Genomic DNA, 111248 nt, shown 5'->3' on the forward strand with positions numbered 1-111248 from the left:
CTGCACGCCTTCGACGATGGTGTGCTGGCCCGGGCACTTGGGGCAGGTGACGCGGTCGCCCACGCGCGCCATGGGCTGGCCGAAGATCTGCACGGATTCATCCCCGGTCACCACCACGCCGCCGTGCGACGTGCGGTCACCCTTGCGTATTACGGATCGCTGCGCCATGGCCGCCCGTTGCTCCCAGATGAAGGTTAAGTCTGCTTACAGATAGGTGCCGTCAGGCGCCATGCGCGGCGGGCCCACGACGAAGCTGCCATCGGGCGCCATGCGCACCGGGCCGCCGCTGCCGAGGTAGCGGCCATCGGGCGCGCGCTGCGGCGTGCCGGCCACGTAGGTGCCGTCCGGCGCGCGGGTGATGGGCCCGCCGTCGCCGACGTAGGTGCCATCGGGGCAGCGCCGCGGCGTGCCGTTGATAAAGCGGCCGTTGGGCATCATGTGGAATGACTTGTTCATCGCGACTCCCTGTGTTTGGAGAGCTTGCATGATAGCGATGGTCCCTGATGCGTTTTGTAATAGGGCGTGTCATGTTCCAACGTAACGCCGTTACAGATATGGGATCATCGCTGCTTTCGCCGCCGGGCCATGCGCCGCTTGCGCATGGCTCGCCACCCGCAACGACACAAGACACTATGAGCGATATCGACGCACTGCTGCAGCCCATTCCGGGCGAGGCGCCTTGTGGCGCCGACATGGTCTTTTCGGCCGAATTCGATGCCATCCGCGAGGCCCGCCGCCATGACGACCCGCACCTGGACCAGGGCGACTGGGTCATCGACATCAAGGAAGCCGACTGGCCGCAGGTGGTCCGCATCTGCACCGAGGTGCTGACCGAGCGCAGCAAGGACGTGCGCGTGGCCGCCTGGCTGGCCGAGGCCTGGGCCAAGACCCGCGGCTTTGCCGGCCTGCGCGATGGCTTCCTGCTGGTGGACGGCCTGTGCCGGCGCTATTGGGACGGCCTGCATCCGGTGCCCGACGAGGGCGACGTGCAGCAGCGCGTGGGCAACCTGGCGTGGCTGCTGGCGCGTTCGCAGCAGCTGGTGCGCGAACTGCCGTTGACGCAGTCCGAGGGCGGACGCTTCGGCGCGGTGCTGTGGGACAGCGCCTCGCAACTGGCCAACGCCATCAAGCGCACGCCGCAGAACGCCGCCGACATGTCGCGCGGCAAGGTCACGCTGGAGCAGTTCGACGCCGCGCGCCGCGATACGCCGCCGGCGTTCTATTCCGAGCTGGAAAGCCAATTGCAGAGCTGCTTCGGCGCGGTCGACGTGCTGGAGTTGACGCTGACCGAGCGCCTGGGCGACGAAGGCCCGGCCATCACGCCGGTGCGCACCGCCCTGAAGGACGTGACCGAACTGGTGCATCGCTTCGCCCGCGAGGCCGGCCTGCTGGTGCGCGCCGACCTGGCGCCGGCGCCGGCCGCGCAGGCCGCGCCGTCCGCCGGCGCGCCCATCACCCGCATGGAGCCCACCTTGACCGCTGCCGACCTTCCGCCCACGGCCCCCGCGGCCACGCGTGGCCCGCTGCAAACGCGCGACCAGGCCCTGGCGCAACTGCGCGAAGTGGCCGAGTTCTTCCGCCGCACCGAACCGCACAGCCCCGTGGCCTATCTGGCCGACAAGGCCGCCAGCTGGGGCGAGATGTCGCTGCACCTGTGGCTGCGCACCGTGGTCAAGAACGGCGAGGCGCTGTCGGGCCTGGAAGAGCTGCTGGGCGTGCCCAAGCCGCCGGAGAACAACGGCTGAAGGCAAGCCCCGGGCGATGGCCGCGATGGCCATCGCCGGATAGCAGCGCGGGCGGGGCGCCGCCACGCCCTGCGTGACGGCATCAACGCGCGGCCGCCGCTCAGCGGCTGGCGCGGAATTCGATGCGGCGGTTCTTGGCGCGGCCCTCGGCCGTGGCGTTGGTGGCCACCGGCTGGTCCGGCCCCGCGCCCAACGTCTCGAAGCGGCCGGGCGGCAGCCCCTTGTCCACCAGATAGGCCCTGACCGCGTCGGCGCGCGCCTGGCTCAGGGCCAGGTTGGTGCTGCGGCTGCCGGAGCTGTCGGTGTGGCCGATGATCTGCACCTTGTCGCTGTGCAGCTTGGGAATCACGTCGGCCACCTGGTCGAGCAGCTCGCGTCCGCGCGCCGTCAGCGTGGCGCTGCCGGTCTCGAATTCCACCACGCGGTTGGTCAGCACCTTGTCCAGCAATCCCTGTTCGTCCTTGCCGGCGGCCACGCGCAGGCCGTTGACGATCTTGTAGGTTGGATTGAGCGAGGTGGCGAAGGTGCTGGCGATCTGCTGGCGCGAGGCCTCGTTCTGCACTTCGCCCTGCAGGCGGATCTGGGTGCCATCCACTTCCAGCTGGCCGCGGTTGATCTGCTTGAGCGGCTGGCCGATCAGCTTGCCCACGTGTTCGGACCAGTTGGGGGGCGCGACCACGCCGCCGACCTCGATCTGGTCGATGACGTTGCCCACGCCGTAGACCTGCTGCAGCCGCGCCAGCACGTCGGCCTTGGTGGCCTCGTCGGGGACGGCGCCGCTGGCCACCACCTGGCCGGGCTGTGGAATCACGTTGGCGGGGACGACGGTGGCGGCGTCCTGCGCCGCCGCGGCGCACGAGAACAGCGCCGCCATGATCAGGAGAGAGACGCGCATGGTCAGGCTCCGGTGAAGACTTCGAGATAGGTGTCGAGCGCCATGCGCAAGGACAGCCGCGGTTGGTCCAGATAGCTGGACAGCTTGGCCAGGCCGTGGCTGGCCGACACGTGGTTGCGCACCCAGGGCGCGTCTTCCAGCACGATGTGCTGTTCGGCGAAGGCCTGCGGCGTCGACAGCAGGCTGGCCAGGGTTTGCGGCGAGGCGCCGCGAAAGCCCGCCACCAGGCGATGCTTGCCGCCGATGCGGCCGATGAACACCGCGATCTCGAAATCCGCGCGCGCCAGGAACGGCGCGATCAGCGTCATCCAGTACGACGCCACCAGGTTGATGTAGAGCGGGTCGTCGGGCAGCGGCAGCGCCAGCCCGCGATCGAGCTGCGACGAGCCGCTGGACATGACCGGTTCCAGCAGGATGCCCAGCGCCAGGACGATGTCGTGCACGTTGGCCGCATGGCCGTTGCCGCGCAGCATGGCCTGCAGCCGTTCGACGGTCTGCAGGTCGACGAAGGCATCGAAGCCGTCGTCGGCCTCGGTGCGGATCTCGCCCTCCAGTTCGTTCAGGGTCTGCAGCGCCGGGCCGGGATCGGCATCGGTCATCAGCAGCGAGGCTGCGCCGCTCATGCGGTTCCACAGGCGGCTGAAGGCCATCGGGCTGCGGGCGATGAACGCCAGCGGCCGCTGCACTTCGACCGAGGTCGCCGACAGGAACGGAAAGCGCCGGCCCGACTGGTCACGGCTGGGTTGCAGATGGCCGGCGATGGCCAGCTTGCCGCGCGAGCCGAGGATGGCGAACGGCATCGGCTCGGCCTCGTCGTACAGCGTCTTCCAGTGCGGGTCCTGGGCCAGCAGCTCCATGGTGTGGGCGACCCAGCCGTCCAGCGTGCTCATCAGCTGCGGATGCGAGGTGTTCTTGACGAAGTCGCCGCGCGCCGGGATCTTGCCGAAGTAGGCCGTGCGGAACAGGGGGGACTGCGGGTTGCTCATTGCGGCGCTCCGGGTCGCGTCTGGGCGGAGGAGGATTCGGACGTGGTGCCCACCACGGAGGAGGGCAGGCGCAGGTTGCGCAGGCCCTGGCTGCCGCCGGGCTCGCTGCCGCCGGCGCCGGGCGCCTGGGCGTTGCTGATGATGCGCAGCTTGACCGGCACGGTCACGTTCGACTTGCCCCAGCTCATGTTGAAGCTGCCGTCCGCGTTGGAGGTGCGCTGGGCGGTCGCGATCAGGCGTTCCAGGCCGAAGCGGCCCGGTTCGTTGACGATCTCGACCACGCTGCCGTCGAAGGTGGTGGCGGTGATGCGCGCGCCGGGCGCGCCCTGCGCATTGGGCCAGACGAAGTTGACCCATTGCGGCGGCGTGTTGCGGTAGCGCAGCTGCTGGCCGTCGATCTCGATGGTGTACTCGGTCACGCCCGAGGCCGGCTTGGGCTGGATCTGGAACAGCGTCTGCGGCTGGCTGGCCGCGCCGGCGCCGGCCGCGCCGCCGGACAGCGGCGCCACCCACTGCGCGAAGTTGGCGGTGAAGGTCGGCTGCAGGCTGACGCCCATGTCGCCCCAGGTGCGCGCCGTCAGGATGTCGCCGCGGCGCACGGTCAGCGGGCCGAGGGTGTCGTTGACGTACTTGGCGATGCTGCCCTGCGGGCCGAACACCTGCCCGATCTCGTCGCTGCTGGCTTCGACGCTGGCGCGCGAGGCGAACGGATACTTCTCGGCCAGGGTCTGGTTGAACGGCTGGTAGATCTGCGCGTTCCAGACCTTGTTCAGCTCGGACTCGGCCGGCTGCATCGCCACGGCGTAGGCCTGGATCAGCGGCCGCACCAGCAGCGGGCGCAGCGTCTCGCGCTGGGTCGCCGACAGGCCCGCCAGCATCTGCTCGTCGACCAGCTTGAGCGCGTCGGCCAGCTCCGAATCCTTGCCTTCCAGCGTCTGGCGCAGCAGCACCAGCGAGCCGGGGCCGGGGTCGCCCTGGTTGTTGAGCAGGTTGAAGCGCGTGCGGATCTTGGACAGCGCGCCCATGTAGTTGCCCAGCAGCGACTGGTTCTCGCGCGTCACCACCAGGCGCGCCACGTCCGAGAACTCGCGGCCCACCGGGCCCATCGGGATGGCCTCGCCGTTGGCGGTGGTGGTGGCCGCGGGCGCCGGCGGCGTCTGCCGCAGGATCACGCGCTTGAACCAGCCGACCACGCCGCTCTGCGCCTGCTGCAGCCCGGCGTTGACCAGCGAGGGGTTGTCCCACGAGGTCTGCTCATAGGCAGTGTTGATGAGCTTGGCGATGGGCGAGGTCTGCGGATCGCCCAGGCGGTTCATCGCGCCCACCGATTGCTCGAAGCTGGTGAACGGCTTGATGGTCACGCCGCGCAGGAACTTCTGCCATTCCTGGGCGTATTCCATCTTGTACATGGTCGCCAGGCTCTTCTGGATCTGCTCGGGGCTGCCGTCCAGCGTCAGGTCATCGCGCGCGTTCACGCCCAGCACCCAGTCGCTGGTCTGCACTTCCTTCTTGGCGGCCTCGTTGATGGCGGGCTGGATGTATTGCTCCCAGGCCTCGCGGGTGAAGGTGCCGGGAATGGCGTAGCTGCCGGCCACCACGCCGGCGTCGTTCTCGCCGACGATGCGCGCCACCGTCATGGTCTGGAAGCGCGTGGCGGCGCGCGCCTTGAGCGTGGCGTAGGCGCGTTCGCGCGCCGGCATGCCCTGCATCACGGCGCGCAGGCTGGCGCGGGTCTTCTCGACCAGCGCCAGGTTGGTGTCGATCTGCGGCCAGCCGGCGTCGGGCGCGCGGCTGACGTAGAACGAGATCAGGCGCTCGGCGCTGCGGATCAGCTGGTCGCGCGGCATGGCGCCGCGGTTGGTCTCCAGCCAGCCGCGCCAGAAGCGCGTGATCTGGTCGGACAGGTGGGTGGGGTCGACGTGCTGGCGATTGGCCATCATCAGGTACGTCTTGAGCGCGTTGTAGGCGTCGTCGGCGTTGGTCGGCGAGGCGTCCTGGAACAGCGTGTCGCCGCCCGCGGCATGCGCGGCGCGCAGCGCCTGCGGCGCCGGCTTGGGCGCGCCGCCGGCCGCCGCGGCGCCGGACATGTCGACCTTGGCCAGGAAGTCCTCCAGGCTGACCTTGACCGGGCTCAGCATGAACTGGCGCGCGCCGTTGTAGTACTCGGCCAGCAGGCGTTCCTTGAGCACGTCGCCCTGGTACAGGCCCAGGCCCAGCGACCACGGGCGGCTGGCCGAATAGCGGTCCAGCTGCTCGATGCGGTCCTGCAGGATCTCCATGGCCTCCAGGCGGCTCTGCAGGTCGGTGCGTTCGCTCTGCAGCCGCACCACCTTGTCCAGGTCGGCCTGCACGTTCTGCGCCAGTTGGCGGTTGCCCAGATACGACCAGCTCCAGCCGCCCAGCACCAGGCCCAGCGCCAGCACCAGGCCGAAGAAGGTCAGGTAGCGCATGCGGGTCTTGGCCGGGCTGGCGTGCTGGCGCACCAGTTTCTTGTCGGCGAAGATCACGCTGGAAAAGAGGTCGCGCAGGAAGAAACCGTTGTGCGACGACACGTTGCGGGCCTGGCCGCGCGCGGCCGGGCGCAGGTCGAAGCGCTCGGCCAGCCGCTCGGTCGAGGTGCTTTGCGAGACGCCTTCCTGCAGCGCGCTGGTGAAGTAGAAGCCGCGGAACACCGGCTTGTACTGGAACGGGTTGGTCTCGAACAGCGTCGACAGGAAGGTGCGCAGCGCCGGCTTGATGCCGGCGAATTCCAGCGGGAAGGTCAGCAGCCCCGGCGGCAGGTCGCGGTTGTTGCGCAGCGAGATCTGCGCCGTTCCCATTTCCTTGAGGCCTTCGTACAGCTCGTCGAAGCGTTCGTCGAACAGGGCCAGCACGTCGCGGTTCTCTTCCGCGCCGTAGGGCAGGGTGGCGCCCCAGACGCGGTCGCGCTCGCGCTGGTCGCTGTCCGAGAAGAACTCGCTGAAGCCCGAGATCAGGTCGGCCTTGGTGAAGATGATGTAGACCGGCGCGAACACCTCCAGCCGGTCGGTCAGTTCCTGCACGCGCTGGCGCAGGTTCTTGGCCAGGTTGATGGCGAACTCGGGGCCCGCGCCGGTCAGTTCGTCGATGCTGGCGGCGACGATGATGCCGTTGATCGGCGCCTTGGGGCGATGGCGCTTGAGCAGGTCGAGGAACCCCATCCACTCGTTGCGGTCTTCCTCGTGCACCGAATAGCGGCCGGCCGTGTCCAGCAGGATGCCCTCGGTGGTGAAGAACCAGTCGCAGTTGCGGGTGCCGCCCACGCCGCGCACCGCCGCGCCGTTCTTGTCGGCGAAGGGGAACTGCAGGCCCGAGTTGATGACCGCGCTGCTCTTGCCCGCGGCCGGGTTGCCGATCACGATGTACCAGGGCAGCTCGTACAGGGCTTCGTTGCCCGAGACCTGGCCGATCTTGGAGGTCTTGATGGTGCGCACCGCCTGCGCCAGCCGCGTGCGCAGCGCGTCCACGTCGCCGCGGTTGGCGGCGGCCGCGCCGGTCTGCACCTGCTGCTCCAGCATGTCGCCCAGGTTCTTGTTGGCGCGCCGCGCGCGCCGCCGGCGCCACAGGTAGGCGCACAGCCACAGGAACAGGAAGATGCCCAGCGCGATGCCGGCCCACGCCAGGCCGATCTCGACCGTGTCGGCGAACAGGAACAGGAACACGATCAGGGCGATCAGGCCGAGCGCCATGAACAGGCGCGGGCTGCCGAGCGCGCGCGATGTCCAATGTCGGCCTTCGCTCAGGGCGCTGGAAATACCGGAGAAGAAACCTGAAGGGCTACGCATGATTCTGGCTTTTTTTATGGGGGTCAGGCGGAGGGGGAAGGGGACAGCAGGGCGAGCGTGCGCAAGGCGGGGTCCTGGGTCATGACGGCGATCACGGGGGCTTCGGCTTGCGCGCAGGCCTCGCCGGCGACCGCGAGCGTCAGCAGGTGCGCGGCGGCGCCGGTGTAGCCGCAGGCGCCGCCCACGGCCAGGCAATCCTGGTTCGGGTCGAGCGCGGTGAACAGGGTGCTGGCGAGGCCCGCGGTTTCGAGCGGACGGCTGCCACGATGATCGGCGTCGCTGACCAGCGCGCGGATGTCCTCCACGCGCCGCTCCTGCTGTTGCAGGAAGCGGTTGGCCAGCTCGGCCAGCATCGGTTCGCTGGCGGCGCCACGGGTATCGGCGCCGGTCGCACGGTGCGCCATGGGCGACAGGGCCAGCGCGAAGGCGCCGGCCGGCGGCGCGAGCGGGGCGTTGTCGCCGGCCTCGACCAGGGTCAGGTCGAGCAGCAGGCCGGCGGCCGCTTCACCGGGCACGCGTCCCTGCGGATTGGCGCTATCGACCAGCAGGCCGTCCGCGTCCCAGTCCTGCACCACGTGGGTGTCGATATAGGAATCGGCCGACGCCGCGATGCGCAGCGGCGCGCGCGCCGGCGTGGCCGGTTCCAGCGCCAGTTGCCGCAGCAGGCCGTCGCTGGCCAGCGCGTCGCGCGCCTCGTGTTGCCGCAGCGTCAGGCGCGAGGCGGGCCAGGCCGCGCTGAGGCGGGCCTGCGCCAGCGCATGCTCGCGCGCCGCGGGCGGCCATTGGGCCGGCAGCAGCAATTCGACCTGCAGCAGCGGCCAGTCGTCGTCGCGTTCCGGCGTGCCGTGTTCCAGCACGTGGGCGCGGGCGTCGCGCGACAGGCTCTCGACCACTTCGCACAGCAGGGCGGTGGCGCGCAGGCAGTCCTCGGCCTGCGCGGCGGCGGGCGCGGCTTGCGTTGCGGCGGCCTCGCGCAGCATGTCGTTGTCCAGGTGCGCCGCGCGCGCGCTGAAGATGGGAAAGCCGCGGGCGTTCTTGAGGGTGTCGTCCAGGTCGGGCCGCTGCTGTTTCGCCAACGCCTCGTGGATGGCGGCCGCATCGCTGCCGGGCGCGGCGCGCGCGGTGCTCGCCAGCACCACCAGCCGGGTCGCGGCCGGCGGCGCCACGGGCGCCTGTTCGCCCGGCGCGGCGGCAGGCGTCGCCGCGGCCGCGGCGCGGGCCTCGCGGCGGGCGCGCGCGATGCGCAGGCCGGCCCACCCGGCCGCGATCAGCGTCAGCGGCAGCGCGAACAGGTACAGGCCGATGTCCACGCCGGTGGGCAGCGTGCGCGACTCCTGCCACCAGATGATGACGGCCAGCCAGACGACGCCGAAGACCAGGGCCAGCAGCAGGCCGGTTTTGAGAAAGCGGGTCATGAGAGTTCGAAGCGGTGATCGGTTGGTCGGAGGAGCGGCTGGGTCAGGGTAGTCGCGCGAGATGATCGGATCATTGCGCCGCTCCCGCGTCGCGTCGCATGACGCCCGGACGCCGCAGTTCGGTGTGGCCGAAGTCCATCAGCTTCCAGCGGCCGCCCCACGTCAGGCCGACACGCTCGGCGGTCTCGCCGAACAGCTCGTAGCCGCGCATGGCCCAGGGGTCCTTCTCCGAGACCACCACCTTGCCGTCGCGCAGGAACGCGCTGTCGGCGGCCAGGCCGTATTGGTGATAGCTCTGGTAGGCGCCGGCGTTGGTCACGTGCGAACCCTTGCTCGCCAGTTCTTCCTGGCGCTCGGGGCTGCGATAGCCCTCGATCAGCACCATCTCGTAGCCATGCTCTTCACGCATGATGCGATACGCGGCCAGCAGGCGCTGGCGGTAATCGGCGTCCAGCAGGTTCCAGTCGCGGCTCGCGCCGCCCAGGTTCGGGCGCACCAATTCCACTTCGCGCGTGGTGAAGACTTCGGGCGGCAATGGCGGTGGCGGCACCAGTCTTTCGCCGGTCAGCAGAGCCTGGATACGAGGGTCCGGACCGGCCATCCGATCCTCGTAAATAAATGTGTGATTGTGTCGCATGACGAAAGCGAAAAGGGACGGAAGCAACACGACCGCGAGGCCCGCGGCGATCTGCCAGCGGTAGGCGGAAAACGTATTGCCGGCCCGGCCGACGCCCGCGCGCACCACCTGCGCGGAGCCGCCGACCACATCGCCTGCCTGACCCGCGCCGCGCGCCACGCGGCGCCGCATTCCCTGCGCGAACGCACGCACGCTCCGCGCGGTTCCCGCCCGGAAGGACGGGAAGACCAGCAGCGCGGAGACGCCAATCGCGAGCAGAAAATATAGGGGCAGTAGAACTAGCAACGGTATCCCTCAATCACGAAGGCGTAATCTTTTGTTCTATTCGGGATTGAGGCAAGCGCTTGGGCGTTGCAGACGGCGTCGATGCTTTAGGAATCGTAACAACAAGCCGTGATCTAAAAGGTGTCATCAGGTATTCTCGGACACCTTGGTTAAAGGGGCTTCGTGCGCCCCTGCCGACACGGGACCTCGCATGGCAGAAGACGAAAAAAGATCGCGACCACCGCCCTCTATTCCCAGCTTGCTAGCCGGACGCTCATCCTCCGCGGATGAGCAGCAGTCGTCGCGCATTCTCGCCACGCTCGAGGGCCGCGTGCCCGAGGCCGAGGCCAAGCACCTGCCGCCCAGGCAACGTTCGAAAACGCCGCTGCTGGTGCTGCTGGCGCTGTTCCTGGGATGTGTCGGCGCGGGGCTGTGGGCGGTCTATGACACGGCGGAATTGCCGGTCGTCGTGGCGCGCATGGAGCCGGATGCACGGCCCGCGGGCAACACGGCCGCCGCGGGCGCCGCCACTGCCGCGGGCGCGGCTCCGGCCAACGCGCAGGGCAATGCGGCCGCGGTCGCGCAGGCTCGCATGCCGGCGGGCGCGGAGGCGCCGCCGTCCAGCGCGGCCGCCATCATCGACGATCATCCCTTGGCGCAATTGACGCAGTCCGCCGACCAGGGCGAACCCGCCAATCCGCTGGCGGCGCTGGCGGTCACGGCCGCCGCGCCCAAGCCCGACGCCGCGCCGCGGGCCGCGCAGCCGAAGGCGCCCGGTCCGACCACGCAGCGCGCCGAGCGTTCACGCGAAGCCACCGTGGTGGCCGCGGCAACGCCTGGCGCGCCGGCATCGACGTCGAAGACCGCGCCGGCGCGCGGCAAGGCGACACCACGCAATGACAGCGACGCGGCCTTGCTGGCGACGCTGATGGCCTACGGCCTGCCGCCGGCATCGCCGCCTGGCACCAAGGTCTACAAGACCGACGGTATCTTCGTGCGCGAGTTGCCGGGATCGTCGCTCGCCACCCGCCTCGGGGAGTGCCGCAAGCTCGGCTTTCTCGAAAGCGAACAATGCCGCCTGCGCGTCTGCGCCGGCCACTGGGGCACGGCCCCCGAATGTCCCAATGCGCAATCCCACGTTGAACCGTGACCGCGCCTGAGCAAGGTTTTTCCCCGATGGATCCGACCGCAACCGCCGGCCTGTTCAATGCCGATGCCCGACTCTACCGTTTGCAAGGCGAGGGCGCGCTTGCGTCCTTGCAGGTGGAGGGCTGGATCGCGCGCGAGGCGCTTTCCGGCGTGGGCCAGTTGCGCGTGGTGGCGCTGTCGGATGATGCCGGCCTGTCGCTGCAGGACATGATCTCGCGCCCGCTCACGTTGTGGACCACGCGCGCCGATGGCAGCCGCGCGGCGCGCAGCGGCGTGATCCGCGAGGCCGAGCTGCTGTCGGGCGACGCCGGCCTGGCGCGCTACCGGCTGACCGTGGCGCCGTGGCTGTGGCTGGCCACGCAGCGGCGCGCCAGCCGCGTGTTCGAAGGCAAGGCCGTGCTGGACATCGTGCGCCACGTGCTCGATGGCTATGAAGGCTATGTCTACCGGTTGGCGGCCGACGTCGAACCGGCCTTGGCGGGCCTGAAGCCGCGCCCCTACACCACGCAATACCGCGAGACCGACTACGACTTCCTGGCGCGCCTGCTGGCCGAGGCCGGCCTGGGCTGGACCGTGCTGGAAGACGAAAGCGTGCCCGCGCGCCATGTGGTGCAGCTGTTCGCGGACAGCCGCAACCTGGCCGAGGACGCCGAGTCCGCTGGCGGCGGCATCCGCTTCCAGCGCGCCGCCGCGACCGAATCGCGCGACACCGTGCAGGCGCTGGTGCGCCAGCGCCGCCGCACGCCGGACAGCATCACCGTGCTGGGCTGGCACGACAGCGGCAAGCGCGCCGTGGCCGCGCAGGCGCCGGTCAACGCGGCCAGCGGACAGGACGATGCGGCCGGGTTGGACTGGTACGAGATTGCCGGCCATGGCGGCTTTGTCGACGAGGCCCAGGCCCGCCGCCAGGCGGAACTGGCGCGCGAGGCCGTGCGCGCCCGCGCCGAGACCTTCGCGGGCCGTGGGGTGGTGCGCACGTTCCGCTCGGGCACGCGCTTCACGCTGCAGGACCTGTCGTCGCTGGGCCCTTCGGGCGAGTCCGGCTTCGAACCGGAGTTCGCGCTGGATCGCGTCGAGCACGTGGGCATCAACAACCTGCCGCCCGAAACGCGGGCCTCGCTGGCGCAGCGGCTGGGCGGACTGGACCGGCACCTGGCGCTGGATGGCGACGCCTTGGCCGAACCGGGCGCGCAACCGCATGACGACACCGCCTTGTGCGCCGACGCGGCCGTGCTGGCCAAGGCGCGCGAGGTCGGCTACGCCAACCGCTTCGAGGCGGTGCGCTGCGACCGGCCCTGGCGGCCCGCGCTGGCGCGACAGCGCGGCGCGCGCCTGACGGGGGCGCCGTCGGTGCACGGCGTGCACACCGCGGTCGTCACCGACGCCGAGGGCGGCACGCAACCGAAAGAGCATGACGAGATCCTGCGCAACAAGCGCGGCGACGTGCGCATCCGCTTCCACTGGCAGGCCGGCGGCGCCGAGGGCGAGGCCGCCAGCCGCTGGGTGCGGGTGGCGCAGCGCCAGTCGGGCGCGGGCATGGGCATCAGCTTCGTGCCGCGCATCGGCCAGGAGGTGCTGGTGCGCTTCCTGGACGACGACATTGACCAACCCATCGTGGTGGGCGCGCTGTACAACGGCCGCGGCGAAGGCGGCACGCCCGCCACGCCGGGCGGACGCCAGGGCGCCAAGGCCGACACGCAGGTCTATGCCGCCGCGCGCGACAACGCGCCCAGCGCCCAGGCCAACCTGGCCTCGGGCAACGCGCCGGCCTGGCACGGCGCGGCCGGCGGCGACGAGAACCACCGCAACGCGGCCGCGTTGAGCGGCTTCAAGAGCAAGGAGCTCGGCGGCGCGGGCTACAACCAGATCGTGTTCGACGACACCGACGGCCAACTGCGCATGCAGGTCAAGAGCAGCCAGCAGGCCAGCGAGCTGAACCTGGGCCACCTGATCCACCAGGCCGGCAACTACCGCGGCGGCCTGCGCGGCCTGGGCGCGGAGCTGCGCACCGATGGCTATGGCGCGGTGCGCGGCGGCGCGGGGGTGCTGCTGAGCACCTATACCGCCAGCGGCGGTAATGCCAGCGCCATCGGCGATGCGGCCGGGGTGCAGGCGCTGGCCAGCCAGACCGAGCAGATGGCGCGTTCGCTCGATGGCGTGGTGGGCGCGCACCAGGGGCCGCGGCTGGCGACGGTGCAGGGCACGCGCGGTCCGGGCGCCAGCGCGCTCGATGGCGACAAGGCGCCGCTGGCGGCGATGCACCGGGCGGTCTCGGGCACGGTGGCGGGCGCGAGCGTGGATGGCGCGCTCGGCGACGCCTCGGCCAAGCATACCGATGCGGCGCAAGGCAAGGTGGCGCATCCCACCGATCCGGTGGTGCTGATGGCGGCGCGCGCCGGGCTGGCGCAGGTCGCCGGCCAGCACCTGCAGTACACGGCCGGCGAGGCGGTGCACTGGTCCTCGGGCAAGGACCAGAACCTGGCGGTGATGGGCGCGCTGCGCCTGCACACGGGCCAGGGGCTGGGGATCGTGGCGGGGCTGCAGCAGGGCGGGGCGGGGGCTGGACTGGACCTGATCTCGGCCAAGGGCAACGTCGACATTCAGGCGCAGCACGACATCCTGCGGGTGCAGGCGCAGCAGGACATCACGATCGGCAGCGCCAACACGGCGGTGGAGTACGCCGCGCCCAAGCGCATCCGCATCGCCACGGCGGCCGGCGCGAGCATCGTGCTCGAGGGCGGCAACATCACCGTGACCGCGCCGGGGCGCATCGACGTCAAGACCGGCAACAAGCAGTTCGCCGGGCCGGATCGGCTGCCTTACGCCTTCCCGCAATTCACCGTCTGCAAACAATGCGTGCTGGATGCGCAGGATGGCGTGCAGTCGATCACCGACAAAGCTTGAGGCGACAGTGGCATGATGGAGTGGGAAGCACGTCTGAACGACACGCTGGCGCAGGCCGCCGCATTGGCCGACGCCGCCGGAGTCTCGCTGTACACCTACCTGCTGGTGGACTTTCGCGGGCGTGCCGAGCTGGCGGGGCCCGTCAAGGCCAGCGCCGATCTCAGCCATGGGTCGATCTGGGTCGGCACCGAGCTCGCGGTCTACGAAGACATCGCGCCGCTGCTGATCGAGGTCGACGATCTGACCCGCTTCGAGTTGTGGCGCGGCCCCGACGAGCCGCGCAGCTCCGAAGTGCTGCGCCTGCTCCGCCGGCTGCACCAGATCGACGGCGGCGCCTACGCGGTGACGCAAGTGGTGTCGCCGTTGCCGCTGGCTGAACTCATGGCGCACTTCGCCGGCTACGGCGAATATGGCCTGCCGGACGGCCGCGAGTACTACCTGCATTTCTACGACAGCCGCATTCTCGACCGAGCATTCCAGGTCTGGACGCCACCCGAGCGCGAGCGCTTCCTGGCGCCGCTGAACCTGCTGCGTTACCCGCGCCGCGATGGCGCCATGGCGCAGTGGACGGGGCCGGGCGTCCGCGTGGAGGCCGCCGACATGCCGCGGCAGCAGCCCTTCACGCTGGCGCAGCATCAGAAGCTGCTGGAGCTGGACTACCCCGACAAGCTGGCGGTGCAGATCCGCCGCATCTACCTGGGGGTATTGGGCGGCGGGGTGCGGCAGGACGACCTGTATGCGCGCGTGCTCGAGCAGATGGCGCGGGCCCGGGTCCATGGCGTCGAGAGCGAGCGCGACATGCTGGACTACGTGGCGTGGGGCATCACCATCTCCCCGCGCTTTGATGAACACGAGGCGATCGCGCCCGCGCTGCGCGCCTTCCAGGGCGAGGGTCTGTCGCAGGCGCTGGCGCAGGTGCCCGATGCGGTGTGGGATGCGCTGCTGCGGGCGGAACAGGAACGGAACGAGGAGGTCGAGGCATGACGGGGCAGGCGGGCGCGGTACGGATAGGAGCTGTCGATGCGTAAGGGGTTGCTGGTCCTGATGATGTGGCTGGGATTGCTGGCGGGCTGCAACGGCGAGCCCAGCTATCAAGGCCTTTCCTTCGTCGCGTACAACTACACGCCCTGGGACCTGGACCGGATCCAGATCACCGATGCGCAGGGCAGCGCCGCCACCACGGGCGCCATCGGCGCGGGCGGCGGCGAGGGCTCTGTGACGTGCTGCTACAGCCTGAAGGGCACCGACTTCAAGGTCGAATGGCGCGGCGCGGATGGCGAGAAGGTCCGCGAGCACATGTTCGACGGCAAGCTGGACGAGGTGATGTTCAACAAGGAAACCCTGGTGCATTTCCCCGCCACCGAGGTGCCGCCGGGCGATGGGCCGCTGTACCTGGAATTGCACATCTATCCCGATGAGCACATGGAGCTGGCCCTGAGCCGCAAGTTGCTGGGGCAGGTCCGCCTGCCGATCGTCGAGGTCACGCGCTGGCTCTACGCGCAGCATCGCGACGCCCTGGGCGACTATCGCAGCAGCGCAGAAGTCCGCCGGGTGGTGGCCAGGGTCACCAAGACCGCGTGGACCAGGTACCGGATCGAGGACAGCCAGGACCTGCAGCAGTACATGTTCCTGTACTTCACGGTGGCATCGAACTTCGATACCGATCCGGACATCGCCGCGCTGCTGGCTAGGCCAGGCCGCCAGCCGGGCGACTTCGCCAAGGCCGTCCAGCAGCTGCCAGCCGACAAGATCGCGCACCTGAAGGCCACGGGCGCCAAGCCGGGAGACAAGAATGGCTGACAACCTGCCGCCGGTCGATCGCACCCCCGCCTCGGTGCTCAAGAAAATGGCCGAGAGCGAGGCCGCCTATCCCAGGCAGGATTGCCAGGAATGCGGCGCCGTGATCCGGATCGGCTTCTTCTTTGACGGCTTCGGTCGCAGCCGTGACGTGGACAGCAAGCATCCCACGTTCTATTCCAACGTCAGCCGCCTGTGGGAAGCGCACTACGCCCATGACGACGAAGACCGGCCCGTCAACCAGTACTGGTTCCGTTTCTACTATTCCGGCCTTGGCACGGAATTGAACGAGGACGCCAAGAACGACGATCTGATCTACGGCGCGACGGCCGCGGGCAAGAAGATCCTCGGCGAGGCCGCCAAGAATGCCCAGAGCGCGGCCAAGAACATCACCCGTGTCGACGAGATTCCGGAAACCGACGCCCTCAAGCGTCTGCGCGGCGCCACGCAGAAGATGATCAAGGAGGGTTCGTTCCAGCCCATGGTCAAGGCGTACAAGGACGTCGTGAAGGACGTCAAGACGCTGCCCGACAAGGTGGTGCGCATCTGGAACGCGTGGGACCCCGAACGCCTGGTGAACCGGGCCAAAGGGACCGTGCGGGGTTTCTGGTCGGGCTTCAAGAAGAACCCGCTCAAGGTCGCCTGGACCGCGGGCAAGGAGGTCGCCAAGACCACGGTGATGGAGGGCGTGCCCGTCATCCGCGACAACGAGACCGTGGCCTACCTCATGGGCACGGGCGTCGACGTGCGCGTGGATGCCGCGCTGCGGCAGTTGCGGGCCACGCACGAGGCCGTCAGCGCCGAGATGAACAACGTGCGCCGGATCGAGATCTCGGTGTTCGGCGGCGACCGTGGCGGCGTGATGGCGCGCCAGTTCATCAACGATGTGGTCAAGAAGTATCGCCGCCGCCATGACAAGGACCTGGTGTTCCCGGGCCAGAAGGGCGCGCGCGAGGCCGAGATCCGCATCCGTTTCCTGGGCCTGCTGGATTCGGTGTCGTCGATCATGGACGAGAGCACCTTTCTTGGCTTCCTGCCGTTCACCGACCTGCTCAAGCAGACGCACAAGGACCGGACGCTGACGGTGCCGGGCGCGGTGGAAAAGTGCGTGCACTTCGCCGCGGCCCAGGAATTGCGCGCCAACCAGCGTGTCGACAGCCTGGAAAAGACCCGTGGCGAGCAGTATCTCTATCCCGGATCGAGCGGCGACGTCACCGGCGTCAGCCCCGAGGGGTCGCTGGGATCGCGCGGCGAGCTGTCGCGGGTTCCGCTGCGCGACATGCTGAACCTGGGCCTGAGCCATGGCGTCGGCTTCTACAGCATGGAGCAGCTGTTCGACAAGCGGCCGCTGACCTATGCCAAGTTCAGCATGGGCATTCCCATCAAGGATGGCGCCCAGAGCTACCGGATCACCGAACTGGTCGAGGCCTATCGGAGCGTGGTGAAGTACGAGCCGGGCATCGACTTCATGCCGCATATGGAGGTGTTCCTGCGCTGGCTCGCCGTGCGCTACCAGGACCCGGTCTTCAAGAGCGATCTTTCCGATCCGGCCGAGAAGTGGATCCAGGACCGCGACTTTTTCACGCCCGAGCAGGCCTACAACGAGGAACTGCGACGCGTCTCGATGCTGCCGCGCGAGGAGCGCAACAAGCCGGAGAACACCGCGCGCCTGAAAGAGCTGGAAGCGCTCAAGAACGAACGCCGGGACCGCGCCGAGGCCAGCCGCGGCGAATTGCCGCCGCAACGCTTCAAGCCGCTGTGGCAGCGCCTGGAAGAGGAATACCGGGCGCTCGAGGACGCCGAGCGCCAGGACGCGGAGCGGGAGCGCCACAAGGAGGAATTCCGCCGGCGCAATCCCAACGTCGTGCGCACCATGGAACAGATGGACCAGGACCAGCTCAACATGCAGAACATGCGCAACGAGCTCATCACGCGCGGCGGTGGCACCTTGACCGAGGACGACAAGCCCAAGGACCCGTTCGCCGACATGAAGGCCAGGCGCGCGACGCAGCAGCGCCTGCTGAGCATCTGGCGCGAGGCCAGCGCGGGCAAGAATCCGCTGCCGCCCAAGGTCATGGCGCTGTTCGACTTCCTGGTGCATGACGCCATGCTGAGCAGTTGGCCGGATCACCTGCTGGCCAGCACCTCGTTGTACTTCCGCACGCGCGACAAGGACATTTTCGGCAAGACCGATTTCAAGGCCGAAGAGAGCAAGATGAAGGCCGATACCGCTTCCGCGGCGCGCGTTGACCAGATGCGCGCCAACCTGGATGGGTTGGCGCCGGCGCGGCCATGACCGTTGCGAGCGCTTGAAAGCCCGAGGCTTGCCGCCGGGCGACAGGCGCGGCTGACGCGGTTCACGGCGCGGGTGGCGCCTTTTTCCGCCGCAGCCGTCCCAGCAGCCCTTGCCACAGCCGGTTCTTGATCCTGCCGCCATGGATCCACGACAGCACCATCAGCACCAGCATGGCCACCACGTAATACTCCGTGGCCCAGGGCGGCACCGGATTCAGCTCATGAATCCGGTCGAGGATCGGGTGAAGCGGCAGGACTTCGCTGGCGGCCAGCAGGCTGAACGCCAGGGCCAGCAGCGGTCCGGTGAAATGCGGGCGTTCGCCGTGGGTCGCATCGTCGGCCCAGTACCCCCAGTAGATGAATCGCAGTACCTGGATCGCCACCACGAGCACGGCGACGCCGACCACCAGCGCCATGGCGCCAACGATCAGGAGGGCTTCGATCGGGAACATGGCTGGGCGGTGCGAGGGCTGCGCCGGCTTAACGCGCCGCCTGCACCTCGATGGTGACGGTGTTCGAGCGCACGCCGTTGGATTCGATATACACCTCGTACTTCGCCGGCTCCTTGGGTAATCCCACCTGCGCCGCCAGGTCGGTGCTGAACTGCGTGCCGACGCTGATGCCCGGGCTGATCGGGATGCCCTTGGGCGGGCGTGAGCCCGGGATCTCGTCGACCTCGACGCCGGCGCGGGGCGGGCGGCGCTTGTATTCGTAGGCCACGCCTTCGTAGACCGCCCGGGTCTGGGTGTCGACCGCGACGAAGCGCGGCAGCTTCTGGTCCTGCGAGACCGGGATGATGCCCTGCGCGCAGACCGGGATCACCAGCGCGCCCGTGGCCTGCGGCCGCACCCGCGCGGGCGCGGCGATGTTCAGTTGATCGTCGCTGCCGTGGTTGGGCGGGATGCAGGCATGATCCAGCACGGTGCCGATGGGCGCGGTGGCGAAGGCGGGCGGGTCGATCCAGTCGGTGGTCATGGAAGCGGTCTGGGTAGCGGGTTGAGAGGGAGCGCGCGGACCGCCCACGGTCCGCGCCGACGCGGGCAGGGCGGCCAGCGCGGCCGCGAGCAGCAGGGCCAGGGCCGGCGCCGCGTGGCGCCGGCGGTCAGAACGTGGGCCAGCCACCGGACATATCCACTTTGCGCACGGCCTTGGCGCAATGGACGCAGAAGCGGATGCTCATGCAGTCGGCGCCGAACATGACGCAGGCGCCCGTGTCGGCGTCGCTGAAAGTGTTGGCCGCCAGGCCCTGGTGGCAGTGGTTGCCCCACTTGGAATAGAAGAACGGCCCCTTGTCGAGCTTGGACGAGTCCATGTCGGCTTCGTCCGGATGCGCCTGGACCCATTCCGGGCCGCTCGGCGTCATGCCGATCAGGTGGCCGATTTCGTGGACGAAGGTCTCCTGCTGGTAGTCCATCGTCACCGGATCCCAGGGCGACAGCGCGGCCACGCAGAGCAGGTTGGTGTTGTAGAAGGCGATGCCCGCCGCGGCGCTTTCCATGAGCCGCACGCGCAGCACGATCTTGCCAGCCGTCGGCACGGGCAGCAGCCCCTCCAGGCGGACGTTCACGGCATGGCAGGCCTTGGGCTCGGCCGGATCGTAGGGAACCGGCGTGACCCGATCGCGCGGCACCACCGCGCGTCGCACGCCGGCGGCCGGGTCGGTGTACTCGAACAGGCATTCCAGGAACCAGTCCTGGCCCGGGTCGATGTTGTACCAGAGGAAGCTGACGTCGCCGGCGGCATCGGCGAACTGGACCTGCGTGTTGCCCGCGCCCGGACCGGCGGTGGCGCGGATGTAGAAGGGCTGCACCGGCTTCGGCGTGGCGAGCCGGTCCACGTGGCAGGCCACGATGGTGTAGGGCTCGCGCGCGGCGCCTTGCGATTGGGCGTACACCGAGCGCGCCGCGCTGCGCAGGCGCGGATCGTCCGCGCTGTTGTCGTAGATCACATCGTAATTGGCCTGGCCGCGCGTGGTCAGCGGCGGCAGCTGCACCACGTCCACGCCGTGCCGCGCGTACTCGGTGGCGGTCGGCTGGAAGCCGTGCGGGCGTTGCATCGGCTCGGGGCCGGGCAGCATGATTTCCTGGACGTACAGGCGCCTGACCGTTTCCACGACTTCGGTGGAGATGATCTGGTTCTTGTCGTTGACCACCTCGAACAGATAGGTGTTCAGCCCGGCGGCCGGCAGCGTGATGTCGTCGACGATCTTGGTGCCGTCCGCGTCGGTGACGTAGCTGTAGGAACGCTGGTTCGGTTCGCGGTAGAGCGGCTGGCGGCTCAGCTCGCGCGCCGAGTACTGCGCATTGCCGGGCCGCGGGCTGACCTTGACCGTGAAGCGGTGCTGGCCGGCCTTGTCGAAGCGCACGCGGATCTTGGGCTTGTTGGTCTGGCGGTCCAGGCTGGTGAGCGCCTGGCCGTCGTTCCAGCGTTCCTCGGCCTGTGGCAGGTTGACGTATTGCAGCTTGGCGCCGCTGCGCGCCTGGTAGGGCGAGGCCGCCGTGGCGGCCGGCGTGGGCGTGTCGCCCGCCGTGCCGCCGGTGGCGTCGCCGGGCACCCGCGCGGCGCCGGGCAGGCTGATGCCGGCCGCTTCCATCACGCGCCGCGCCAGGCCCGGATAGGGCGAGTTGGCCACCGCCGGGATGTTCATGATGGTTTCCGCGACCTTGGGCAGCGTCACGCTGGAAATGCTGGGCGACTGCAGGATGGCGCCCACCACCGTGGGGATCGCGGAGTTGGTCAGCCCCGGCGTGCTGAGGATGGCGCCGGCCACGGCGGGCAGGTTGCCCTGGGTGACGTCGGGCATCGACAGCAGCGCGTTCACGGTGGAGCCCAACGCCGCGCCGCGGTCGCCCATGACACCCATGGCCTGCGTCATCATCGGGCCGATGGCCGCGCCCACGCCGCCGCCGCCCGCGGCCGCCAGGCCGGAGGCGGCCGACAGCGCCGAAGCGGCCGAGGCGTTGCCCATGGCGCCGGCCGCCTGCGCGGCCATGCCGGTGGCCGACGACGCCATGCCGGCGGTCTGCGCGGCCAGGCCGGGAGAGGCGGCTGCCGCCGCGCCCGAAGCCGTCGCGCCGGCGCCGCCCGCGGCTGCCGATGCGCCCGCGGCGCCACCGGCGCCGGCCGAGGCGCCGGACAGCATGCCGCCGGCCTTGGAGCCCAGCGCGGCGGCTTGCGAGGCCATCGCCGTGGCCTGGTCGGCCATGGCGCCGGCCTGCGACACCGCGCCGGCGGCGTTGGCCAGGCCGGCGGGCAGGGGCACGGCGCTGGCGAGCGCGCTGCCGGCGCCTTGCGTCAGGGACGCGGCGCCATCGCTCACCAGGGATTGCGTGGCGTTGCCGGCCGCCGAAGCGGCGCGCCCCATCAGCGACGGGGTGCCGCCGCTCATCAGCGACGGCGTGACCGCGCCCACCGCGGATTGCGCCATGCCGCCGGCCTTGGCCGCCACGCCCGAGACCAGGCCGGAGCCGGCTTCGGTGACGGCGCCCATGGCCTTGCCGGCCATCGCGCCCAGATCCTGCACCGGCTTGAGCGCGGCGCCGGCCATGGACTTGGCCTTGTCCAGCATGCCTGAGGCGGCCGTCAGGCCGCCCGACAGCGCGCTGGCGCCGCTTGCCAGGGCCGAGCCGATACCGCTCGAGGCGGAGGCATCGGCGGCGGCCGGCGCGGCGGCGAGGGCGTCGGACGCGCCGGCGGCATTGAGCGCCTTGCCCGAACCATTCAGGGCCTGACGCAGCGCGTTGGGCCGGTGCACCAGTTCGGCCGTCACCAGCATCGGGTCGCCGACCTGGCTGGACGGCAGCGCGGGCAGGGCCGCGGCGTCGCTGGCCGGGCCGATGAGGTTGTGCGAGGCGCCCTTGACGGAAAACATGCCGGGGCCCTTGAAGAGGATGTCGCCGCCGTCCATGACGATGCTGCCGCCCGCCGCCTGCAAGGTGATGCGGGTGTTCGCCAGGATCTCGATGCTGTCGGTGGTGGACGTGATCGTGATGTCCTGGCCCGCCAGCATTTCCAGCATGTCGGTGTGCGCGTGGATCGACACCGGCGCGTTGGCGGCGATGGCGCGCAGGCCGCCGTCCTGCACGAACAGGCTGGAGGATCGGCCCGAGGCGCTGGCGAAGGTCTGGCGCGCCGATACGTGGCCGTCGGCCTGGGCGGTCGCGTGCAGGTTTTCGCTGGCGTGCAGGATCGCGCTGGCGGGCGTCGCCAGGTTCAGCGACGAGGGCGCGTCGACCAGCAGCCGGGCGCCGTCGATGCGTTCGACCGGGTCGGTGCCGCTGCGCTCGTTGGCGCTGGCCTTCACCGCCTGCTGGCCGCCGACGCTGCCGGCGTAACGGCCGTCGGCCTTGGGATCCAGCGCCTGGATCAGCGGGTTGAACTGTTCGTTGGCCGCCAGGGCGCGCGCCTCGCTCTGGGTGGCCGCGTTGTCGATGCGCTGCGCCGCATGTTGCGCGCCGCGCAGCAGCGTCAGCGCTTCCTGCGTATCGGCCTGGGTGGATCGGGCGCTTTCGCGGGCGTTGGCCGACAGCAGCATGCCCTGGCCCGATCGCACCACGGTCCAGGCGTCGGAACGCAATTCGAAACCCGTGCCGCGCCATTGGCCGCGCGTCGATTCGTCCGCGCCTTGCTTGACCAGGTAGCCCAGCCCCAACTGGGAGGCGGCGATGGAACTGGACAGGCGCGTGCGCACCTGGCCGGCCGTGTCGTCGAACAACCATTGGCTGTAGCCGCTGCCATCCAGGCCCTGGCTGTGCCAGCCGCTGAGCGTGCCGGGATGGTTGGCGTCGCCGTCGACCCCCGCGGTCCAGGGCGGCAGGTCGGTGTCGTTGTACAGCTGCGCCACGACCACGGGCTGGTCGATGTCGCCGTCCAGGAATTCCACCAGCACTTCGGTGCCCTGGCGCGGCAGGTGATGCGCGCCCCAGTTGGGGCCGGCCTGCGCGCCGCTGACGCGCAGCCAGGTGCCGGAGCGATCGTCGCCCGGCGCGTTGCCGGCGTCGTCGCCATGGCTGCGGTGGCGCAGGCCGCCCGCCAGCGGGCGCTCGCCGCGCTGCCACGGAAACTGGACTTTGACGCGCAGGTCGCGGCCGGTGGTCAGGGCGGCGTCCTCGGCCGTCACGACGACGGCGGTGGCGCCCTCGGGCGCGGTTGGCTTGGCGCGCCAGGCGGGCAGCAGCGGGGCCGCGGCCGGCTGCGCGCTGAACGTGTTGCGGTAGGCGCCGCGCTCCAGGTCGGCCTCGCCCAGCACCTGGGCGGCCTGGCTGCCCAGGTTGTTGGCGGCCTCGTGTTCGACGCGCAGCAGGGTGTAGCGGTTGCCGCCGAGTTCGTCCACGGCATTGCCCGAACCTTCGGCGTAGCGGTCGTGCTGGGTCAGCGCGAAGCGATGGCCCGGCATCATCTGGCGCGCCGTGCCGCCGCCGTCGAACCGCAGCATGCGCGCTTCGAACGCCTGCAGGCTGCGGGCGGCCTGCTGTTCGGCCGAGTCGTCGCCGCCGTGGCGGCCGTGGCCGTCATAGTCATAGTCTTCCAGCGCCGGCACGGCGCCCGCGTCTAGGTCGGAAGCCGCATGGGCGCCGTGGGCCAGCAACGTGCGGTCGTTCCAGGCCAGGCGCGTCACCGCGTTGGGGCGCACGTCGCGGGCCGCGCCAAAACGCGTCACGCTGTCTTCGGATTCGGTCGCGTCGCTGCGGTGAAAGCGCAGCGACGCCGCGGGGTTTTCCGGTTGCGTGGCGCGGGTGTCGAACACCACCAGCCGGTGTTGCGCGCCGCCGCCGCCGGCCTGCTGCCCGCCTTGCTGGTGGTCGAAGCGGAAACTCAATCCCGCCTCGGCCATCAGCCGCGTCACGAAGTCCAGGTCGGTCTCGCGGTACTGGGTGCGCACCGGGCGCGCGGCCTGCGGTTCGGTGATCTCGAAGGCGAACGCGGCCAAGGGGTAGTCCGCGAAAACCTCGGTCAGGATGTCGGTGACCGACTTGTCCTGGAAAACGAAGCTGTCGCGCCGCAGCCGCAGCGTCGCCAGCCAGGGCGCGGCATGCAGGCGGTAGCGCGCCAGCCCGCCGTCGGCGCCGAGCGCATCGACGCCTTCCACCACCGCGTGCCAGTGGCGCTGGCCGCCGTCGGCCAGCAGCAGGCTGACGCTGATCTCCTTGCCCAGCAGCGGCTCGACGTCCAGTTCGGCGGACGAGGCCAGGCAGTCCAGTGTCAGGGCGAACAGCTCGGAGACGCCTTCGCGCAGGCGCATGCGCTCGACCACCAGCGCATCGCCAAGCGGCGTCTGCACCTGCAGCAGGCGGGCGTTCTGGGACAGGGCGGCGACGTTCAGGCTGCTGTAGCCCGCGGGCGGGGGGGAACGATCGATCATGATGCGTGGCGGTGTGCGTGGGCCGTCAGGGCAGCGAGATGGTCAGGTGGGCGGCGCGCGGGCCGAGCTTGACGATGTCGTGGTACGGCGCCATGGCCGTCTGCATGTCGCCGTTCAGGAAGTGCGCCATGCCGAGGTAGGCCAGCAGGCCGAGCAGGGCGAACAGTGCGCCGATGCTCCACAGCGGCACGTCGCGCTTGAGCGTGTGGGCGATCTTGTCCGGCAGCGGCCAGTGCGGCGCGAAACCGGCGCGCTTGCCGCGCAGCAGCGCGATCTCGTCGCCCAGGCGCGCGGTCAGGTAGCCGAGCTTTTCCTGGCCCTCGATCATGTACTTGCCCTGGAAGCCCAGCAGCAGGCACATGTAGAACACCTCCAGCGACTGCAGCCGCGGCGCGCCCTGCGCGCGCAGGTCTTCCAGGCGCGAGAAGAAGTTCTCGCCCGCCAGTTGCTCGCCGAACAACGTCAGCTGCAAGGGCTGCAGCATCCAGGCGTCGCGGATCGAGAACTGCGAGTTCAGCACGGTCTCGTCGACCGCGGCGCAGAACGCGTACTTGGTGGCGTAGACATCCTCGGCCGGGATGTCCATCTTCTTGGCGCTGCGCTCGAAGTCCGCCAGGAACTGCTGCACCCGCGCCGAGAACGAGGCGGGGCTGGCCGGCTCCTGGCCGCTCTTGAGCAGGAACAGCATCAGGAAGCCGTCGTACAGCAGGTCCAGCAGGGACTTGGCGGGGCGCGTGCCGTAGAAGTCGGCGGCGCGGGGCGGAAGCGAGGCTGCGGTCATCAGAGAGGGCGCGTCGGCGGTCATGGCGGCTCTTTCGGTTGGCGTCTTGTGTCGGGGCCGGTCAGCGGGTGACGGCGATCAGGTCCAGCTTGAGTTCGGGAATGCCGGAGGGCGCGTAGATGGCGATGCTGCGGGCCTGCAGCATGCGGTCGTACAGCGATCCGCGGGTCTGCAGCGTGAAATAGCACGCGCCCGGCTTGACCGGCACGGCCGGCGGCACCTGCGGCGTGTACACCAGCTGCACGCCGGGCATGGCCGACAGCACCAGCTTCTCGACGTCGTCGGGCGCGCCGACCTTGAAGCGCAGCGGCACCGTTTCGGCCAGCTCGCTGGCCGGCGTCGCGGCCGACACCGACAGGTACAGCGCGGTGGTCTCGTCGAGCTTGTCGGAATCGAGCCGGCCGACGTGGAACGACGGCCGCAGTTCCTCCAGCACGATCGAGAAGTAGCGGGTCGAGATGACGGTGTCGAGCAGGTCGCGCAGGATCGTGTCCAGTTGCGCGAACGCGGCGCCGGGCTGCTCGTGGCGATACACCGGCAGGTCGGCCAGCGTGTGCACCTTCGAGAAGGTCATCAGCGCGCCGGCCAGCCGCAGCATCTCCTGGAACAGGCGCTCGGGGTGCAGCTGCGGGTTGTGGAACAGGTGCGACAGCGCCGAGTAGGCCTCGTTGGCGGTGTGCAGCAGCCAGAACGAGGCCACGTCGCCCGAGCGGAATTCGATGATGTTCTTGCTGGGCTCGCGGTGAAAGCCATAGAGCGCGTTGACCTTGGCCTGCAGCGCGTCCAGCAGGCGGCGCAATTGCTCGAACAGCGCGCCGCAGGCCTGCACCGTCAGGCTGGGGGCGATGAAGCTGGTGTCCAGTTCGTAGCCCGCGCTGGCGGTGCGGCGCACCCGCGCCACCGGGATGGTCAGCAGCGCGTCGCGCGGCTCGTGTTCGGACAGCAGGCGCACGTTCTTGCGCAGGAACGCCAGTTCGGCGGTGCTGGCGTTGGTGTACAGGTCGGGGGCGGGGCGGTCGTGGTGCGCGTAGCGCGAGTCGAAGCCTTCCGCCTGCTGCGCATCGCGGTAGTTGCCGCCGATGTCCTTCATGGGGTGCAGCGCCAGGTAGAACACCGCTTCGCTGGCGCCGTCCAGGCCATCCAGCGCCACCGCGGGCGGCAGGTCGTCGTTGTGGGGCGCGTTGTAGATTTCGCCGTCGGGGAAGATCGCCGACAGCTCGGTGGCGCGCAGCATGCCGTTGGCGAGCGCCGCGGCATCGAAGCGCACGGTGCGCAGTCCCCACGAATACGGGTGCAGCGCCCGGCTCATTTCCGCCAGGCGGGCCTCATGGTAGGCGTCCTGCCGCTGAAAATGCTGGGGCCGCAGGAACAGCCCCTCTCCCCACAAAATCTTCGCTGAATAACTCACGTTGGCGGGCTCTCGTTTATGTGTCTATATGAAGAGGACGTTTCACGTACCGGATCCAGGGCGAGCGCTGGATTCAGTCAGGGCATTGCAACGAGCCCAGCCTGGAAGGATCGAATGCCGGCATGCCGGGCGGCAGCACGATCTTGCCGGTGGCGACCGTCATGGCGCACGCGTGTGCGCCAAGGACGATGCCGCTGTCTTCGACCGATTTGACCTCGAACACGTATTTCCAGCGCTGTGGCGCGGGTGCGTAAAACAAGGCGGCAACGGCGATATAGGTGGCGCCCTTCGGCACTTTTTCGACGTTTTCGAAGCGCTGGCCGGGAGTCAGTGTGATCTCGCGCGAAGCAATGAGACTGTCGCCCAATGCCGCCTTTTCGTGCTCAGTATCAACCAATTGCGTGAGCGGTGCGCGCTGAAATGCCTCGGCATTCTTCAAATAGTATGCTTTCGTAACGACCGCCGTTGGCTGGCCGCTGCTCGCATTCAAATTTTCTCCGGCGTGTATCGCCAATTTCACATCGGTGGGCGCATTCGGGTCCTTTTTCAGGCCTGCCGCATCAAGTGCCGTGCCGGTGATTCCGGCGACCGCGCCAAGGGCGGAAACCGCTGCACAACCCGTCATGACCGGGGCCACCGCGACCAGCAATGAGGCCGCCAAGCATCGCGATAAATTGAGATGTTTTGACATGGCTCTTTATACCGGATCATTGCGACAACATACAGATGAAGGCACGTTGAGCGATATTTCGTGGTGAGTTACATGACGTAATGCACTGTAGTGGTGTACTAACAAAAAGTTGTTGAAATACGCGGCCCTTGGTTACATCGGACACGTTCCCCAAAAATGCAACTTTCCCGGTATTTCCTCATAGGCGGTATGGTGGCCTTGATGGCCGGTTGCGCCACGACCAGCAAGCCCCAGACGGACGCCGAATACAAGCAATCGATCACCCGGGCCACCGAGACATTGGCCAACAAGGGGGGCGATGAAGCCGTGGCCCAGTTCCAGGAAATCGCGCAGCGCAATCCCTCGCGCGGCGAGCCCTGGTCGTACATCGCCAAGATCCGTTTCGATGAACAGAAATACGGGGAAGCCATCGTCGCCGCGGACGAAGCACTGAGCCGCGACCAGAACGATTTCACCGCCAAGACGGTGCGCGCCGTGGGCGGCCTGCGCGTTGCCATGCAATCGCTGGCGGACCTGCGCGCCGATGCGCTGCTGGCCGGCAATGCCCGCAACGACGCGGTGGCGCTGGCCGCTTCCATGCGCGAGACGCTGGGCCAGGACGTGCTGTTCCCCGAGGGCCGCAAGCCGCCGTCGCGCGGCACGCGCCCGCCGCCCAAGCCGCGCAATGAGGGCGCCGCCGCGCCGGGTACGCCCGCAGCCGGTACGCCCGCAGCCGGTACGCCCTCTGCCGGCATTCCCGCGCCGGGTGCGCCTGCCGCCGGCGCGCCGGCCGCCGCCAACGGTGGCGCCAGCGCCGCGCCCGCGGCCCGGCCGGCGCAATCCGGCGGCGCCACGACGCCGGCGCAACCCGCGCAATCCACCCCGCCCGCCGGGGGCCGCGCGCCGGATCCGTTCGGCAATCTGATCAACAAACCCTGATCGGCCCGCCGGACCCGGCAGGCCGGGTCCACGCGCCTTCGTCACTACGCATCCGCTGGGAGCCCTCAATGGCCAAGAAAGAAAGCGTTCAGAAAAGACTGCAGAAAGTACGCCCGCCGCGCGTTCAACTGACCTATGACGTCGAGAAGGGCGATGCAATCGAGCAGAAGGAATTGCCCTTCGTCGTCGGCGTGGTGGGCGACTTCAGCGCGCAGTCGGAAGCCGAGTTGCCGCGCCTGAAGGACCGCAAGTTCGTCAATATCGACGTCGACAACTTCGACGACGTGATGCGCGGCCTCGAGCCGCGCGCCGCCTACCGCGTGAAGAATCGCCTGACCGACGAGGGCGGCACCTTCGGCGTCGACCTGAAGTTCCGCTCGGTCGAGGATTTCCGCCCCGAGGCGGTGGTGCAGCAGATCGAGCCGCTCAAGGAGCTGCTGGACATCCGCACCAAGCTGGCCGACCTGCGCAACAAACTGGCCGGCAACGACAAGCTGGAAGACCTGCTGGGCGAAGTGCTCAGCAGCACGGAAAAACTGCAGCAACTGACCAGCGAAGCCGGCAAGGACGGCAAGGGAGGCCGCAATGAGTAATTCCGCCGCCGCGCACAGCGCATCCGCCCCGGCCGCCGCCGACGCGGGCCTGCTCGACCAGATCGTCGAGCAGAGCCGGGTGGCCAAGTCCAGCGCCGAGCACGATCGCGCCAAGGACCTGATCGGCGAACTGGCGCGCGAAGTCATGAAGGGCACCGTGGTGGTGTCGGACAATCTGTCCGCCATGCTCGACGCCCGCGTGGCCGAACTGGATCGCCTGATCTCGGCCCAGCTCAGCGAAGTCATGCATGGCGCCGAGTTCCAGAAGCTCGAGAGCACCTGGCGCGGTCTGCATTACCTGTGCCAGGAGAGCAATACCGGGCCGATGCTCAAGATCAAGGTGCTCAACGTCACCAAGCGCGACCTGGTGCGCGACTTCCAGACCGCCATCGACTTCGACCAGAGCTTGATGTTCAAGAAGGTCTACGAGGAGGAATTCGGCACCTTCGGCGGTTCGCCCTTCGGCGCGCTGCTCGGCAACTTCGAGGTCACGCGCCAGCCCGAGGACATGTACTTCATCGAGCAGATGTCGCACGTGGCCGCGGCCTCGCACGCGCCGTTCATCGCCTCGGCCTCGCCCGAGCTGCTGGGCCTGGACAGCTTCGCCGACCTGGGCCGCCCGCGCGACCTGGCCAAGGTGTTCGACACGGTCGAATACACCAAGTGGCGCAGCTTCCGCGATTCCGAGGACTCGCGCTACGTCGGCCTGACGATGCCGCGCTTCCTGGGCCGCCTGCCGTACGACCCGAAAGAGGGCACCTCGGTGGAAGGCTTCAACTTCGTCGAGGACGTCGACGGCACCGACCATTCCAAGTACCTGTGGTGCAACGCCGCCTGGGCCTTCGGGGCGCGTCTGACGGCGGCGTTTGCCGACTTCGGCTGGTGCGCGGCGATCCGCGGCGTCGAGGGCGGCGGCCTGGTCGAGAACCTGCCGACCCACACCTTCAAGACCGACGACGGCGAGATCGCGCTCAAGTGCCCGACCGAAATCGCCATCACCGACCGGCGCGAGAAGGAACTGAGCGACCTGGGCCTGATCCCGCTGGTGCATTGCAAGAACTCCGACTACGCCGCGTTCTTCGGCGCGCAGTCGGTGCAGAAGGCCAAGAAATACAACACCGACAGCGCCAACGCCAACGCGGTGCTGTCGGCGCAGTTGCAATACATCTTCTCCGTGTCGCGGGTGGCCCATTACCTGAAGGCCATGATGCGGGACAAGATCGGCAGTTTTGCGTCCGCGCAATCCGTCGAGAGCTTCCTGAACCGCTGGGTCTCGCAGTACGTGCTGCTGGACGACAACGCGAGCCAGGAGCAGAAAGCGCAATTTCCCCTGCGGGAAGCATCGGTGCAAGTCGCCGAAGTGCCGGGTCGTCCTGGCGTGTTCCGGGCCGTGGCGTTCTTGCGGCCGCATTTCCAACTCGACGAGCTGTCGATTTCCCTGCGCCTGGTTGCGGAACTGCCCGCCCAGGCGCAGAAATCGTGATGACCGTCTGATCCAAAGCTTTTAACTGGAGAGTAATTTAATGAAGGACATCTACGTCAAATTCGGCAATCCTGCGCTCAAGGGCGAGTCCCAGGACAAGGATCACCCGGACTGGATCGAAGTGGGCTCGTGGCGCCACGAGATCATCCAGCCGCGGTCGGCCACCGCCTCGACCTCGGGCGGCCACACCGCCGAGCGCACCGAGCACGGCGAAATGGTCTTCACCAAGGACCTGGACGTGGTCAGCCCGCTGCTCTACCAGCACGCTTCCGGCGGCACCACCTTTGACGAAGTGACCATCGATTTCCTGCGCGCCGACGGCGAGGGCAACCGCGTCAAGTACCTGGAAATCAAGCTCAAGTACGTGATCATCTCGCGCGTGGCGCCGGAAGTGGTCAGCGAAGGCCTGCCGCATGAGTCCTTCTCGCTGAAGTACGCCGCCGTCCAGTGGAAGTACACGCAGCAGAAGGTCGGCGGCAACCAGGGCGGCAATGCCCAGGGCGCCTGGAGCCTGACCAAGAACGACAAGACCTACTCGGTCTGATCCCGACCGCGCGGCAAGGCTAAGGCCGCGGCTCGCTCCCGGGCCGCGGTTTTCCTGAATGAGGTCCGTGATGAAGGGATTCGAACCCAGCCTGTTCGACAAGCTGTTCGACGGCGATGGCCCGGCGCCGCACGCGCTGCGGCGGCTGTCCGTCGAGGAAATCAAGGAAACCGTCGCGCGCGACATCGAGGCCCTGCTCAATACCCGCATGGTCTTCACCGAGGCGTCGCTCAAGCGCTATCCGAACTGCCAGCGGTCGATCCTGACCTATGGCCTGTCGGATTTCTCCGGGCTCAGCCTGGCCAGCCACTACGACCGGGAGTTCATCTGCCGGTCGCTGGAGCAGGCCATCGCGCGCCACGAGCCGCGCCTGACGCACGTGCGGGTGGTGCTGCAGGTCGACAGCCGCGCCACGTCGGTGCTGTATTTCGCGATCACCGCGATGCTGGACGTGGGGCCGGCGCATGAGCCGGTGACGTTCGACGCGACCTTGCAGCCGTCGACGCTGCAGTATTCGGTCAGCAAGGGCTGGGCCAAGGCCGCGGCGGCCGCCTGACAACATCAACGCACGCGGGCGCCGGCGGCCAGCCGCCGGCGAGGAAGGGAAAGATGGAAGAACTGCTGCCGTATTACGAACGCGAGCTGGGGTTCCTGCGCGGCTCGTCGCGGGATTTCGCCCAGCGCTATCCGAAGATCGCGGCGCGCCTGGGACTGTCGGGGGAAACCTGCGAAGACCCGCACGTCGAGCGGATGATCGAATCGTTCGCCTTGCTGGGGGCGCGCATCAACAAGAAGCTGGACGACGACTATCCGGAATTCACGGAAGCGTTGTTCGAAGTGATGTACCCGCATTACCTGCGGCCGTTTCCGTCATGTTCGATCGCCCAGTTCGACATGGGCGGGGTGGCGGCGCAGCTGACCGCGCCCGTGCGCCTGGCGCGCGGCACCGAATTGAAGTCGCATGCCGTGCGCGGGGTGGCCTGCCGCTTCCGCACCGCCTACGACGTGACGCTGGCGCCCGTGGCCATCCGCCAGGCCGCGTTCGCCTCGACCGCCAATGCGCCGTCGTCCACGCAGCTGCCGCCGGGCGTGACCGGCCGCCTGTCGCTGACGCTGGCGTGCCTGGCCGAAACGCAGAGCTTCGCCACGCTGGCCGTGGACCGCCTGCGGGTCTACCTGCACGGTGAACCGTCGTTCGTGGCGGCGCTGCGCGATTGCCTGTTCCTGCGCACCGCGGCGGCCTACATCGAGACCCAGCCGGGCCGTTGGAACCGGCTGCCCGACGTGCCGCTGGCGCAGGTGGGGCTGGCCGAGGACGACGCGCTGATCGACTTTCCGGCCAGTTCGCATCCGGCCTACCGGCTGCTGGCCGAGTACTTCGTTTTCTCAGAGAAATTCAACTTCGTCGACATCGACCTGGCGGCGCTGCGGCGCGCGGTGGGGCCGGTGCGCGAATTCACGCTGCACCTGCCGGTCAAGGGGCTGCGCGCCGACTCCAATACCGCGCGCCTGCTGGAATCGGCCTCGGCCGACAACTTCCGGCTGGGTTGCACGCCGGTGATCAATCTGTTCGAGCAACGCGCCGATCCCATCCGCGTCACGCATGCGGCCGCCTCCTACCCGGTGGTGGCCGACGCGCGCCGCGCCTACGGCTACGAGGTCTATTCGATCGACCGCGTGCGGCTGGTGCGGCAGAACGCGCAGGGCGATTCGGTGGTGGAGTTCCGGCCGTTCTATTCGCTGCATCACGGCGAGACGCCCGAGGGCGCCAGCCATTACTGGACCGCGCGGCGCGACCCGATGGTGGCCGAGCGTAGTCCGGGCTACGAGATGGAGATGTCCATCGTCGACATCGACTTCAATCCGGCACTGCCGCAGACCGAAACGCTGAGCCTGGAACTGACCTGCACCAACCGCGACCTGCCGTCGCACCTGGCGGTGGGCCAGCCGGGCGGCGACCTGTTCCTGGAAGGCGGCTCGGTCGCGCGCGAGATCCGCATGCTGCGCCGCCCGACCCACACGCACCGCTTCCAGCAGGGCCGCGCGGCGCACTGGCGCCTGATCTCGCACCTGGCGCTGAACCACTTGTCGCTGGTGCACAGCGGCCTGCCGGCGCTGAAGGAAACGCTGCGCCTGTACGACCTGTCGCACGCGGCGGTGGCGGCGCGCCAGATCGAGGGGCTGGCGGGGCTGGACTACAAGCCCGCCACCCACTGGATGCCGGGCGAGCCGTTCGCGACCTTCGTGCGCGGCATCGAGATCCGGCTGACGATCAATGAAGACAATTTCGTGGGCACCAGCCTGCATGCCTTCGTGGCGGTGCTCAACCGCTTCTTCGGCCTTTACGTGCACGCCAACAGCTTCGTGCAGTTGGTGGTGCTGTCGCGCCGCGGCGCGGAAGAAATCCTACGGTGTCCTCCATGCAACGGCGACGCGATCCTAGCGTAATCGAATCGCTGCTGGCCGAGCCGCAGCGCTTCAAGTTCTTCCAGGCCGTGCGGGTGCTGGAGCTGTGGTTCGCGCGCCAGGAAGGCACGCGCGCCAAGAACGCCGTGCCGGCGCACCTGCGCTTCGTCAATTCGTCGTCGCTGGGCTTTCCCGCCAGCGAGATCGCGGGGCTGACGGCCTTCGACAAGAACGGCCAGGCCCTGCACGACGCCGAGGCGCGCCTGGCGGCGCTGGCGGCCGGCACGCTGGGGCGGGTGGAGATCGAACCGGCGTTCTTCGGCCTGCTGGGCGGGCAGGGCGCCTTGCCGCTGCATTACTCGGAGATCCTGAGCCACCGCGAAAGCGCCACGCGTGACCGCGGCGCCCGCGCCTTCTTCGACATTTTCTCGAACCGGGCCGCCGCGTTGTTCTACGCGGCCTGGAAGAAGTACCGCATGCCGCTGCGGCACGAGACCGAACAGGATCACCACTACCTGCCGCTGCTGCTGGCGCTGGGCGGGGTCGGGCATCCGGCGCTGCGCGACCGCCTGCATGCCGGCGAAGGCCGCGTGTTCGACGAGTCGCTGGCGCATTACGCGGCGGCGGCGCGGCAGCGGCCGGTGTCGGCCGCCTACCTGCAGCGGGTGCTGGCCGATTACTTCCAGGTGGCCCTGCGGGTCGAGCAGTTCGTCGGCCGCTGGTACCACGTGCCGCCCGAGAACCGCACCCAGCTGGGCCGGCCCGGCGCGGTGCTGGGCGTGTCCGCCATGGCCGGTGATCGCATCTGGCAGCGCGACCTGCGCATCCGGCTGTGGATCGGTCCGTTGTCCAAGACGGCGTTCGCCGATTTCCTGCCCGGCGGCGCGCGCGCCCAGGCGCTGGAGAAACTGCTGACGATGTTCGGCGGGCTGAGCTTCGAATACGAGGTGCGCCTGGTGATGGCCAAAGAGGACGTCGCCGGCAGCGCGCTAGGCGGCGAGGCCGACGGCGGCGGCGCGCGCCTGGGCTGGAATTCCTTTCTTTGCACCGAACCGTCGGCGTCGGACCGCGACGACGCCAGCTACGAACTGCACACCATCCACTAAGAACAAGACAACCCAGAACATGGCCACTCCCCTGAAAACCCTGATCGGGAAACTGAACCAGACCTGCCGCCAGGCCGCCGAGCGCGCCGCCAGCCTGTGCATGGCGCAAGGCCACTACGAAGTGGACCTGGAACACCTGTTCCTGGCGCTGCTGGAAAAGCCCGCCAGCGACTTCAGCATCGTGGCGCGCCGCAGCGGCATCGAGGCCTCGGTGCTGGAAGCCGACCTGAACGCCGAGATCCGCGGCTTCAAGAACGGCAATACCCGCACGCCGGTGTTCTCGCCGCACCTGCCGCGCCTGTTCGAACACGCCTGGCTGATCGCGTCGCTGGATACGCAGACCACCCGCATCCGCTCCGGCCACCTGCTGCTGGCGCTGTTGACCGAGCCCGACCTGGCCGCGCTGGCGCGGCGCGGCTCGCGCCTGTTCGAGTCGTTCCGGCTGGAAGAACTGAAGCATGATTTCGCGGCGCTGACGGCCGGCTCGGAAGAAGCGGGCCAGTCCGTGGCGCTGGGCGACGGCGCGGCGCAGGACGAGGCCGCGTCGCCCGCGGCGGCGCTGTCCAAGACGCCGGCGCTGGACCAGTACACCACCAACCTGACCGAACGCGCCCGCGAGGGCAAGATCGATCCGGTGATCGGCCGCGACGCCGAGATCCGGCAGATGATCGACATCCTGACGCGCCGGCGCCAGAACAATCCCATCCTGACCGGCGAGGCCGGCGTCGGCAAGACGGCGGTGGTCGAAGGCCTGGCGCTGCGCATCGTGGCCGGCGACGTGCCGCCAGCGCTGGCCGGCGTGGCGCTGCGCACGCTCGACATGGGCCTGCTGCAGGCCGGCGCCAGCGTCAAGGGCGAATTCGAGAACCGGCTGAAAAGCGTGATCGACGAGGTCAAGCAGAGCCCCACGCCCATCATCCTGTTCATCGACGAAGCCCACACCATGATCGGCGCGGGCGGCCAGGCTGGCCAGAACGATGCCGCCAATCTGCTCAAACCGGCGCTGGCGCGCGGCGAACTGCGCACCATCGCCGCCACCACCTGGAGCGAGTACAAGAAATACTTCGAGAAGGACGCCGCGCTGGCGCGGCGCTTCCAGGTGGTCAAGGTCGAGGAACCCAGCGAGACGCTGGCCGCCAGCATGCTGCGCGGCATGGCGCCGCTGATGGAGCGGCATTTCGGCGTGCGCATCCTGGACGAGGCCATCGTCGCGGCGGCCCGCCTGTCGCACCGCTACATCAGCGGCCGCCAACTGCCCGACAAGGCGGTCGGCGTGCTGGATACCGCCTGCGCCCGAGTGGCGCTGGGCCGCAGCGCCACGCCCGCCCTGATCGATGACGCCCGCCACCGGCTGGCGCGCCAAGAAACCGAACGCGCGGCCCTGCGCCGCGAAGCCGCCACCGGCGCCGCGCAATCGGCCCGCCTGCGTGAGCTGGACGAGGAAATGGACGCCACCCGCCAGCAACTGTCCGCCGCCGAAGCGCGCCTGACCGAGGAAAGCGAATTGGTGCGGCAGATCCACGCGCTGCGCGAGGAACTGGAAGCCGCGGGCCAGGAACCCGAGGCCGAAACCAGCGGCAAGCGCCGCGCCGGCAAGGCCGCCGAGCCGACGCCCGCCCAGGCGCAACTGGCCGAATTGCAGCAACAGCTGCGCGCCCTGCAGGGCGAAGCGCCGCTGGTGCCGGCCTATGTGGACGCGCAGGTCATCGCCGAGATCGTCTCGGCCTGGACCGGCATCCCGCTGGGCCGCATGGTCAATGACGAGATCCGCACCGTGCTGGAACTGCAGCCGCTGCTGGCCGAACGCGTGATCGGCCAGGACCACGCGCTGCACGCCATCGCCCAGCGCGTGCGCACCGCGCGCGCCGGGCTGGAGGATCCGAACAAGCCCAAGGGCGTGTTCCTGTTCGTCGGCCCCTCGGGGGTGGGCAAGACCGAGACCGCGCTGGCGGTGGCCGACATCCTCTATGGCGGCGAACGCAAGCTGGTCACGATCAACATGAGCGAATACCAGGAGGCCCACAGCGTGTCGGGCCTGAAGGGTTCGCCGCCGGGCTACGTCGGCTACGGCGAAGGCGGCGTGCTGACCGAGGCCGTGCGCCGCCAGCCCTACAGCGTGGTGCTGCTGGACGAGATCGAGAAGGCCCACCCCGACGTGCTGGAGCTGTTTTTCCAGGTGTTCGACAAGGGCGTGATGGACGACGCCGAAGGGCGCGAGATCGACTTCCGCAATACGCTCATCATCCTGACCTCCAACGTCGGCTCGTCGGCCATCATGCAGGCCTGCCTGAACAAGAGCGCCGACGAACGGCCGGATCCGGACGCCATGCAGGAATTGCTGGCGCCGCAGTTGTACAAGGCTTTCAAGCCCGCCTTCCTGGGCCGCATGAAGACCATCGCCTACTACCCGGTGGATGACGACGCCCTGGCGCGCATCATCGGCCTGAAGCTGGCCCGCATCGCCGAGCGCGTGCAGGCCAACCACCGCGCGCTGTTCGATTGGGACGAGGCGCTGGTCGAGGCCGTGCTGGCGCGCTGCACCGAGGTCGACACCGGGGCGCGCAACGTCGACCACATCCTGAACGGCACGCTGCTGCCGCAGATCGCCGAGCAGGTGCTGGGCCGCATGGCGCAGGGCGAAGCGATCGCGCGCATCCGTGTCACGGCCGGCAAGAACGGCGACTTCCGCTACCGCCTGACCTGAGCCCGGAGCCGTGACCATGCCCCAGGATTCTTCCGGACTGTCCCGCCTGTCGACCGCCGGCATCGCGCAGGCCAACCGCCTGCTGGACCTGCGCACGCCGCTGGGCGAGAACCGCCTGGTGGCCGAGACCTTGTCGGCCACCGAACAGCTCAGCGGCGGCGCCTGCCGGCTGGAGATCACCGCGCTGTCGGATGACGCGCACATCCCGCTGAAGGCCCTGATGGGCCAACCCGTGACCCTGCGCCTGCAGACCGCGCTGGGCCGCGAGCAGCCGCGCCTGTGGCACGGCCACGCCACGGCGGTGCGCTTCCTGGGCGCCAATGGCGGCCTGGCGCGCTATGGCCTGACCGTCGAGCCATGGCTGGCGTTCCTGCGGGCGCGGCGCGACAGCTTCGCCTATCAGGACAAGACGGTGATCGACATCGTCGACAGCATCTTCGGCGACTACAAGGGCCAGGGCACGCTGGCGCCGCAATGGCGCTGGGAAGTGAAGGACCGCGCCGCCTACGCCAAGCGCAGCCTGACCATCCAGTACCGCGAAACCGATTACGACTTCATTGAACGCCTGCTGGCCGAAGAGGGCCTGTTCTACTGGGTCGAGCATGCCGACGACGGCCACACTCTGGTCATTGCCGACCACAACGATGCCTTCAAGGCCGGCCCGCAGGCCAGCGTGCGCTTCGCCCGAGCCGACGTGACCGAGACCGAGGACAGCATCCAGCAATGGAGCGCGCGCCAACGCTGGCAGACCAACGGCGTGCGCATGGCGAGCTGGGACTACCGCAGCGCCCAGGCGCGGCCGGTGTCGGCGCAGGCGGACAGCGGCAAGCTGGCGAATCCGCTCGAACTGATCAGCGATGACTACCCCGGGCAGTATGCCTACGAGGACAGCGCGCAGGGCGAGCGGCTGGCGCACAACGCGCTGGCCGCGCTGCGCGTGCGCCAGCAGAGCGTCGAGGGCGCCGGCACCGTGCGCACGCTGGCGCCGGGCCAGCGCTTCGAGCTGACCGGCCACTACCAGCAGGGCGGCGCGTCCGCGTTCGTGGTGATCGCGATCACGCACCAGGCCCGCAACAACTTCGACGCCGACCTCGGCCGCGCCGTGCGCGAGGCGCTGGGCGGCGACGAGGGCGAGGACGCCGATTTCTACCGCAATGCCTTCACCTGCATCGGCAGCGACACCGAATTCCGCCCCGCGACGCAGGACGGCCACGGCGAGCGCCTGCATCCCCGTCCCACCGTATTCGGCGCGCAGACCGCGCTGGTGGTGGGCGCCGAGGAACCGGTGCACACCGACCGCGACCACCGCATCAAGGTGCAGTTCCACTGGCAGCGCGGCAAGGCGTCCAGCAGCCGGCTGGCGCACCCGTCGGGCGATGAGAACGCGCCGGCCAAGGACGAGCTGGGCGCCTGGGTCCGCGTGGCCGAGCCGGTGGCCGGCGGCGACTGGGGCGGCCATTTCGTGCCGCGCGTCGGGCAGGAAGTGCTGGTGGAATTCCTGCACGGCGACATCGACCGCCCGGTGGTGGTCGGCGCGCTGTACAACGGCGAAGGCGCCGAGGATGCTTCCCACAACCAGGTGCAGGCAGGCGGCGCCAACGCCACCGGCAATGCCCCGGCCTGGTTCGCGGGCGGCAGCGAGGGTCATGCCCACAATGCGGTGATGTCCGGCTTCAAGACCCAGGCGCTGGCGACCAGCGGCGCCGGCACCGGCGGCTACAACCAGCTGGTGCAGGACGACACGCCGGGCCAGTCGCGCCTGACCGCCTCGACCACGCAGGCCGATTCCCGCCTGAACCTGGGCCACGTCAAGCAGCAGCGCGACAACGAGCGCCTGCAGGACCTGGGTCATGGCGCCGAACTGTCGACCAAGGAAGCGGTGGCGCTGCGCGGCGGTTCCGGCCTGCTGATCAGCGCCGACCTGCGCGAGAACGCCGAGGGCGCGCTACTGGACAGCGCCGAGGCGGCCAAGCAGATCGACGCCGCCCTCGAATCGGCCAGGGAACTGGGCGACATCGCGATCAAGCAGAAGGCCATCCTGGATGGCGATCCGCAGGCGCTGCCGGCGCATGATGCCCTCGGGCACGTCCGCGACGTAGTCGAGGCCACCCAGGACGATCCGGGCGCCCAGGCCGGCGCGGCCAAGGTGACGGCCTACCGCGAACCGCACATCCAGGTCAGCGCGCCCAGCGGCATCGGCCAGTACACGCCGGGCAACGCCTTCCTGGTGGCCGGCGGCACGCTGGCGCAGGTCGCGCCGGATGTGAACTGGGTCAGCAGCGCCAACCTGGCGGTAGGGGTGGCGGCCGGCGTGGTGTTGTTCACGCTGGGCCAGGAAGCCGGTGGCGGCCGCCCGGTGCAGGACCGCGGCCTGCGGCTGCACGCGGCGGGCGGCAAGCTGCGCCTGCACAGCCGGGACGCCAAGATGACCCTGACCGCCGAGAAGGCGGTGACCTTTGCCTCGGCCAGCGCGGCCGTGCTGGTGCAGGCCAGGCAGCGCGTGCTGGCCACCGCCGCGGGCGCCTATGTGCGGCTGGAGGGCGGCGGCATCCAGCTGCATGCGCCGGGCAAGGTCGAGCTGAAGGCGGGAGCGCATAGCTGGGTGGGGCCGCAACAGGCTCCGTTGCCGGACATGATGCCCGTGGGCGATTTCAAGGGATGCCAGTTGAAGATGCAAAGCGCGGCAGCCTCCGGCGCAGCGGTGGTGGAGCTCTAGACCATGGATGGAGTCTCGCACACGGATACCTTTGCATCGGGCGTCGCGCTGGCGGAGACGTTGCAGCAGTTGGCCCTGTCCATGGGCGAGGCGCGCTGCCACCTGCTGATCGATCCTTTGCTGCGCGATCCCGTCGAAGACGAGGATTGGCAAGGCCTGGGTGAAGCTTTGGCTGCACGCGCCACTGCCATCCGGCTGGCGCATCCTGACATCGATCCACGCGTCTGGCCACGCTTGATCACGCTGGACCTGACCCGGCCGCGTGACGCCGATATCAGCCGGACGGCGGCTGAAATGGCGATTCGCGACTGGCATTCCGAATCATTGGCCCAAGGCAGGGGGCGCCGTATCGGCGGTTGGATATTCGGCGTGACTGACGTCATCGCGATGGCGCGGCATCTGGGGCGGAGCCTGTTGCAGGAGAGTCCAGGAGGCGGCCGCCGTTTGTTCAGGTTGCACGACCCGGCGGTTATTGATCTGGTCTGGCGCATGGCCTCGCATGGACAGAAGGCCGATTTGCTCGGCCCGGCGAACTTGTGGGTCAACATCGATAGGTGGGGGCGCCTGGCTCGGTATGCCAGCGAAGCGCCGCGTAGCGGTGCAACCGTCCAGCTCGACGCTGAACAGTGGCGTCTTGCCGCGCTGTTGGGTGCGGTAAATCGTGCCTGGCGGGTGGTGGCGGAGCGGCCGGATGCGGTTTCCGAGGAAGCGTTGGACCAGGTAGTGGCTTGTGTGCGTCGTGGGGTCGAGGCGGGTCTTCGCGATGCGCGGGACTGGGAGGCGATGGCGGTGCGCGCGTTGACGGTGCATCCAGAGTTCGACTGCCATCCTGACGTAGCGGCGCTGCTGGCGGAACGACCGGACGACGTGGGGTTTGCCCGGCTCGTGATGGATTTTACAGAGGCGGACTGGAGGCGAATCGCACGCGAGGCTCCGTTGCGACGCGCCTCGCCTATTTGAGCTTAGGACAAGGGAATGAGCAAAGGTTGCGATGTATGCCGGGCGAGCGGTCTGCCCATCTTGCCCACACGCTACGCGGTGGTCCCAGCCAGCTTCCAGCAGGCCGAACTGGGGACGTTCAGCGGTGAACGCGTGGTGGATGTAAAGCTGGACGCCGCGCGCTACAAGTACGCGGTACGAACGTTGCGACACGGATTCCTCTATCTGTTCTATGAAAAAGGAGCCCAGGGTGCGAATTACTGGGAGGTCTACTCGGTGACCGCGGACGGCATGCTCTGGCGTTGTGATGACACCGACAGCGCCCGTCTGGAGCCGTCGATGAAATGCGCGAACCAGGGGCACAATCCGCTGCGCATGCACTACATCGTCATCGAGAAGCCCGAGCAATGCGGCAAAGTGTGGCTCGCGTATAGCGAGCATAAATGGAGTCGCCAGACCCTGGCGCGGTATGCCAACGCGGAGCATCGTCCGTCGCGCATGCAGGCGATCGAACCCGCTGTCTGGGCGCAGGGGCATTGCGAGGCCAAGAATCATCAGTCGATTCTGGCGGTCGAATCGAACTTCAAGCGCATTCTGGAGTACGGCGACCATCAGTTCAGTACGCTGACAGGAGAGCCGCCCGCGTTGCCCTATGCGGGTTTCGACCGGGTGCGCAGCCTGAGCCAGATCAATGGCTCCTATGACGAGGCGACACTCGTCGAACAGTTCACCAAGACGCCCTGGTATCCGCGTAATAGACCTGTGGGCGATCGCAGGGATCTGGTGCTGCAGCAGTTGCTGGCGCAGATGTTGGACAAATGCGGCGACCCCTCCATGGGTGTGAGTTATTGGCCGATGGCGCTGGCGCTGTGGGATGCCATCGGCATTACCGACGAACTGAACGGCTATTGCAACGATGCGTTGGGAAAGATCGCCTTGTACGGGGACGAGCGGGCCCTGCAGGTGACCGCAGCCAGTAATATCGCCGGCGCCAAAGCGGCGCTCGAGAACAAGGCAGACGAAGCCGCGACCCGCACCGCCGAGGCGGTCCAGATGGGACAGCGCGGCGGCTACCGCCACTACGAGGTCATGCGGCGCAACCAGGTACTGAACGACAATGTGCCGAGCACCGAGGGCAAGCAAGCGCTGGCGGCGTTGGAGAATGACCATTCCAATCGGGTCATATCGGATGCGGAATATCGCAGCAGGCGCGGCGCGCTATTGGACAAATACGTGCCTGCCGCTCGTCGCGCCCAGGCCGAACATGATTTCAATGCCTTCGACGCCGAGGTTGCACAGGCAGATCAGACGCGGACTCAAAACCTGGAGAACTATCGCAAGGACCGGGTCAAGCAGGCATGGGAGCGCTACAACGACAACGTCGACTGGGATAAGCTGAAACTGTTCAAGAAGAACTATGACAGTTTCCAGGAGGCGGCGACTGCGCTGGCCAACCTGCGCACCGGCGAATTGATCAAATGGCTTGAGTGGGACCTGCTGTTCGACACGTTCGAGGACTATAGCGAAGAGGTCGAGGACGACGGCCACGAGTTCATCGAGGTGGTTGGGGATTTGACCGAAGGGATCAGCGGCAGTCAGACGGGCCGAGCCTATCTTAAGATGTTGGTGGAAACCCGGCGCGATGCCGGCGACCGCAAGTCTTTGTTCTGGCGGGCGATTGCCGCCAACCAGAAGGAGCTCAAGCCCGCCGTGAGCAACGCGGTGGAGGAGGCGGTCAAGTCCAAGGACACGCCTCTGCCGACTGGCATGGCGGTCATCGAACGCGTCCTCAGCAACCTGAAGACCTTCTCGGGCTATTACAAGCGGGCGGTGTCGCTTGTCGGCGAAACCAAAGTGGAGAAGCTGGGACCCCTGCCTAGGGCAATGAAGAATGCGGGCATCGATAAGCTCATGATGACGGCGGGCGACACTGTGTTTCGCTGGTTGGGCATGAATCGTCTGGGCGACTTCGTGGGTGAGAAGATCATTCAGAACATCTTTCTCATGTCGACCGGTATCTCCGACGCGGATGCGTTGGCACTGGTGCGCGAACAGGCCCGCCTGGATGGTGTGGCGCGTGATGTTGCGCTGCGGCGCCTGCGGACGGCGCGTACGTTCCTGGAAGCCAACGAGGCCATCGCGAACGAGCCGAGTCACAAGGTTCTGCGCGACATGTGGGGCAAGATGCGGCCTGCGACTGGACGCAATGGAGCCACCACCATGCGCATCACGGTGGTCGTGGGGCTGATCGAGCTATGGAATTTCAGGAAGCTGATTTCAGCCACAGACAAGACAACCAAGACCTACGCCCAATTGGTCGCATCGGGCGCCACGCTCAGCGCCGCGGTCATCGATATCGCGGTGGTGCCGTATCAATTGGCGGGCAAGAAGGCGTTTGGTTTTCAGAAATGGAAACTGATGGGGGGCGCGCTTGGTTCGATCGCATCGTTCATTGGTGCTTCGCTTGATTTGAGCGAAGCGGCGGACCGGCGGGAGAAAAAACAGTATGCGCTGGTGGCGCTGCTGTTTGTGAAGGCGGGGCTGGGTTTCGTCGCCACGGGGGCGGCAGTTATCTCCGCCATAGCAACGTCGGCGCCGCTGCTCAAGATCGTCGGAAGGCGCCTGGGGTTGCGAGTGATGGTGGTGGCGGTGGATGGCATCGCATCGCGCGTCGCCATCGCCTCGGTGGCGCGCGTGCTGGGGTTGTTGGTCGGCTGGGAAATCGCCGTGGTGTTGATCGCGGTGCAGTTGCTGGTATGGTATTTCACGCCGGACGCCCTGGAGGAATGGTGCGAGACCAGCGCCTTCGGCCGCCGCACGTTTGGCAAGCCGCAGGATGATCCCAAGAAGCAGGAAGAAGAATTCCTCGCCGCCTTGGCGGATGTGATGTAAGGATAGCGATGACGACGGAACGGAATGACAAAGCCAGCAAGCTGACCGGCAAGATCGCGGGACTGCGCCGTGTCAGGCGATCGCGCGATTTCGTGATGGAACAGCTCGGAGGCGGCGTGGGGGCGTCGGCGGTGTCGGCGGGACTGGCGGGGATGGGGGGCGCGGCCATTGCGATTGCCACCCTCGACAGCACTGAGAAGGCGGACTTTGTCGAATTCACCCTCGATGGACAACCGGTTCGAGGCTGGTTCTGGCGGTTTCCCTTTGACGAGGGCGATGACATCGAACTGGTGGCCGAGCACGACGGGCAGGCATGGATCGCCTACGGCGCCCGGCGGCCGGCCGATGCGCTGGTTGCGGTGTATCCGCATTGCTTCGAGGGGCGCCGGGCGCACTACGCTTCCACGTTCCGCTTCTGGGGCATCGTAGTGGGGGCGGTTTTTCTGTTCATGATGTGCCTGGATGCGATTTTCGCGATGTTCAAGGGCACATTCAGTCTGGCAGGGCAGTTGTCCGCGTATGCGGTCTACCTGGCCTATGGGCTGCCCGCACTGGTGCTGGTTTTCGGATTCCTGGCGTGGCGCGGCGGCCGCAAGACGGAAGGGTTTGCGCGGATGGCGGAGACCATTTTCGGCGGTTTTGGCTGGCGGGACGCCACCAGCATCAATTTGCGCAAGACCTCCAGGGCGCTGCGTCGCGAGGGTGATGGGCGTGACTACGGCACGCTCTATTTCCGCTACAAATGAAGCAAGCGCGCGCGCGTCCGTAGCGCGCAGCCCGGAGGATCCCTCCGTACTGTACAACGTGGTCGAAATCAATCCCGCCTGCCTGCGGCTGGTCGATCCCACCGAGAACCTGCGTGGCCTTGGCATCGTCATGACGATTGTGTTCAGCCTGATGTTGTTGCTGATCGCAACCAATTTCATCCTGTTCTACGACACGGCGACGCGCGGCTACGGCGGCGAGTATCTGGCGTTCGTCGCGGGCGGCTCGCTGCTGGGGGTGTTCGGGCTGTGGCATTCATCTTCAGGGGCCGGCTGGTGGCGCCCACAGGGGCGAGCGCGCCGGTTGTTTCGTTGCGGGTGGCCGAGCTTGAGCCGGGCTCGCGTCGCATCGCGCGCTGCGTCGCGCCCACCCGGATCTTTTCGTCGCGCGAAGCCACCGCTGGCGCCTGGCAGTTCATCCGGCGCTACATGGACGAAGAGCCCGCTGCTGTTCCTCCTGTGGTCCTGATGCCGAATCATCGCATCAATGCCTTTGCGTGGATGGACCGGGAACTGTTTACGGAGGAGATCGACCGGCAGCATTATCCCGCCGGCCTGTTCGACGGATTCGCGTTCTGGATCTTGGCGGGGGCCTACTACCTGCCGAACTGGATGGAATACTGGGTACGTCGCTATGGCAAGCAAGCTTCCCCATATGAAAAAGCGCTGGCTGCACGCCAGCATCCTGGGGATCCTGTTATGGGGCGTCCTGCCTTTGGGGTTCGTGCTGGTGACGGTATTGAAGTGGATAGCGTCATCAAATTAAATCCGGGTAATATTGACGAACACATTTAATCCGGGTAAAAAAGCGTCCTGCGAATGATCGCAACCAAGGACGCAAGCATGAGTACATTCGATCTGAACACCGGCGCCACCGCGCCGCTGGCCGATGAGGTTGACCTGGCCGACCTGCCCGTGGACGGCGCGCTGCCGCCCGGGCTGGACGGGGTCCTGGTCCGCAACGGCCCCAACCCCCTGCGCGGCCGTTTCGAGGGCAACGACGTGCTGTCGTGGTGGCCGCAGCCGGCGATGCTGCACGCCATTGCCTTCCACGACGGCCGGGCGACCGGTTACCGCAACCGCTGGGCGCGCACCCGGATCTGGGCGCGCGAATACGACCCGCAGGCCGAGGCCGGCCTGCCGGAGACCAATCCCAACGTCAATGTGCTGCGCCACGCGGGCGAAGTGCTGGCGCTGGCCGAGGGCGGGGCGCCGTTGGCGATGACGCCCGCGCTGGATTTCCTGGGCGCCAGCCGGCGCCATCCCGGGCTGGCGGGCGGCATGACGGCGCACCCCAAGGCGGACCCCGAGACCGGCGAACTGATGAGCTTTCGCGCTCACTGGGAACGGCCCTGGCTGCGCTATGGCGTGACGGGCGCCGACGGCCAGCCGCTGCTGGACCAGTTGATCGAGGTGCCGGGGCCGTCGATGATGCACGACATGGCGATCACGGCGCGCTTTAGCATCCTGCTGGACCTGAACGTGGCGTACGACTTCTCGATGTTGTCGCGCGGCTATCGCATGCCGCTGCGCTGGCATGACGAGCGCCAGTCGCGGCTGGGCGTGATCCCGCGCCACGGCGGCCCGGTGCGCTGGTTCGAGGTGGCGCCGTGTTTCATCCAGCACGTGGTGAACGCGTATGACCGGGATGCGTCGACGCTGGTGCTGGACGTGGTGCGCTACCCGGAATACCTGCGGCTGTCGCGCGAGGGTGCCGGTTTCGAGGACAGCCCGCTGGGCGCGCTGTGGCGCTACGAGATCGACCTGGCCGGCGGCCGCGTCAGCGAGCGCGCGCTAGACGACGCGGGCATCGAATTGCCGCGCATCAACGAGGGCAGGACCGGGCGCGCCTACCGCTACTGTTATGCCGTGGAGCAGCCCAACAACCGCGAGATGCGCGGCGTGGTGCGCTACGACCTGGAAACCGGCGCGCGGCAACGCTACGCGGTGCCGCCGGGTGACCAGAACAGCGAGCCGGTATTCGTGCGGAGGCCAGGGGCGCGCGACGAAGACGACGGCTGGGTGCTGGTGTGCGTGTATCGCCAGGCCAGCGATACCAGCGACGTGGTGGTGCTGGATGCGCGCGACCTGGCGGCCGGGCCGCTGGCGACGGTGCGTCTGCCCCGGCGCATTCCGGCGGGCTTTCACGGCGCCTGGCTGCCGCGCGAGGCGGGCGGGAAGTAGGCGCCGGTGCTGGCGTGGGGACGGCCTGGCGAGCGTGCCCGGACGGCGGTCTGCCGGCAGGGCGTCGGCGTGTCATTGTCCGAGCCGCGGGCAGGACGTCGCGCCTGCCCCCGGCGGCCCGGGTTCAGCGGCTCTTGGCGCGTGTACCTTTCCTGGCGGGGGCGCGCGCCGTTTCCTTGGCCGGCGGCGCGGCGGCGGCCGTCAACTGCTCCATCCAGGCCAGCGTTTCGGTGTAGGTCACGAACTGCTGCAGATAGCCCGGCGACAGCTCGCGCATCAGCGACAGCGCGCGGTGCACCAGCTGGTTGGAATTGAGCGGGCCGGCGTTCTTGTGCACCTGTTCCTGCGACTGGCGCACCTGCCGGTCGGCGCTCAGGCCGGACCAGATCTCGCGCAGCCCGTCCAGCGCCAGCAGGTCGGGATAGGCGTCGCGGCGCGCCTGCGCGGCGATGGCGTCGGGATCCTCGCCGGGGGCGCCGGGGTAGGCGAGATACGCCGCCAGCTCGGCCAGCGGTCCGCGGGTCGCGGCTGGGGGCGTCGCGGCGCCAGCCGCTGTCGCAGCGGCGCCAGTGGCGGGGGCATCCTGTCCTGCTGGGGACGCGCTGGCGTCGGGCAGACCGGCGGCGGCGATACGCGCCGCATAGGCGTCCAGCAACTGCGCCAGGCGCGCGTCCAGCGTGGTCCGCACCGCGCCGCCATGGCTTGCCGCGCGCCGGGCCAGCGCTTCGATGAAATGGAAACCGACCGGATCGAGCCGGTCGTCGCCGCGCTCGCGCCAGGCCCGCAGCGTGGCGAGCGTGTCGTCCGCCGGCAGGCCGGCGCCGGCCGTGGCGTCCGCCGCGGCCGTCAGCGCGTGGCCAAGACCGCCATCACTGGCCACGCGGCGCCTCCGTGCCGTTGGACGGCTTGGGGATCGGCGTGATCTCGACCCGGCGGTTCCTGGCGCGGCCTTCCTCGTCGGCGTTCGAGGCCACCGGCTGCTCGGCGCCGAACGCGGCGGCGAACACCGAGGCCGACGGCACGCCTTCGTCGATCAGGGCGCGGGTCACGGTCAGCGCGCGCTGCGCCGACAGGTCCCAGTTGTCGGCAAAGCGCCGGTTGCCTTCGCGCACCTGCTGGTCGTCGGTGAAGCCGCTGACCATCAGGATCTCGTTATTGGCCTTCAGGTAGGTCGAGAGCGGCTCGATCAGGCTCTTGAGCACCTCGCGGCCTTCCGGCTGCAACTGGTCGGAGTTGAGCGCGAACAGTACGCTGCCGCTGATGCCGATGCGGCCGTTGATGAGCGTCACGCGGCCCGCCGCCAGCGGCGCGGCCAGGGCCTGTTCCAGGGTCTGGCGGCGCTGGGTTTCCTCCTGGCGCTGCTTGACCTCGCGTTCGAGCTGGGTCGACAGCTCCAGCTGCACGGCCACCACGCTCACCAGGATCAGCACGAAGGCGCCCAGCAATACCGACATCAGGTCGCCGAAGACGGCCCAGGTCGGCACCGCGGGTTCCACGCCGCCGTCGATGTCCTCGCCCGCGCTCATGCCGCCTGCGCTCCGGCGTTGGCGGCGCGCTGGCTGGCCAGGTCACGCAGGTTCTCGACGATCTGCTTCTGCGACATGGTGCTCAGGTCGACCACTTCGCGCGCCTGCGCCACGTAGTAGGCCAGCTGCTCGTCGCCGCGCGCGATCGATTTGTCGAGTGCGCTCTCGATGCGCTGCAGGTGCGCCACCAGCTTGTCGTTGGACTCGCCGAACAGGCGCACCGCGGCGCCGAAGGCTTCGCCCAGGCTCGCCACTTCGGCGGCGCCGCTGGTCACTTGCGCGGCCACGTCGTCCAGGCGGGCGGTCTCGGACTCGACCTGCTCGGTGAATTGCGTGCCGACGCGGTCCAGCAGGTCCGCCGACGACGACACCAGCGCGTCGACCGCGCTGCGCTGCTCGGCGGAGGCGTGGTTGACGGCGTCCAGCAGCGTCGCCAGCGTGTCCAGCAGGCGGTTGCGTTCTTCCAGCATGGCGTTGTCGTAGGCCAGGCTGTCCGACAGCTTCTGGCGCAGCTCGCCGATGACCTCGGCGGCCGCGCGCGGCGCCTCGGAGGCGGCCTGCACCAGCTGGCTGATCTCGGCGATGGTGCCGCTGGCGTGGGCCTCGGTCTGCGTGGCGATGTCCTGCGCGGTCTGGGCCAGGGTGGCGCAGATCTCCTGCTGCAGGCTGGCGCTGCGGGCGCCGGCCTGTTCCCATTCCTGGCGCAGGGCCTCGGCGATCGCGCCCAGCTCGCCGGTCCAGGCGGCCAGGCGTTCCTGGTCGCGCGCGGCCAGGGCGGCCTGCAGGTCGGCCTGCGATTGGCCCAGCGTCTGCAGCAGCGACGCCGAATGCTGCTCGAAGGCGGCCGCGGCGGTGGTCAGGGCCTGCTGGTTGTCGCCAGCCAGTTTCTCGTTGGCCAGTGCCTGGCGCACTTGCGCTTCGGTCCAGGCCTGCGTCACGCCGCCGGCCGCCGATTCCAGGCGGGCCGAGACGTTTTCCAGCAGGGCGGCCTGGGCCTGGGTCTGGGTGGTGATGTCGTGCGCGGTGCGGGCCAGCAGCTGGCCCAGTTCCTGGTGGCGGGCGGCGGTATGCTCGCCGGCCGCGCGCCATTCCTGGCCCAGTTCGGTGGCCAGCGCGCCCAGCGAGGCATGCCAGGCGGCCAGGCGATGCTCGTCGCGCGCGGCCAGGGCGGCCTGCAGGTCGGCATGCGACTGGTCCAGCGTGCGCAGCAGCGCGGCCGAGTGCTGTTCGAAGGCGGCCGCGGCGGCGGTCAGGGCCTGCTGGTTGTCGGCGGCCAGCTTCTCGCTGGTCAGTTCCTGGCGCACTTGCGCCTCGGTCCAGGCCTGCGTCACGCCGCCGGCGGCGGATTCGATGCGGGCGGCGACGGTGTCGAGCAGGGCGGCTTGCGCTTCGCCACGGCTGGCCAGGTCCTGCGCGGTGCGCGCCAGCGTCTGGCTGATGTCGTGCTGGCGGGCGGCGGCCTGCGCGCCGGCCTGTTCCCATTCCTGGCCGAGCTTGTCGGCGACCGCGCCGAGCGTGCCGGCCCAGGCGGCCAGGCGCTGTTCGTCGCGCGCGGCCAGGGCGGCTTGCAGCTCGTTGTGCGACTGGTCCAGCGTGCGCAGCAGGGCGGCCGAGTGTTGTTCGAAGGTCGCGGCGGCGGCGGCCAGGGCCGCGCGGTTGTCGTCGGCCAGCTTGTCGCTGACCTGCGACTGGCGCGCCAGGGCGTCGTGCCATTGGGCCGAGACGTTGCCGGCCGCGGTTTCCAGGCGGGTCGAGACGTTCTCGAGCAGGCCGGCCTGGGTCTGCGCATGTTCGGTCAGGTCCTGCGCGCTGCGGGCCAGGGCCTGGTTGATTTCCAGCTGGCGCTCGGCCGCTTGCGCGCCGGCCTGCTGCCATTCCTGGCGCAGGGTCGCGGACAGGGCGCCCAGCGTTTCGGTCCAGGCGGCCAGGCGTTGCTGGTCGCGCGAGGCCAGGTCGGATTGCAGCGTCGCGTGCGAGGCGTTCAGCGTGCGCAGCAACGACGCCGAATGCTGCTCGAAGCTGGCGGCGGCGGCCGTCAGGGCCTGCAGGTTGTCGCCGGCCAGTTTTTCGCTGGCGCGTTCCTGGCGGCTCAGGGCCACGTTCCAGGCCTCGGACATGCTGCCCGAGGACGCTTCCAGGCGCTGGGACACGCTGTCCAGCAGGGTGGCCGAGCGCTGTTCGAAGGTCTGCGCGAAGCGGTCGAGCGAATCACGCAGGTCCTGCGCCAGGGTTTCGCTGGCGCGCTGCTGGCCGGCCAGGGCCTGGTTCCAGATGCCGGCGACATTGCTGGTGGCCGCCTGCAGGCCGGCGGTCATGCCGTCCAGCTGGCGTTGCACCGCCTGGGTGACGGTGTCGTGCAGCGTCGCGGTCTCGCGCGACAGGCCGGCCATGGTGGCTTCGACCGCGGGTTGCAGCGCCGCGCCGGCCGAGCGGGCGCTTTCGGCCACGCTTTCCTTCATCGACTGTTCCATCACCGCGGCCAGGCGCGCGTAGGCGGCCTCGGCCTTGCCCTGGAAGGCGTCCTGGCTGGCGAGCTGGCGCTCGTTCAGCGTGTGGTTCTGCTGTTCCAGGTTGCGCATCATGGCGTCCAGGCGGTCGACCAGCGCGGGCATGGCCTCGGCCTGCCGTTGCAGCACTTCGGCCTGGCGTTGCAGCAGCTTGAAGCTCTCTTCGCGCTGGTGGCCCTGGGTGTACAGGCGCAGCGTGGTGGCCGCCTTGGCGTCGAGCCACTGCGCGGCCTGGATCCGGTCGCGGCGGCTCAGGGCCGCCAGCAGGCCCAGCATGGCCGAGGTGGCGACGCCGGCGATCGAGGTGCCGAAGGCGAAGCCCAGGCCCTTGACGGGCGCGGCCAGCGAGGCGCGGATCGCGGCCAGGTCGGTGGCGCTCTCGAGCGCGGCGCCGGTGCCGCGCAGCGTCACCACCATGCCCAGGAAGGTGCCGAGCATGCCCAGCAGCACCAGCAGGCCGACCAGGTAGGGCGCCAGCGCCGGGCCGGGCAGACCGACGCGTTCGCCCTCGATGCGCAGCCGCACCGGGTTGCGCAGCGCGGCGGGCAGTTGTTCGAGCCAGCCGCCGAGGCTGGCGGGCGCTTCCGACAGGTTGCCGACCGCGCGTCTGAGGGACGCGGTGGCCTGCTGGTAGCGCAGCAATTCGAGCGCGCCGGCGACGTAGCAGGCGCCGATCAGCAGCGTGACGGCCAGCGCCAGGGAATTGGTGCCCGCGTAGCCCGCGCCGATCCAGCCGGACACGGCCAGGCCGCTGAGGAAAACAACGATATTGATCAGATACTTGGACATAGTGTCCCGGTTAGCTGGTGCGAAGGGTGGCAAGCAGCCCTTCCACCGGTTGTAAACGAACATCCAGTTCGGCCAGCAGCACGCTGCGCATGTCTTTGCGGAACGTCTCCAGCCAGGCGCCCGGCGTGGGCGCGGGTAAAGCGGGTTGCGGCGCCGCGCCGGCCGGCACGGCGGCGTCGGCCTGCGCGTCGGCATCGGCCTGTGGGGCGTCGGCCAGGGCTTGCGCCTCGGCCGCCGCTTCCAGCGCCGCCTGTTCGGCCCGCCGCAACCGGTCGAAATGCGCCTGCAGCAGCTTCGGAATGGCGCCCAGCAGCGTCCGCTCGCGCGGCAGCAGGGCGCGGTCCATGATGGCGTCCACCACCGCCAGGCGCGTCATCTCGGGCGTCCTGGCCGCGACCATGCCGCGCAGGCGGCTGCGCAGATTGCCGATGCTGGTCTCCATCGTGTGTTGCAACGACAGATAGCGCTGACGGAAATTCGAGTAGTCGGCGTCGTCGGCCTGCAGCGCCGCCACTTTGGCGGAAACCTGCCCCGGCATCAGCCGCTTGGCGGCCGTGGCCGCGGTATCGCTGGCGATGGCATCGGCCAGCGTGGTCCGGACGCGCTCGCACTCGCGCTCCTCGGCGCTGCTGAACGTGCGCGCGCCGGGCGCGATCGCCGGCGGGCGGTTGTTCAGGGCGGCGGACAGGGCAATCGCGTCGGTCCAGCCGAGCCATTGGCTCAGATGATCCGACAACGGTTGCCGGGATTCCGGCACGTCGACATCCGTCAGGCGAGTCAGCAAGCGAATGAGCGTCGGGCCGCTTAAACCTGTGCGCTGTGGGGCTTGCAACATACCACCAGAGTCAAAAAGGGGGGAGTTTACACGCTGGCGAGGCCCTGCTGGGGCCGGAAACGAGGGGCCGCGATTGTGGCTGCAACAATTTGTCAGGACGACGCGCCGGCGCGGCTTGCCGGGGAGCGCGGGACGTCGCCGCCCAGGCGTCGGATCCGGCCGATATTCGGCGGGAAAGCGCACGCCCGCCGGGGGCCTCCGGCGGGCGTGGCGGGCAGGGGAAAGATCAGGCGCTGGCGCGCGGCCGGCGCACCGCCCGCACCCGGCCGCTGGTGGCGCCGCCGCAATACAGCACGTCGCCGCCGTCCGACTCCAGGCCGGAGACGTAGACGCCGGGCGGCATCGCCAATCGCTCCAGCACTTCGCCGTTGGCCGGATCCAGCCGCCGCAACTCGCTGGCGTCGTCTTCCCAGGTGCCGTGCCACAGGTTGCCATCGACCCAGGTGACGCCGGTCACGTAGCGGTCCGACTCGATGGTGCGCAGGATGGCGCCGGTGGCGGGGTCGACCTGGTGGATTTTGCGGTCCTTGTAGCGGGCGATCCAGAGCATGCCTTCGGCCCAGGTCATGCCCGAATTGCCGCCGCCCTCGGGCGCCGGCACGGTGGCCAGCACGCGGCCCGAGGCCGGGTCGATCTTCTGGATGATGCTGTCGGCCAGCTGGTAGAGGTGCTTGCCGTCGAAGGCGGTGCCGGCGCGCGCGGTGACGTCGATGGAGCGCACCACGGCGCCGCTGGCCGGGTCCAGCGCATGCAGCTTGTCGCCGACGGCGATCCAGACGTGGCTGCCATCGTAAGAGACGCCGTGCACGTCGGTGACGCCGGGGAAGGGGCCGTATTCACGGAGGATTTCTGCGGGCTTGGCTTTCATGTCGGTGTCCTTGTTCAGTGGGATGACGTCTCCATGCTAGGCATTCGGCAGCGGAACCGGGAGTAACAATGTCGTCGCGAAACCAGGCAGTGGCGGCGTGATCCAGCGCCGCGCCCGGCCGCGACCCAGCGGCTGCGCGCGGCCCGCCGCGGCCAGCGCGTCCAGGGCGCGCTGCACCTGGCGCTGGCTGGCGCCGGTGGCCAGCGCCAGGGCCGAACTGGACCAGGCTTCGCCGTCGGCCAGCAGCGCCAGCACGGCGGCGTGGCGCTCCTGCATGGGGGGCGTCAGTACCGCGACGGCGCCCGCCGCCGATGTCAGCGCGAAGCCCTGCCGCGTCGCCCGGATGCCGGCCAGGGTACCCAGCGCCGCCCGCAGGCGGCCGATTTCCACCCGCAGCCGCGCGCGATGCGACTCGTCGGGATGGCGGGTGCGGAAGGCCTGGGCGATCAACGCATCGCGCGGCACGTCGTCGGGCCACGCCTGGCCCAGCGCCTGCGCCAGGGTGAACAGGATCGGGCGGCTGGCCAGCGCCAGGGTGCCGTGCGCGCCCTGCACGGCGTAGCGGCAGGCGTCGATCACCAGCGCGTCGGACGCCAGCAGCGCCTCTACGTCGTCCAGGCGCAGCGCGCGCGTCTGGCCGGCGTGGTGCAGGTGCGCCGCCGGCGCTTCGAGCGTTTGCGACGCCTGGCGCACTTCGGCCTGCAAAGCGGGGATGCCGGCCGCCTGCGCGGCGTGCGCGGCACGGGCCAGCGCGGCGCGCGCCGCCGTGGCCTGCACGCGCCGCAGCGCGATGCCGGCCAGGGCCAGTTCATGCACCGCCCGCAAGGCCGGCGGGAAGGGGGCGGGGTCCAGTCCCGATAGCACCTGCTCGGCTTGCTCCAGGCGTCCCATCAGGATCAGGCGGCGGCCGGCCAGGTAGCCGGCATAGGCCGCGTTGCGCCGATCGCCATGGCGTTCGAGCGTGGCGCGGGCGGCCTCGAGCGCCGCCGTCGGCCAGCCCAGGTCGCGCGAGGCCAGCGCGATCTCGGCTTCGGCCACCACGCAGCGGGCGCGCGCCACCGGATCCTTGGCGCCGAACGCGCGGGCGGCGCGGCGCACCAGCGGCCGGGCGCGTTCGAAGTCGCCCAGTTGCGCCAGCGCGATGCCGCGCAACGCCAGCGCCGGCGCGTCGTCGCGCAGCGCCACCCGGCCCAGCGCGGCCAGGGGATCGCCGCTGGCCAGCGCCCGGGCCGCGGCCTGGATCAGCGCGTCCACGAAGCTCCCCTCATCGTTGTTCCCCTCCTATGCGGATGTCGCCAATCTACCACCGCCGGTGGCGCGTGAGACGCGTCTCACGCGGCAAGCCACAGGCGCCGGGGCCGGGAGCGCCTGGGTAAAATCCAGGGCGTTTCAACCGGGAGGGTGCCAACATGGGTGATGATTTTTCCGCCAACGAAATCCAGTCGCTTCGACAGCACGGCATCGCCTTGTTCGCCGATCGTGTCCTGATCGAGGTCCAGCCGCCGATGAGCGAGGCGCGCATCGACCAGATCGAAGCGATCTGCGCCGGTCCCTTGCCGCAGGCGTTGCGTGAATTGTGGCGCCTGACCGCCGGCGGCGAACTGGCCTACGACCTGCATGCGCAGATGGACGGCAACGAAGAGGCCCTCAGCTGGTCCGAACTGTTCTACGACGGCAGCGACCAATACCGCGACCTGGCGGGCTGGATCGAACACGAGCAGGAATGCGCCGAAGAGGCCGCCGAGGAAAGCGGCGATGCCTGGGACGGCAAGCTGCGTTATCTGCCGATCGGCGGTTTCGAGTACTGCGACCGCATTTATGTGTACCTGGCGCCGGGCGCGCAGGCGGGCGGCATCGTGGCCTGGAAGCAGGGGCTGCCGGGCTGGACGCACGCGTTGCAGCAGGATGGCATCGCCACCATCGCGGACGATCTGCGCGGCGCGTTTGCCGAGCTGTGCCTGGAGGAAGATCCCGAGGGTCCCGACAGCACGGGCATACGCGTGCTGGAGTATCTGGACGAGCGCGTGGCGGATCACGGCATGCCGCAGGCATTGGCGGACAAGCTGACGGCGTTCTACCGGCGCGCGTTGGTGGATTGGCGCGGGCCGTTGGCGGCGGGGACGCTGGCACAGTCGCCGCGGCTGGCCAACCTGGCCTTGCGGCATGCGCTGGCCAATGATGACGGCGCGCTGGTCGCGCAATTGGCGGCGCAGGGCATGGGTTTCGGCCAGCCGTTGCGGGGCAGCGCGACGGCGCTGGACGTGGCGTTGATGCAGCACGCCTACGCGGCGGCGCAGGCGCTGCTGCGGGCCGGCGCGCCGGTCAGCGCGGACGCATTGCACCGGTTCGATCGCCAGCCGCCCGCCGCATTGGTGGCGCAACTGCTGGCGCGCGGTGCGCGCGCCGACGGCCTGGGCGTGGCGCGCTGCGTGGCATGTGGCGCGCCGGATGTCGCGCGCCTGGTCGTGGCCGCTGGTGGCGAGGGCGTCGCGGCCGCGTATGCCGAGGCGCGCGACGCCATGCTGGCGCGCTACGAGGAAGACCTGCGCCGCGTGCGCGCCGGCAAGCTGGGCCACTACCTGGGCGCGGACGGCTTGGCCGAGCGGGTCGCGAACCTGCGCGCGTTCGTGCTTTGAGTCGGTCGAGCAGCGGGGGCTCTATCGCGCGGTGTCGCGCCACGTTGCTTCGGACGAGCCCAATGCGCTCGCCGGATAATCCCACGACTGCGGCGTGCCTTCGATCCACATCGGCGGCCTGGCGCGCCGGGCGGGGCCCCACGAGGTCTCCTCGGTCGCCGCGGACCAATCCGCTTGCGTTTCCGGGGCCAGCGCCGGCCCGCCTTCCAGCATGCCGCGATGCGTGACCAGCAACTGCGCGCTGCGCGCCAATGACGCGCGCGTGGTGTTGCCCGCGCCCGTTGCCAACCGTTCGGTCAGGCCACGGATGGCCGCGGCCGCCATCAGATAGCCGGTGGCGTGGTCGAGCGCCTGGCACGGCAGCGGCACCGGGCGGTCGGCGCCCTGGGCGCGCATGCCGGCCTCGGCGATGCCGGTGCTCATCTGCACCAGGCTGTCGAAGCCGCGCCGTCCCTGCCACGGGCCGCTCCAGCCATACGCATCGAGCGACACGTCCACCAGCGTCGGGTTGAGCTGGCGGCGGCGGTCGGCGTCCAGGCCCAGGCGCGCCAGGGCGTCGGCGCGATAGCCGTGGATCAGCACGTCGGCCTCGCCGAGCAGGCGTTCCAGGGTGGCCAGGCCCTTGGCGGACTTCAGGTCCAGACGCGCGCAGCGCTTGCCCAGCACGACTTCGGGCACCGTGCCGGGTTCTTCCCAGCCGGGCGGGTCGATGCGCAGCACGTCGGCGCCGTAGCCGGCCAGGAAGCGGGTGGCGACAGGGCCGGCCAGGATGCGCGTCAGGTCCAGCACGCGCAGGCCCTGCAGCGGGCGCTGCCGTGAAACATGCCAGTCCGGCCGGGCGGCGCCGGGGCCGGCGGTTCGGTGCAACAGCGGTTCCGTGGCGACGTCGCGGCCTTGCGGGTGCTGTTGCCAGGCGTCGATGCCGCGCATGGCCGCGGCGCAGCCGTTGCGCGCGACCACGGCGGCTTCCAGTTCGTCGGCGCGCCAGCGCGAGACCGCCAGCGCCACCGCGTCGCGGTCGGCGGCCACGCCCAGCACCGCCAGGGCGGCGTCGCGGTGGTGGGGGGCGTTGGTGTGCAGCCGGATCCAGCCGTCCGCGGCGCGATAGTCGCCCGCCACGGCATCCCAGAGCGGCGGAGCATTCCAGCCAACGGGACGCAGGGTGGTGCCGAACCAGAGCGAGGCCAGGCGGCGGTCGACCGTGACCTGGCCGATGGCGCCGGTGTCCATGGCGCCAGCGCTGGCCGCGACAAATTCCGCCATGGCCAGCCCCGCCGCGCCGATGGCGGCGGTGGCGAATTCGGTGACGGCGAAGGCCGAGGGCAGGGCGCCTTCGCCGCTGATGGCGACGCGCGTCAGATGGGCGGGGTCGCCGCCCGCCGCGAGCCAGAACTGGCGCAGGTAGTCGGCGATGGCGGGCGAGGGCGGCGGGAGGGTGGTGGCGGACATGAGGGCTTCCTGGTCGTCGGGGGATGGCGTCAGGATTATTCTTCCCGAATTAATTGTCAATATTGATTAAAATAATCAACTTATTAACCTGAAAACGCCGCGTGCCATGCCGGACTACCTGACTTCCGCCGCCGCGGCCGCCCGTCTGGGCGTGTCGCGCCAGACCCTGTACGCCTATGTCAGCCGCGGCTTGCTGCACGCCGAGGCTGGCGCCACGCCGCGCGAAAGCCGCTATCTGGCCGAGGACGTCGAGCGCCTGGCGGCGCAGCGCACGCGCGGCCGCAAGCCGAAGGAGGTGGCCAAGGCCACGCTGAACTGGGGGCTGCCGGTGCTGGAGTCCGCCATCACGCTGATCGACGACGGACAGCTGTTCTATCGCGGCGAAAGCGCCGTGGCGCTGGCCGCGTCGCGCTCGGTGGAGGCGGTGGCGGCGCACCTGTGGCAATGCGACGAGGCGATGGCGTTCGACGCGCCCGCGTCGGTCCTGCCGCGGGACCTGGCGGCGCTGTTCGCGCGGCACCGCGGCCAGCGCGCCGAGGCCGCGCTGCTGCCGCTGTTCACGGCGGCCAGCGACGACGACGCCACCGCGCTATGGCAACGCTCGCCGCAGCGCCAGGCGCAGGGCTGCGGCGCGCTGGTGCGCACGCTGGCGGCCTGCCTGCTGCAGACCGCGCCGGATGCCGCGCCGATCCACGTGCAGTGCGCCCGCGCCTGGGGCGTGGACGCGGCGGGCGCCGACCTGATCCGGATGGCGCTGGTGCTGTGCGCCGACCACGAACTGAATGCCTCCAGCTTCACCGCGCGCTGCATCGCGTCCACCGGCGCCAGCCTGCGCGCCGGCATTGTCGGCGGCCTGGCCGCGCTGACGGGCGGACGGCACGGCGGCACCACGGCGCGTGGCGAAGCGATGTGGGACGAGCTGGAGCGCGGCGACGGCGGCGCGGACGGCGGCCAGCGGCTGGCGCGCGGCCTGCGCGAGCGGTTGGCGCGGGGCGAGGACCTGCCAGGTTTCGGTCACCACCTCTACCCCGCCGGCGATCCGCGCGCCAGCGCCTTGCTGGCGCGGATACTGCCGCAGCGTCCCGACTGGCAGGCGCTGATCGAACAGGCCTTCGAGCTGATCGGGCAGCGGCCGTCGGTGGATTTCGCGCTGGTGGCGGTGCGGCGCCATCTGGGGCTGCCGTTGGGCGCGGCCTTCGGCCTGTTCGCGCTGGGCCGCTCCATTGGCTGGCTGGCGCATGGGCTGGAGCAGCGCGGCAGTCCGGATGTGATCCGGCCGCGCGCGGCCTATACCGGCGTGCATCCCGACGCGGCTTGACCGTGGCCGTCAGGCCTGGGACAGGGTCACCTGGCCGAACGTCATCCAGACGTGGGCGGTGTCCGAGGCCTGCGCGCGGTACGAGCCGCTGGCCTCGCCCAGGCGCATGGCGATGGCGGTGAATTCCCAGGCCTGGGCGTCGTCGCACGGCACTTTGCGGTGCGTATAGGCTTCCAGGCCGTGGGCCTTGCCGAAGGCCAGCGCCAGCTGGGCGTGTTCGGCCAGTTCGGCCGGCACCGAGGGATGATCCCAGCCCCACAGGAAGCTGCCGTCCTCGCTGTTGGAGGTGCCGACGATCTGCACCGGCGCGTGGGCGGTGATGCCGCCGGGCAGCTGGAACACGATCAGGCCGCTGTCCATGTCCACGGACCATTGCTCGGCCTCGTCCAGGTGCCAGGTGGCGCAGTGCGCCGAGGTGGCGGCGCGCATGCCTTCCAGGCTCTGGGCGATGTAGGCGGAAACGTCGAAGGGCTGTGGGGTGTCGGACATGCGGGGCTTGGCGGTTGATGGAAAACCGATAGGGTACCCGCAAAGGTCCGCCCGCCGCCGGTTGGCACTGATGGCGGGCGGGACAATCGGCGCTACCCGGCGCTTGGCGCGGCGAAGCGCTGCGCCAGCTGGTCGCACTGCCGCGCCAGCAGGGCGGCATCCACGCCCACCGCCGTGAACAGGCTGCCCGCCGCCATGTAGCGCCGCGCCAGCGTCTCGTCCACCGTCAGCACGCCGGGCGCCTTGCCCGCCTTGCGGATGCGGGCGATGGCGGTTTCGACGGCGGCGACGACGCGCGGGTGGCCCGGCTCGCCGGGGAACCCGAGACTGGCGGCCAGGTCGGCCGGGCCGATGAAGATGCCGTCCACGCCGTCGACCGCGGCCATGGCGTCCAGCTGCTCCAGCGCTTCGCCGGTCTCGGCCTGGATCAGCAGGCACAGTTCGTTTTCGCAGTGCCGCATGTAGTCGGCGACGCGGCCGTAGCGGGTGGCGCGCACCGTGCCGCCGACGCCGCGCACGCCGCGCGGCGCGTAACGCGTGCCGGCCACGGCCTGGCGGGCCTCGTCGGCGTTCTGCACGTACGGCAGCAGCAGGGTCTGCGCGCCGATGTCGAGGTAGCGCTTGATCTGCAGGTTGTCGTTCCAGGTCGGGCGCACCACCGCGTGGGTGGGATAGGGCGCGACCGCCTGCAGTTGCGCCATGACGGTGGGCAGCAGCGCGGGCGTATGCTCGGTGTCCAGCAGCAGCCAGTCGAAGCCGGAGCCGGCCACCAGCTCGGCGCTGTTGGGATTGGCCAGCGTGACCCACAGGCCGGTCTGGTGGCGCTGTTCGCGCAGCGCGCGCTTGAAGGGATTGGCGGGAAGTTGCATCGTCGGCCTCTTCAGGAAAAGTGCACCGAGATGCTGCCCAGCGGGCCGTAGTCGGCATGGATGGTGTCGCCCTTGGCCACCGCCACGGTGCGGGTGAAGGAGCCGGCCAGCACGATGTGGCCGGCTTCCAGCCCGGTGTCGTGCGCCGCCAGCTTGTTGGCCAGCCAGACGATGCCCATGGCCGGATGGCCGAGCACCGCGGCCGACACGCCCGATTCCTCGATCACGCCGTTCTTGAGCAGCAGCGCCGCGACCCAGCGCAGGTCGACCTCCAGCGGCTTGACCGGGCGGCCGCCCAGGATGATGCCGGCGCAGGCGGCGTTGTCGGCGATGTTGTCGACGATGCGGCGCGGGTATTTGCTGCGGCCGTCGATCAGCTCCAGCGCCGGCGCCACGTAGTCGGTGGCGTCGAGCACGTCGAACAGGGTCACGTCCGGACCCCGCAGCGGCTTGCCGAGCACGAAGGCCAGCTCGACCTCGACGCGCGGCACGATCAGTTTTTCGGTGGCGATGGTGTCGCCGTCCTGGAAGAACATGGTGTCGAGCAGGTGGCCGTAGTCGGGCTCGTTGATGCCGACGGTGCTCTGCATGGCCTTGGAGGTCAGGCCGATCTTGTGGCCGCGCAGGCGCGCGCCGGCGGCCAGCTTGCTGGCGATGATGTGCTGCTGGATGGCATAGGCGTCGGCGATCTCGATGCCGGGAAAGGCCTGGTCCAGCTGCGTGGTGGGCACGCCGGTGCGCTCGGCCTCGATCAGCAGGGCGGCGGCCTGTTGGCGTTGTGCGTCGTTCAACATGGGGTGTCCTCAGGAGCGCGCGGCCGCTTCGTCGGCCACGGGGTTGGAGAGCGTGCCGATGCCGGAAACTTCCACCTCGACCACGTCGCCGGGCTTGAGAAAGCGCGGCGGATCGAAGCGCACGCCGGCGCCGATGGGGGTGCCGGTCGAGATGACGTCGCCCGGCTTGAGCGTGGTCCAGATCGAGATGTAGCGGATCAGTTCGGCGAACGGGAACATCAGGTTGGCGGTGCTGTCGTGCTGGCGCACCTCGCCGTTGACGCGGGTGGTGACCGTCAGCGGCGCCTGCGGATCGAAGGCGTCGGCGCTGACCAGCCACGGTCCCATGGAGCCGCTGGCATCCCAGTTCTTGCCCTGCGTCACGTTGAACTTGCCGTGGCGCAGCCAGTCGCGCACCGTGCCTTCGTTCAGGCAGGTCAGGCCGGCGATGTGCGACCAGGCGTCCTCGGCGGCGATGCGGCGGCCGGCCTTGCCGATGACGATGGCGATCTCGCCTTCGTAGTCGAGCTGCTCGGATTCGGGCGGGCGCAGCAGCGGCTGGCCATGGCCGACGAACGATTCGGGAAAGCGCGGGAATACGCTGGGGTATTGCGGCGGCGCGCTGCCGTCCTTGTATTCCTCGTTGCGGTGGCCGTAGTTGACGCCCACGCAGATGATCTTGCCGGGGTGGGCGATGGGCGGCAGCAGGGTCAGCGCCGCCAGCGGCAGCGTGGCGTCCAGGGGCTCGGCGGCCGCCGTCAGGCGCGGCAGTGCGCCCGCGGCCACCGCCGCCTGCAGATCGGCGTGGCCTTGGCCGCCCAGGTCGACCACGGCGTCGCCGCGCAGCAGGCCGAAACCGGCGCGGCCCTGATGTTCAAAGGACAGGAATTTCATGCGTCGAATCCAAAGAGGCGGGCCGGGTTGTCGACCAGGATTTTCTTGAGCGTGGCGTCGTCGCCGGCGTAGCGGACCAGCTGGTCCACCAGGCGGCCTTCGTCGGGCGGCTGCTTGACCGACACCGGGTGCGGCCAGTCGCTGCCCCAGACCACGCGATCGGGGTTGGCGGCGATCAGCGCCTGCGCCAGCGGCACCACGTCGTCCCAGGGGGGGCCGCTGCGCGACAGTTTTTCGGTCAGCGACAGCATCACCCAGAAGTTGCCGCGCGCCAGCAGTTCCAGCAGCGCGCGGCGGGTGGGATCGGCGGCGCCGGCGGTGGGATCGGCGCGGCCCATGTGGTCGATCAGCACCGGGATGTCCAGGCGCTCGAACTGCGCTACCTGGGCCATCATGCCGTCGGGCTCGGGCTGGAACTTGGCGTACCAGCCCAGCTCGCGGATGCGGGCGATGGCGCGGTCGAACACGGCCGGTTCCATGCTGATGCCCAGGCCCTGCCGCGTGAAGCGCGCGCCGCGCACGCCGGCGTCGTGCAGCCGGGCGATGTAGGCGTCGTCGCGCTCGGCCAGCACCAGCGCGTTGGCGCAGCCGCGATAGCCGGGGCCGGCCGCGGCCAGGCCATCCAGCACCACCTGATGGTCGGCGCCGTAGGTGGTGGCCTGGACGATCACGCCGCGCGCGATGCCGAGCAGGCGGTGCAGGCCCAGCGCGGTTTCGATGGTGGCGCTGGGCATTTCATAGGCGGCGCCGGGGCGCACCGGATAACGGTCGGCGGGGCCGAACACGTGGAACTGGCTGTCGCAGGCGCCCGGCGGCAGGCGCCGCGCCGGCGCGGTGGGATGCGGGTTGAAGGGCAGGTATTGCGGCATGTCGGTCCTTCAGTCCAGCACGGCGACGAAGTCGCACTCGATCAGCTTGTCGCCGTCCAGGTCGGCCTGCATGGTGTGGCGCGCGGGCCGGTCGGCGGGGTCGGGAAAGGCGCGCAGCCAGACGGCGTTGAGCGCGGCGCGTTGGCCGCGGTCGCGCATCCACACGGTCATCTTGGCGACGTGCGCGAGCGAGCCGCCGCCGGCCTCGACGATGCGGCGCACGTGGTCGAACATCAGTTCGCACTGCCGCTCCAGCGTGTCGCCATAGGCGCCGCTGGCGGGGTCGGTGCCCTGGATGCTGCCCGAATACAGCATGTTGCCGACGCGGCAGGCGGCGGGGATGGGGTTCTTGTGGCTGAAGCCTTCGGCGTAGATGCTCTGTCGTGTGCTTTGTGGTGTCATGGCGGACCTTAGTTGGCGGTGATGCCCGCGCGCTCGATGATGGGCGTCCAGCGCGCATCCTCGGCGGCCAGGTAGCGGGTGAAATCGGCGGGCGAGCTGGCCTGGGCGTCGGCGCCCAGTTCCTGGAAACGCTGGATGATCTCGGGCTGGCTCAGGATCTTTTCCAGCGCCTGGCTCAGGCGCGCCAGCACCTCGGGCGGCGTGCCCTTGGGCGCCAGCAAGCCGGTGAAGGTGGCCGCTTCCATGCCCGGCACGCCGGCCTCGGCGAAGGTGGGGATGTCGGGCAGCGACGGCACGCGCTTGGCGGTGGTGACGGCCAGGCCGCGGGTGCGGCCTTCCTTGATGTAGGGCAGCGACACCGAGATCTGGTCGAAGTTGAAGTCCACCTGGCCGCCCAGCAGGTCGGTGGTGGCGGGCGCGTTGCCCTTGTATTGCGCGGTGGTCCAGCGCGCGCCGGTCAGCGATTGCAGCAGTTCGCTCACCAGGTGGTTGGTGGTGCCGGCGCCGGGCGAGGCCATGTTGAGCTTGCCGGGTTCCTTCCTGGCCAGCGCCAGCAGTTCGCCCAGGTCCTTCACGGGCAGCCCGGGCCGCACCTGCAGCACCAGCGGCGTGTAGGACACCGAACTGATGGGCTCGAAATCCTTGTCCCACTTGTAGGCCTGGCGCTTGAAGATCAGCGGGCTGAACAGCAGCGGACCGTTGGCGGCCATGAACAGCGTGTAGCCGTCGGGCGCCGAGCGCGCCACCTGTTCGCCGGCGATCATGCCGCCGGCGCCAGGCTTGTTCTCGACGATGAAGGGCTGGCCGAAGGCGGCCTGCAGGCCGGGGCTGATCAGGCGCGCGGCCACGTCGACGTTGCCGCCGGGCGGGTAGGGCACCACGATCTTCACGGGTTTGTCGGGCCAGGCGGCGTGGGCCAGCGTGGTCGCGGCCATCAGCGCCAGGGCGGCGCCAGCCTTTGCAAGCGGGGTCATGGTTGTCTCCAGGGTGTGGGTGTGTTGTTGTGTTTTGGGAGACTCTAGAAACTTGGCCGCGCGGCGACAACGCCAAAAATCCGAAAAAGTCCGGATGTTGGACTTATTGCGGCAATCGCGGTTTGCCCCGATTCACCAGCCAGCCGAAAACCCGGGAAAATGCCGTGAAAGCCCGGGCTCGTGGCCATGCCGCGCCGTCCCGCCAGGTTCAACATATGGACGTCTTTTGATGCGTATCGCCGCCCCGGAACTCAGCCCCGAACAGACCTACAAGCTCATGAGCGGCATCGTGGTGCCGCGCCCGATCGCCTGGATCAGCACGCTGGGGCCGGGCGGCAAGGTCAACCTGGCGCCGTTCAGCTGCTTCACCTTCGTCTCGAACACGCCGCCGATGCTGGGCATCAACATCGGCCGCAAGGCCGGCCGGCGCAAGGACACCGCCAACAACATCCTGGAGCATGGCCATTTCGTGGTGAACATCGGCAACGCCAGCCTGCTCGACGCCATCCATGACAGCGCCGAGGAGCATCCGCCGCAGGTCAGCGAGGCCGAGCTGTTGCACCTGGAGGTGCTGGCGGGCGAACACATCGCCACGCCGCGCCTGGCGGCGGCGCCGGTCAGCCTGGAATGCACGCTGCACAGCGTGATTCCGTTCGGCGACACGGGCGCCGAGTTCTTCGTGGGCGAGGTCAAGCTGTTCCACATCCGCGACGGGCTGGCTCGCGATGGCAAGATCGATACCACCCAGCTCGATCCGGTGTGCCGCATCGGCGGGCCGAACTACGCGTTGCTGGGGCCGCTGGTGACCAAGCGGGCGCTGCGCCAGACGCCCAAGTCCGTCATGGGCAAGGACGCGGCATGAATCCGCCAGACGCCACCGCCGACGAGGCGCTGCCGGGCGCGCAGACGGTGCGCCGGGCCATGGCCATCCTGCGGCTGGTGGCCTGTGGCCAGGAACGGGGCGTGCGCCTGATCGACCTGGAGCGCATGTCGGGGTTGAACCGGCCCACCGTGCATCGCCTGCTCAAGACGCTGATCCAGGAAGGCGCGGTGGAGCAGGACGCGGCCACGCGCCGCTACCTGATCGGCCCGGAAATCAGCCTGCTGGGCCTGGCGCGCACGCGCCGCTTCCCCCTGTTGACGATCGCCGATCCCTATCTGGCGGAACTGGCCGACCAGGTCGGCGACACGGTGTTCCTGAGCGTGCGGCATGGGCACGATTCGATCTGCATCGGCCGCAAGACCGGCCATCATCCGATCCAGGTGCTGTCGATCGAAGTGGGCGTGCGGCGGCCGCTGGGGCTGGGCGTGTCGGGCGTGGCGTTGCTGTCATGCCTGCCCGAGGCCGAGAGCGGCGCCATCGTGCAGGCCAACACTGCGCGCCTGGCGGTGGCGGGAGAACGCGCCGAAGACATCCTGGCGCGGGTCGCGCAGGCGCGCGCCTGCGGCATCGCCCACGCGCCCGCCGGCTTGATGCCCGGCACCAGCGCGGTGGCCGTGCCGATCCGCGCCGAAAGCGGCGAGCCGCTGGGCGCGGTGACCGTCACGGCGATGGCCGAACGCCTGGCCGGCGGCCGGCTGGCGCAGGTGGTCGAACGCATGCGCGACCGCGCCCAGGCGATCGCGCGGCGCCATGCCGAAGTGAGCGAGCGGCGGCGTTGAGCGACGCGGGGACTGGGGCGTCCAACGCCTTCGAGCAAGCCGCGGCCGCGGTCAGCCTGGGGGACGCGCCAGCACGTAGACGCGGGTGTCGCGGCCGTAGTGCGTTTCGATGGCGCGGAAGGTGAAGCCCAGTTTCTCCAGCACGCGCTGCGAGCCCAGGTTGTCGGGCCAGGTGACGGCCAGCAGCTCCGCGCTGTCGAGCGTGCGCCAGGCGTAGTCGCATAACTGGCGCGCCGCCTGGGTGGCATAGCCGTATCCCCAGGCGGCGCGTTGCAGGCGGTAGGCCAGTTGCAGCGCGCCGGTGTCCTCCAGCCGCGTCAGGCTGATCCAGCCGACCGCGACGCCGTCGGGGCCGACCACCGCCCAATGGCCGATGTCATCGGGATGCGTGCGCAACCAGTCCAGCAGTTCCTGGCGGCGCGCCTGCGTGGCGGGCTTGACGCCGGTGCTGTGGCGCATGACCTCGGGATCGGATTCCAGGGCCAGGATCATGGGCACGTCGTCCGCGCGCAGGCGGCGCAGGGTGACGCTCGGGGTGGCCGGCGGGGTGTGCATCGCGGCGGCGCTCAGTACGTCAGCGGGGCGCCGGTCACGACCTCGTACAGGAACCGGTCCAGTCGTTCGGTCTGGCCGTCCGGCCGGTCGAAGAAGGGCGCTTTTTCCAGGGTCGGCAGCGTCGTTTCCAGGTAGGCGTGGATCAACGGGAAGCGCGGGCCGTGCTCGGCCTCGCCGGCCTGCATCTTGATGGCCAGCAGCGCGTTGATCTCGTCGCGCAGCGCGGGGTCGGTGACCATGACGTCGGCCAGGTCGGCAAAGCGCATCGGCGGGATGCCGCGGCCGCTGTCGATCCATTGCGCGGCCAGCACGGGACGCAGCACGTACAGGTATTTCTTGAGCCGCACGGTGTCGCCCTGCAGCGACTCGCGGAAGTTGCGGCCGGCCATGGCGACATAATGCCAACGGCCCTTGATGTGCGAGAAATATTCGCTGCGGAAATGCCGCAGCCAGGCGCTGGTGGCGTCGTCCTGGCGGTACAGCACGGGCGAATCCAGCCATTCGAACAGGGTGGGGTTGGAGCCGCGCAGCAGTTGCAGCGCCTTGCGCAATTCCCAGCCGGACACGTCCAGCTCGTCGTCGATGGGCAGCTCGATCACGTCGCGCTGCGGCGCCACGCGCAGGTACCAGTCCAGCTTGTGCACATACAGGAAGCGCACGTCGTAGTCGCTGTCGGGCGAGGCGAAGCCCCAGCCGCGGCTGCCGGATTCGCAGGCGAGCAGGACGCGGACATCGTGACGCTGTTCGATGTGTTCCAGGGTCGCCATGACGCGTTCGCGGATGGCCGGATCGATGGGGTGGGCGTGCAGGATCGAGGTCATGCTTCGGATGCTAGCACTTCGCCAGGCGGCTGCGTGAGAGGAACGAAGGCGTGGCGCGTTGCCGTTTCCGGCTGGTTTGCCTGTTTTAATTAGGCGCCTTATCATATGCCTCCATATCAATTGCCGGACACGCCATGCCACCCGCCATTCCCGCGATGCTGGAACCCAAGCACCATGCGCTGCTGGACGAGGCCGCCCGTCGCGGGCTGGCCTCGTCCGACGGCATCCAGTTGTGCTTCCAGGTGCTGGCCCTGGCCGGCGCCATCGACCGCGACTGCGCCGCCCGCCTGGCGCCGCGGCAGTTGTCCGAAGGCAAGTTCGTGCTGCTGTTCCTGCTGCACGGGCAGGCCGGCGGCCTGTCGCCACACGAACTGGCGGCGCGCGCGGGCGTGACCCGCGCCACGGTGACGGGCCTGCTCGACGGACTGGAGCGCGACGGCTTCGTGTCGCGCCAGCCGGGCCAGGACGACCGGCGCCGCATTACGGTGACGCTCACGCCCAAGGGCAGGACGGCGGCGGCGCGGCTGTTCAAGGAACATGCGCAGTGGATCGGCTCGCTGTTCGACGCCTTGTCGCAGGCCGAGCGGCGCCAGCTCGGCGACCTGCTGGCGAAGGTGTGGCGGGGCACCGACAGCGGACGCGCCGCGCTGGCCGGAGACGCGCCATGACGGCCGCCCGCCGCGGCGTCAAGGACATCGGCGCGGACCGCCTGGCGCAGCTGAACGCGGGCGCGCCGGCCACGCACCTGACCGAGTGCCTGGCGGTGGACTTTGCCTTGCTGATGCAGGCGCTGGCGCCCGAGGTCGGCGCCGATGGCATTGCCGCCATGCGGGCCGCGGCGGCGCTGGGCATCTCCAGGCGCATGGCGCTGGCGGCGCGCATCCTGCATGACGGGCTGGGTTCGGCCGGCTTCACGCGGATGGCGGCGCAGGCGTCGGACACCGCGCGGGGCTGGGCCTGCTTCATGATCGGGGCGGCGCCGGACCTCTCGCCGGCGCAGCGCCTGGCGCGCATCCGGCCGCTGGCCGACGATGCGCATTTCGGGGTGCGCGAATGGGCCTGGCTGGCCGTGCGGCCGGCGCTGGCGGCCGACCTGGACGTGGCCATCACGCAGCTGCAAACGTGGACGACACTGCCGTCCGAGCGCCTGCGGCGCTTTGCCAGCGAGGCGTTGCGGCCGCGCGGCGTCTGGTGCGCGCACATCGCTGCGCTGAAGGCGGACCCGGGGCGGGCGTTGCCGCTGCTGGAGCCGCTGCGCGCCGATGCGGCGGTCTATGTGCAGGATTCGGTGGCGAACTGGCTGAACGACGCCAGCAAGGACCAGCCGGACTGGGTCAGGAGGGTGTGCGCGCGCTGGCTGACGCACAGCCCGGTCGCCGCGACGCAGCGCATCTGCCAGCGCGCGCTGCGCACCATCGGGGCGTAACGCACCGCGGGCCGCGCGGCGACCGGTTGCGATCGCGAGCCGGCCGCATGCGGCTCAACCCCGCGCTTCGGCCGCCAGCGCGGCCTGCACGGCGGGGCGGGATTCGATGCGGCGCTGGAATGCCACCAGGGCAGGCCAGCGCGTCAGGTCCACGCCAAGCTGTGGCGCCCAGCGCAACACCGCATACAGGTAGATATCAGCCAGGCCATAGCGATCCTGCACCAGGGCCTCTCGCTCGCGCAGCGCGGTGGCGACATAATCCAGGCGCTTCTCCAGCCGCCCCTGCCACCATGCGCGCGCCGCTTCGGGCAGGTCGCGATTGAACAGCGGGCCGAAACCGCCGTGGATTTCCGCCGAGATGAAGTTCAGCCATTCGTGCAACTGGCTGCGGGCCCAGCTGCCGGCGGGTGGGGCCAGGCCGGCTTCGGGCCGCAGGTCGGCCAGGTATTGGCTGATGGCGGGGCCTTCGGTCAGCACCTGGCCGCCGTCGATTTCCAGCGCGGCCACGTAGCCCTTGGGATTGATGGCGAGGAAGTCGCGGCCATCCTCGGTGCGCTTGGCGCGGTTGTCGACGCGGATCAGGTCGAACGGCAGGTCGAGTTCGCGCAGCACGATGTGGGGCGACAGCGAGCAGGTGCCGGGGGCGTAATAGAGTTTCATGCGGAGCGTCCGGAGGATGTCCTGATTGGGGATGGGACGCCCAGGATCGCCCGATCCCGTCTATTCGTAAAATTACTTCTTAAGAAATCAGGAATAAGTATTTGTGATGGCTAATTCACGCCCTTGGCGTCAGCCATCCGTCGCCGGCACGGCGATGGACCATTGGCGAGGTCCGAAGTGGGTGTCAAAACGGGACAGGAACGATTGGCCCAGCAAGCCGTCGACGCCAGGACCGAACGCGGATTCGGCGCCGGCCTGGACCACGACCGGAACCTGGTTGGCCGCGACCTGACGGATCTGGATGCGTTTGGCCATGCCGGTGTGCACGTCGGTGTTGCCGTTGGCCGTCTGGACCGCGATCTTGCGGCCCCCGAGGTAATCGATGCCCGCACGCTCGGCGAAGACGCGGGTGATGGCAACCACGCTGGCGCCGGTGTCGACGATGAACGTGCCTTTCTTGCCATTGACTTCGACCGAGGCCAGGATGACCTGGTCGGGTTTGCGGGGGAACGTATCCTTGCCCGAGGCATAGGAGGCGGGGCAGTCGCGCTGGCGCTCGTACTCGGCGACGAGCCGCTTGCCCTGCGGGTTTTGCGTGCGCGAGGGGTCCAGCGACATCCACATGCGCACCGTGCTTGCCGCTTCGCAATGGCGTCCGAGCCTGGCCTGCGCCTGGGCGGTCTCGGTGAACACGCCGGAGGTCAGCCGCCGCGGATTGGGCGACAGGGCAATGACTTCCAGGTAATCGGCCAGCGCCTGCTCGTATTGCTGGGTCTGGCTGTATGCCTGTGCCCGCGTATAGCGCATGCGCGTGTCGGTGGGATGGTCCGCGATCAGGCGGTTGGAAATGGCGATGGCCTGGGGATAGTCCCGGATCATGAGCAGATCGCCCACGGCGGACAGCAGGAAGCCATCGGCATTGCCGCATTCGTCGGCGAACGTGATCAACGCCTGGGCCGCTTCCTTGCGGTAACCCATGGCCTTGAGCTGCGGCGCCAGGGCACCCATGGCCTGGCTGTTGCAGGGCGTGGTGGCCAGTTGCTGCAGGGCCCGCTGGATCTCGGCCTTGGCCAGGTCGCCGCGCGCGATGCCTTGCATGCCCAGCCGTTCGAGCGGGGCGCGCAGCGGGTCCGGCGCATTCGTGGATTGCGCCGTCGGGGCGACGGGCGTGGAGGAATCACAACCCGTTGCGATCAGAGCCGTGGCGATGAGGGCGAAGCGCACCGCTTGGCGCAAGGCGGACCGGTCGAGCGGCATTTCCAGTGTTCCATTGATGGTCGGGCAAGAGCGGAAGTTTAGGGAAACGTCATCACGTTTTGATGACTTCGTGCGGACGCAGGCCAAAAGGCAGACCCGTGGCGACGCTGGGGTCGGCGCGGCGCTCATCACCGCCGATCGAGGAGGAGGGCGAGTGTCGGTAGAATTTCAGGTTTCGAGACGATCCGTTATCTTTTCCCTGCCATGATGAACCTGATCCATTGGCGCTTGCTGCTGGCGGTGGTGGACGCCGGCAACATCACCCATGCCGCCAAACAGGTGGGCATGACGCAGTCGGGCGCCAGCCAGGCCATCGCGCAGCTGAAACACCACCTGGGCGCGCCGCTGTTCACCCGCGAACGGCGCCAGAGCGTGCCCACCGCGCTGGGGCTGCGGGTGGCGCACGAGGCGCGCGCCATGCTGGCCGCGCACGGCCGCATCCAGGCGCTGGGGCGCGAGGCGTCCGGCGCGCCGGGCGGGGTGTTGCGGCTGGCCAGTTTCCCGATGGTTTTCTCGACCATCCTGCCGCCGGTGTTGCGGCGCTTTCGCCAATTGCATCCGGCCATCGAGGTGGTGCCGCTGGAAGCCAGCGACAGCGAGATCGAGACCTTGCTGGCGGCCGGCACCGTGGATGTGGGGGTGGTGCTCAATCCGCCCGCGCGGCGCGGCGCCTGTCCGCTGGGCGAGGACGACTGGGTGGCGGTGCTGCCGGCTTCGCATCCGCTGGCGCGCGGCGCGTCGGTGGCGCTGGCGCAACTGGCGGCGCAGCCGTTCGTGCTGGCCACGGGCGGTTGCAGCGTGCATGCGGCCAGCGTCGCGGCGGACGCCGGCCTGGCGCTGGCCGACGTGCGCGCCACGGTCATGGAATGGTCCAGCGCCTATGCGCTGGTGCGCGACAACGTCGGCGTGGCCCTGGTGCCCGAACTGACGCTGCCCGAGAACCGCCGCGGCCTGCGGGTGCTGCCCCTGGCGGCGCCGGTGCGGCGGCGTTTCGCGCTGGCGGCGTCGCCGCAGGCCGCCGGCTCGCCGGCGGCGCTGGCCCTGTTCGAGATGTTGCGGCAGGATGACAGCCGGGCCTGAAGCCCAGGCGCCGGCATCTGCGCGCCGTCATCGCGGCGACATCGGGCCAGCCTACGATCGGCGTTTTTGGCAGAGGCGACATGATCATCCGCAACGCAGAAGTCGGCGACAGCGCCGATATCGTCGAATTGCTGGCCCAGCTGGGCTATCCGGGCACCCAGGGCTTCGTGCCCGAGAAGATCGAGCGCCTGTTGGGCCACCGCGACGCCGAGCTGTTGGTGGCCGAGGATGGCGGCCAGTTGCTGGGGTTCATCGGCCTGCATTTCATGGTGCAGTTGGCGCTGCCGGGCGATTTCTGCCGCATCACCTATTTCTGCGTCAGTGACGCGGCCCGCGGCAGCGGGGTGGGGCGGGCGCTGGAAGAGGCCGCGGCGGCCCTGGCGCTGGGCCGTGGCTGCGACCGCGTCGAGGTGCATTGCCACGAGCGCCGCGCCGATGCGCACCGCTTCTACTACCGCCAGGGCTATGAAGAGTCGCCCAAGTACCTGATGAAATCCTGCCGGCCCTGAGCGTTCGCGGTCGGCCATGGCGTCGGCGCCCCGCTGTCGTGTAGTCTTGCCCGTTCCAACGACAAGTCCAAAGGACGGGCATGGAAGAGACAACGCAAGAGACCCCCCGGGACTGGGCGGCGCTGGTCGATGAGCTGAATCGGCTGCTGCGGCTCAAGACCACGGTCATCGGCATGAAGCTGTTCGAGGACGAGGCGGCGCTGGCCGGGGTGAAGGGGCTGCGGCGCCCCAAGGCCACGCACACCACCGACCAGGTCGTCGGCATGGCGGCGCGGCTGGGCTGGACGGTGGGCATCACCGGCGATGACCTGGTCGGATCGCAGTGCCGCGCCGTGATCGGGCTGGGGCCGCAGGACGAGGCCTGGCGCAGCGGCAAGGAATACGTCGGCGTGTGGCACGCCACCGAGGCCGACGCGCGCGCCCGGCAGGAAGCCCTGTCCTGTGTGCCGGCGGGCAAGTACCGCGCCCTGGCGGTGTCGCCGCTGGCCTCGGGCCGGCTCGACCCGCCCGACATCTGCCTGGTGTACGCCACGCCGGGGCAGATGATCATCCTGATCAACGGCTTGCAATGGAAGCACTACCGGCGCTTCGACTGGAGCGTGGTGGGCGAGACCGCCTGTGCCGATTCCTGGGGGCGGGCGCTGGCCACCGGCGAACCCAGCCTGTCCTTGCCCTGTTATGCCGAACGCCGCTACGGCGGCGTGCCGGACGAGGAAATGCTGATGGCGTTGCCGCCGCGCTACCTGCCCATGGCGATCGAAGGAATGAAGGCGCTGTCGGCCAACGGCCTGCGCTATCCAATCCCGCCCTACGGCATCCAGAACGACGTGCGCGCCGGCATGGGCGTGAGCTACGCGCAGCCGCCACGCGCTTGAGCCGAGGCGGGCTGGGGCGCAGGATAGGCGCCGGCGGCGGGGGCGCCAGCCGGGCACGGCGCGCGGCAGGTCAGGCGCCGGCCAGCGCCGCCGCCAGCGTGCGCGCGGCCGGTCCCAGCGGCTGGTCGATGCGGTGCGCCAGGTAGATCTCGGTGGCGACCTGGCTGCCGCGTCCCAGGCTGCCGGTGGGCAGGCGCAGCAGGCGGCCCTCGGCCAGATCGCGCTCGACCAGCCACAGCGGCAGCCGGCCCCAGCCGACGCCGGCCAGGATCAGCGCGTGCTTGGTGTCCTGGCCGCTGACGCGGCAGGTCTGCGGCGACAGCACCGCGAAGTCGCGGCCGGCGCTGAGCGTGGACGGGTCGATCTGCACCACCTGCAGGTGGTCGGCCAGCTCGGGCGTGGCCAGCGGCGGGCCGTCGGCCACGCGAGCGGCCAGAGGGTGGCTGGCGGCCACCACGGCCACCATTTGCACCGAGGACAGCGCCTGCATCGCGATACGCGGATGGCGGAAATGCTCGCCGGCGATGATGCCCAGCTGGTGGCTGCCGTCCAGCAGCGCGGCGATCGGCCCGCCCAGCGGCAGCACCGCGACGCGGGTGGCCACCGACGGATAGGCCGCCCGCAGGCGGTTCAGCGCGGCGCCGACCTGCGCGATCGGATACAGCGTGTCCACTACCAGCGACAGCTCCAGCTCGACCCCTTCGCCCAGGCCCTGGGCGCGGGCCCGCATGGCGTCGACCCGCAGCAGGATGTCGCGGGCGTTGGCCAACAGGGCCTGGCCTTCCGGGGTCATGACGGGGCGGTGGCCGCCGCGGTCGAACAGCCGCAGGCCCAGCTGGGTTTCCATGTTGGCGATGGCGTGGCTGACGGCCGACTGCACCCGCGCCAGCTGCTTGGCGGCGGCGCGGAAACTGCCGGTGTCGGCCACGGCGGCGAACACGCGTAGCTGGTCCAGTGTGAGGGCGTCTATCATCGTGCGTGCTGATCTATTTTCGAGATCGGTTCCATCAAAAGATTATCACTTATCAGAATCGGTTCCGGCCGGCATGCTGGCGGCATTGCAAGCGAGGAGAGGCAAGGATGGACAAGGTGGAGGGCGCGGCGCAGGCCGGCCAGCCGGCGGCGACGCGTTGGGCGGCGGTGCTGGCGATCGTGGGCGCCGGGGTGGTGGCGTCGTTGCAGGTGGGCAAGGTGATCATCGCGGCGCCGCTGCTGCGGCGCGACCTGGGGCTGGACCTGGCGTCGATCGGCACGCTGACGGCGGTGTTCTCGATCCTGGGCGTGCTGGGCGGCATCGCGGCGGGCGGCGTGATCGCGCGCTTCGGCGCGCGCCGCATGCTGCTGTGCGGCCTGGCGACGGTGGCCGCGGGCACGGCGGCGGGCGCGCTGGCGCCGGGCTATGGCCTGTTGCTGGCCTCGCGCGTGCTCGAGGGCCTGGGCTTCCTGCTGATCACGGTGGCCGGGCCGGCGGCCTTGCAGCGCCTGGTGCTGCCGTCCAGCCGCGACCTGGCCTTCGCGCTGTGGAGCTGCTACATGCCGGCGGGCATGGCCATCGCCATGCTGGCCTCGCAGGCCTTTGGCGACTGGCACGCCTACTGGTGGTGCGCCGGCGCGGCCGCCGTGATCGCGCTGGGCTGCATCGCCGTGCTGGCGCCGCCCACGCCCGCCGGAGCCGGCCTGTCATGGCGCGGGCTGCGGCAGGACACGACCGACACGCTGGGCACGGCCGGGCCGATGCTGCTGGCGGCCTCGTTCACGCTCTACAGCCTGATGTTCTTCGCGCTGTTCACCTTCCTGCCGGTGCTGCTGATGGACAAGCTCGGCCTGCCGCTGGCCACCGCGGGGCAGTACAGCGCCGTGGCCAGCGCCGCCAACATCATCGGCAACCTGGGCGCGGGCGTGCTGCTGTCGCGCGGCTGGCGCCGCTCGACGCTGATCGCCTGCGCCAGCGCGGCGATGGGCGTGGTGGCGTTGCTGATCTTCCGCTCGGTGTTCCCGGCGATGCCGACCTTCCTGCTGTGCGTGCTGTTCTCGGCGGTGGGCGGGCTGATCCCGGCGACCCTGCTGGGCACCGCGCCGCTGGTGGCGCCGCGGCCGGCGCTGACGGCGGCCACGGTCGGGCTGGTGATGATGGGCAGCAACCTGGGGCAGGTGATCGGGCCGGTGACGGTGGGCGGGGTGATCGACCGCTACGGCTGGGCGCAGGCCTCGCTGATCGTGGCGGCCGCGGCGCTGGGCGGCGTGGCCATCGCCTGGCGCCTGCGGCGGCTGAACGGCGCGCGCCTGTAGGCGTCGTCGCCACCCCCGCATCGATTGTCATGCGGGCGGCCTATCATGGAGGCTCGCATCCCGTGGAGTCCCTATGCCTGCGCCTGCCCCGCGCCTGGTCATTTTCGATTGTGACGGCGTCCTGATCGACAGCGAAATCATCGCCGCGCGCGCCCAGTCGCGCGCGCTGGCCGAACACGGCATCGCCATCACGCCGCAAGAAGCCGCCCGACGGTTCGCCGGCATCCCCGACGCCGACATGTGGCAGACCCTGCAGGAAGAGAATGCGCGGCCGCTGCCGCCGGACTTCCCGAGCCAGTACGCCGACCGCCTGCAGGATACCTTCCGCCAGGAGTTGCGCGCGTTGCCCGGCGTGCACGAGACCCTGGCGGCGCTGCGCCAGCGCGGCATCGAATATTGCGTGGCCTCCAGCAGCACGCCGCCCAAGCTGGAGGCGGCGCTCAAGCTGGTGGGGCTGTGGGACGCGTTCGCGCCGCATGTGTTCAGCACGGCGCAGGTGGCGCACGGCAAGCCGGCGCCGGATGTGTTCCTGTTCGCCGCGCGGCAGATGCGCACGGCCATCCTGGAATGCGTGGTGGTCGAGGACAGCGTGCCGGGTGTGCGCGCCGCCCGCGCCGCGCGCATGCGCGCGGTGGGCTACATCGGCGCCTCGCACAACGGGCCGGACCAGCGCCAGCGCCTGCTGGACGAAGGCGCCTTCGAGGTCATCAGCGACCTGCAGCGCCTGTCGGAGATCATCTAGGACGCGTCATGCGCAGGGGCCGCGGACCCGGCGGGCATGCGCATGTCCGCCGCGGCGATGCCCGCATCAACGACTCTTGGCGATCACGCCGGTCATGTATTCGTTCAGGTCGCGGAAATCCTTGACCGTCCAGGCGTGCGGCGGCACTTTCACGCCGTTCTCGCGCAGCGTCTTGGGAATCAGGTCGCCATTGGGACGGAGGATGACCGACGACACGATGACGCCCGGATAGTCGATCAGCCGCTTCCTGAACGCGGCGGTGGTGAGGTCTGGGGTGGGCGGATTGCTTTTCCTGGCCAAGGGCCCGGTGCCCTTGATGTCCGCGCCGTGGCACATGGCGCAGCGCTGCTGGAAGAGGTTCTTGCCGTTGATGTTCTCGGCACAGGCAAGCGGTGTTTGCAGCAGCGCGGAAAATCCCAGCGCGGCGATGAATGCTGTTCTTGTTTTCATGTACTCGTGTTGTCTCGATCGGCGTCCAGGCCGGGCGCCCGGGCGGCGCCTGGGCATGCCCGCTTGCCGCCATGGCGGCCAAGCCGATGTGGATCCTGGAAGGCGCGGAAAAAATTCGCCTCGCATTCTAGAGCGTGCCAGCGTCAGTCTGCCGAACGCCGAACGCCGAACGCCGAACGCCGAACGCCGAACGCCGAACGCCGAACGCCGAACGCCGAACGCCGAACGCCGAACGCCGAACGCCGAACGCCGAACGCTGAACGCCGGCCGCCGAGCCCGCGCCGCAACCTTCGGCCGCCAGGCGTCGGCCGGTTGGCGGCCGAGATGCGCTTAAGCGGGCAGCGGCTCGGGCTTCACCCGCACCGCGCTCAGCACGCCGATCATCAGCAGGGCGATGCCGGCCAGCGTCAGCGGCTGCGGCATGCTGCCGCGCAGGATGAAGGCGTAGGCCAGCGCAGCCAGCGTTTCGAACACGATCAGTTGCCCGACCAGCGCCGTCGGCAGGCGCTGGCTGGCTTCGTTCCAGCACAGCGTGCCGAGCCACGAGGAGAACAGGCCGATGATGATCATCAGGCCCAGGAACACGTCGGGGCGCGGCCCCAGCGGCATGGCGAAGTCGCTGCCGGTGGCGGCCATGCCGGCCCACAGCAGGCCGTAGCCGGCCAGCGCCAGCGGCAGGGTCGCCACGCCCTGGGCGGTGGCCCAGGTGCGCGGGCTGCGGCCCGGATGGTTGCGCAGCCAGTCGGCGTTGCGCAGCGGATACCAGGTCCAGCAGGCGACCGCGGCCAGCGCCAGCACCGCGCCGATGGCGTAGCGCGACAGGTCGGCGTCGGCCTCCTGGCGCAGCGCCTGCAGTTCCACCTGGTTGACGCAGGCGATGCCCAGCGCGATCAGCACCAGCGAGGGCGCCAGCCGCTTCCACGGCAGGCGGCCGTCGCGGCGCGCGTTGCGCAGGTTGGCGCAGATGGCGATCACCACCGGCAGCGTGCCGATGATCATGGTCGGCACCGGGCCGCCGGCGCGCTGGATGGCGCTGGCCAGGCACAGGTAGTACAGCAGGTTGCCGATGGCCGCCAGCTTGAGCGCCTCGATCCAGTCGGCGCGGCCGAGCTGGCGCAGCGCCTTGCGGTCCAGCCAGGCCAGCGGCATGGCGATCAGGCCGAACGCCAGGTAGCGCGCCACCGATTGCAGGGCGGCGGGGTATTCGGGCAGCAGCAAGGGGCCGACGAATACCAGCCCCCACATCAAGCCGGCCGCCAGGGCGTAAGAGGTTCCTGCCCACATAGCTGTGTTCCCATCACGAATTCAACAGAGGGGCCAGTCTAGTGACGGCCATGGCGGCCGGTCTTGTACCAGATTGCTGCAGGGCGGCGGTTCAGGCGCGCACTTGCTTCTGGTAGCGGGCGGGTGTGACGCCGTAGCGGCGGGTGAAGGCGCGGGTCAGGTGGGCCTGGTCGGTCAGGCCGGCGGCCAGCGCGGTCTGGGCCGGCGTTTCGCCCGCGGCCAGCAGGCGCTTGGCCTCGAACAGGCGCAGCGCCATCAGCGTCTGCTGCGGCGTGGCGTGGTACTGCGCCTGGAAGCTGCGCAGGAAGTGGAACGGGCTGAGTCCGGCCACCTCGGCCAGTTCCTCGAGCGTCAGGCGTCGCGCCAGGTTGGCGCGCAGGTAGTCGATGACGCGGCCGAAGCGCGGCGCGCCTTCGGGGCGCGGCGGCCGCGGCACGCGGGCGTGGCGGCGGAATTCGGCCAGCAGCGCGTGCAGGGCGCTGTCGAACGCCAGCGGTTCGCGCGCCTGCCACAGCGCGTCCAGCAGGGCGGTGACGCGTTGCGCGCTGGCGGCGTCGTGGCTGACCGCGCAGTCGAACCACCAATCGGCCTCGCCGGCCACCTGCGCGACCACGGCGGGATCGATGTAGGCCATGCGGTAGCGCCAGCCGCCTTCGGTTTCGGCGCGGCCGGTATGCAGTTCGTCGGGATTCATCCGCACCACCGAGCCCGGCGGCGCCAGATGCTCGGCGCCGCGGTAGCGGAAGCGTTCCACGCCGGTCTCGATGGCGCCAAGGCCGAAGGCCTCGTGGGTGTGCGGCTCGAAGGCGTGGCGGATGATGTGGGCGCGGTACAGCTCGATGCCTGGCCGGTGCGCCGGACGTCGGAATTCGGCGCGGTCATTGGGATGGTCGAAAGCCTGCGGCACGCCCGCGATCAGCGGTTCGGGGCGCGCGTCGGGGGCGACAGGGACGCCGCCGGCGGAAGGCAGGAATGAGGCCATGGCGGAATTTAAGCACGTTCGGCGGCGCCGCGCCGGCCTATCCCGCCGTCCGCATGGCCGCGGCGCGCGCCAGCAGCATCTCGCGCTCGCGGTCGTTGCGCGTCATGCCGGCGGCGCGCTCGAATTCCGCCAGCGCCTCGGCGTGACGGCCGAGCTTGGCCAGCAGGTCGCCGCGCACGCTCGGCAGCCAGTGATAGTTGGCCAGCGCCGGATCGCGCGCCAGTTCGTCGGCCAGGTCCAGGCCGGCCTGGGGCCCGAACGCCATGCCCACGGCCACCGCGCGGTTCAGTTCCACCACCGGCGACGGCATGGCTTGCGCCAGCGCGTCGTACAGCGCCACGATGCGCGGCCAGTCGGTGTCCTGCGGCTGCCGCGCCCGCGCATGGCAGGCGGCCAAGCCGGCCTGCAGCGCATACGGGCCGCTGGCGCCGCCCAGGCTTTCGGCGCGTTCCAGCGCCGCCAGGCCGCGCCGGATCAGCAGCGTGTCCCAGCGGCCGCGATCCTGTTCCAGCAGCAGCACGGGACGGCCCTCGGCGTCGCTGCGGGCATGCAGGCGCGAGGCCTGCAATTCCATCAGCGCCACCAGCCCGTGGACTTCGCTGTCGCCGGGCGTCAGCTGCGCCAGGATGCGGCCCAGCCGTAGCGCCTCGTCGCACAGCGCCGGCCGCATCCAGTCCTGGCCGGAGGTGGCGGCATAGCCTTCGTTGAAGATCAGGTAGATCACTTCCAGCACCGAGGCCAGCCGCGCCGCGCGCTCCTGCGGCCCGGGCACCTCGAACGGCACGCGCGCCGCGGTCAGGCTGCGCTTGGCCCGCACGATGCGCTGCGCGATGGTGGATTCCGAGGCCAGGAAGGCACGCGCGATCTCAGCGGTGGACAGCCCGCCCAGCAGGCGCAGCGTCAGCGCCACGCGCGCCTCGGTCGACAGCAGCGGATGGCAGGCGGTGAACACCAGCCGCAGCAGGTCGTCGCCGATATCGTCCTGGCGCGCGGCGTCCAGCGCCTCGACGAAGTCGGGCTCGACGTCGGCCTGCAGCGCTTCGAGCTCATGCCCGATCTGCTCATGCTTGCGGCGGTGGATCGCGTCCAGCCGCAGGCGGTCGCGCGCGCGGTTCTTCGCGGTGGTCATGAGCCACGCTCCCGGGTTGTCCGGCACGCCGGTGGCCGGCCAGCGCTCCAGCGCGGCCACCAGCGCGTCCTGGGCCAGTTCCTCGGCCAGGCCGACATCGCGCACCAGCCGCGCGACGCCGGCGATGACGCTGGCGGCCTCGATGCGCCAGACGGCTTCGATGGCGCGGTGGGTTGCCGCCGATCCGGCCGCCGCGGTCATGCTTGCGGCGTCGCGCCGGGTTCCATGTAGAACACTTCCCAGATGTGGCCGTCCAGGTCATCGAAGCCGTGTCCGTACATGAAGCCATGGTCCTGCGGCGGGCGCGGCGCGCTGCCGCCCGCCGCCTTGGCGCGCGCGACCAGGTCGTCGACTTCGGCGCGGCTTTCGCAGGACAGCGCGATCAGGGATTCGGTGGCGCCCTTGGCATCGACGATGGGTTTGTTCGTGAAGCCCTGGAAGAAATCCTTCACCAGCAGCATGACGTAGATGTTGTCGCCGACGACCATGCAGGCGCCCTGGTCGTTGGTGAATTGCGGATTGAAGCTGAACCCCAGGCTCTTGAAGAAGGCCTGCGATTTCGCCATGTCGGCGATGGGGAGGTTGACGAAGATCTGCTTGTGCATGATGGGTCTCGTGGCGGGCGTCGTTGAGCGGATGGCGCGGCTCACTGGCCGTTGCCGGGCAGTTCGCGGAAGCGGTCGATTTCCTGGCCGGGGCCGAAATCGTCCAGTTCATACATCTGGCGCACCTCGATGGCGCAGGGCTGGCCGGGGAAGGGATCGGGAAAGCGCAGCGTCCATTGCAGCGCTTCCTCGCGCGAGCGCACCTGGATCACGGTGTAGCCGGCCACCAGTTCCTTGGTGTCGGCGAACGGCCCGTCGATGACCTTGCGCTGGCCCTGGTCGTCGTAGTGCACCCGCCAGCCCTTGGAGGACGGCTGCAGGCCGCTGGCGTCGAGCAGCACGCCGGCCTTGGCCAGGCCTTCATGGTAGGTCGCCATGGCGTCGAGCAGGCTGGCTTCGGGCAGCTTGCCGGCTTCGCTGTCGGCGTTGGCGCGAACGATGATCATGAATCGCATCGGGAATCTCCTGGTATCGATGGACCCGGCCGCCAGGCGCGGCGGGGTCGGTACTGGCACGACGCATGAGGCGCGCGCGAATCGACAGGGAATCGGGTGGATCAGGGTAAGTACTTAGCGTGCCGCCCCGTCACCGCCCGCGGCGATGATCCGGCGCTACATGAAACAGGGCCCCAGCTCGCGCACCTCGACCGTGGCCCACTGCGCCGCCGGGCATTCGGCGGCCAGCGCCAAGGCCTGCTCGCGGTCGTCGCAGGTGAGCAGGAAGAAGCCGCCGATCATTTCCTTGGCTTCGGCGAAGGGGCCGTCGACCAGCGTGCGCTGGCCGTCGCGCACGCGCAGGCGCACGCCGTCCTTGTCGGACTTGAGGGATTCGGCGCGCGCCAGCAGCCCGCGCGCCTGCAGGCCTTCGGCGTAGCGTTGCATCTGCGCGTAGGCGTCGCGGCCCTGTTCGGGGGTGCGCTCGGCGCGCTGGCCGGTGGGTTCGACGATGAGAAGCATGTACGGCATGGCGGGTTCCTGGCGGGCGGGGCCCGGTGGACATGGCAAACGGCCGCGCGCCGGAGGGCGCGCGGCCGGGCAGTCGCCAGATTACCGCTGTTTGCGCGGCGCGGGATCGCGCCGCTTCAGTCTTCCTGGAAGATCGTCTCGATCGGCAGGCCGAACACGCGGGCGATGGCGAAGGCCAGCGGCAGACTCGGATCGTAGCGGCCGGTCTCGATCGCATTGACCGTCTGGCGCGACACGTTCAACTGTTCGGCCAGCGCGGCCTGGCTCCAGCCGCGTTCGGCGCGCAGGTCGCGGATCAGGTTTTTCATCGGTGGCGCAGGTAGTCGATGGCGCTGGTGGCGAGCCAGGCGGCGGCCATCAACGGCCAGACGAAGAACATGCTGAGCCGCGGAAAGCCGGCCAGTTCCAGGAAGCCGTAGGTGAAGGTGATGCCCGCCGTCGCCGTGGCGGCAATGGCCAGGTGTTCGGCCGTGGTCTTGCGGATGAACTCATCGGAACGTCGGATCTGGCGCACCACGGCGCGGATCACCAGCAGGATCGCCAGCACCGGGCTGGCCAGCAGGGCGGTGCGCAAGGCGCCCGGTTCGAGATGCAGGCCGGCGTACACCGACATGGCCACCATCGCCACGTACAGCGCCATGGCGCCGCCGAATTCCTTGAGATACAGGCGTCGCGCCTGGATTTGATGCATGAGGTCGTTCTCCGGTTGTGTAAAGCGTGCTTGACATTGTGGCGATGCGGTTTTGCTGTGTCAAGGTTCCTTTACATCGACAGCCAAAATAAAACCGGCCGCGGCCGGTTGGGGATCGACGGGGCGATCAGGATTGGGTGGCGGCGGTGGCCTCGGTCGGCGTCAGGGTGGACGGCGCCGGCGCGGCATCCGGGCTGGCGGCCTCGGACCGTGCCGCGGGCGCCGGGGCGGCAACCGCGGCGGGCGGCGCGTCGGCCGGTTTGGCGGCCGGCGCACTGGCGGTGCTGGTCGGCGCGGCCTTGCCATTGGCGGCGGTGGCCGCCTTGCCGTCCGCGCCCTTGACCTCGGCCTGGGCCGGCTTGGCCGGGGCGGTGATGTCCATGATGAGTTCGACCCGGCGGTTGGCGGCGCGGCCGGCCGGCGTGTCGTTGGACTCGATCGGACGCGTCTCGGCGTAGCCCACGGCACGCAGGCGGCTGCCGGCCACGCCGTCGCGCACCAGTTCGCGCAGCACGCTGGTGGCGCGGCTGCTGGACAGTTCCCAGTTGGAGGCGAACTGGCGGGTCTGGATCGGCACGGGGTCGCTGTGGCCCTCGACCGATACCTGGTACTCGTTCTTGTTGAGGATCGCGGCCAGGCGCTTGATCACGTCCAGGCCCGACGGGCTGAGGGTGGCCTGGCCCGACGGGAACAGCAGTTCGTTGCTGATGCGGAAGCTGACCGATTGCTCGTTAATGATGACGTCGACCGACTTGCCCAGGTCGCCCAGGCCAAGCGATTCCTTGGACGGCGCTTTCAGGGGCGGGGCGGCCTGCGCCAGCACCTCGCCCTCGGCGGCCGGCGCGTCCGCGGCCGCGGCCGTCGCCGCGGCGCTGGCCGCGGGCTTGCCGGCGTCGGCCCAGCTGGCGGGGATGGCCGGGGTGTCGAACTCGGCGTATTCGCCGTCGTACGCGGGCAGGCCCTTGGCCGCGAGGCTGCCGACCAGGTCAACCGGCTGCTCGCCGGCGTCCTGGAAACCGCCATGCAGGCGCGACACGGCCAGCATCACCACCAGCATGGCCAGCAGCAGCGTGATCAGGTCCAGGTAGCTCAGCAGCCAGTTCTCGGCGTCGCTCTCGACCGTTTCGTCGACGTGCCAGCGGGCGTAGCGGTCCTTGCGGTCGCTCTTGCTCGGGCGCCAGCCGCTATTGGCCGCTGCCTTCTGCGCGCGCAGCTGGGCCTGGCGGGCCTGCTCGATCCGCTGCGCCAGGGAGGGGGAAATCAGGCTCATTGACGCGCGGCGGCGGGGCGGGTGATGGACACGGGTTTGGCGGCCGTGGACACCTGGCCCTCGGTCTTGCCGCGGGGCGCGGAGGCGCCGCCGTCGTAGATTTCGTCCTCGACGTGCATGACGAACGAGTTCAGGGTCTCGCGCACCACGGCCGGGCCGCGCTTCTCGCACATCATCGAGATGCCCTGCAGCACCATGTTCATGGACTCGACGCGGCGCGCGGTGCGGCGTTCGAGCTTGACGGCGATCGGCTTGCAGACGAGGTTGGCCAGCAGGATGCCGTAGAAGGTGGTCATCAGGCCGATGGCCAGCTGCTGGCCGATGGTGGTCATGCTGCCGTCGCCCAGCACGGCCATCAGGTTGATCAGGCCGACCAGCGTGCCCAGCATGCCGAAGGCCGGCGCGAACGTGGCCATGACGCGGAACATCTGCGCCTCGGCCATTTCACGCGCCTTGAGCCGCGCCACGCGCCATTGCAGCAGCTCGATGATCTGGTCTTCGGGGGTGTTGTCGATGATCAGCTGCACGCCGGTGCGCAGGAACGGGTTGGTGACCTTCTTCAGTTCCAGCTCGACCTTGTGGACGTCGGTGTTCATCCACAGCTGCGCCATGTTGACCAGTTCCTCGATGTCGCGCTGCTGGTCGTGCTGGTCGTGGCGGAACACGGTGCCGACCAGCTTGAAGACCCGCATCACTTCGGACAGCGGATAGGCGATGAACAGCGCGGCGGCGGTGCCGCCCAGCACGATGGCCAGGCCCGGCAGGTTGAAGTACATGCCGGGGTTGGTGGCGGCCAGCGCGATGACGATGACCAGGGTGAGCAGGCCGACAACGGCGCCGATGACGGTAGACGGATTCATGGATCTTGCCCGATAGCGAGGGCATCCGGTTTACGGAATGCGGGAGAGTGGCAAATTCTAGCCACGCCGCGTCCGGGGCAATCCGCCGGAAAACGGGGCGAAAGGGGCGGTAAGCGCCGGCTTAAACCGCCGTTCAGGTGGCTGGCCCCGTACGGAGCGTCGAACGGAAAAACGGGGTCGGGCTTGCCTGCGCCAGGGGCGGCGGCGTGTGCGCGCCGGCCGGGATCAGCGCTTGCGCGCCTGCCATTCCTCGCGCGTGATTTCCCAGATCTCGGCCATCTGGCGTCCCGAGACGAAGCCGCGTTCCTCGGTGGCGACGCGCCGCATGCCGGTGCGGTCGGACAGCCGGCGCGAGCCGTCGTTGGCCACGGCCTTGGGCGCGCGCAGCACTGGCTGGCCGAGCACCTCGAACCAGTAGGCGGTGACCGCCTCGCTGGCCTCGGTCATGTAGCCCTGGCCCTGGTACAGCGGGTCGAGCCAGAAGCCGCGGTGGTTGCCGGGGTCGTCGCGCATCAGGCTGATCAGGCCGATGAGGCGGTCCGGCTCGGTGCGCGGGCGCAGGGACCAATGCCACTGCACGCCGCGCCGCATGGCGGGCAGCGCCACCTGTTCCACGTAGGTGCGCGCGCCATCGGCCGGGTAGGGCCAGGGCACCTGTTCGGCCAGGTAGCGCACCACTTCCCATTGCGGAAAGATGCGCTGGATGGCGGGCGCGTCGTCCAGGCACAGCGGTTGCAGCAGCAGGCGTTCGGTGCTCAGCGGAGGGTGAGGGGCATGGTCGGGCATCGCGGTCGGGGCAAGTGGGCCAGCGGAAATGTATATCATGGGCGGCAAAACGCGGCCAATCGCCCCGTGCCAGACGGCCGGGCCTATTGGCCGCAGCAACGGAGAAACACTTATGAATGCCAACGAAAACGTCAGCATGGCGCTTTTTTGCGACTTCGAGAACGTGGCGCTTGGCGTGCGCGACACCAAGTACCAGAAGTTCGACATCCGGCCGGTGCTGGAGCGCCTGCTGCTCAAGGGCAGCATCGTGGTCAAGAAGGCCTATTGCGACTGGGAGCGCTACAAGGAATTCAAGGCGCCGATGCACGAGGCCAATTTCGAGCTGATCGAGATCCCGCACGTGCGCCAGTCGGGCAAGAACTCGGCCGACATCCGGCTGGTGGTGGACGCGCTGGACTTCTGCTACACCAAGTCGCACGTCAACACCTTCGTCATCATCAGCGGCGATTCCGATTTCTCGCCGCTGGTGTCCAAGCTGCGCGAGAACAACAAGAAGGTGATCGGGGTGGGGGTCAAGCAATCCACCTCGGACCTGCTGATCGCCAACTGCGACGAATTCATCTTCTATGACGACCTGGCCCGCGAAGGCCAGCGCGCCGCCGACGCCCGCCGCGACAACCGCGGCGGCGGCAACGCCGGCCAGCGCCGCTCGCCCGACGAAGAGCGCCGCCGCAAGGAAGAACTGGAAGCCCGCAAGACCCAGGCGGTGGACATGGTGGTCGAGACCTTCGAGGCGCTGATGGCCGAACGCGGCGACAGCGGCAAGGTCTGGGCCTCGGCCCTGAAGGACGCCCTCAAGCGCCGCCGGCCCGACTTCAACGAGTCGTACTACGGCTTCCGGGCCTTCGGCAACCTGCTGGACGAGGCGCAGTCGCGCGGCTTCCTGGACGTCGGCCGCGAGGAAAAGTCGGGCACCTACGTGTATCGCGACAGCGCGGGCGGCACGCCGGCCAAGGTTGGCGGCAAGCCGGCGCTGCGCGCCATGGCGGCGGCGGTCGAGGCGCCCGAGAGCGCGGCGGATGCCGCCCCGGGCGCCCCGGCCGACGAGGCCGATGCCAAGCCTGCCCGTGGCGCGCGCGGCGGCCGCAAGAATGCGTCGGGTGGCCGCGGTGGCCGCCAGGGCGCGGGCCAGGCGTCGGGCCGCCAGGCTGGGGACCGCGACAGCGGCGAACCGGCGGCGCGCGAAGAGCGCGAGGCGTGGCCGCGGCAGGGCCAGGCGACAGCCGCCGTCGAGGCCTCTGCGGCGGTGACGCAGGCGGCTCCCGTCTCGCCTCCTGCGTCGATTTCCGAGCCCGCGGCCGTGCCCGCTTCGGATGACGTCCAATCCGCCGCCGAGGCCCAGGCCCCGGCGGAACCGAAGAGCCGGCGTGGCGCGCGCAGCGGCCGTGGCGCGGCCAAGACCGCCCGGACCGCCAAGGCGCCGGCCACCACCGCCAGCGACGCCGATTCCGGCGCGGCGGCGCCATCCGCCGGACGCGCCAAAGCCACGGCGCCCGCCGTCGCGGACGGCCCGGCGCCGGAAAGCACGGCGCCGGACAATGCCGCGCCCGATGCGGCCCCGGCCAAGCCGGCGCGCAAGACCGCCACGCGCGCGCGCCGTCCGCGCAAGGCCGCCGACGCCGAGTAAACCGGCGCGTGGGCCGGGGCCGGCGCCGCGCCGCCGGCCGTTCAATCCGTCACGGGGCCCCGGCCGTCATAGCGGCCGGGCGTGACGCCGTATTCGCGCTTGAACATGGCGATGAAGGCGCTGACGTTGTCGTAGCCCGACTCCAGGGCGGCGGCGGTCACGCCATGGCCGGCCGCCAGCATTTCCTGCGCCCGCATCAGCCGGGCGCGCTGACGCCACACCCCCAGCGACAGGCCGGTCTCGGCCAGGAAGCGGCGCGCCAGCGTGCGCGGCGCCATGCCGATGGTGTCGGCCCAGGCGGCCAGCGGCCGGGTGTCGGCGGGCGCGTCCGACAGCGCCAGCGCCAGGCGTTGCAGCCGCGGCTCGCGCGGCAGCGTCAGGCCGTCGCCAGCGCGCGGCAGGGTCCGGATTTCGTCGCGCACCACCTCGGCGATGCGGACCTGGGCGGCGTTCCAGGCCGCGTCCGGCCAACCGGCGGCGCGCTCGACCGCCGCCAGCAGCAGCGCCGACGCCTGCAAGGCGCAGGGCGCCGCCGGCAGCTCGGCGCAGGCCGCGGGGCTGAGGTAGACGCTGTAGCCCGCGTACGGGCCGTGCGAGCGCAGCCCGTGCGGGCAGTCAGGCGGAATCCAGATCGCGTGGGCGGGCGGCGCGACCCATTGGCGGTCGCCGGCCAGCACCGTGAGCAGGCCGCGATAGGCGCCGAACAGCTGGCCGCGCGCATGCTGGTGCAGGGCGGTGTGCCGCAGCGCCGTGTCCTGGCGCCGCACCGCCAGCAGCGCCGGGCCATCGGGCGCCGCGGCCAGATTGGGGGCGATCAGGGGCGAGGCGGCGGGGCGCGGGGGCGAAGCGGAAAGGCGCGCGGGCATGGCGGATCCAGGTTGGCACAAACACGGTATTGATTGTCAAAATTACCGCAGATTTGCCGCGCCGGGGCGATTATCGTGACCCTGTGCCCATCGACAGGAGAACATCATGCAAGCACAGGATCTATTGCCGGACGACCGGAACGTTGCCCAATTCGAGGGCGTGACCGTGCGCAAGGGCACGGTCGGCGCCTTCCTGGTGAACGCGCGGGTGTGGTGCGACGCCCAGGCGGCGCCGGCCGCACGCGACGTCGCCGCCCGCGACATGCGGGACGCCTTGCCGGCGCTGCGCGCGCTGGGGCTGTTCGAGGTGCTGGAAGTGCGCGACCCGGCGCTGCGGCGCTGGCTGGACACGGCCCAGGCCGCGTCCGCCGGCGACGGGGTCAAGGGGTGATGGAGTAGGGCAGCGGCGCGGCGGCGATGCGCGGGCCGTCGGCCGCGCCCAGTCGCAGGTCGCCCTCGGGCAGCGCGGCCAGCGTGGTTTCGAACAGCACCGACACGCCGTCCTGGCCGCGGGCGGCGTCGACGATGCGGCCGGTCGGCTCGCCCGGCTGGGTGGCGTCGAACACGTCCTGGCCGGCCAGCCCGGCATCGGCTACGCCGGCGTCGGCGATGGTGCCGAACGCCATGCGGCGCTTGACCGTGCCGCGGTAGTGGCTGCGCGCCACCACTTCCTGGCCGGGATAACAGCCTTTGGTGAAGCTGACGCCCTGGATCAGGTCCAGGTTGACGGTCTGCGGAATGAAGACGTCCTGGGTCGCCGTGGTGATCCAGGGGATGCCGGCGGCCAGGTCGGCCGCGTGCCATTGCGCGGCCGGTGCCAGGCCCAGCACGGCGGCCAGCGGCGCGGCCGCGGCCAGTTGTTCGTCGGACGCGATCCACCACCAGCGCGACGCGGCGCTGGCCGAGGGGGCGGCGATCCAGGTGCCCGAGGGCAGCTCGACGCGCTGCCAGGGCGTGCGCGGCAGGGCGCCGGCGGCCGCTTCCAGGGCGGCCAGCTGCGCCGGATCGGCCTGCACGCCTGCCACGTGCAGCGCGGCGGGGGCCAGCTTGACCTTGGCGCGCAGCACGAACATGGACAGGCGCTTGATCAGGGCCGCGGCCAGGTCCTGGCGCACCAGGGCGTACAGCTGCGGCGCGTCTTCGGTCGGGGCGGCGCCGCGCCACATCACCAGGGTCGCCAGCAGGCGGCCCTTGGCGGTGCAGTAACCGGCCAGGCGGGCGGCGTCGGCGGTCAGGCCGGTGACGTCCTGGGTCAGCTGGCCGTGCAGGAAGGTCAGCGCGTCGGCGCCGGCGGCGCTGAAAACGGTGAAATCATCCAGCGGCGCCAATTGCGCGCAACCTTCGGCGCGCGCCGGGATCGAAGAATGGAAAGCATGCATGGCTGCGTGGGCCCGTGACTCGTCATCAAAGGGTTGATGATAGCTGTGTTCTCATCTTGGCAGGCCCATGCCCGCGCAGGGCAAAGGGGCGCGCGACGCGCTCCGGCCCTCGTTTTGCTCCGACAGGTCCGCGCGATCCATTAAACTTCCCAGACTTATGAAGAAGCGACTCCGTTTTTACGTCCTGTGGTCATTCCTGCTCATCGTGCTGGCCGTCGCCGCGACCGTCGGCGCCGCCTGGCACTGGATGCATCGCCCCATTCCCCTGTCGGCCGACAGGATCGATTTCGTGGTGGACCCGGGCAGCAGCCCGCGCACCGTCGCGCGCGCGCTCAACGCGGCGGGCGTGCCGGTCTGGGAGCCGGGTTTCGTCTGGATGGCGCGCCTGACCGAACAGGACAAGCTGATCAAGGCCGGCGGCTACCAGGCCATCAACGGCGACACGCCCTGGCTGCTGCTGGAACGCATGGCGCGCGGCGACATGACCCAGCGCCAGATCACCTTCCTGGAAGGCTGGACCTTCCGCCAGATCCGCCAGGCGCTGCGCGAGAATCCCGACGTCAAGCAGACCCTGGGCGACATCAGCGATGAAGCCCTGATGGAGCGCCTGGGCTCGGACATCAAGCATCCGGAAGGCCTGTTCTTCCCGGACACCTACATCTTCACGCCGGGCAGCTCCGACTACGACCTGCTGCGCCGCGCCTACCAGGAAGGCCAGCGCATCCTGGACGACACCTGGGCCAAGCGCCAGGCCGATCTGCCGCTGTCCACGCCCTATGAGGCGCTGGTGCTGGCGTCCATCATCGAGAAAGAAACCGGCCATGGCCCGGAGCGCCGCCGCGTCTCGGGCGTGTTCACCAACCGCCTGAAGATCGGCATGCTGCTGCAGACCGACCCCACCGTCATCTACGGCATGGGCGACGCCTACCAGGGCCGCATCCGCAAGCGCGACCTGCAGACCGACACGCCCTGGAACACCTACACGCGCCCGGGCCTGCCGCCCACGCCGATCGCCGCCGCCGGCCGCGCGGCGCTGCTGGCCGCGGTGCAGCCCGAGCAGCACAAATTCCTGTTTTTCGTCTCGCGCGGCAACGGCACCAGCGAGTTCTCGGTAAACCTGTCCGAGCACAACCGCAACGTTTCCCGCTATATCCTGGGTCAGACACCGGCGGCGCGCCCGGCGCCGGCGGGCAAGCCCGCCGCCGCGCCCGCGCCTGCCGCCGCGCCGGCGCCCGAGGCGGCACCCACTTCCACGCCGGACGACGATCCGGCGCCAGCACAAGGACAAGAACAATGACCTCACGCGGACGCTTCATCACGCTGGAGGGGGTCGACGGGGCCGGCAAGAGCACGCATACCGAGTGGATCGCCGAGTTCCTGCGCGGCCAGGGCCTGGAGGTGGTCTCCACCCGCGAGCCTGGCGGCACGCCGCTGGGCGAAAAGTTGCGCGCCCTGGTGCTGACCGATCCGATGGGCCTGGATACCGAGACCCTGCTCATGTTCGCCGCCCGCTGCGAGCACCTGCACCAGGTGATCGAGCCGGCGCTGGCGCGTGGCGCCTGGGTGGTCTGCGATCGCTACACCGACGCCACCTACGCCTACCAGGGCGGCGGCCGCGGCCTGGGCGCCGCCCGCGTGGCGGCGCTGGAAACCTGGATGCAGGCCGGCCGTCCCGACCGCACCTGGCTGTTCGACGTGCCGCTGGCGGTGGCGCGGGCGCGCCTGGCCGATGCCCGCGAGCCCGACCGCTTCGAGCGCGAAGGCGCCGCCTTCTTCGAACGCACGCGCGCGGCCTACCAGGCCCGCGCCGCGGCCGAGCCCGACCGCATCCAGGTGATCGATTCGACCCGCGCCATTCCCGAGATCCGCGCCGAGCTGGAAGCCGGCCTGCGCCAACTGGTGGCGGCCCGTCCATGAGCGCGCCCCAGTTCCTGCCCTGGCAGATGGAGACGGCGCGGGCCTGGCTGGGCAACCGCGAGCGCTTCGCCCACGCCTGGCTGGTGCACGGCCTGGCCGGCATCGGCAAGCTCGACTTCGCCAACGCCGCCGCCGCCAGCCTGCTGTGCGAGACGCCGCAGGATGGCCTGGCCTGCGGCCATTGCGCCGCCTGTGCCTGGTTCGCCAGCGGCAACCATCCCGACCTGCGCCGCATCCGGCCCGAGGCCGTGGCGGTCGAGGAGGGCGCCGACGCCGCCGAAGGCGCGGAAGAAGCCGAGCCGGCCACGGGCGCGGCCAAGAAGGCGCCGTCCAAGGAAATCCGCATCGACCAGATCCGCTCGCTGGAATCCTGGTTCAACACCGCCACCCACCGCGGCGGCTGGCGCGTGGCGCTGCTGTATCCGGCGCACGCGCTGAACGTGGTGTCGTCCAACGCCTTGCTCAAGGTGCTGGAAGAGCCTCCGCCGCATACCGTGTTCCTCTTGGTGGCCGACGCGCCCGACCGGCTGCTGCCGACGCTGGTGTCGCGTTGCCGCCGCCTGCCGCTGCCGGCGCCCGACGCCGACACCGCCTTGCAATGGCTGCGCGCCCAGAACGTGGAGCCGGCGCGCGAATGGCTGGCGGCCGCCGGCGGCGCGCCGCTGGCCGCGTTGCGCCTGGCGCAGCATGCGGAAACCGCGTGCCCGCCCTGGCTGACGCAACTGGTTGGCCCGTTGGCCAAGGGCCAGACGCCCGACGTCGGCACCTTGGCCGAGGCCCTGGAAAAGGCCCCGCCGGCCGAGTGGATCGACGCGCTGCAACGCCTCTATACCGATCTGATGCTGGCCGCCGCCGGCGCGCCGGTGCGTTATTTCCCGGCGCTGGCCGCCGTCGTGGCCGAGGTCGCCGCGCGCATGAACACGGCGCGCGCGGCCGAGGCCGCGCGCTGGCTGACGCGCCAGCGGGCGCTGGCCACGCATCCCTTGAATGCCAAGCTTTTCGCCCACGCGACGCTGCAGCGCGTGGTGCTATCCTGCCAGGCGTAACCTGCCGCGGCGCGGCGACGGATCCGGCCTGTCCGGGCCGCCGTCCAGACGCCGCGCCTTTCCTCATCCAAGTCTCATGTACGTCGATTCCCACTGCCATTTGAATTTCCCCGAGCTGGCGGCCGACCTGCCCGCCATCCTCGAACGGATGGCCGCCAACCAGGTGACCCACGCGCTGGTGGTCAGCGTCAACCTGCCTGAATGGCCGGGCCTGATGTCGCTGGTCGAGCCGCAGCCGAACCTGTGGGCCTCGGTCGGCGTGCACCCCGACTACGAAGACACGCCCGACCCCGAGCCCGAGGAGCTGGCGCGCCTGGCGGCCCACCCCAAGGTGGTGGCCATCGGCGAGACCGGCCTGGACTATTACCGCCTGTCCGAGCCGCTGGACTGGCAGCGCGAGCGTTTCCGCCGCCACATCCGCGCCGCGCGCGACACCGGGCTGCCGCTGATCGTGCACACGCGCTCGTCGGCCGAGGACACGGTGCGCATGCTGCGCGAGGAGGGCGCCGCCGAGGTCGGCGGGGTGATGCACTGTTTCACCGAGACCTGGGAAGTGGCCCAGGCCGCGCTCGACCAGAATTTCCACATCTCGCTGTCCGGCATCGTGACGTTCAAGAACGCGCATGTGGTGCACGAGGTGGCCGCCAAGGTGCCGCTGGACCGCCTGCTGATCGAGACCGACTCGCCGTACCTGGCGCCGGTGCCGTACCGCGGCAAGCTCAATGACCCGTCCAAGGTGATCCACGTGGCCGAGAAGATCGCCGATCTCAAGGGCATCAGCGTGGCCGAGGTGGCACGCGCTTCCACGGATAATTTCTTTAATCTTTTCAATAAGATAAAGAAATAATTTAATGTCTATTATTTAAAGTAAATTATCAGGATTGCCCATGGCTGCCAGCGCTGCGTTCTCCCGTCACCGCCTCGTTTCGCATTGCCGCAGCGCGCTGCTGGCGTTGTGCGTCGCCGTCTCGACGCCGGCGTTGGCCCAGGCGGCCAATCCGTCGGACTGGTGGGTCTACGTCGCCAACGACTACCCGGACGAAATCAAGGACCTGCTGGCGCACGGCGCTGATCCCAACGTGCGCTACCGCAATGGCCAGCCGGCCCTGATGCGGGCGGTGGTGGACGGGGCCTGGAAGGTGTTCGACGTGCTGGCGGCCAATCCGCGCACGGACGTCAACGCCGAGAATCCGGCCGGCGAGACGCCGCTGATGTACCTGGCCATTGCCGGCCAGACCGACCGGGCGCGGGCGCTGATGGCGCGCGGCGCCCAGGTCAACCGGCTGGGTTGGACGCCGCTGCACTATGCGGCCTCCAAGGGCCAGCTGGCCATGGCCGGGCTGCTGCTGGAGCGCAAGGCGATGGTGAACGCGCCGGCGCCCAACGGCGAAACGCCGCTGATGATGGCGGCGCTATCGGGCAACAAGGCGATGGTGGAGCTGCTGCTGAAGGCCGGCGCCGACGTCACCACCCGCGATACCAAGGACCAGAACGCCGCGGACTGGGCCCGCACCGGCAAGTCGACCAGCCTGGCCGCGGAGCTGCAGACGTTGATCGCCCAGCAGGAGGCGGCCAAGCGCGCCCGCCGCGCCAGCGGGCCGGCGGAGCCGGAACCCGACCCGGCGCAGGCCGCCGAGGCGGCGCCCGGCGTGGCCCCGGCCGATACCACGGCGGCGCCGCCCACCGTGCAGCCCGCGCCGCTGGACGCGCCGCCGCCGCTGGCCCAGCCGGCCGCGCCCGCCAAGCCCGCGAATACGCCCAATGTGGGCGGCGTGTCCGGGGTGCGCCTGAACAACTACGACAAGCCCGCGACGCCCTGATCGCGGCCGCGTCCCGCTGGTTCCGAAACCCGCCTTCCGGCGGGTTTTTTATTGCCGGTCGCCGGCGCGGGCGGGGAGGCGCGGGGCGGGCGCGCGGGCGCCGGGACCACGGCCTGACCAGGCGCCAGCAGGCTCCGGGGGATGGCTTTGTGATCGTGCGTTTCGGGGTTTTCCCTGTGATTTCTCACTAGGTGGGAAAAATTTTGGTTGTAACCACCATAAATTGATAATCTCGCCGCCGTCACCACCAGGAGAGCTTGTTGATGGATCAGTCGGTAGGACCGGGCGCGGACCGGGTGCTTTACGTGTTGGCCACGCTGGCCCGGCACGATGGCCCCCTGAGCATCGCCGCGCTGGCGGAGAAGACCGGCCTGGCGCAGAGCACGCTCTACCGCCAGGTGGCGCTGCTCAAGCGCTGGGGCTTCGTCGCCGAGCACGAGGGCGAGTACGGCCCCGGTCCGCTGTGCGTGCAACTGGCCTGGGGCTTCGACCAGTCGTCGTTCCTGATCCATGAAGCGCAGCCGGACATGGCGGCATTGGCCGCCGCGTCGGGCGAGACCATCGGCCTGCTGGTGGCGGTCAAGGACCAGGCCGTGTGCCTGGACATGGTCGAGAGCCAGCATCCGCTGCGCTGTTCCTTCACCAAGGGCCGCGGCCTGCCGCTGGTGCGCGGCGCCTCGGCCAAGTCGCTGCTGGCTTTCATGCCGGTTCCGCGCCAACAGGCCGCGCTGGCCATCCTGGCGCGGGAGTCGGGCGTGGATCCGACCCGCCTGGCCGACGAACTCGAGGCCATCCGCGCCCAGGGCTATGCCGTGACCGACAGCGAAGTCGACGCCGGCGTCTGGGGCGTGAGCGTGCCGATCTTCCAGCGCGCCAACCAGGCGGTGGCCTCCATCACGCTGATGGCCCCGTCCACCCGCGCCGCCCAGCGGCCGCAGGCCTTCATCGACCTGACCGTCGCGGCCGCCCGCCGCATCTCGGGCAGGCTGCAGGCGCACTGACGCCGCCCATTTCCGCATTCCACGTTGTCCCCGACATTCCCGCCGCCTCTCTAGACGCCACACCCCACGCCGTACCGATCGCCGTATCCGTATCCACTTCTTCCTATCAGGATTCGCCATGACTACTCGCCGCACCCTGCTGACCGCCGCCCTGACCCTGGGCCTGGCCTGGAGCATGGGCACCGCCCACGCCCAGGAAACCATCCGCGCCGTGACCGACGCCACCTTCCCGCCCATGGAGTTCGTCAAGGACGGCAAGCGCACCGGTTTCGACATTGAACTGGTCGAGGCCCTGGCCGCCGCCATGGGCAAGAAGGTCGAATGGATCGACATCGACTTCAAGGGTCTGATTCCCGCCCTGCAGGCTGGCCGTGCCGACATCGCCGTGTCCGCCATCTACATCACGCCCGAGCGTGCCAAGGTGGTGGACTTCACCGACCCGTACTACGCCGGCGGCCTGGTCGTGATGACCAAGAAAGACGGCCCCATCAAGACCCTGAAGGACCTGGACGGCCGCAAGGTGTCGGTGCAGGTCGGCACCAAGTCGGTCAACTACCTGAAGGACCACTACCCGTCGGTGCAGCGCGTCGAGGTCGAGAAGAACCAGGAGATGTTCAACCTGGTGCAGATCGGTCGCGCCGATGCCGCCGTGACCGGCAAGCCGGCCGCCAAGCTGTTCGCCCAGAGCACCACCGACCTGACCGTGCTGGGCGACCAGATCACCACCGAGGACTACGGCATCGCCGTGCCCAAGAACAAACCGGAGCTGACCCGCGGCCTGAATGAGGCGTTGCAGAAGATCAAGGCCGATGGCAGCTACCAGGCCATCGTCAACAAGTGGTTCGAGGCGCCCGCGAAATGAACCTGGATTTTGCCCCCGTCTTCGCCGACTTCGACGCGCTGGTGCGCGGCGCGGTGGTCACCGTCGAGGTGACCGCCGGCGCCTTGCTGCTGGGCTGCGTCATCGGCCTGCTGGTCGGCGTCGGCCGGCTCAACCCGCAACGCAGCATCATCTACAACCTGTGCAGCGTCTACCTGCTGTTCTTTCGCGGCACGCCGTTGCTGGTGCAGCTGTTCATCTGGTTCTTCGGCCTGCCGCAATTCGGCGTGACGCTGCCGGCGTTCGCCTGCGGCGTGCTGGGGCTGGGCATGTATTCCGGCGCCTACGTGTCGGAAATCGTGCGCGGCGCGATCCAGTCGGTCGACCGCGGCCAGACCGAGGCGGCCCGTTCGCTGGGCATGTCGTCGGGCCAGGCCATGCGCATCATCATCCTGCCGCAGGCGGTGGTGCGCATGATCCCGCCGCTGGGTAACGAGTTCATCGCGCTGATCAAGAATTCGGCGCTGGTGTCGCTGTTGACCATCCATGACCTGATGCACGAAGGGCAGAAGATCATCAGCGTGTCGTACCGCTCGCTGGAAACCTATCTGGTGGTGGCGCTGATCTACCTGGTCCTGACCACGGCCGCCATGTTGATACTGCGCAGGATCGAGCAACGCCTGCGCGCGGGGGGGATGGTGCAATGAACGCCGCGAATCCGAAAGAAATGATCCGCATCCGCGGCCTGCAGAAATCCTACGGCGACCATGCCGTGCTGCGCGGCATCGACTTCGATGTGCTGCCGTCGCAGGTGGTGGTGGTGATAGGCCCCAGCGGTTCGGGCAAGAGCACCTTGCTGCGCTGCTGCAACGGGCTGGAAGTGGCCCAAGGCGGCACCGTGGAGATCTGCGGCCAGATGCTGCAGAACGAGGGCGAGCAGTTGCCCGAGGCGGCGCTGAACCGCCTGCGCATGCAGGTTGGCATGGTGTTCCAGGGCTTCAACCTGTTCCCGCACCTGTCGGTGCTGGACAACGTCACCGTCGGCCCGCGCACGCTGCGCGGCATGGGCCGCGACGAGGCCAACGCGCTGGCCGAGGACCTGCTGCGCAAGGTCGGCCTGGCGCAGAAGATGTCGGCCATGCCGGCCAGCCTGTCGGGCGGCCAGAAGCAGCGCGTGGCGATCGCCCGCGCGCTGGCGATGCAGCCCAAGGTCATGCTGTTCGACGAACCGACCTCGGCGCTCGATCCGGAACTGGTGGGCGAAGTGCTGCAGGTCATGAAGCTGCTGGCGCGCGAAGGCATGACCATGATGGTCGTGACCCACGAAATGGGCTTTGCCCGCGACGTGGCCGACGTGGTCGCGGTGATGGACGGCGGCGTGATCCTGGAATCGGGCGCGCCCGAGGTCATCTTCAGCCAGCCGCGCGAGGCCCGCACCCGCGAGTTCCTGCAGGCCGTGCTGAGCACGGGGCAGGGGGCGGCATGACGGCGGCGGCGCAACTCGACAAGAGCCTGTGGACCGCGCGCGACGACAGCGCCGAGCGCGGCGACACGCGCCGGCTCGCGCACATCGTCGAAGCGGCCGCGGGGCAGGCCCCGGCGGCGGGCGAACCGGTGCTGCTGGGCTTTGCCTGCGATGCCGGCGTGGCCCGCAACCAGGGCCGCACCGGCGCGGCCGCCGGCCCGGCCGGCATCCGCAAATACATGGCCGGCCTGCCGGCGCACGGCCTGAGCCGCCTGCTGGATGCGGGCGACGTGGCCTGCGAGGGCGACCAGCTTGAGGACGCGCAGGAACGCCTGGGCCTGGCGGTGGCCGACCTGCTGCGCCAGGGCGCCCGTCCGGTGGTGCTGGGCGGCGGCCACGAGATCGCCTGGGGCAGCTTCCAGGGCCTGGCGCGCTGGCTGGCCGACCGTGGCGACGACGGTCCGGTGCTGGTGCTGAACCTGGACGCGCATTTCGACCTGCGCACCGGCCGGCCGGGCAGTTCCGGCACGCCGTTCGACCAGATCGCGCAGTACTGCGAGGCGCAGGGGCTGGCGCTGCAATACGCCTGCCTGGGCGTGTCGCGGCTGGCCAATACGCCGGCGCTGTATGCGCGCGCGGCCGAAGTGGGCGCGGTATGGGTCGAGGATCGCGACATGCAGGAGCGCCACCTGGCGGCGCGCCTGGCCAACGTCGACGCCTTGCTGGCGCGGGCGCGCCACGTGTACCTCACGATCGACCTGGACGTGCTGCCGGCGGCGGTGATGCCGGGCGTGTCGGCTCCGGCGCCCTATGGCGTGCCGATGGCGGTGATCGAGGAGATCGTGCTGCGCGTCAAGGCCAGCGGCAAGCTGCGCCTGGCCGACATGGCCGAGTACAGCCCGCGCTTCGACATCGACGGCCACGGCGCCCGCGCGGCGGCGCGCCTGGCCTGGCAGCTGCTGTCCGCCTGACACGGTCCGCGGCGCGAGATCCGCCGCGGACTTCCCGCCCGCCGTCATGGCCGCTCGCGCGGCGCATGGCGGCGGGCTTTTTCACGCCTGCGGCGCGGCCAGCGGGATCGACATCTCGTGGTGGAAGAGATTGTCGGGATCGACGCTGCGCTTGGTGGCGATCAGCGCGGCGGTCTTGTTGCCGTAGTACAGGTCGAGCCATTGCGGGTCGACGTGGCTGTGGCTGGCGTCGGTGTACTTCATGTCGGTGTCGGGGTAGTTGATGTAGCACCCCTCGAACGGCGAGCCCGGCTGGTTGCTGGGCTTGCCGCCGTACTGCGCGAAATACTCGTCGTACAGGTCGGCGATCCACTTGATGTGGAAGGCGTCCTGGGCCGGATCGGTCCAGTACACCTGGAACTGCGACTTCAGCAGTGACGAGCGCTGGCACACGCTGGTCGGGTTGGCGCTCTCGTCGTTGCGGTTGATGCGGCCGCCGTACGAGTCGATCTGCACCAGCGCCTGGTTCAGGCGCGGGTCGTCCGAGCCGTTCAGGTATTCCCACATGGCCATGATCTCGACGTCGCTGAAATTGGCCTTGTGATACGCGGACTTGTACTTGCCGCGCTGGTTGCTGCCCGAGCCGTTGATGCTCTGCGTCAGCCACAGCCAGTCCATCTTCTGCGCATCGTTGACCGCATGCGCCAGCATCCGCGGCGCCGGATGGGCCACGCGGTGCGACGGGCCATACCAATGCGTGGACAGGTTGACGGCGGGCGCGGCGCCGGCCGCCGCGTTCATGGTGGCGACGAAGTCCAGGAACGGCTGGTCGCGCGCGCCGCCGACCTTGCCGTCCTTGCCGGTGTACTGGATGCTCAGCACCACGTCGCCGGTCGAGCGGTGCTGCACCTTCAGCAGCGTGAACAGGCCGCCGTTGGCCTTGGCCGGGTCGGGGCTGTTCCAGTCGGCGTCATGGTCGGCGAACCACTGCCAGTAGGCGCGCATGAAGCGCGCGAAGTTGGCGCGGCCGGCCGTGCCGGCGCCGAAGCTGGCCCAGGGGTAGGACAGCGACAGCCAGTAGGCTTCCTGCGGCGCCGCGGGCAGGTCGGCGTAGTAGTAGGTCAGGATGATGCCGTAGTTGCCGCCGCCGCCGCCGCGGCAGGCGATGAACAGGTCGCGGTCGGCGCCGGTGCTGTGCAGGTTGACGTGCTTGGCGACCAGCTTGCGCGCGCCCGGGCCTTGCGGCACCAGGATGTCCACGCCCGAGAGCCAGTCCACCGTCAGTCCGTGCAGGCGCGACAGCAGGCCGTAGCCGCCGCCGACGATGTGCCCGCCCGAGCCGACCGAATAGCACGAGCCACCGGGCAGGGTGCGGTTGGCGGTCTTGTACAGGTCCAGGTAGCCATCCCAGTTCTGGTTGCCGGACGCGGCCGCGAAGCGGTAGCGCGCGGCGGGATTCCAGGGCGAGGGGATGTCGCCGGCCTCGCGGTAGCGCAGGCCGGTCATCAGGCTCAGGTCGATGATGGCCAGGGGCTGGCCGTGGTCCTGCGGCAGTTTGTTGGCTACGAAGCCTTCGTAGCAGTGGCCGCCGCTGCGCACCGTGATGCGGCAGCCCTGGGCCAGCGCGGCGTTGGCCGCGTCCAGCACGTCCTGCGGGGTCTTGCAGACGTAGATGGCGTTGGCGCCCTGGCCCGTGGTGGGGAAGCGCAGGTTGAAACCCTTTTGCAGGGTCGCGTAACGCGGGTCATTGCTGTCAATCAGGGAAAAATCCGACATGCGCACCTCTATGGTTGATTTTCATAAGTGCAGGATGCAAGCGGGGGTCGCCCGCCGGCAACGCGGGATGACAAGCTTTGGAAAGCCGCCGGTGCCGGGTACCGCTAAAACCGGGGCCGGTTGATTCTGGGTCAAGTGGATGACGGTTTCAAGCCAGGTGCGACAGGCGCCCGGGGCGGCGTGACACGAGGATGTGATGTGGCGGCGGCGCGTTGGCGAGCGGGCCCCGTTGGGCGTCTGGGCGCGGGGCGTTGCCGGCGGGCGCCCCGCAGGCTGGACGCTGCCGGCGCGCGGGGCTAGGATAGGCGCAGCGTTTCGGCAGGCTCGGTGACGCTCACGGTCTTCATTTCCATATTATGTCCCCAATTAATATTTTTTCTGAAAATATGGGGACACATAAAGGATATGGATAAAATGGCGCAACTTTGTCAGGAGAGCATGTTCATGTCTCAAACTCCCACCCATGCCTTGCCGTCTTATCTGAATGCCGAAGAACTCGGCCCCTGGGGTAATTACCTGCAACAAGTCGATCGGGTCACCCCGTATCTCGGATCGCTGGCGCGCTGGGTCGAGACCCTGAAGCGCCCGAAGCGCTCGCTGATCGTCGACGTGCCGATCGAACTGGACAACGGCAGCGTGGCCCACTTCGAAGGCTATCGCGTGCAGCACAACACCTCGCGCGGCCCGGGCAAGGGCGGCGTGCGTTTCCACCAGGACGTGACCCTGTCGGAAGTGATGGCGCTGGCCGCCTGGATGTCGGTCAAGAACGCCGCGGTCAACCTGCCGTACGGCGGCGCCAAGGGCGGCATCCGCGTCGACCCGCGCAAGCTGTCGCAATCCGAACTCGAGCGCATGACGCGCCGCTACACCTCGGAAATCGGCGTCATCATCGGCCCGTCCAAGGACATTCCCGCCCCTGACGTGAACACCAACGCCCAGACCATGGCCTGGATGATGGACACGTACTCCATGAACGAAGGCTCGACCGCCACCGGCGTCGTGACCGGCAAGCCGATCGCGCTGGGCGGCAGCCTGGGCCGCGTCGAGGCCACCGGCCGCGGCGTGTTCGTGGTCGGCTGCGAAGCCGCGCGCGACCTGAACATCGACGTGTCCAAGGCGCGCGTGGTGGTGCAGGGCTTCGGCAACGTGGGTGGCACCGCCGCCCGCCTGTTCCATGAAGCCGGCGCCAAGGTCATCGCGGCGCAGGACCACACCGGCACGGTGCACAACGCCGCCGGCCTCGACGTCCACAAGCTGCTGTCGCACGTGTCGCAGCATGGCGGCGTGGGCGGCTTCTCCGGCGGCCAGGCCCTGGACAAGGACGAGTTCTGGACGCTCGAAACCGAATTCCTGATCCCGGCGGCCCTGGAAAGCCAGATCACCTCGGCCAATGCCGCCAAGGTGCGCGCCAAGATCGTGGTGGAAGGCGCCAACGGCCCGACCACCCCGGAAGCGGACGACATCCTGGCCGAGAACGGCGTGTACGTGGTGCCGGACGTGCTGGCCAACGCCGGCGGCGTGACGGTGTCGTACTTCGAATGGGTGCAGGACTTCTCCAGCTTCTTCTGGAGCGAGGACGAAATCAACCAGCGCCTGGAACGCATCATGCGCGAGGCCTACGCCTCGATCGCGCTGGTGGCCCGCGAGCACAAGGTGACGCTGCGCACCGCCGCGTTCATCGTGGCTTGCACGCGCATCCTGCAGGCCCGCCAGGTGCGCGGCCTGTACCCGTAAGTCCTTCTGGCGCCGGGCTTCGGCCCGGCGTGGGAGGAGCAGTGAGGAAGACAGGCAAACCGCCCCGCAAGGGGCGGTTTGCTTTCGGGGCGCCGGGATGCATGGAGCAAGCCGGATGCGGTTCCCTGGCGCTATGCCGGCCTGACCGCCGCTAGCCGCAGATAGCGCTGGGGCGCGGCGCCAAGCGCGCGCCGGAACATGGCGCTGAAGGCATTGGCGTTGGCATAGCCCATGCCGCGCGCCACGCGGGCCACGGGTTCGCCCAGCGACAACTGGCACACGGCCTCGGCCAGCCGCAGTTGCTGGCGCCACTGGCCGAAGGTCAGGCCGGTTTCGCGCTTGAACAGCCGTCCCAGGGTGCGGATGCTGGCGCCGGCCTGGGTGCTCAGCAGTTCCAGGGTGTCGTTGTTGGCGGGCATGTGCATCAGGGTTTCGCAGACCTTCAGCAGGCGTTTGTCTTGCGGCAGGGGCAGCTTGCCCTGTTCGACCACCGGCGCCTCGCGCAACTGACGCAGCAGCAAGGGCACGATCAACGCGGCATTGCTGTCCGGCGCGTATTCGCGCGCATCGCGCAGCATGCCGCCGATGAGCTCGCGCAGCAAGGCGCCCACCTCGATCTGGCGGCAGACGGTCCAGAGCCACGGGGCGGTGTCGGGTTCGACACGCAGCGACCGCATCTTGACGGCGCCCACCATGTGCAGTTCGTGGTCCACGCCCGGCGCGATCCAGAGCGCGTGCAGCGGGGCGAGCGTCCAGGCGCCTTGCGAGGTGAGCACGCGCACCACGCCCTGGATGGCGTGCACCAATTGGCCCTGTTCATGGCTGTGCCAGATCTCGCGTTCGCCGTGGGCGTAATCGTGGGCGTGGGCAATGACCGGCCGGGGCAGGCGTTGGTAGCCGGTGGCGAAACGCTGCCGCCAGAGTGAGTCCATGGCAAATCGCTTTGATCAAAAAAGATGTGAAAGCGCCAGAAATTGGCCGGTTTGCGGCGGAATTTGGCTCCCTGCATTCTAGTTTAAATATTTAAATACTAATCATTGTTATTTGATGTTTATCTAGCGGCTGCCCGGCAGGGGTGGCCCGCCCATTGGAGAATGCCAAGCATGTTTGCAGGACTGACGCGATGCCCGCTGGCGGCATCCACGCTGGCGCTCGCCTTGGCGGCGTGCTGGACGGTGTCCGCCGCCGCCCAGGAAGCCCGCCAATTGCCCGCGATCACGGTAACGGCCGGCGCGGCCGCAGAGAAGGCCGACGGCCCCGCGCCCGGCGTGGTGGCCAGCCGCAGCGGCGTGGGCAGCAAGACGGACACGGCCCTGATCGATACGCCGCAGTCGGTATCGGTGGTGACGCGTGACCTGATGGACGCGCAGGCCGCGCAAACGGTGGACCAGGCGCTGCGCTACGTGCCGGCGGTGTACAGCCAGGACAATGACCTGCGTTTTGACCAGCTGCGCATCCGTGGTTTTGACGCCGATTCGTATCTGGACGGCATGAAGCTGAACCGTACCACCTGGTTCGCCACGCCACGCATCGACCCGTATTTCCTGGAACGCATGGACGTGCTGCGCGGCCCTTCATCGGTGCTGTACGGCCAGGCGAGCCCGGGCGGCGTGGTGGACATGGTGACCAAGCGCCCCACCAGCGAGCCGCTGCATTCGGTGGAGTTCGGCATTGGCAACCACCAGCGCTACCAGATGGGCTTTGATTTCGGCGGCCCGGTGGACGAGGACGGCAAGTGGCTGTATCGCGTGACGGGGCTGGGACGCGACGCCAATACCCAGACCGACCACGTCAAGGAACAACGCGTGGGCATCGCGCCGGCGCTGACCTGGCGGCCCAGCGGCGACACCAGCCTGACGCTGCTGGCCAGCTACCAGTACGACCCCGAGGGCGGGCTGTTCAACCCCGTGCCGGCCTACGGCACCGCGCTGTGGAACCCCAACGGCCGGCTGCGCCCGGACGCCTATCTGGGCGATCCGGACCGCGACCGCTTCAAGCGCACGCAGTATTCGGTGGGCTACCTGCTCGAGCATCGCTTCAGCGACGCCTTGCAGGTGCGCCAGAACGTGCGCTATCTGCGAGACGATATCGACTACTACCAGACGTCGCTGTCCAGCCCGCTGGGGCCGGACCGGCGATCGGCCTATATGTGGGCCAACGTCAACAAGGAACACCTGTCGCAATTCACGATCGACAACCAGGCGCAGCTGGACTTCCAGACCGGGGCGCTGCGGCACACGCTGCTTGCGGGGGTGGACTACCAGTACCTGGAAAATGACATCCGCCGCGGCGGGCAGTATTTCGGCGCCAACCCGATCAATGTGTACGACCCGGACTACAGCGGATTTCCGCGGGTGCCTGTCACGGTCAACCAGACCACCCGCCTGACGCAGCTGGGCGGCTACCTGCAGGAGCAGCTGCGCTGGGACCGCTGGCTGCTGACCGTGGGCGGGCGCCAGGACTACGCGCGTACCGACGACACGCAGCGCGACGCGCAGACCGGCGCGCGCACCGCGTCCACCGATACGGGCGACCACGCTTTCACCTGGCGCGCGGGCCTGAACTACAAGTTCGACAACGGCATCTCGCCCTACGTCAGCTATTCCACTTCGTTCCAGCCGCAGAGCGGCAACGACGCGAGCGGCGCGCCGTTCGTGCCGACGCGCGGCAAGCAGTACGAGGTAGGGGTGAAGTTCCAGCCGGCCAACGTGCGCAGCTTCGCCACGGTGGCGCTGTATGACCTGCGCCAGACCAACGTGCTGACGGCCGATCCGCAGCGGCCGCAGTTTTCGGTGCAGTCCGGGGAAATCCGTTCACGCGGGCTGGAGCTGGAAGCACACGCCGAATTGACGCGCGAGCTGAGCCTGGTGGCATCCTATGCCTACATGGACAACGTCGTCACCAAGGCCAACGACGCCAGCCAGGGCAAGCATCCCACCGGCGTACCCAAGCACATGGCGTCGGTCTGGACCGACTACACCATCCATGGGGGCGACCTGAACGGGCTGGGCTTTGGCGGCGGCGTGCGCTATCTCGGCAAGACGTACGGCTCGGTCGACAACACCTTCACCTTGCCCGGGCGCGTGCTGGTGGATGCGGCGGTGCACTACGACACCGGCCGCTGGCGCTTTGGCCTGAACGCCAGCAACCTGTTCAACAAGCAGTACCTGGCCTACTGCAACAGCACCATGATCTGCTACTGGGGCGCGAGCCGCACGCTGCTGGCCACGGCCCGGTACCAGTGGTGAGGATCCGCTGAACGCGACGGCGGCCTTGATGTACAAGGCCGCCGTCTTGCCTGAACGCCTGCCGCATCAGGACTTCGGCAGCAGTTCCGGCTTGAGGATGCCGCGCAGGTCGGCGTAGGGGATGCTCAGCTCGGGCTCGCCGTACGAGTACGGCGCGATCGAGTAGGCGTCGTACTTGACCACGATGCCGTCGCGCGTGAGCGCGAAGTTGTCGCTTTCCTGGAACGGCCACATCTTGCCGTAGGCCGCCGGGTCGCGCTTGGCGTCGCTGTTGCCGGCCAGCCACTTGGCGTGGGCGCGCTGCAGCGCGGCGACGTATTCGGCGCGGCGGCCGGGGATCAGGGCCTCGTCCAGCGCCATGACGCGGCCGCGGCTGCGTTCCCAGTTCAGGTACTGGGTGGCGGGGATGCCGTGCGCCGCGCCGGTCAGGAACTGCTCGGTGTGCAGCTCGATCGAGACGATGTCGCCGATGGCGTCCTTGACGCTGGCCTTGAAGAAGGTGGCGTCGCGCGGGCGCGCGGTGGACCAGAAGTACTGCGTGTATTCCGACAGCGTCTCGTAGGGGCCGCGGCGGTTGGCGTCGGTGCCGGTCATGTAGGCCAGCACGTGGTCGACCAGCGCGGTCAGCTTCGGGATGCCGGGAAAGGCCACGCTGTCGATCTCGATGCGCGGGCAGTCGCCCTTGCAGTCGGGCTTGTTGGACGCCCACTTGATGCGCTCGGTGGCGAGGTCGCCGATCTTTTCGGGCGTGGCCGTGCTGGCGGCCGCCGTCGGCGACTCCAGCGTGATGTTGGCGGGGGGCGAACTGCCGCAGCCGGCCAATGCCAGCAGGGCGGCTCCCAGGACCGCGGCGGACAGGCCGCGCGGCATACGGGGACGACGCATTGAACTACCTCCAGAAAACCCGGCCGCGCGCGGGCGCGGCCGTCCAACGGTTACCCGCGGCGGATCAGGGAACGACCGCGGTCCATTCGGGCGTGGAGAACTTCTCGGCGGCCTGGGCCTCGGCCTGCGCCAGCGTGGCGGCGCCCAGCTGGCCCGGCGTCAGCCGGTGCAGGCTGGCGAAGGTATCCACCATGCGCTGGATGATGACCTCGCGCGCCAGCCCGGTCTGGGTGCGCAGCGGGTCGACGCGCTTCTTGGCGCTGGTGGTGCCCTTGTCCGACAGTTTCTCACGCCCGATGCGCAAGACTTCCACCATTTTATCGGCGTCGATGTCGTAGGACATGGTGACGTGGTGCAGCACCGCGCCGGCGCGGCGCGCCTGGGCGGCGCCGCCGATCTTGCCGATGTCCGAGGCGATGTCGTTGAGCGGCTGGTACCAGGCCTTGATGCCCAGCCCCTGCAGCGCCTGCAGCACCCAGGCGTCCAGGAACGCATAGCTTTCCTGGAAGCTCATGCCGTGCACCAGCGCCTGCGGCGCGCTCAGCGAATAGGTGATGCTGTTGCCCGGCTCGATGAACATCGCGCCGCCGCCGCTGACGCGGCGCACGACCTCGATGCCGTGGCGCCGGGCGCCCTCGGGGTCGACTTCGTTCTTGAGCGATTGGAAGCGGCCGATCACGACCGCGGGCGCCGACCATTCCCAGATGCGCAGGGTGGGCGGGCGCGTGCCGGCGCCGACTTCGTCGGTGATGACGGCGTCCAGCGCCATGTGCAGCGCGGGGCGCTGCGGGGCTTCGTGGATCAGTTGCCAGTCGTAGTCGTTCCAGTCGGTGCGCGTCATGCCAGCGCCCTCCGCAGCACCACCGCCACGGCCTCGGCCGAGAAGCCGAACATTTCGGTATTGGCGGGCAGCGCCGACTGCACCGCCAGCGCCAGTTCCAGCTCGCCGGCGTCGGCGGGCAGGCCGTTCAGGCCGGCGTTGATGGCTTCCAGCGCTTCCGGCGGTTCGAGAAAGAAATCACCGCTGATGCGGACATCGGCCAGGCGGCCGTCGCGGACTTCCAGGTCCGCGACCACCAGCTTGCCGCCGGGGACTTTGTATTCGCCGTGCATGGGGCGCTCCTTTGATAATCAGGGCCTGCGCCGGGCGGCGGCTACAGGCTCAGTTTCATGCCGTCGTGACTGGCCTTGAACCCGAGGCTTTCATAGAAGCGACGGGCGTCGGGCCGGGCGCGGTCGGTGGTCAGCTGCACCATCTCGCATCCCTGCGAGCGGCATTGCTCGATGGCCCACTCGAACATGGCGCGCCCCAGGCCCTGGCCGCGCGAGGACGAGGCGATGCGCACGCTCTCGATCTGTCCGCGCCATTGGCCCAGCCGCGACAGGCCGGGTATGAACGATAACTGCAAACAGCCGACCAGGCGCGCGTCGCGCTCGACCACCGCGAAGAACTGGTTCGGGTCCTGCTCGATGGCGGCAAAAGCCGCAGTGTAGCGGGGGTTGAGCGGAATCGAGGGATCTTCGCGCCTGGCGCCCAGTTCGTCGTCGGCCAGCATGGCCACGATGTCGGGCAGGTCGTCGGCGCGGGCGCGGCGGAAACGCAAGGGGGAATCGGTCATCGCGGCCTCGCTCAGCGCACGTTCCGGGCGGACTGGCCGAACAGGATGCGGTGCGATTCGTCGTCGCTGACGGACGGCGCGGTGTTGACCTTGTCGGCCAGCGCGTAGGCGCGCTGCACGGCCGGGCGGGCGGCGATGGCGTCGAACCAGCGCTTCAGGTGCGGAAAGTCGTTCAGGTCCTGGCCCTGCTTGGCGTGCGGCACGATCCAGGGGTAGGCGGCCATGTCGGCGATGGAGTAGTCGCCGGCGACGAATTCGCGGTCGGCCAGGCGCTTGTTCAGCACGCCGTAGAGGCGGTTGGTTTCCTTGACGTAGCGTTCGATGGCGTAGGGGATGCGCTCGGGCGCGTAGCCGGAGAAGTGGTGGTTCTGGCCGGCCATGGGGCCCAGGCCGCCCATCTGCCAGAACAGCCATTGCGAGACCTCGGCGCGGCCGCGCAGGTCGGCGGGCAGGAAGCGGCCGGTCTTTTCGGCCAGGTACTGCAGGATGGCGCCGGATTCGAACAGCGACAGCGGCGCGCCGCCGTCGGCGGGCTGCTGGTCGACGATGGCCGGAATGCGGTTGTTGGGCGCGATGGCCAGGAACGCGGGCTTGAACTGGTCGCCCTTGCTGATGTTGACCGGGTGGATCTCGTACGGCAGCCCGGCTTCTTCCAGGAAAATCGTGATCTTGTGGCCGTTCGGGGTGGTCCAGTAATAGAGATCGATCATGGGGATTCCTCAGCGTCTTGGCGCCGCCGGCCAATGCCGGCGGATCGGAAGGCCCATGATAGCGGCGCGCGGGGCGGGCGGCCGAATACCCGGGGGCGCGGTGCGGGTTTGGCCCGCGGCCGGGTCAGGCCGCGCCGGGCCGGGCGCCGCCGCGCAGGCGCCACTGCCAGTTCAGGCTGACGCCGGCGGCCGCCACGAAGATCATCGCCACGCCCAGCACCTGGGTGGCGTCCATGCGGTGGCCGTACACCACCAGGTCCAGCAGGATCGCCACGGCCGGGTAGATGAAGCTGAGGGCGGCGGTCGAGGTGGTGGGCAGCTTCTGGATCGCCGAATACATCAGGATGTACATCAGGCAGGTGTGGACCAGGCCCAGCGCCACCAGGTAGCCCCATTGCAGCGGCGCGGCGGGCAGCGCCTGGAAGTCGGCCATGGGCAGCAGCATCACCGCGCCCAGCGTCACCTGCACCAGCGCCAGCACCTGCGGCGGGATGCCCTTCAGGCGCTTGACGATGACGGCGGTGATGCCATAGAGGGCCGCCGCGCCCAGCCCCAGCAGCAGGCCCGACAGATAGGCGTCGCCGCCGCTGTGGTCGGTGAGCTTGAGCACCAGCAGCAGGCCGGCGAAGGCGATCACCGACCACGCCAGCTTGCCGCGCGTGGGGCGTTCGCCCAGGAACAGCGCGCCCAGGCCGATCAGGAAGAAGGGCTGCACGTTGTAGACGGCGGTGGCCAGCGAGATCGACGCCAGGCGGTAGGCCGAGAACAGCAGCACCCAGTTCAGCACCAGCGCGGCGCCGGCGGCCAGGGCCAGCGCCAGCGTGCGGGCCGTGAACAGGCCGGGCTTGAGCAGGCCGCGGGCCCAGCAGTACAGGAACAGCGACAGCGCGCCGAAGACGCAGCGGAAGAACACCACGTTCCAGGCGCTCTGGCCGGATTCGAGGACGAACACGCCCAGGGTGCCGGACAGGGTCATGGCGGCGGCCATCTGGACCAGGCCGAGGCGATCGGAAGAGGGGGACATGGAAGGCTCCAGGGGACCGTGCGGTCCGCGATTCGATGGAGAAATTATCCCAGGCCGATCGGGCCGGTTATATGATGTTGCTGCGGCAGATTCGTCGTTGAACCTTCGTTCGGGTGGAATTTATGCAGAATGACCTAAAGAATGAAAGCCCGGTCCTGGATGGTATCGATCGCCGCCTGGTGGAGATGCTGACGGCCAACGCGCGCACCACCACCGCCGACCTGGCGCGCCAGGTCGGCATGTCCGCGCCGAGCGTGGCCGACCGCTTGCGGCGGCTGGAGGAATCGGGCGTGATCCGCGCCTATACCCTGGACGTGGACCCGGTGGCGCTGGGCTACACGCTCGAGGCAATCGTGCGCATCCGGCCGCTGCCGGGCCAGTTGCGGCGGGTCGAGGGGCTGATCCAGGAGATCCCGCAATTCGTGGAATGCGACAAGGTCACGGGCGACGACTGCTTCATCGCGCGCGTGGTGCTGCGCTCGATCACCCACCTGGACGGCATCCTGGAGCGCGTGACCGAGTTCGCCGAGACCAACACCGCCATCATCAAGGCGCACACCGTGCGCCGCCGCCTGCCGCCGTTGCGCTGAACGGCCGGCGCGGCGCGCCCGCCGGGCCGGAGCCTGTCAGGCGGCGGGCGCCGCCAGGGCGCGGACGATGTCGTCCTTCAGGCCGGCCGGCGTGTCGGTGGGGGCGTAGCGCTTGATCACCTGGCCATCGCGGCCCACCAGGAATTTGGTGAAGTTCCACTTGATGCCCTCGGTGCCGAAGACGCCGGGCTTTTCGCCCTTGAGCCAGCGGTACAGCGGGTCGGCGTCGGCGCCATTGACGTCGATCTTGGCGAACAGCGGGAAGGTGATGTCGTACTGCGTGGTGCAGAAGTCGAGGATCTCGGCCTCGTTGCCCGGCTCCTGGCGGCCGAACTGGTCGCAGGGAAAGCCCAGCACCGTCAGGCCGTCTTCGCGCAGGGCGCGGTACAGCGCTTCCAGGCCCGAATACTGTGGCGTGAAGCCGCATTTCGAGGCCACGTTCACCACCAGCAGCACCCGGCCGCGGTAGGCGGCCAGCGGCTGGTCGGCGCCGTGGATGTCGCGGGTCGAGAAATCGTAGATCGTGCTCATGCGGGCTCCTTGGGGTCAGGCGTCGGAACGGGACGAGGCCAGCGCGCCGGGTTGCGGCGGCTGCGCCATCCCGGCGTGGCGCCCATAGTAGCGCGTGCCCCACAGGGTCAGCAGCAACACCGCCGCGGTGATGGCGGCCGACATCCACGGCAGGTCGGTCAGCGGCAGGCCGTGGCCCAGTGCCAGGCTGCCGAGCCAGGCGCCGCCGGCGTTGCCCAGGTTGAAGGCGCCCTGGTTCAGGGTCGAGGCGAGGTTGGGCGCCTCGGCCGCCTGGTCCACGATCAGCGTCTGCAGCAGCGGCACCACGGCAAAGCCCAGCGTGCCCCAGATGAAGGTCATCACCAGCATCGGCGCCAGCGCGTGGATGGCCTGGCTGAGCGCCAGGAACACCAGCAGCAGGCCCAGGAAGATGCGGCGCAGCGACACTTCCAGGTTGCGGTCGCCCAGCTTGCCGCCGAGCGTGCTGCCCACGGTGAGCGCGACGCCGAACAGCAGCAGCACGCCGGTCACGCCGCGTTCGGACACGCCGGTGATGTCGCGCAGGATCGGCGCGATATAGGTCAGCACGCAGAACAGCGCGGCCGAGGCCAGCACGCTGGCCAGCAGCGGCCACAGCACGCGCACGTCGCGCAGCACGCGGAACTCGCGCAGGATGTTGCCGGGTTGCATGGGAATGCGGCCGGGCAGCCAGGCCGCCAGCGCCGCGACCGCGGCCAGGCCGATGCCGCTGACCACCCAGAAGGTCGAGCGCCAGCCCGCCACCTGGCCCAGCGCGGTGCCCAGCGGCACGCCCAGCACGTTGGCCAGCGTCAGCCCGGTGAACATCAGCGCGATGGCGCTGGAGCGCTGGTGGCGCGGCACCAGGTCGGCCGCCACCACCGCGCCGATGCCGAAGAAGGCGCCATGGCAGAAGGCGGTGAAGACGCGCGCGGCCATCAGCGTGGCGTAACCCGGCGCCAGCGCACAGAGCAGGTTGCCCAGCACGAAGGTGCTGGCCAGGCCGATCAGCGTGGCCTTGCGCGGCAGGCGCGCGGTGATGATGGCCATGATGGGCGCGCCGATCACCACGCCCATGGCGTAGCCCGTGATCAGCAGGCCGGCGATGTCGATACTGACGTCCAGGTCGGCGGCAACGTTGGGCAAGAGGCCCATGATGACGAATTCGCTGGTGCCGATGCCGAAAGCGGCGGCGGCCAGCGCGATGAGATGCAGGGGCATGTAAAACCGGGGAGAGGGCCGGGCGCACGGGGCCGCGGCGACAGGGAAGGGTGCGCGGATTTTAGAGCAGCCGCCCGCGCGCGCCGCCGCAAATCCCTGTTGCCGATGCGGGTATACCCTTGGTCCGCGTTCAGACCAGTTTCAGGTCCAGCGGCGTGGTGCCCGGGAACACCTGTGCCAGCCGGGCCGGCGGCAGGCCGTACAGGCGCGAGAACAGGCCGGCGAACAGCGCGCGGTATTCATTGAGCACCGGGTAGTCGCGGTCCTGGAACAGGGTCTCGCGTTTGACCGGGACCTGGCGGCCGGCGATGCGGCCGCCTTGCACATTGCCGCCCAGCACCCAGTAGACCGTGCCGTGGCCGTGGTCGGTGCCCTTGTTGCCGTTTTCGCGGAAGGTGCGGCCGAATTCGCTGATGACGACGACCGTGGCCTGTTTCCAGGCCGGGCCCATGGCATCGGCGTAGCCGGCCAGCGCCCGGCCCAGCTGGCCGAGCCGGTTGGCCAGCATGCCGCTGGCGCCGCCCTGGCCGACGTGCGTGTCCCAGC

The 111248-nt window shown here is 69.5% G+C and carries 104 protein-coding genes (2 of these 104 only partly in view); 47 read left to right on the forward strand and 57 right to left on the reverse strand.

All coding sequences use genetic code 11. The features are described 5' to 3' along the window. Nucleotides 1-168: the beginning of a PAAR domain-containing protein gene (locus I6I07_RS31745; RefSeq protein ID WP_232625682.1), read on the reverse strand. It extends 984 nt beyond the left edge of the window; 168 of the gene's 1152 nt are visible here — the first part of the coding sequence; the start codon lies at nt 166-168; the stop codon falls past the left edge of the window. A 36-nt stretch (nt 169-204) separates the two neighbouring features. After that, entirely contained in the window at nt 205-456 is a 252-nt protein-coding gene (locus I6I07_RS21755; protein WP_198483671.1) for a hypothetical protein, read from the reverse strand. 176 nt (nt 457-632) lie between these two features. Between I6I07_RS21755 and tssA the strand changes: the two genes are divergently transcribed. Continuing rightward, nucleotides 633-1745 (forward strand): type VI secretion system protein TssA, encoded by a 1113-nt coding sequence (tssA, locus tag I6I07_RS21760; protein WP_198483672.1) that lies wholly within the window; start codon nt 633-635, stop codon nt 1743-1745. A gap of 100 nt (nt 1746-1845) precedes the next feature. On the opposite strand, the gene I6I07_RS21765 is transcribed toward tssA, so the two are convergent. The 5 genes from I6I07_RS21765 to I6I07_RS21785 form a co-directional block, all read right to left on the reverse strand. Beyond that, nucleotides 1846-2640: an OmpA family protein gene (locus tag I6I07_RS21765; protein ID WP_006395422.1), complete on the reverse strand. Its 795-nt coding sequence runs from the start codon at nt 2638-2640 to the stop codon at nt 1846-1848. A gap of 2 nt (nt 2641-2642) precedes the next feature. After that, nucleotides 2643-3626: a type VI secretion system-associated protein TagF gene (gene tagF, locus I6I07_RS21770; protein WP_198483673.1), complete on the reverse strand. Its 984-nt coding sequence runs from the start codon at nt 3624-3626 to the stop codon at nt 2643-2645. Then, entirely contained in the window at nt 3623-7333 is a 3711-nt protein-coding gene (gene tssM / locus I6I07_RS21775) for a type VI secretion system membrane subunit TssM (protein WP_232626138.1), read from the reverse strand. Before tssM ends, tagF begins: the two co-directional genes overlap by 4 nt. 119 nt (nt 7334-7452) lie before the next feature. Further along, nucleotides 7453-8844, reverse strand: a complete 1392-nt coding sequence (locus I6I07_RS21780; RefSeq protein ID WP_198483675.1) for a hypothetical protein — start codon at nt 8842-8844, stop codon at nt 7453-7455. A gap of 70 nt (nt 8845-8914) precedes the next feature. Further along, on the reverse strand, nt 8915-9766 hold the full coding sequence (locus tag I6I07_RS21785; protein WP_054434048.1) for a M15 family metallopeptidase: 852 nt from the start codon (nt 9764-9766) through the stop codon (nt 8915-8917). A gap of 238 nt (nt 9767-10004) precedes the next feature. Between I6I07_RS21785 and I6I07_RS21790 the strand changes: the two genes are divergently transcribed. The 5 genes from I6I07_RS21790 to I6I07_RS21810 are packed head-to-tail and all read left to right on the forward strand — an operon-like array spanning nt 10005 to nt 17891. Continuing rightward, nucleotides 10005-10895: a hypothetical protein gene (locus I6I07_RS21790; protein WP_198483676.1), complete on the forward strand. Its 891-nt coding sequence runs from the start codon at nt 10005-10007 to the stop codon at nt 10893-10895. A gap of 26 nt (nt 10896-10921) precedes the next feature. Next, entirely contained in the window at nt 10922-13798 is a 2877-nt protein-coding gene (locus I6I07_RS21795; protein WP_198483677.1) for a type VI secretion system Vgr family protein, read from the forward strand. A 12-nt stretch (nt 13799-13810) separates the two neighbouring features. After that, complete coding sequence (locus tag I6I07_RS21800) at nt 13811-14782, forward strand: DUF4123 domain-containing protein (protein ID WP_198483678.1); 972 nt, start codon at nt 13811-13813, stop codon at nt 14780-14782. Between the two features lie 36 nt (nt 14783-14818). After that, nucleotides 14819-15598, forward strand: coding sequence for a hypothetical protein (locus I6I07_RS21805; RefSeq protein WP_198483679.1), 780 nt, complete (start codon nt 14819-14821; stop codon nt 15596-15598). Further along, a complete protein-coding gene (locus I6I07_RS21810; protein ID WP_198483680.1) occupies nt 15591-17891 on the forward strand; it encodes a DUF2235 domain-containing protein in 2301 nt (766 codons plus the stop codon). Before I6I07_RS21805 ends, I6I07_RS21810 begins: the two co-directional genes overlap by 8 nt. 61 nt (nt 17892-17952) lie before the next feature. On the opposite strand, the gene I6I07_RS21815 is transcribed toward I6I07_RS21810, so the two are convergent. The 6 genes from I6I07_RS21815 to tssJ all read right to left on the reverse strand — a co-directional run bounded on the left by I6I07_RS21815 (nt 17953) and on the right by tssJ (nt 27131). Further along, on the reverse strand, nt 17953-18342 hold the full coding sequence (locus I6I07_RS21815) for a hypothetical protein (protein ID WP_054489802.1): 390 nt from the start codon (nt 18340-18342) through the stop codon (nt 17953-17955). A 28-nt stretch (nt 18343-18370) separates the two neighbouring features. Further along, a complete protein-coding gene (locus tag I6I07_RS21820; protein WP_198483681.1) occupies nt 18371-19012 on the reverse strand; it encodes a hypothetical protein in 642 nt (213 codons plus the stop codon). Further along, complete coding sequence (tssI, locus tag I6I07_RS21825; protein WP_198483682.1) at nt 18993-24251, reverse strand: type VI secretion system tip protein TssI/VgrG; 5259 nt, start codon at nt 24249-24251, stop codon at nt 18993-18995. The genes I6I07_RS21820 and tssI overlap by 20 nt, the downstream gene beginning before the upstream one ends. A gap of 25 nt (nt 24252-24276) precedes the next feature. After that, nucleotides 24277-25032, reverse strand: a complete 756-nt coding sequence (gene icmH / locus I6I07_RS21830) for a type IVB secretion system protein IcmH/DotU (RefSeq protein WP_225856627.1) — start codon at nt 25030-25032, stop codon at nt 24277-24279. A 61-nt stretch (nt 25033-25093) separates the two neighbouring features. Beyond that, complete coding sequence (tssK, locus tag I6I07_RS21835) at nt 25094-26440, reverse strand: type VI secretion system baseplate subunit TssK (protein WP_006395409.1); 1347 nt, start codon at nt 26438-26440, stop codon at nt 25094-25096. A gap of 73 nt (nt 26441-26513) precedes the next feature. Next, nucleotides 26514-27131, reverse strand: coding sequence for a type VI secretion system lipoprotein TssJ (gene tssJ / locus I6I07_RS21840; RefSeq protein WP_081104960.1), 618 nt, complete (start codon nt 27129-27131; stop codon nt 26514-26516). A 189-nt stretch (nt 27132-27320) separates the two neighbouring features. Between tssJ and I6I07_RS21845 the strand changes: the two genes are divergently transcribed. From I6I07_RS21845 to I6I07_RS21915, 15 genes are all read left to right on the forward strand, one after another. Beyond that, on the forward strand, nt 27321-28049 hold the full coding sequence (locus tag I6I07_RS21845) for a tetratricopeptide repeat protein (RefSeq protein ID WP_232625683.1): 729 nt from the start codon (nt 27321-27323) through the stop codon (nt 28047-28049). A gap of 68 nt (nt 28050-28117) precedes the next feature. After that, nucleotides 28118-28642 carry a type VI secretion system contractile sheath small subunit gene (tssB, locus tag I6I07_RS21850; protein WP_006395406.1) on the forward strand — a complete coding sequence of 175 codons (525 nt, stop codon included), beginning with the start codon at nt 28118-28120 and terminating at the stop codon, nt 28640-28642. Next, entirely contained in the window at nt 28635-30125 is a 1491-nt protein-coding gene (gene tssC, locus I6I07_RS21855) for a type VI secretion system contractile sheath large subunit (RefSeq protein WP_198483683.1), read from the forward strand. Before tssB ends, tssC begins: the two co-directional genes overlap by 8 nt. A 40-nt stretch (nt 30126-30165) precedes the next feature. After that, entirely contained in the window at nt 30166-30669 is a 504-nt protein-coding gene (locus I6I07_RS21860) for an Hcp family type VI secretion system effector (RefSeq protein WP_006395404.1), read from the forward strand. Nucleotides 30670-30739: 70 nt separating this feature from the next. Continuing rightward, nucleotides 30740-31225 carry a type VI secretion system baseplate subunit TssE gene (gene tssE / locus I6I07_RS21865; RefSeq protein ID WP_006395403.1) on the forward strand — a complete coding sequence of 162 codons (486 nt, stop codon included), beginning with the start codon at nt 30740-30742 and terminating at the stop codon, nt 31223-31225. 53 nt (nt 31226-31278) lie between these two features. Then, nucleotides 31279-33117, forward strand: a complete 1839-nt coding sequence (tssF, locus tag I6I07_RS21870; RefSeq protein ID WP_198483684.1) for a type VI secretion system baseplate subunit TssF — start codon at nt 31279-31281, stop codon at nt 33115-33117. Then, a complete protein-coding gene (gene tssG / locus I6I07_RS21875; RefSeq protein ID WP_198483685.1) occupies nt 33081-34181 on the forward strand; it encodes a type VI secretion system baseplate subunit TssG in 1101 nt (366 codons plus the stop codon). The genes tssF and tssG overlap by 37 nt, the downstream gene beginning before the upstream one ends. A 19-nt stretch (nt 34182-34200) precedes the next feature. Next, nucleotides 34201-36885 carry a type VI secretion system ATPase TssH gene (tssH, locus tag I6I07_RS21880; protein WP_198483686.1) on the forward strand — a complete coding sequence of 895 codons (2685 nt, stop codon included), beginning with the start codon at nt 34201-34203 and terminating at the stop codon, nt 36883-36885. Between the two features lie 16 nt (nt 36886-36901). Further along, complete coding sequence (locus tag I6I07_RS21885) at nt 36902-39601, forward strand: type VI secretion system Vgr family protein (RefSeq protein ID WP_198483687.1); 2700 nt, start codon at nt 36902-36904, stop codon at nt 39599-39601. Nucleotides 39602-39604: 3 nt separating this feature from the next. Continuing rightward, nucleotides 39605-40561 carry a DUF4123 domain-containing protein gene (locus tag I6I07_RS21890; protein ID WP_198483688.1) on the forward strand — a complete coding sequence of 319 codons (957 nt, stop codon included), beginning with the start codon at nt 39605-39607 and terminating at the stop codon, nt 40559-40561. A 15-nt stretch (nt 40562-40576) separates the two neighbouring features. Next, nucleotides 40577-43432 (forward strand): T6SS effector BTH_I2691 family protein, encoded by a 2856-nt coding sequence (locus I6I07_RS21895; protein WP_198483689.1) that lies wholly within the window; start codon nt 40577-40579, stop codon nt 43430-43432. 8 nt (nt 43433-43440) lie between these two features. Next, on the forward strand, nt 43441-44178 hold the full coding sequence (locus I6I07_RS21900; protein ID WP_198483690.1) for a putative type VI secretion system effector: 738 nt from the start codon (nt 43441-43443) through the stop codon (nt 44176-44178). Between the two features lie 58 nt (nt 44179-44236). Then, the gene (locus I6I07_RS21905) at nt 44237-44665 is read left to right on the forward strand and encodes a hypothetical protein (protein WP_198483691.1); all 429 of its coding nucleotides are present in this window, start codon (nt 44237-44239) and stop codon (nt 44663-44665) included. Next, nucleotides 44626-44991 carry a hypothetical protein gene (locus I6I07_RS21910; RefSeq protein WP_198483692.1) on the forward strand — a complete coding sequence of 122 codons (366 nt, stop codon included), beginning with the start codon at nt 44626-44628 and terminating at the stop codon, nt 44989-44991. The genes I6I07_RS21905 and I6I07_RS21910 overlap by 40 nt, the downstream gene beginning before the upstream one ends. A 48-nt stretch (nt 44992-45039) precedes the next feature. Continuing rightward, complete coding sequence (locus tag I6I07_RS21915) at nt 45040-46380, forward strand: carotenoid oxygenase family protein (protein WP_198483693.1); 1341 nt, start codon at nt 45040-45042, stop codon at nt 46378-46380. Nucleotides 46381-46504: 124 nt separating this feature from the next. Here the strand turns inward: I6I07_RS21915 and I6I07_RS21920 are convergent, their stop codons facing one another. The 6 genes from I6I07_RS21920 to I6I07_RS21945 all read right to left on the reverse strand — a co-directional run bounded on the left by I6I07_RS21920 (nt 46505) and on the right by I6I07_RS21945 (nt 54159). After that, nucleotides 46505-47260, reverse strand: coding sequence for a DUF2894 domain-containing protein (locus I6I07_RS21920; protein ID WP_232625684.1), 756 nt, complete (start codon nt 47258-47260; stop codon nt 46505-46507). Further along, the gene (locus tag I6I07_RS21925) at nt 47250-47906 is read right to left on the reverse strand and encodes an OmpA family protein (protein WP_116522348.1); all 657 of its coding nucleotides are present in this window, start codon (nt 47904-47906) and stop codon (nt 47250-47252) included. The genes I6I07_RS21920 and I6I07_RS21925 overlap by 11 nt, the downstream gene beginning before the upstream one ends. Next, nucleotides 47903-51202, reverse strand: a complete 3300-nt coding sequence (locus tag I6I07_RS21930) for a DUF802 domain-containing protein (RefSeq protein ID WP_198483694.1) — start codon at nt 51200-51202, stop codon at nt 47903-47905. Before I6I07_RS21930 ends, I6I07_RS21925 begins: the two co-directional genes overlap by 4 nt. Before the next feature lie 10 nt (nt 51203-51212). Next, nucleotides 51213-52037, reverse strand: a complete 825-nt coding sequence (locus I6I07_RS21935; RefSeq protein ID WP_198483695.1) for a DUF3348 domain-containing protein — start codon at nt 52035-52037, stop codon at nt 51213-51215. Between the two features lie 226 nt (nt 52038-52263). Beyond that, nucleotides 52264-52905 (reverse strand): PQQ-binding-like beta-propeller repeat protein, encoded by a 642-nt coding sequence (locus tag I6I07_RS21940; protein WP_198483696.1) that lies wholly within the window; start codon nt 52903-52905, stop codon nt 52264-52266. A 36-nt stretch (nt 52906-52941) separates the two neighbouring features. Continuing rightward, nucleotides 52942-54159, reverse strand: a complete 1218-nt coding sequence (locus I6I07_RS21945; RefSeq protein WP_198483697.1) for a helix-turn-helix domain-containing protein — start codon at nt 54157-54159, stop codon at nt 52942-52944. A gap of 155 nt (nt 54160-54314) precedes the next feature. Between I6I07_RS21945 and I6I07_RS21950 the strand changes: the two genes are divergently transcribed. Beyond that, nucleotides 54315-55541, forward strand: coding sequence for an SMI1/KNR4 family protein (locus tag I6I07_RS21950; RefSeq protein ID WP_198483698.1), 1227 nt, complete (start codon nt 54315-54317; stop codon nt 55539-55541). A 21-nt stretch (nt 55542-55562) separates the two neighbouring features. Here the strand turns inward: I6I07_RS21950 and I6I07_RS21955 are convergent, their stop codons facing one another. After that, on the reverse strand, nt 55563-56990 hold the full coding sequence (locus I6I07_RS21955; protein WP_198483699.1) for a CoA transferase: 1428 nt from the start codon (nt 56988-56990) through the stop codon (nt 55563-55565). Nucleotides 56991-57096: 106 nt separating this feature from the next. Here I6I07_RS21955 and I6I07_RS21960 point away from each other — a divergent pair, with 106 nt between their 5' ends. After that, the gene (locus tag I6I07_RS21960; RefSeq protein WP_198483700.1) at nt 57097-58308 is read left to right on the forward strand and encodes a citrate synthase family protein; all 1212 of its coding nucleotides are present in this window, start codon (nt 57097-57099) and stop codon (nt 58306-58308) included. A 9-nt stretch (nt 58309-58317) separates the two neighbouring features. Here I6I07_RS21960 and I6I07_RS21965 read toward each other — a convergent pair whose 3' ends face one another. The 7 genes from I6I07_RS21965 to I6I07_RS21995 form a co-directional block, all read right to left on the reverse strand. Further along, the gene (locus I6I07_RS21965; protein ID WP_198483701.1) at nt 58318-58797 is read right to left on the reverse strand and encodes a DUF6882 domain-containing protein; all 480 of its coding nucleotides are present in this window, start codon (nt 58795-58797) and stop codon (nt 58318-58320) included. A 92-nt stretch (nt 58798-58889) separates the two neighbouring features. Beyond that, nucleotides 58890-59666, reverse strand: coding sequence for an aldolase/citrate lyase family protein (locus I6I07_RS21970; protein ID WP_198483702.1), 777 nt, complete (start codon nt 59664-59666; stop codon nt 58890-58892). Nucleotides 59667-59677: 11 nt separating this feature from the next. Beyond that, the gene (gene hpaH, locus I6I07_RS21975) at nt 59678-60460 is read right to left on the reverse strand and encodes a 2-oxo-hept-4-ene-1,7-dioate hydratase (RefSeq protein WP_198483703.1); all 783 of its coding nucleotides are present in this window, start codon (nt 60458-60460) and stop codon (nt 59678-59680) included. 9 nt (nt 60461-60469) lie between these two features. Continuing rightward, nucleotides 60470-61333, reverse strand: coding sequence for a fumarylacetoacetate hydrolase family protein (locus I6I07_RS21980; RefSeq protein WP_198483704.1), 864 nt, complete (start codon nt 61331-61333; stop codon nt 60470-60472). Next, nucleotides 61330-62202, reverse strand: coding sequence for an amidohydrolase family protein (locus I6I07_RS21985; protein ID WP_198483705.1), 873 nt, complete (start codon nt 62200-62202; stop codon nt 61330-61332). The genes I6I07_RS21980 and I6I07_RS21985 overlap by 4 nt, the downstream gene beginning before the upstream one ends. Nucleotides 62203-62211: 9 nt before the next feature. Next, nucleotides 62212-62604: a RidA family protein gene (locus I6I07_RS21990; RefSeq protein WP_198483706.1), complete on the reverse strand. Its 393-nt coding sequence runs from the start codon at nt 62602-62604 to the stop codon at nt 62212-62214. Nucleotides 62605-62612: 8 nt separating this feature from the next. After that, nucleotides 62613-63578: a Bug family tripartite tricarboxylate transporter substrate binding protein gene (locus I6I07_RS21995; protein ID WP_198483707.1), complete on the reverse strand. Its 966-nt coding sequence runs from the start codon at nt 63576-63578 to the stop codon at nt 62613-62615. 229 nt (nt 63579-63807) lie between these two features. On the opposite strand from I6I07_RS21995, the gene I6I07_RS22000 reads away from it, so the two are divergent. Both I6I07_RS22000 and I6I07_RS22005 read left to right on the forward strand, forming a co-directional pair. Continuing rightward, nucleotides 63808-64440, forward strand: coding sequence for a flavin reductase family protein (locus I6I07_RS22000; protein ID WP_198483708.1), 633 nt, complete (start codon nt 63808-63810; stop codon nt 64438-64440). Next, nucleotides 64437-65240 (forward strand): IclR family transcriptional regulator, encoded by an 804-nt coding sequence (locus I6I07_RS22005; RefSeq protein ID WP_198483709.1) that lies wholly within the window; start codon nt 64437-64439, stop codon nt 65238-65240. Before I6I07_RS22000 ends, I6I07_RS22005 begins: the two co-directional genes overlap by 4 nt. Before the next feature lie 51 nt (nt 65241-65291). Here I6I07_RS22005 and I6I07_RS22010 read toward each other — a convergent pair whose 3' ends face one another. Continuing rightward, nucleotides 65292-65795, reverse strand: a complete 504-nt coding sequence (locus I6I07_RS22010) for a GNAT family N-acetyltransferase (protein WP_198483710.1) — start codon at nt 65793-65795, stop codon at nt 65292-65294. An 11-nt stretch (nt 65796-65806) separates the two neighbouring features. Next, entirely contained in the window at nt 65807-66616 is an 810-nt protein-coding gene (locus tag I6I07_RS22015; protein WP_198483711.1) for a nucleotidyltransferase domain-containing protein, read from the reverse strand. A gap of 134 nt (nt 66617-66750) precedes the next feature. On the opposite strand from I6I07_RS22015, the gene I6I07_RS22020 reads away from it, so the two are divergent. Next, nucleotides 66751-67284 carry a MarR family winged helix-turn-helix transcriptional regulator gene (locus I6I07_RS22020; protein WP_198483712.1) on the forward strand — a complete coding sequence of 178 codons (534 nt, stop codon included), beginning with the start codon at nt 66751-66753 and terminating at the stop codon, nt 67282-67284. Continuing rightward, nucleotides 67281-68042, forward strand: a complete 762-nt coding sequence (locus I6I07_RS22025) for a DNA alkylation repair protein (RefSeq protein WP_198483713.1) — start codon at nt 67281-67283, stop codon at nt 68040-68042. The genes I6I07_RS22020 and I6I07_RS22025 overlap by 4 nt, the downstream gene beginning before the upstream one ends. A gap of 54 nt (nt 68043-68096) precedes the next feature. Here I6I07_RS22025 and gstA read toward each other — a convergent pair whose 3' ends face one another. Further along, entirely contained in the window at nt 68097-68702 is a 606-nt protein-coding gene (gene gstA, locus I6I07_RS22030; protein WP_198483714.1) for a glutathione transferase GstA, read from the reverse strand. A 129-nt stretch (nt 68703-68831) separates the two neighbouring features. Beyond that, on the reverse strand, nt 68832-69959 hold the full coding sequence (locus tag I6I07_RS22035; protein WP_198483715.1) for a retroviral-like aspartic protease family protein: 1128 nt from the start codon (nt 69957-69959) through the stop codon (nt 68832-68834). Between the two features lie 204 nt (nt 69960-70163). Here I6I07_RS22035 and I6I07_RS22040 point away from each other — a divergent pair, with 204 nt between their 5' ends. From I6I07_RS22040 to I6I07_RS22050, 3 genes are all read left to right on the forward strand, one after another. After that, nucleotides 70164-71039, forward strand: coding sequence for a LysR family transcriptional regulator (locus tag I6I07_RS22040; protein ID WP_198483716.1), 876 nt, complete (start codon nt 70164-70166; stop codon nt 71037-71039). An 80-nt stretch (nt 71040-71119) separates the two neighbouring features. Next, nucleotides 71120-71548, forward strand: coding sequence for a GNAT family N-acetyltransferase (locus tag I6I07_RS22045; RefSeq protein ID WP_198483717.1), 429 nt, complete (start codon nt 71120-71122; stop codon nt 71546-71548). An 80-nt stretch (nt 71549-71628) separates the two neighbouring features. After that, the gene (locus I6I07_RS22050) at nt 71629-72423 is read left to right on the forward strand and encodes a DUF169 domain-containing protein (RefSeq protein WP_198483718.1); all 795 of its coding nucleotides are present in this window, start codon (nt 71629-71631) and stop codon (nt 72421-72423) included. A 70-nt stretch (nt 72424-72493) separates the two neighbouring features. Here the strand turns inward: I6I07_RS22050 and I6I07_RS22055 are convergent, their stop codons facing one another. Continuing rightward, nucleotides 72494-73396, reverse strand: coding sequence for a LysR family transcriptional regulator (locus I6I07_RS22055; RefSeq protein ID WP_198483719.1), 903 nt, complete (start codon nt 73394-73396; stop codon nt 72494-72496). 107 nt (nt 73397-73503) lie between these two features. On the opposite strand from I6I07_RS22055, the gene I6I07_RS22060 reads away from it, so the two are divergent. Both I6I07_RS22060 and I6I07_RS22065 read left to right on the forward strand, forming a co-directional pair. Then, nucleotides 73504-74712 carry a CynX/NimT family MFS transporter gene (locus I6I07_RS22060; RefSeq protein ID WP_198483720.1) on the forward strand — a complete coding sequence of 403 codons (1209 nt, stop codon included), beginning with the start codon at nt 73504-73506 and terminating at the stop codon, nt 74710-74712. 73 nt (nt 74713-74785) lie between these two features. After that, the gene (locus I6I07_RS22065; protein WP_198483721.1) at nt 74786-75454 is read left to right on the forward strand and encodes an HAD family hydrolase; all 669 of its coding nucleotides are present in this window, start codon (nt 74786-74788) and stop codon (nt 75452-75454) included. A gap of 66 nt (nt 75455-75520) precedes the next feature. Here I6I07_RS22065 and I6I07_RS22070 read toward each other — a convergent pair whose 3' ends face one another. The 12 genes from I6I07_RS22070 to I6I07_RS22125 all read right to left on the reverse strand — a co-directional run bounded on the left by I6I07_RS22070 (nt 75521) and on the right by I6I07_RS22125 (nt 84476). After that, nucleotides 75521-75904 carry a c-type cytochrome gene (locus tag I6I07_RS22070; protein WP_198483722.1) on the reverse strand — a complete coding sequence of 128 codons (384 nt, stop codon included), beginning with the start codon at nt 75902-75904 and terminating at the stop codon, nt 75521-75523. Between the two features lie 330 nt (nt 75905-76234). Then, nucleotides 76235-77188 carry a DMT family transporter gene (locus I6I07_RS22075; protein WP_198483723.1) on the reverse strand — a complete coding sequence of 318 codons (954 nt, stop codon included), beginning with the start codon at nt 77186-77188 and terminating at the stop codon, nt 76235-76237. A gap of 91 nt (nt 77189-77279) precedes the next feature. Beyond that, complete coding sequence (locus I6I07_RS22080; RefSeq protein WP_006395352.1) at nt 77280-78170, reverse strand: AraC family transcriptional regulator; 891 nt, start codon at nt 78168-78170, stop codon at nt 77280-77282. Nucleotides 78171-78207: 37 nt separating this feature from the next. After that, complete coding sequence (locus I6I07_RS22085; protein WP_198483724.1) at nt 78208-79500, reverse strand: RNA polymerase sigma factor; 1293 nt, start codon at nt 79498-79500, stop codon at nt 78208-78210. Then, nucleotides 79497-79904 (reverse strand): VOC family protein, encoded by a 408-nt coding sequence (locus I6I07_RS22090; protein ID WP_198483725.1) that lies wholly within the window; start codon nt 79902-79904, stop codon nt 79497-79499. Before I6I07_RS22090 ends, I6I07_RS22085 begins: the two co-directional genes overlap by 4 nt. Nucleotides 79905-79945: 41 nt before the next feature. Beyond that, on the reverse strand, nt 79946-80359 hold the full coding sequence (locus tag I6I07_RS22095; protein ID WP_198483726.1) for a YciI family protein: 414 nt from the start codon (nt 80357-80359) through the stop codon (nt 79946-79948). A gap of 156 nt (nt 80360-80515) precedes the next feature. Further along, on the reverse strand, nt 80516-80869 hold the full coding sequence (locus I6I07_RS22100) for a YciI family protein (RefSeq protein WP_006395348.1): 354 nt from the start codon (nt 80867-80869) through the stop codon (nt 80516-80518). A 116-nt stretch (nt 80870-80985) separates the two neighbouring features. Continuing rightward, the gene (locus I6I07_RS22105; RefSeq protein WP_054434154.1) at nt 80986-81177 is read right to left on the reverse strand and encodes a helix-turn-helix transcriptional regulator; all 192 of its coding nucleotides are present in this window, start codon (nt 81175-81177) and stop codon (nt 80986-80988) included. Beyond that, entirely contained in the window at nt 81174-81560 is a 387-nt protein-coding gene (locus tag I6I07_RS22110; RefSeq protein ID WP_006395346.1) for a hypothetical protein, read from the reverse strand. Before I6I07_RS22110 ends, I6I07_RS22105 begins: the two co-directional genes overlap by 4 nt. 127 nt (nt 81561-81687) lie before the next feature. Beyond that, on the reverse strand, nt 81688-82830 hold the full coding sequence (locus I6I07_RS22115; protein ID WP_198483727.1) for an OmpA family protein: 1143 nt from the start codon (nt 82828-82830) through the stop codon (nt 81688-81690). Further along, a complete protein-coding gene (locus I6I07_RS22120; protein ID WP_198483728.1) occupies nt 82827-83690 on the reverse strand; it encodes a motility protein A in 864 nt (287 codons plus the stop codon). The genes I6I07_RS22115 and I6I07_RS22120 overlap by 4 nt, the downstream gene beginning before the upstream one ends. 225 nt (nt 83691-83915) lie before the next feature. Continuing rightward, nucleotides 83916-84476, reverse strand: coding sequence for a GNAT family N-acetyltransferase (locus tag I6I07_RS22125; RefSeq protein WP_198483729.1), 561 nt, complete (start codon nt 84474-84476; stop codon nt 83916-83918). A gap of 112 nt (nt 84477-84588) precedes the next feature. Here I6I07_RS22125 and I6I07_RS22130 point away from each other — a divergent pair, with 112 nt between their 5' ends. After that, on the forward strand, nt 84589-86103 hold the full coding sequence (locus I6I07_RS22130) for an NYN domain-containing protein (RefSeq protein ID WP_198483730.1): 1515 nt from the start codon (nt 84589-84591) through the stop codon (nt 86101-86103). Nucleotides 86104-86144: 41 nt separating this feature from the next. On the opposite strand, the gene I6I07_RS22135 is transcribed toward I6I07_RS22130, so the two are convergent. Then, nucleotides 86145-86969 carry an AraC family transcriptional regulator gene (locus tag I6I07_RS22135; RefSeq protein ID WP_198483731.1) on the reverse strand — a complete coding sequence of 275 codons (825 nt, stop codon included), beginning with the start codon at nt 86967-86969 and terminating at the stop codon, nt 86145-86147. A 106-nt stretch (nt 86970-87075) separates the two neighbouring features. Between I6I07_RS22135 and I6I07_RS22140 the strand changes: the two genes are divergently transcribed. Next, complete coding sequence (locus tag I6I07_RS22140) at nt 87076-87360, forward strand: hypothetical protein (protein ID WP_198483732.1); 285 nt, start codon at nt 87076-87078, stop codon at nt 87358-87360. Here the strand turns inward: I6I07_RS22140 and I6I07_RS22145 are convergent. After that, on the reverse strand, nt 87350-88348 hold the full coding sequence (locus I6I07_RS22145; RefSeq protein WP_198483733.1) for a YgfZ/GcvT domain-containing protein: 999 nt from the start codon (nt 88346-88348) through the stop codon (nt 87350-87352). The genes I6I07_RS22140 and I6I07_RS22145 overlap by 11 nt on opposite strands. Nucleotides 88349-88505: 157 nt before the next feature. Between I6I07_RS22145 and mltG the strand changes: the two genes are divergently transcribed. The 10 genes from mltG (at nt 88506) to hutG (ending at nt 97388) form a co-directional block, all read left to right on the forward strand. After that, complete coding sequence (gene mltG, locus I6I07_RS22150; RefSeq protein WP_198483734.1) at nt 88506-89645, forward strand: endolytic transglycosylase MltG; 1140 nt, start codon at nt 88506-88508, stop codon at nt 89643-89645. Then, nucleotides 89642-90265: a dTMP kinase gene (tmk, locus tag I6I07_RS22155; RefSeq protein ID WP_054476673.1), complete on the forward strand. Its 624-nt coding sequence runs from the start codon at nt 89642-89644 to the stop codon at nt 90263-90265. The genes mltG and tmk overlap by 4 nt, the downstream gene beginning before the upstream one ends. Further along, nucleotides 90262-91311 (forward strand): DNA polymerase III subunit delta', encoded by a 1050-nt coding sequence (gene holB / locus I6I07_RS22160; protein WP_198483735.1) that lies wholly within the window; start codon nt 90262-90264, stop codon nt 91309-91311. The genes tmk and holB overlap by 4 nt, the downstream gene beginning before the upstream one ends. 76 nt (nt 91312-91387) lie before the next feature. After that, nucleotides 91388-92158: a TatD family hydrolase gene (locus I6I07_RS22165; protein ID WP_198483736.1), complete on the forward strand. Its 771-nt coding sequence runs from the start codon at nt 91388-91390 to the stop codon at nt 92156-92158. A gap of 40 nt (nt 92159-92198) precedes the next feature. Beyond that, the gene (locus I6I07_RS22170; protein WP_198483737.1) at nt 92199-93131 is read left to right on the forward strand and encodes an ankyrin repeat domain-containing protein; all 933 of its coding nucleotides are present in this window, start codon (nt 92199-92201) and stop codon (nt 93129-93131) included. A gap of 260 nt (nt 93132-93391) precedes the next feature. Further along, the gene (locus tag I6I07_RS22175) at nt 93392-94132 is read left to right on the forward strand and encodes an IclR family transcriptional regulator (protein WP_198483738.1); all 741 of its coding nucleotides are present in this window, start codon (nt 93392-93394) and stop codon (nt 94130-94132) included. A 118-nt stretch (nt 94133-94250) separates the two neighbouring features. Further along, nucleotides 94251-94994 carry a transporter substrate-binding domain-containing protein gene (locus I6I07_RS22180; RefSeq protein ID WP_198483739.1) on the forward strand — a complete coding sequence of 248 codons (744 nt, stop codon included), beginning with the start codon at nt 94251-94253 and terminating at the stop codon, nt 94992-94994. Further along, nucleotides 94991-95659 carry an amino acid ABC transporter permease gene (locus tag I6I07_RS22185; protein ID WP_006395330.1) on the forward strand — a complete coding sequence of 223 codons (669 nt, stop codon included), beginning with the start codon at nt 94991-94993 and terminating at the stop codon, nt 95657-95659. The genes I6I07_RS22180 and I6I07_RS22185 overlap by 4 nt, the downstream gene beginning before the upstream one ends. Next, entirely contained in the window at nt 95656-96438 is a 783-nt protein-coding gene (locus tag I6I07_RS22190; protein ID WP_047992730.1) for an amino acid ABC transporter ATP-binding protein, read from the forward strand. The genes I6I07_RS22185 and I6I07_RS22190 overlap by 4 nt, the downstream gene beginning before the upstream one ends. Continuing rightward, nucleotides 96435-97388: a formimidoylglutamase gene (gene hutG, locus I6I07_RS22195; protein ID WP_198483740.1), complete on the forward strand. Its 954-nt coding sequence runs from the start codon at nt 96435-96437 to the stop codon at nt 97386-97388. Before I6I07_RS22190 ends, hutG begins: the two co-directional genes overlap by 4 nt. An 81-nt stretch (nt 97389-97469) precedes the next feature. On the opposite strand, the gene I6I07_RS22200 is transcribed toward hutG, so the two are convergent. Then, on the reverse strand, nt 97470-99143 hold the full coding sequence (locus I6I07_RS22200; RefSeq protein WP_198483741.1) for a BBE domain-containing protein: 1674 nt from the start codon (nt 99141-99143) through the stop codon (nt 97470-97472). 444 nt (nt 99144-99587) lie between these two features. Here I6I07_RS22200 and I6I07_RS22205 point away from each other — a divergent pair, with 444 nt between their 5' ends. Further along, the gene (locus I6I07_RS22205; protein ID WP_006395326.1) at nt 99588-100877 is read left to right on the forward strand and encodes a Glu/Leu/Phe/Val family dehydrogenase; all 1290 of its coding nucleotides are present in this window, start codon (nt 99588-99590) and stop codon (nt 100875-100877) included. Nucleotides 100878-101008: 131 nt separating this feature from the next. On the opposite strand, the gene I6I07_RS22210 is transcribed toward I6I07_RS22205, so the two are convergent. After that, complete coding sequence (locus I6I07_RS22210) at nt 101009-101809, reverse strand: AraC family transcriptional regulator (RefSeq protein WP_006395325.1); 801 nt, start codon at nt 101807-101809, stop codon at nt 101009-101011. 171 nt (nt 101810-101980) lie between these two features. Between I6I07_RS22210 and I6I07_RS22215 the strand changes: the two genes are divergently transcribed. Continuing rightward, nucleotides 101981-104125, forward strand: coding sequence for a TonB-dependent siderophore receptor (locus I6I07_RS22215; protein WP_198483742.1), 2145 nt, complete (start codon nt 101981-101983; stop codon nt 104123-104125). A gap of 66 nt (nt 104126-104191) precedes the next feature. Here I6I07_RS22215 and I6I07_RS22220 read toward each other — a convergent pair whose 3' ends face one another. From I6I07_RS22220 to I6I07_RS22245, 6 genes are all read right to left on the reverse strand, one after another. Then, nucleotides 104192-105010: an RsiV family protein gene (locus tag I6I07_RS22220; protein ID WP_198483743.1), complete on the reverse strand. Its 819-nt coding sequence runs from the start codon at nt 105008-105010 to the stop codon at nt 104192-104194. Between the two features lie 64 nt (nt 105011-105074). After that, on the reverse strand, nt 105075-105851 hold the full coding sequence (locus tag I6I07_RS22225; protein ID WP_006385314.1) for a lipoate--protein ligase family protein: 777 nt from the start codon (nt 105849-105851) through the stop codon (nt 105075-105077). Further along, a complete protein-coding gene (locus I6I07_RS22230; RefSeq protein WP_006395321.1) occupies nt 105848-106123 on the reverse strand; it encodes a lipoate protein ligase C-terminal domain-containing protein in 276 nt (91 codons plus the stop codon). The genes I6I07_RS22225 and I6I07_RS22230 overlap by 4 nt, the downstream gene beginning before the upstream one ends. Nucleotides 106124-106164: 41 nt before the next feature. Further along, nucleotides 106165-106629, reverse strand: coding sequence for a GNAT family N-acetyltransferase (locus tag I6I07_RS22235; protein WP_198483744.1), 465 nt, complete (start codon nt 106627-106629; stop codon nt 106165-106167). An 11-nt stretch (nt 106630-106640) separates the two neighbouring features. Continuing rightward, nucleotides 106641-107339 (reverse strand): glutathione S-transferase N-terminal domain-containing protein, encoded by a 699-nt coding sequence (locus tag I6I07_RS22240; protein ID WP_198483745.1) that lies wholly within the window; start codon nt 107337-107339, stop codon nt 106641-106643. Nucleotides 107340-107463: 124 nt separating this feature from the next. Further along, the gene (locus I6I07_RS22245) at nt 107464-108363 is read right to left on the reverse strand and encodes a DMT family transporter (protein WP_198483746.1); all 900 of its coding nucleotides are present in this window, start codon (nt 108361-108363) and stop codon (nt 107464-107466) included. 122 nt (nt 108364-108485) lie between these two features. Here I6I07_RS22245 and I6I07_RS22250 point away from each other — a divergent pair, with 122 nt between their 5' ends. After that, nucleotides 108486-108953: an Lrp/AsnC family transcriptional regulator gene (locus tag I6I07_RS22250; RefSeq protein WP_198483747.1), complete on the forward strand. Its 468-nt coding sequence runs from the start codon at nt 108486-108488 to the stop codon at nt 108951-108953. Between the two features lie 36 nt (nt 108954-108989). Here the strand turns inward: I6I07_RS22250 and I6I07_RS22255 are convergent, their stop codons facing one another. The 3 genes from I6I07_RS22255 to I6I07_RS22265 form a co-directional block, all read right to left on the reverse strand. After that, nucleotides 108990-109484, reverse strand: coding sequence for a glutathione peroxidase (locus I6I07_RS22255; RefSeq protein WP_198483748.1), 495 nt, complete (start codon nt 109482-109484; stop codon nt 108990-108992). 15 nt (nt 109485-109499) lie between these two features. Beyond that, a complete protein-coding gene (locus I6I07_RS22260; RefSeq protein WP_061071037.1) occupies nt 109500-110702 on the reverse strand; it encodes an MFS transporter in 1203 nt (400 codons plus the stop codon). A 130-nt stretch (nt 110703-110832) separates the two neighbouring features. Next, a protein-coding gene (locus I6I07_RS22265) for a DUF1501 domain-containing protein (protein ID WP_198483749.1) crosses the window boundary here: on the reverse strand, nt 110833-111248 show its final stretch. 787 nt of this gene lie beyond the right edge of the window; 416 of the gene's 1203 nt are visible here — the last part of the coding sequence; its start codon lies beyond the right edge, outside the window — the gene reads right to left on this strand; the stop codon is at nt 110833-110835.

Origin of the sequence: Achromobacter deleyi, assembly GCF_016127315.1 — a bacterium.
GTDB lineage: Bacteria > Pseudomonadota > Gammaproteobacteria > Burkholderiales > Burkholderiaceae_B > Achromobacter > Achromobacter insuavis_A.

Excerpts from the sequence above, each read along its gene's own strand:
- I6I07_RS21755 (WP_198483671.1), bottom strand. The coding sequence starts at position 456 with ATGAACAAGTCATTCCACATGATGCCCAACGGCCGCTTTATCAACGGC.
- tssA (WP_198483672.1), top strand. The coding sequence starts at position 633 with ATGAGCGATATCGACGCACTGCTGCAGCCCATTCCGGGCGAGGCGCCT.
- I6I07_RS21765 (WP_006395422.1), bottom strand. The coding sequence starts at position 2,640 with ATGCGCGTCTCTCTCCTGATCATGGCGGCGCTGTTCTCGTGCGCCGCG.
- tagF (WP_198483673.1), bottom strand. The coding sequence starts at position 3,626 with ATGAGCAACCCGCAGTCCCCCCTGTTCCGCACGGCCTACTTCGGCAAG.
- tssM (WP_232626138.1), bottom strand. The coding sequence starts at position 7,333 with ATGGCGCTCGGCCTGATCGCCCTGATCGTGTTCCTGTTCCTGTTCGCC.
- I6I07_RS21780 (WP_198483675.1), bottom strand. The coding sequence starts at position 8,844 with ATGACCCGCTTTCTCAAAACCGGCCTGCTGCTGGCCCTGGTCTTCGGC.
- I6I07_RS21795 (WP_198483677.1), top strand. The coding sequence starts at position 10,922 with ATGGATCCGACCGCAACCGCCGGCCTGTTCAATGCCGATGCCCGACTC.
- I6I07_RS21800 (WP_198483678.1), top strand. The coding sequence starts at position 13,811 with ATGATGGAGTGGGAAGCACGTCTGAACGACACGCTGGCGCAGGCCGCC.
- I6I07_RS21805 (WP_198483679.1), top strand. The coding sequence starts at position 14,819 with ATGCGTAAGGGGTTGCTGGTCCTGATGATGTGGCTGGGATTGCTGGCG.
- I6I07_RS21810 (WP_198483680.1), top strand. The coding sequence starts at position 15,591 with ATGGCTGACAACCTGCCGCCGGTCGATCGCACCCCCGCCTCGGTGCTC.
- I6I07_RS21815 (WP_054489802.1), bottom strand. The coding sequence starts at position 18,342 with ATGTTCCCGATCGAAGCCCTCCTGATCGTTGGCGCCATGGCGCTGGTG.
- tssI (WP_198483682.1), bottom strand. The coding sequence starts at position 24,251 with ATGATCGATCGTTCCCCCCCGCCCGCGGGCTACAGCAGCCTGAACGTC.
- icmH (WP_225856627.1), bottom strand. The coding sequence starts at position 25,032 with ATGACCGCAGCCTCGCTTCCGCCCCGCGCCGCCGACTTCTACGGCACG.
- tssJ (WP_081104960.1), bottom strand. The coding sequence starts at position 27,131 with ATGTCAAAACATCTCAATTTATCGCGATGCTTGGCGGCCTCATTGCTG.
- I6I07_RS21845 (WP_232625683.1), top strand. The coding sequence starts at position 27,321 with ATGGTGGCCTTGATGGCCGGTTGCGCCACGACCAGCAAGCCCCAGACG.
- tssB (WP_006395406.1), top strand. The coding sequence starts at position 28,118 with ATGGCCAAGAAAGAAAGCGTTCAGAAAAGACTGCAGAAAGTACGCCCG.
- tssC (WP_198483683.1), top strand. The coding sequence starts at position 28,635 with ATGAGTAATTCCGCCGCCGCGCACAGCGCATCCGCCCCGGCCGCCGCC.
- I6I07_RS21860 (WP_006395404.1), top strand. The coding sequence starts at position 30,166 with ATGAAGGACATCTACGTCAAATTCGGCAATCCTGCGCTCAAGGGCGAG.
- tssE (WP_006395403.1), top strand. The coding sequence starts at position 30,740 with ATGAAGGGATTCGAACCCAGCCTGTTCGACAAGCTGTTCGACGGCGAT.
- tssF (WP_198483684.1), top strand. The coding sequence starts at position 31,279 with ATGGAAGAACTGCTGCCGTATTACGAACGCGAGCTGGGGTTCCTGCGC.
- tssH (WP_198483686.1), top strand. The coding sequence starts at position 34,201 with ATGGCCACTCCCCTGAAAACCCTGATCGGGAAACTGAACCAGACCTGC.
- I6I07_RS21885 (WP_198483687.1), top strand. The coding sequence starts at position 36,902 with ATGCCCCAGGATTCTTCCGGACTGTCCCGCCTGTCGACCGCCGGCATC.
- I6I07_RS21890 (WP_198483688.1), top strand. The coding sequence starts at position 39,605 with ATGGATGGAGTCTCGCACACGGATACCTTTGCATCGGGCGTCGCGCTG.
- I6I07_RS21895 (WP_198483689.1), top strand. The coding sequence starts at position 40,577 with ATGAGCAAAGGTTGCGATGTATGCCGGGCGAGCGGTCTGCCCATCTTG.
- I6I07_RS21900 (WP_198483690.1), top strand. The coding sequence starts at position 43,441 with ATGACGACGGAACGGAATGACAAAGCCAGCAAGCTGACCGGCAAGATC.
- I6I07_RS21910 (WP_198483692.1), top strand. The coding sequence starts at position 44,626 with ATGGACGAAGAGCCCGCTGCTGTTCCTCCTGTGGTCCTGATGCCGAAT.
- I6I07_RS21915 (WP_198483693.1), top strand. The coding sequence starts at position 45,040 with ATGAGTACATTCGATCTGAACACCGGCGCCACCGCGCCGCTGGCCGAT.
- I6I07_RS21925 (WP_116522348.1), bottom strand. The coding sequence starts at position 47,906 with ATGAGCGCGGGCGAGGACATCGACGGCGGCGTGGAACCCGCGGTGCCG.
- I6I07_RS21930 (WP_198483694.1), bottom strand. The coding sequence starts at position 51,202 with ATGTCCAAGTATCTGATCAATATCGTTGTTTTCCTCAGCGGCCTGGCC.
- I6I07_RS21935 (WP_198483695.1), bottom strand. The coding sequence starts at position 52,037 with ATGTTGCAAGCCCCACAGCGCACAGGTTTAAGCGGCCCGACGCTCATT.
- I6I07_RS21940 (WP_198483696.1), bottom strand. The coding sequence starts at position 52,905 with ATGAAAGCCAAGCCCGCAGAAATCCTCCGTGAATACGGCCCCTTCCCC.
- I6I07_RS21950 (WP_198483698.1), top strand. The coding sequence starts at position 54,315 with ATGGGTGATGATTTTTCCGCCAACGAAATCCAGTCGCTTCGACAGCAC.
- I6I07_RS21955 (WP_198483699.1), bottom strand. The coding sequence starts at position 56,990 with ATGTCCGCCACCACCCTCCCGCCGCCCTCGCCCGCCATCGCCGACTAC.
- I6I07_RS21960 (WP_198483700.1), top strand. The coding sequence starts at position 57,097 with ATGCCGGACTACCTGACTTCCGCCGCCGCGGCCGCCCGTCTGGGCGTG.
- I6I07_RS21965 (WP_198483701.1), bottom strand. The coding sequence starts at position 58,797 with ATGTCCGACACCCCACAGCCCTTCGACGTTTCCGCCTACATCGCCCAG.
- I6I07_RS21970 (WP_198483702.1), bottom strand. The coding sequence starts at position 59,666 with ATGCAACTTCCCGCCAATCCCTTCAAGCGCGCGCTGCGCGAACAGCGC.
- hpaH (WP_198483703.1), bottom strand. The coding sequence starts at position 60,460 with ATGTTGAACGACGCACAACGCCAACAGGCCGCCGCCCTGCTGATCGAG.
- I6I07_RS21980 (WP_198483704.1), bottom strand. The coding sequence starts at position 61,333 with ATGAAATTCCTGTCCTTTGAACATCAGGGCCGCGCCGGTTTCGGCCTG.
- I6I07_RS21985 (WP_198483705.1), bottom strand. The coding sequence starts at position 62,202 with ATGCCGCAATACCTGCCCTTCAACCCGCATCCCACCGCGCCGGCGCGG.
- I6I07_RS21990 (WP_198483706.1), bottom strand. The coding sequence starts at position 62,604 with ATGACACCACAAAGCACACGACAGAGCATCTACGCCGAAGGCTTCAGC.
- I6I07_RS21995 (WP_198483707.1), bottom strand. The coding sequence starts at position 63,578 with ATGACCCCGCTTGCAAAGGCTGGCGCCGCCCTGGCGCTGATGGCCGCG.
- I6I07_RS22000 (WP_198483708.1), top strand. The coding sequence starts at position 63,808 with ATGCGTATCGCCGCCCCGGAACTCAGCCCCGAACAGACCTACAAGCTC.
- I6I07_RS22005 (WP_198483709.1), top strand. The coding sequence starts at position 64,437 with ATGAATCCGCCAGACGCCACCGCCGACGAGGCGCTGCCGGGCGCGCAG.
- I6I07_RS22010 (WP_198483710.1), bottom strand. The coding sequence starts at position 65,795 with ATGCACACCCCGCCGGCCACCCCGAGCGTCACCCTGCGCCGCCTGCGC.
- I6I07_RS22015 (WP_198483711.1), bottom strand. The coding sequence starts at position 66,616 with ATGACCTCGATCCTGCACGCCCACCCCATCGATCCGGCCATCCGCGAA.
- I6I07_RS22020 (WP_198483712.1), top strand. The coding sequence starts at position 66,751 with ATGCCACCCGCCATTCCCGCGATGCTGGAACCCAAGCACCATGCGCTG.
- I6I07_RS22025 (WP_198483713.1), top strand. The coding sequence starts at position 67,281 with ATGACGGCCGCCCGCCGCGGCGTCAAGGACATCGGCGCGGACCGCCTG.
- gstA (WP_198483714.1), bottom strand. The coding sequence starts at position 68,702 with ATGAAACTCTATTACGCCCCCGGCACCTGCTCGCTGTCGCCCCACATC.
- I6I07_RS22035 (WP_198483715.1), bottom strand. The coding sequence starts at position 69,959 with ATGCCGCTCGACCGGTCCGCCTTGCGCCAAGCGGTGCGCTTCGCCCTC.
- I6I07_RS22040 (WP_198483716.1), top strand. The coding sequence starts at position 70,164 with ATGATGAACCTGATCCATTGGCGCTTGCTGCTGGCGGTGGTGGACGCC.
- I6I07_RS22045 (WP_198483717.1), top strand. The coding sequence starts at position 71,120 with ATGATCATCCGCAACGCAGAAGTCGGCGACAGCGCCGATATCGTCGAA.
- I6I07_RS22050 (WP_198483718.1), top strand. The coding sequence starts at position 71,629 with ATGGAAGAGACAACGCAAGAGACCCCCCGGGACTGGGCGGCGCTGGTC.
- I6I07_RS22055 (WP_198483719.1), bottom strand. The coding sequence starts at position 73,396 with ATGATAGACGCCCTCACACTGGACCAGCTACGCGTGTTCGCCGCCGTG.
- I6I07_RS22060 (WP_198483720.1), top strand. The coding sequence starts at position 73,504 with ATGGACAAGGTGGAGGGCGCGGCGCAGGCCGGCCAGCCGGCGGCGACG.
- I6I07_RS22065 (WP_198483721.1), top strand. The coding sequence starts at position 74,786 with ATGCCTGCGCCTGCCCCGCGCCTGGTCATTTTCGATTGTGACGGCGTC.
- I6I07_RS22070 (WP_198483722.1), bottom strand. The coding sequence starts at position 75,904 with ATGAAAACAAGAACAGCATTCATCGCCGCGCTGGGATTTTCCGCGCTG.
- I6I07_RS22075 (WP_198483723.1), bottom strand. The coding sequence starts at position 77,188 with ATGTGGGCAGGAACCTCTTACGCCCTGGCGGCCGGCTTGATGTGGGGG.
- I6I07_RS22080 (WP_006395352.1), bottom strand. The coding sequence starts at position 78,170 with ATGGCCTCATTCCTGCCTTCCGCCGGCGGCGTCCCTGTCGCCCCCGAC.
- I6I07_RS22085 (WP_198483724.1), bottom strand. The coding sequence starts at position 79,500 with ATGACCGCGGCGGCCGGATCGGCGGCAACCCACCGCGCCATCGAAGCC.
- I6I07_RS22090 (WP_198483725.1), bottom strand. The coding sequence starts at position 79,904 with ATGCACAAGCAGATCTTCGTCAACCTCCCCATCGCCGACATGGCGAAA.
- I6I07_RS22095 (WP_198483726.1), bottom strand. The coding sequence starts at position 80,359 with ATGCGATTCATGATCATCGTTCGCGCCAACGCCGACAGCGAAGCCGGC.
- I6I07_RS22100 (WP_006395348.1), bottom strand. The coding sequence starts at position 80,869 with ATGCCGTACATGCTTCTCATCGTCGAACCCACCGGCCAGCGCGCCGAG.
- I6I07_RS22105 (WP_054434154.1), bottom strand. The coding sequence starts at position 81,177 with ATGAAAAACCTGATCCGCGACCTGCGCGCCGAACGCGGCTGGAGCCAG.
- I6I07_RS22110 (WP_006395346.1), bottom strand. The coding sequence starts at position 81,560 with ATGCATCAAATCCAGGCGCGACGCCTGTATCTCAAGGAATTCGGCGGC.
- I6I07_RS22115 (WP_198483727.1), bottom strand. The coding sequence starts at position 82,830 with ATGAGCCTGATTTCCCCCTCCCTGGCGCAGCGGATCGAGCAGGCCCGC.
- I6I07_RS22120 (WP_198483728.1), bottom strand. The coding sequence starts at position 83,690 with ATGAATCCGTCTACCGTCATCGGCGCCGTTGTCGGCCTGCTCACCCTG.
- I6I07_RS22125 (WP_198483729.1), bottom strand. The coding sequence starts at position 84,476 with ATGCCCGACCATGCCCCTCACCCTCCGCTGAGCACCGAACGCCTGCTG.
- I6I07_RS22130 (WP_198483730.1), top strand. The coding sequence starts at position 84,589 with ATGAATGCCAACGAAAACGTCAGCATGGCGCTTTTTTGCGACTTCGAG.
- I6I07_RS22135 (WP_198483731.1), bottom strand. The coding sequence starts at position 86,969 with ATGCCCGCGCGCCTTTCCGCTTCGCCCCCGCGCCCCGCCGCCTCGCCC.
- I6I07_RS22140 (WP_198483732.1), top strand. The coding sequence starts at position 87,076 with ATGCAAGCACAGGATCTATTGCCGGACGACCGGAACGTTGCCCAATTC.
- I6I07_RS22145 (WP_198483733.1), bottom strand. The coding sequence starts at position 88,348 with ATGCATGCTTTCCATTCTTCGATCCCGGCGCGCGCCGAAGGTTGCGCG.
- mltG (WP_198483734.1), top strand. The coding sequence starts at position 88,506 with ATGAAGAAGCGACTCCGTTTTTACGTCCTGTGGTCATTCCTGCTCATC.
- tmk (WP_054476673.1), top strand. The coding sequence starts at position 89,642 with ATGACCTCACGCGGACGCTTCATCACGCTGGAGGGGGTCGACGGGGCC.
- holB (WP_198483735.1), top strand. The coding sequence starts at position 90,262 with ATGAGCGCGCCCCAGTTCCTGCCCTGGCAGATGGAGACGGCGCGGGCC.
- I6I07_RS22165 (WP_198483736.1), top strand. The coding sequence starts at position 91,388 with ATGTACGTCGATTCCCACTGCCATTTGAATTTCCCCGAGCTGGCGGCC.
- I6I07_RS22170 (WP_198483737.1), top strand. The coding sequence starts at position 92,199 with ATGGCTGCCAGCGCTGCGTTCTCCCGTCACCGCCTCGTTTCGCATTGC.
- I6I07_RS22180 (WP_198483739.1), top strand. The coding sequence starts at position 94,251 with ATGACTACTCGCCGCACCCTGCTGACCGCCGCCCTGACCCTGGGCCTG.
- I6I07_RS22185 (WP_006395330.1), top strand. The coding sequence starts at position 94,991 with ATGAACCTGGATTTTGCCCCCGTCTTCGCCGACTTCGACGCGCTGGTG.
- I6I07_RS22190 (WP_047992730.1), top strand. The coding sequence starts at position 95,656 with ATGAACGCCGCGAATCCGAAAGAAATGATCCGCATCCGCGGCCTGCAG.
- hutG (WP_198483740.1), top strand. The coding sequence starts at position 96,435 with ATGACGGCGGCGGCGCAACTCGACAAGAGCCTGTGGACCGCGCGCGAC.
- I6I07_RS22200 (WP_198483741.1), bottom strand. The coding sequence starts at position 99,143 with ATGTCGGATTTTTCCCTGATTGACAGCAATGACCCGCGTTACGCGACC.
- I6I07_RS22205 (WP_006395326.1), top strand. The coding sequence starts at position 99,588 with ATGTCTCAAACTCCCACCCATGCCTTGCCGTCTTATCTGAATGCCGAA.
- I6I07_RS22210 (WP_006395325.1), bottom strand. The coding sequence starts at position 101,809 with ATGGACTCACTCTGGCGGCAGCGTTTCGCCACCGGCTACCAACGCCTG.
- I6I07_RS22215 (WP_198483742.1), top strand. The coding sequence starts at position 101,981 with ATGTTTGCAGGACTGACGCGATGCCCGCTGGCGGCATCCACGCTGGCG.
- I6I07_RS22220 (WP_198483743.1), bottom strand. The coding sequence starts at position 105,010 with ATGCGTCGTCCCCGTATGCCGCGCGGCCTGTCCGCCGCGGTCCTGGGA.
- I6I07_RS22225 (WP_006385314.1), bottom strand. The coding sequence starts at position 105,851 with ATGACGCGCACCGACTGGAACGACTACGACTGGCAACTGATCCACGAA.
- I6I07_RS22230 (WP_006395321.1), bottom strand. The coding sequence starts at position 106,123 with ATGCACGGCGAATACAAAGTCCCCGGCGGCAAGCTGGTGGTCGCGGAC.
- I6I07_RS22235 (WP_198483744.1), bottom strand. The coding sequence starts at position 106,629 with ATGACCGATTCCCCCTTGCGTTTCCGCCGCGCCCGCGCCGACGACCTG.
- I6I07_RS22240 (WP_198483745.1), bottom strand. The coding sequence starts at position 107,339 with ATGATCGATCTCTATTACTGGACCACCCCGAACGGCCACAAGATCACG.
- I6I07_RS22245 (WP_198483746.1), bottom strand. The coding sequence starts at position 108,363 with ATGTCCCCCTCTTCCGATCGCCTCGGCCTGGTCCAGATGGCCGCCGCC.
- I6I07_RS22250 (WP_198483747.1), top strand. The coding sequence starts at position 108,486 with ATGCAGAATGACCTAAAGAATGAAAGCCCGGTCCTGGATGGTATCGAT.
- I6I07_RS22255 (WP_198483748.1), bottom strand. The coding sequence starts at position 109,484 with ATGAGCACGATCTACGATTTCTCGACCCGCGACATCCACGGCGCCGAC.
- I6I07_RS22260 (WP_061071037.1), bottom strand. The coding sequence starts at position 110,702 with ATGCCCCTGCATCTCATCGCGCTGGCCGCCGCCGCTTTCGGCATCGGC.